We start from the raw sequence: 115,343 nt of genomic DNA, 5'->3' as shown, positions 1-115,343 counted from the left end.
CTAAGCGTTACTGCTTAGGGCGCTTGAAATATGCCACCAAATTGCTGGAATTCGGGCCGGGGATCACCGTCACCAGCTCCCATCCCTCGCTTCCAAAGTTGTCCAGAATCATCTTGGTGTTATGAATAAGCACCGGTGCGGTGAGGTATTCCCATGTCGTCATAAATTCAGGCTAGTCCCTCCGAGTAAACTAGACCGCATGGCGCAGCGTAATTCACCTTTCTTTGACACTGCCACGACGCTCGGAAAGATCCTTTCTTTCTTCGGCATCGCTGGTTTGTGTGGAGTCCTTGCGGCCGGTTTGTTGATTCCTGGCGCGATGGTCGCCGGAAACGCGGCAACCGCTGGCATTGAGGCTTTCGAAAACCTCCCGGCTGAACTCAGTGAGTCACCGCTGGCCGAACCGTCTAAGGTCCTCGACAAGGACGGCACCGTACTTGCCACGTTCTATGCGGAAAACCGCGTACCGGTGACGATCGACAAGATCTCCCAGAACATGAAGGACGCGATCGTCTCCATTGAAGATGAGCGCTTCTTTGAGCACACGGGTGTTGACCCTCGAGGTATCGCCCGCGCACTCATCAACAACCTGACGTCCTCCAGCACCCAAGGTGCTTCCACGCTGACGCAGCAGTTCGTGAACAACGTCCTCATCAATGACGCCGCCTCCAAGGGTGTGGACCAGTCCCAGATCACGTTCTCCGGTAACAAGGACATTCAGGACAAGCTGCGCGAAGCAAAGCTCGCCATCGCTGTTGAGAAGAAGTACTCGAAGGATGAAATCCTCGAGGGCTACTTGAACATTGTGCTGTTCAACGGCACCACCTACGGTGTGGAAGCTGCTGCGCAGCGCTTCTTCTCGATCCCAGCCTCCAAGCTGAACATCCAGCAGTCCGCCATGCTCGCTGGAATGGTGCAGCGCCCCGCAGCTTTCAACCCCATCAAGAATCCTGAACTTACGCTGAAGCGCCGCAATTTGGTGCTCGCGAAGATGCTGGATAACAAGAAAATTACGCAGGCTGAATATAAGGCTGCGGTGAAGTCCCCGTTGGGACTGAAGGTCAAGGAAATTCGTTCCGGCTGCTACGCGGCTAAGTACGCCAACAACTTCTGTGGCTACATCACGCACTTGATCGTGAACGATTCGCAGTTCGGCGACACGGTGGCCGACCGTACCCGCAAGCTCTACCGCGGCGGCCTTGTCATCAAGACCACACTGGATTCCCGTCTCCAGAAGGAAGCTGAGAAGGAAGCTCGCGCTGCTATTCCAGCGAATGACTCCTCCAACCTCGGCACCTCGCTGATCTCGCTTGATCCCAAGACCGGCAACGTGCTGGCCATGGCGCAGAACAAGATCTACTCGCCGCAAGACGGTACGCAGTACACCGAGTACAACTTCAACACGGACCGCGCTACCGGCGGCTCCGGCGGCTTCCAGGGTGGTTCCACCATGAAGCCAATGACCACCCTCGCGTGGCTCGAATCCGGCAACAACATGTGGGATGAGATTGACGCGAGCCGCGACTTCTACGAGAACGAGTTCCAGTGGAAAGCATCCTGCTTGGCTCGCGGCTACACGAACTCCATCGATGAAGAGGATGGCGGCTGGAACGTCAACAACGCTTCTGATGGCTTCAAGCGCAACATGACCGTGGAGTACGGCCTGTACTGGTCCATCAACACCGCTACCGTTGCTGAGGCCTCGGAGATTGATCTCTGCAAGATTCAGGACGTCGCTGCACGCCTCAAGCTCATGTCCCCCACCTACACGAGCCCTGCCACGGGTGAAGAGATCCAGCGTGCGGCTAACCCGCCGTTCGTGCTGGGTACGGAAAACGTGACGCCTATGGCGACGGCGGCTGCGTTCGCGAGCTTCGCCAACAAGGGCACCCGCTGTGAACCACGCGCCATTGAATCCGTGACGGATGCCGAAGGCAACTCCTACAAGGCTCCCGAGGTTTCTTGCGAACAGGTCTTGGATGAGAACGTGGTCCGCAACTTGAACGGCACGCTGTCCAAGATCGCCGGTCAGCGCGTTGCTCGAAACACCATGGATGACACCCCAATCGCCGGTAAGACCGGTACTTCTAACGGTGCCGCTGCCACGTGGTTCGCCGGCTACTCCACGGGTATCGCAACGGTTGCTTGGGTGGGTCGTAACGACTCCAACGCTCCGATCTTCGGCATGGAGATCAACGGCCAGGTTTACGATTACGCCGACTCCGCTACCTTCGCTAGCCCCATGTGGCTCGCGTACATGAAGGACGTCATCGGCTACTACCCTTCTGAAGACTTCGGCGAGCCTGATGAGGCTCCGGGTCCAACGATCACCCCGATCCCGAACACCACTCCGGATAGCTCCAGTGGTGACGAGGCCGGAACCACTCAGGTTGACGACGGCACCACGGATGAGTCCACGGATAACAACGCTGACAACGGCTAAACCGTGACGATTCCTCTCGCTTCACGTCCACTCGCTAAAGCCCTCGTTCGTTCAACGGGGGCTTTAGCCCTTGGTGGCGCCGCTGGCCTCGCGTATGGGACGTGGGAAAAGAATCAGTTTGAGCTCCGTCAGGAGACCGTCGCGGTGCTCCCTCCGGGGTACCGGGACATCACGCTCCTGCACATCTCGGACATCCACTACATTCCGAACCAGCGGAAGAAGACGCGGTGGTTGGCGGAGCTCGCGGATCTGTCCCCGGATCTGGTGATCAACACGGGAGATAATCTTTCCCACCCCGAGGCCGTGCCCGGACTCTTGGCCGCACTGAAGCCGCTCATGGCGTTCCCCGGCGTTTTTGTGCCGGGATCGAATTGCTACTTCGCGCCGACGTTGCGGAACCCTTTGCGCTATTTCGCGGGACCGTCGTCGCGCGATGGCGTGCCCGAGAAGAAGCTTGAGCTGCCGTGGCGCGAGATGCATCATGGCTTCGAGGATGCCGGGTGGCTGAACGCCACGAACGCGAACTTCACGGCTGAGATTGCCGGGCAGCAGATCGATTTTTCCGGCGTGGATGACCCGCATTTGGGTTACGAGAAATACGCGGGTTGGCCGGAGAATTTTGGGAAGTACGACGACGCAGGCTTGCGTCCGGCAGTGCGGCCTCGGATTGCGTTGGCTCACGCGCCGTACCAGCGGGTGCTGGATTACTTCACGCTCTCCGGGGCGGACATGATCTTTGCGGGACACACCCATGGCGGACAAGTGTGCATCCCGGGGTATGGTGCTTTAGTTAGTAATTGCGATCTGCCAACCAGTCAGGCTCGAGGCTTGAGCACGTGGACGGCGGGCGCAGCTGCGGCTCGACGCACCATTCCTTTGGAAGTCTCCGCGGGCATCGGAACATCGCGGTTCGCACCGATCCGCGTGGCCTGCCGACCCGAGGCGATCTTGATGAGGATGACAGCACGAGCCGCTTGACCACCATGTAGCGTGCGGAATGTGCTCGAGTGAAACCTAAAACAAACGACACCGAAACAACGACCCTGTTCCAGACTCTTGGCAGGCTGGGCCCGTTCGTCAAACCCTATTCAGGGCGCTTGTTTGGCGGGTTCCTCTCTGCTCTCGCGGCGGGCATCGTATCCCTCGCAATCCCCCAGGTCATGGGCGAGCTCGTCAACAACGTGTTGCACCCGGGCACCCCGGTCTCGGCGTTGTGGTGGGTCACCGCGGTGGTTGCCGTGCTCGGCGTACTCGAAGCCGTCTTCATCTACTTGAGGCGCGTTTTCGTCATCACTCCGGCGTCACTGCTGGAAGCCGAAATGCGCATTGGGCTCTTCAAGCACTTGCAGCAGCTTCCCGTGAGCTTCCATGACAAATGGGCGTCGGGGCAGTTGCTCTCTCGCTCCATGGGCGACCTCAGCCATACGCGGCGCTGGTTGGCTTTTGGCGCCATCATGTTTGTGGTCTCCGGCGTCACCATTGTGGTGGGCCTGGTGGTGATGTTCTCCTCGAGCTGGATTCTGGGACTCGTCTACCTAGTGGGCGCGATTCCCATCATGATCCGCAGCTTTTACTTCCGTAACCGCTTCCGCCGCGTCAGCCGACTGTCGCAAGATCAGGCCGGCGACCTTGCTACGAACGTTGAAGAATCCGTTCAGGGTATCCGCGTGCTCAAAGCGTTCGGCCGCGGTCAAGAAGCCTTGGATGATTTCGAAGCTCGGGCCATGGACCTGCGGGAAACCGAAATCACCAAAGCCAAGACCATCGCGTCCTTCCTCGCGGTTATTGTGTCCGTCCCCGAGCTGGTGTTGGGTATCGGCTTGATCCTTGGCACCTGGCTGGTGCTTCAGGGCGAACTCACCGTTGGTGGGCTCGTAGCCTTCTTCGCTACGGCCGCTGTCCTCGCCCGGCCGGTGGAAAACGTCGGCATGCTCTTGGGCATGACCTTCGCGACCAAGACCGCGCTGGATCGCTACTTCGACGTCTTCGACGCCACCAACACCATCGTCTCCCCCGCGGCCATCACGGCTTCAACGGGGACCTCAACAACCAGGACCGCAACCAGAACCGCAACCACCCCAGCCGACTCAGCCACGGCCGCCTCAGCTGACCCCCAGCTCGGTGAGGCTGACCGCGGGACGGAAGCTGCGGCGTCGTCCTTGGAACTTGAAAATGTCACGTTCGCCTTCGCCGACGCCCCGGACGCGCCCATCTTGCGGTCCGTGAATCTGAGCCTGCGGCCGGGCGAAACCATGGCGCTCGTGGGGCCAACGGGCTCCGGAAAATCCGCGTTGTGCGAGCTCATCCCGCGCTTGTACGACGTCACCGGTGGCAGTGTGCTCCTCGATGGCGTGGACGTTCGCGAGCTGCCGCTAGATACCGTGCGCTCTCGAGTGGCGATCGCGTTCGAGGACTCCATTCTGTTCTCCAGCACCGTGCGCGACAACGTGCTGTTGGGTGCGCCCGAGCGAACCGATAAGGCACTTGAGGAAGCCCTGAACGTGGCCGAAGCGCACTTCGCGAAGGAACTGCCCGAGGGTGTGGACACCATGATCGGCGAGCAAGGACTTTCGCTCTCCGGCGGTCAGCGCCAGCGTCTCTCGCTCGCGCGAGCCATCGCCGCGAAACCATCCGTCCTAGTGCTCGACGATCCGCTCTCCGCGCTCGATGTGCGCACGGAAGAACAAGTCACGGAAAACCTGCGCGCCGCGCTCGAGGACACCACCACGCTGATTGTGGCGCACCGCCCCTCCACCGTGGTCCTTGCAGACCGCGTGGCGCTCCTGCAGGACGGCACCATTCAAGACGTGGGCACCCACGAGCAACTGCTCGCTCGCAGCGCCGCCTACCGCGACGTCATTTCAAGCTTTGAAGAAGCTCCCACCGTGGAGGAGATCCTGTAATGAGTGAAGTACGTGGCGTTGCCAACGAAGATCTCATCCGGCTGGACGCGGACGAACGCAAGCGAGTACGCCGTCGTTCTTGGAAGCTTTTGGTGTCCCTCGCGGCGCCCAACAAGGCGCTGCTGATTCTGGCCGCCGTCCTCATTGTGCTCTCGACGATCGCACGGACGTCCTTCCCGTTGCTCATCGCGTGGGCGATTGACTGGGCCCTGCCCGCGGCGCAACGAAACGACTGGGTGCCGCTCGCTGTCGTCGGCGGCCTGTACCTGCTTGCTTCCTGCGCGGCCGGACCGCTCCTGGGCTGGTACGAAGTCACGTCAAAGCGCGTGAGCCAAGAAATGCTGCTGGATCTTCGCTTGCGCGTCTTCAGGCACACGCAACGCCTCAGCCTCGAATTCCATGAGAACTACACCTCCGGTCGCATCATCTCCCGGCAAACCTCTGACGTGGAGACCCTGCGCGAATTCCTGGACCAGGGCCTCACGGCGCTGGTATCTGGCGTGCTCTTTGTGGTGTTCACGGGTGCGTCGATCCTGTTCTTGGATGGATGGAGCTTCCTGGTGGTCATCGTGGCGAGCATCCCGATTGCCATCATTTTCCGCTGGTACCAAAAGCGCTCCGAAGTGCTCTACCGCGAATCCCGCGTGGTCTCCGGGCGGCTGATCTCCACCTTCATGGAGACCATGACCGGCATCCGCGCCGTCAAGGCGTTCCGCCGCGAAGCCGAGAATGACCGCGCCTACGAGGACGTCGCCATGGAGTACCGCGCGAACTCCATCAAGTCCATCAACCTCTTCGGCGTCCTCCAACCGTCACTCGTAGTGATCGGCAACCTCACGGTGGCCGCTGTGCTGCTGTTTGGCGGGTTGCGGGTCATCAACGGAACCTTGCTGGTGGGCACCCTGGTGGCGTTGCTGCTGGCCTCCAAGCGGGTGTTCTCCCCCGTGGATGAAATCGCGAACTTCTACAGCTCGCTCCAGTCCGCCACCGCGGCGCTCGAGAAAGTCTCTGGGCTGCTTGAAGAAGAGCCCACCATTGTGGAAGACCCCGAGCCTATTGCGCTCAAGAACGCCAAGGGGCGCATCGAGTTCAAGAATGTGGAATTCGGGTACGGCGCCGGCCCCACGGTGATGGAGCAGTTTGATTTGACCATCCCGGCCGGCCAAACCGTCGCAGTGGTAGGACAGACAGGCGCAGGCAAGTCCACGCTCGCCAAGATGGTGGCGCGCTTCTACGACGTGCGCTCCGGCGAGCTAACTATCGACTCCGTTCCCATCAAAAAGCTCACCGCGAAGGATCTTCGCCGGGCCGTTGTCATGGTCACCCAAGAAGCATTCCTCTTCAGCGGCACCGTGGCGGACAACATTGCATTGGGCAAGCCGACTGCTTCGCGAGATGAAATCATCCTGGCCGCCCGCGCCGTGGGCGCCCACGAGTTCATCGAGAAACTGCCCGACGGCTATGACACGGACGTGAACAAGCGCGGAGGCCGCGTCTCCGCAGGCCAACGCCAGCTCATCTCCTTCGCCCGCGCGTTCCTCGCGGACCCGGCCATTCTGATTCTGGATGAGGCCACGTCCTCGCTGGATCTGCCGAGCGAACGCTTGGTCCAGCACGGACTCCAGCAGCTCTTGGGCAACCGCACCGCGATCATCATTGCGCACCGGCTGTCCACCGTCGAGATCGCCGACCGCGTACTGGTGGTGCACGACGGCAAGATCGTGGAGGACGGCTCCCCCGCCGAGCTCATCGCCCAAGGCGGTCGCTATGCCGCGCTCGATCAGGCCTGGCAGGACAGCCTGGGTCGGTAGGAAACTGTTTGGCTCACGCGTGAGCCACTCTGGTGTTCGTTGGTGACTCGTTGGATGGTGCTGGCGTCGACGGATACAACGTTCGCTACGGTTTCGCCTTGACACCACTGCTCTCATCTCAGTTATTCGTAGCAATTGTTGAGTTGGCGCTTCTGGCTGGCTGGCTGTCAGGCAACAATCGCTACGATCCGACCGGAATCCGACGCCGCCACGCTCTTCGAGGCGCAACATTGGCTACGAGTCAGCCCACCCAAACACGTCGCTCCAAGTCACACGTAGCTGGTGTTGCGTCTACGTAGTCTCTGAACGTACGATCACGCAACACCAGCTACATGTAGCCAAATCCCGGCGCGCTCGCGAAAAGAAAAGTGGCTAGCCCCGAAGAGCTAGCCACTGTGAAAGTGAAGGCGCGAGGCGCCAACCATGCATCGCGCCAGACACCAAACATGCGTCTTGACAAGCGAGAGGCGCGGAGACGCGAGGCGCGAAACGCTACACGCTAAACGTGCGCCCCGTGAGACGCTCGTATGCTTCCACATAACGGGAGCGCGTCTTCTCGATGATCTCCTCGGGAAGCACCGGCGGCTTCTCGCCCGAGTTTTTGTCCCACCCGGAGGCGGGCGAGGTCAGCCAGTCGCGCACAAACTGCTTGTCAAAGGAGTCCTGCGACTTACCTGGCGCGTAGGTGGCGCCGTCCCAGAAGCGCGAAGAGTCCGGGGTCAGCACTTCGTCGCCCAAGGTGATGCGTCCGGTGGCGCGGTCGCGGCCGAACTCCACCTTGGTGTCCGCCAGAATGATGCCACGGTCGCGGGCAATGCGCTCGGCGGTGCTGTAGACCTTCAATGTGAGTTCGCGTAGCTCTTCGGCCACAATCTCGCCGACGCGGTCGATGGTCTGTTCAAACGTGATGTTCTCGTCGTGTTCGCCCACTTCGGCCTTGGCGGACGGCGTGAAGATCGCCGGCTCCAAGCGGGACCCGTCCACGAGTCCGGTCGGCAGCGGCAAACCGGTCACGGTTCCGGAGGTGCGGTATTCGGCCAAGCCGGAACCGGTGAGGTACCCGCGGGCGATGCACTCGATCGGGAACATCTCCAGGTTCGCGCACACCATGGCGCGGCCGGCAACAGCGTCCGGCACGTCGGTGGACAGCACGTGGTTAGGAACAGATGAGAGTTGCCCGAACCACCACAGGCTTAGTTGCGTGAGGATCTTGCCCTTATCTGGGATCTGCGAATCCAGCACAAAGTCGTAGGCGGAGATCTTGTCGCTGGCCACTACCAGCACGCGGTCCGCTTCCTGCACAGACGTTCCTGCAGGAACGTAGAGGTCACGAATTTTGCCCGAGTAGATGTGCTCCCAGCCGTCCAATGCCACAACATCGCTCATGGTTAGCGCGTTCCTCCTGCTACCGAAATCTCGCCGTTGATGGCCTTGAGTGCAATGTCCGTGCGGTAGTGTCCGCCGTCCAAAGTGATCTTGGAGATGCCTTCGTACGCGGCATCACGTGCGGCTTCGAGCGATTCGCCGAGGGCCACCACGCTGAGCACGCGTCCGCCGGCGCTGACGACGTCACCGTTGTCTGCGAGCGCGGTTCCTGCGTGCAGGACGGAGGCGCCGTTGGCTTCCGCGGCTTCGAGCCCGCCGAGGGTTCCGCCGGTCGTGGGGGTTTCGGGGTACCCCGGGGAGGACAGTACGACGCCGACTGCTGGGTTTGCGTTCCAGCGGAGCGTCTCTGCCTGGTCGAGTTCGCCACGGGCTGCCGCAAGGAGCAGTCCGCCGAGAGGCGTTTCGAGTCGAACCAGCACGGCTTGAGTTTCGGGGTCACCGAAGCGGGCGTTGAACTCGATGACGCGAATGCCACGCTTGGTGACGGCAAGGCCGCAGTAGAGCACGCCCACGAAGGGGGTGCCGCGTTCGGCCATGGTGCTGATGACCGGCATAGCCACACGGTTGATCACTTCGTCAACGAATCCGTGCGGCAACCATGGCAACGGGGTGTAAGCACCCATGCCGCCGGTGTTTGCGCCTTCGTCGCCGTCGAAGATGCGCTTGAAGTCTTGGGCTGGTTCTAGCGGCACTACGTGGTGGCCGTCGCTGAGGACAAAGAGGGAGACTTCTGGGCCGTCGAGGTATTCCTCGATCACCACGGTGCCTCCGGCGGCGAAGCATGCCTTCGCGTGCTCGAGGGCTGCTTCTCGATCTTCGGTGACTACTACGCCCTTACCTGCGGCGAGGCCGTCATCTTTGACGACGTAGGGTGCGCCGAACACGTCGAGGGCTTCGGCTGCCTCGGATTCGGTTTCGGCGACGCGCGCCATGGCGGTGGGAACTTCGGCTTGAGCCATGATCTGCTTCGCGAAAGCTTTGGACGCTTCCAGCTGTGCGGCGGCCTTCGCGGGACCAAACACGGGAATCTTTGCCGCCACGAGTGCGTCAGCGACGCCTGCGGCAAGAGGTGCCTCTGGGCCTACCACTACCAAGTCGGCGCCCAGCTCTTGGGCTAGCGCTACCGCGGCTACCGGGTCATTCGCGTTGATCGCGTGGACGGTTACCTCTTGGGCAATGCCGGCGTTTCCCGGTGCGCAGTGCACCTCGGAGACGGCCGGGTCACGTAGGAGTGCTTTGACGATTGCATGCTCACGACCACCGGGGCCCAACACAAGTACTTTCACGCCCATAACCCTACCTGTAGGCCCGTAGACTCCTGTATATGTCTTACCCCCTGACTTCGCAGCGCTCTGAAGAATTGGCCATCGTCGAACGCAATGGGTGGGCGGAATCCCGGCACCTCGGCGCGGCCGTGGTGGTCAACGCGGACGGAACCGTGGTGACGGAGTTGGGCGACGCTCGTGCCTCGATTTTCCCGCGCTCCACGCTCAAGCCCTTCCAAACTCTTGCCGTCATGCGTGCTGGTGTTCCGTTGCGCGGCGCACACGTGGCGCTCGCGTCGGCGTCCCACGTGGGTTCTCTGGAGCACCAGAGCGCGGTCTTGGATATGTTGCACCTTGCTGGCTTGGACGAGTCCGCCCTCCAGTGCCCCACTGCGTGGCCCAAGCATTCCGAGTCCCGCATCGAGATGGCTCGTACTACGGGTGAGCCAAACCGTTTGGCGTTCAATTGCTCGGGCAAGCACGCCGCATTCCTGATGGCGTGCGTCGAGAACGATTGGCCCATCGAGAATTACCTGGACCCCAAGCACCCGCTTCAGCAGGCCATCTTGCAGACCATCGAAGAGGTCACTGGCTCCTCCCTCGCTAACGTCGCGGTGGACGGTTGCGGCGCCCCGGTCCCAGCGATCGAGCTGTTGGGCTTGGCCCGCGCGACGTCTATGCTGGCCGCAGCTCCTGGCAATAAGGCCTCTGATGCCCGCGCCGCCACGATTGCCACCGCAATGCTCGATTACCCGTGGGCCGTTCAGGGCCACGGCGAAGAGAACACTGTGGTCATGGAAGAGCTTGAAGTGATCGCGAAGCTCGGCGCCGAGGGCGTGCTGATCCTGGGCGCCCCGAACGGTACCGCGTGCGCCGTCAAGATGCTCGACGGCAACGGCCGCGCCGCCACCCTTGTGGGACTGACGCTCTTGGCCAACGCTGGTGCCGTGTCCGCGGATGCCGTCCGCGACGTCCTGCCCAAGGTGGTTCCGGAAGTCCTCGGCGGCGGCAAGCCTGAGGGCCGCTTGACGCTGGCCCGTCCGGTGCTGGAATTGTTGGAGGCTTAGTTCGTTGGCAGTACGACGCCGCATCTCACCTGAGGATGGTCAGTTCGCCGTAAGCCAGTGGTTGCGCGCGCGAGAAAGCGGCCAAACGCTTCCGCGTCCGGCCGTCGCCATGGCCGTGCGTTACTTGCTGGAAGAGCTCGCCGAGCGCGCGCCCGGGAACTCCGTGGAGGTTCGCGTCCCACCCTTTGGCGTCACGCAATGCATCGAAGGCCCGCGCCATACCCGCGGAACCCCACCCAACGTCGTCGAAATGGACGCCGAAACCTGGCTGGAACTGGCTACGGGGCACCAAGACTGGAGCGGCGCCGTCGTACTAGGAAAAGTGAGCGCCTCCGGGCTGCGAGCGGATCTGGCCGCCCTCCTACCCCTCTAATGCCGTCAAACTCACGTTTTTTGGCAGTCACTAAGGAGAGCTCGCGAAGTGGTTGCGGGTACCCTTATTGCATGTCTTCTCCCGCAAAGATCGATGTCAATGTTCGCTTGTCCCCCAAGTTCTGGCCGTTCCTCGTGGGCGGCGCACTGTTGGGCGTACTTGCTGCACTCATCGTGACCTTGGGATTCAACAGCACCACAGATGAGTTCACCGACCAATCCATCTTTGGCTACTTCGCAATCATCTTGGGAATGATCGGGGCCGGCCTCGGATCCATCATCTACCTCATCCTGGACCGCGTCTTGGCACGAAAGTCCACGCGACTCACAGCCGTCGAAATCGACGAAAACTAGTTCCCCCTTTTCCACCCAGTTATTGCGCGGGATTCATACCTGCGAAGAATGAGAGAATAGTCCCCATGGCACGCGGTGATGGCTTACTTTCGCACGATCTACTTCCCGGTGAAAAGGGACCACAGGATGAATGTGGTGTCTTCGGTGTTTGGGCTCCCGGAGAGGAAGTAGCCAAGCTCGCTTACTACGGCCTCTACTCGCTCCAGCACCGAGGCCAAGAATCCGCTGGTATTGCCACGAGCGACGGCCAGCGCATCAGTGTTTACAAGGACATGGGCCTGGTGTCTCAGGTCTTTGATGAGAACACTCTCAACGCTCTGACGGGCCACATGGCCGTGGGCCACTGCCGTTACTCCACTACCGGCGCAAGCCACTGGGCCAACGCGCAGCCGACGTTGGGCGCCACGATCGACGGCACCGTCGCCCTCGCACACAACGGCAACCTCATCAACACCGCCGAGCTCATGGGCATGGTCACCGACGAACAGGGCTCCAGCCCACGCGGTGAAATCGCTCAGGGCAACACCACGGACACCGCTCTGGTGACCGCGCTGCTCAAGGGTGAAGCCTCCAAGACCTTTGAAGAGACCGCGCTCGAGCTGCTTCCTAAGCTTCGCGGCGCATTCTGCTTTGTGTTCATGAATGAGACCACCCTGTACGCGGCGCGCGACACCTATGGCGTGCGCCCTTTGGTCCTGGGACGTCTTGAAAGCGGATGGGTAGTTGCCTCTGAGCAAGCCGGTCTCGCAACCGTGGGCGCAAGCTTCATCCGTGAGATCGAGCCGGGCGAAATGATCGCCATCGACGAAAACGGCGTTCGCTCCACGCACTTCGGCGCTCCAACGCCTGCCGGTTGCGTCTTCGAGTACGTGTACCTGGCCCGCCCGGACGCCACCATCAACGCGCGCTCCGTCTACGAATCCCGTGTGGAGATGGGCCGCCAGCTGGCTCGCGAAAACTCCGCCGAAGGTGACATTGTCATCCCTGTTCCCGAGTCCGGAACCCCCGCCGCCATTGGCTACGCGGAAGAATCCGGCATCCCGTTTGCGCACGGCTTCGTCAAGAACGCCTACGTGGGACGCACGTTCATCCAGCCATCACAGACGCTGCGCCAGTTGGGTATTCGATTGAAGCTCAACGCTTTGGAGCCCGTAATTAAGGGCAAGCGCGTGATTGTGGTGGATGACTCGATTGTTCGCGGCAACACCCAGCGCGCCATTGTGCGCATGCTGCGGGAAGTTGGCGCAGCCGCGGTTCACGTCAAGATTTCCTCCCCACCTGTGAAGTGGCCTTGCTTCTACGGCATCGACTTCGCCTCGCGTGCGGAGCTCATCGCCAACGGCGCTACCATCGCCGAGATCACGCAGTCCATCGGCGCTGATTCCCTCGCGTATATCTCCGAGGACGGCATGATTGCCGCTACCCAGCAGCCGCGCGAACGCTTGTGCACCGCGTGCTTCACGGGTAAGTACCCCATCGAGTTGCCGAACAAGGACCGACTCGGCAAGGACTTGTTGGAGCGTTCCATCGCTTCCTCCGCAGCATCTTCCGCTGTTTCTTCCGCTCCGGCTGCTGGACCAGCGTCTGATGTAGCCGAAATCACCTCCATCATCTCCGCCGAAGAGTCGGCCAAGATGGACGCCTACGAAGGCGGTTGCGATCCCGGCCCAGACGCCGAGTTCGAAGCAGATCTCACCCCTCAAGACCGCGAGCCCATCAAGGCCGCAACCACCGCTCCGGAAGGATCCCAAGCATGACGTCAGAGGTACCACAGGGCATCACGTACGCCTCCGCCGGAGTTGACGTAGAAGCCGGCGATCGCGCCGTTGAACTCATGAAGGGCGCCATCAAGGCCACCCACAATTCCTCCGTCATTGGCGGAGTGGGCGGCTTCGCTGGCCTCTATGACGCTTCCGCGCTCTTGAAGTACCGTCGTCCGCTCTTGGTTACCTCCACTGATGGTGTGGGCACCAAGGTGGCGATTGCTCAGGCTTTGGACAAGCACGACACGATTGGCTTTGACCTCGTGGGAATGGTCGTCGATGACATCGTTGTGGTGGGTGCTGAGCCGCTCTTCATGACCGACTACATCGCTTGCGGCAAGGTTGTTCCCGAGCGCATCGCGGCTATCGTCAGCGGCATCGCAGCAGCTTGCCAAGAAGCCGGTACGGCTCTGGTGGGTGGCGAGACCGCTGAGCACCCTGGATTGTTGGGCGAGCACGAGTACGACGTCGCTGGCGCGGCTACCGGCCTCGTTGAAGCTGATCAGGTCCTTGGCCCGGACCGTGTCCGTCCAGGTGACGTAGTCATCGCCATGGCGTCTAGCGGTATCCACTCCAACGGTTACTCCCTGGTCCGTCGCGTCATCAACCACGCTGGTTGGGCGCTCGACCGTGAAGTCAGCGAACTCGGCCGTACCCTCGGCGAAGAGTTGCTTGAACCTACCAAGGTTTATGCAGGCGACTGCCTTGATCTGATCCGCCACCTCAACGGCGCGCAGCCTTCGCCGGATCCGGCATTGGCACCACTGCACGGTTTGAGCCACATCACCGGTGGCGGCCTTGCCGCTAACTTGGCACGTGTGCTTCCTGCCGGTTTGGTAGCCAACGTGGATCGCTCCACGTGGGCGTTGCCGCCTGTCTTCTCTTTGATCTCTCAGCTCGGCGCTGTGCCACTGCACGACCTCGAGCGCACGCTCAACTTGGGCGTGGGCATGGTTGCCATCGTTGACCCTGTAGCAGCTGACGCCACCATCGCGCGTTTGGCGGCCCGCGGCGTGACCGCGTGGGTCATGGGCTCCGTAGAGACCCTCGACGCCACGAAGGCTGCGTCCTTCGAGCACCTGCACCCACTTGACGTGGTCCAGGGCGCCAAGGGCGTAGACGGCGGCACCGTGGTCATGCAGAGCGCTTACGCTCTCGCATAAGGACTCTTCTAGAAACGCATTCGTCCCTGGACTTGCAGTTTCGTGGTTTTTTCACCCACGAAACTGCAAGTCCAGGGACGTTTCTTTTGTGCGCTGACGTTGATCGAAAATCCACCCACCCATGCGAGGCCACTTCGCTACAACTCGGCCTCTGTGAGAACACTTTGCGACGAGGAAACTCGAAAAAGTTGTAGAAATTTGGCCGCGCATGGGGGTGGAAACGCTTCGGGTGGAGCTAAGAGCATGGGGCGTCTGCGCCTTGTGGCCAGATGGATTCGAGAAGGCCAGCGGGACTAGCTCGTCGGGAGCTTGATGGAGAGGGCGTCCAGGACCTGTTGCATCGCGGGGGCTACCTGGGTTCGCCAGAGGTAGGTGGCTTTGACGTCGCCGCGGCCAGGGCCGCCGTTGATGATGCCGATCTTCCGCTCAGCCTTCTCAGCATCCAGCACAAATTTGTAGCCGCTCATCACGGCCAAGGATGAACCCACCACCAAGAGCGCGGTGCTTTGCTCTTCGAGTTCTTTGACTTGCTGCTTGCGGGCTTTGGGAACGGATTCGCCAAAGTAGACCACGTTGGGTTTGAGCTCCGTAGAGCCACACACCAAGCAAGAGATCATGTGGAACGCAGCAACGTGCTCATCAGAGAGAGCCACGTCGCCGTCAGGATTAACCGCCAACGGATCCAGATTGATGCGTTCGAGGTATCCCGGGTTGGCGCTTTCGAGTCGTTCATCGAAGGCTACGCGGTCCTCGACGGCGCCACAGTTCAGGCACTCCACCATGGAGAGATCGCCGTGCAGCGGAATGAGAGTTTTTGTTCCGGTATCGAGGTGCAGGCCGTCCACGTTCTGAGTTACGACGCCGCTCACGAAGCCGCGCTCTTCAAGGGCAGCGATGGCGTAGTGAACGAAGTTCGGTTGGGCTTTAGCCACATGCCGCCAGCCCACAAAGGATCGCGCCCAGTACCTGTGACGGGCAGCGGGATCATTCATGAACTCTTGGTACGTCATAGGACGGTGACGTTTGAGCGAACCGTTGGGTCCGCGATAGTCAGGAATTCCAGAGTCGGTGGAAACGCCGGCACCAGTTAGCACCAAAACGCGCTTTCGCTCGAGCATTTCAACAATTCCCTCCAAGGCCCACGATGGATCGTGTGCTGTGGTGGTCTCGTGAACTACTCGAGCGATTGAGCGTAATGCGGCTTGATGGCCGGAACCCAAGAATGGATCGTTGGGGTTACTAAAGGCGGACATCAGCCAATTCGACGGGTGTCATCCTCGTCGTCATAGTTGGCGTATTTGTCCTCATACGTCGAGTAGTCATCCTCGTCGTAATCGTCTTTTGCGACAGGAGTGACATTGCGGTTGCTCGTGGTGCGAGCTCCCCCAAGTTCACGCTCCAGTGCAGTCAGGTCAGTAGCCGGGGAGTAGTACTTAATGTCCCGGGCTTGACGCGTAGCTTTCGCCTTCTGACGGCCGCGCCCCATGGCGTGACCCCCTTTTTTTCTCGATCCGGAGGTGGTCCCCCGGCTGTGCGGGAGAGGCCCCGGAAGAACTGATCAATTCTTTCGTAGGTAAAGGTTAACACGTTTACCCCTTAATTGCCGCTTTTGACACCAGCAACGACCCTCGTCAGAGCCCATGCCACCAAGCCCACACACTGCCGCCTTGCCCCGTCACGTAAAGTGGAAGAGAAACCATTTCACTCGATTCCGGATGAAAAGTGAACAACGAATCTCCCGAACCACAGCAAACTCCTGCCAACGGTAAGCCAGAACTCAGCAACGAGATCTTCGATATCGCCAATCAACCCCATGAGGTAGAGCCCGAAACTTCGGACACTCCGCCAAGCAGCGGGTGGACTGGCAAGCGAATCGTTGCCCTTGTGGCAGCACTCGTGGTGGTCGCGCTCATTGCGATCGGCATCTTCAACGTCTGGAACAATTCAGCAAATACGACGGCGGAAGAGCCCACCGTCTCCCGCAGCGCCACCCCCGGAATTGATGGCATCATCGCCAAGAACGTTCCCGCCAATCAGCTCCGGCTGGGAGATTGTGTCCGCGGATTCACCGGACCCCTCGACAAAGCCACCGTGGTCACGTGCACCACGGACCACAACGCGCAGTTGATCGGCCTTCCGAAGCTTGAGAACCAGCCGGAAGAGTACCCCGGCAGTGAAAACGTCAGCGCCTCCGGACTCGATGCGTGCAAGGCCATCACCCTGAACGTCGCCTCACTAGGAACCGCCGACTGGCGCTACGAGTACAGCCGCCCTTCGAAAGACTCCTGGGCTGACGGCGACCGTGAGATCGTCTGCTTCTTGAAGTCCGAGGGATCAACCACCAAGACCTCTCTCTTGCCCCTCAACTCGTCCGCAGCTGCCAGCGTAACCGGGGCTGCGTCGTCGTCCTCTGCGAAGAAATCCGGAACGTCCAGCAGCAAAGCAAGTAGTAGTAAAGCAAGCAGCAGCGCGAAGGATTAAGCACCCCTAAGCGCAAGAAGAGCGTTTGCCCGGACAACATGCCGGACAAACGCTCTTCTTTTTTGCCTGCGCTGCTGAGCGCTACTGAGCAGCCTGCGTGGCCTGAACAGCCTGCGAGCCAGTGACGGTCAGCCCGTCGCCGTTCTCGTTGACGCCCACCAGAACCTTGTCGCCGTCGCGGATTTCGCCGGACAGCAAGGCCTTCGCCAAGCGGTCGCCGATCTCACGCTGCACCAAGCGGCGCAACGGCCGCGCGCCGTACGCGGGATCGTAGCCGGTGAACGCGAGCCAATCGGAGGCGCCACCTGTGACCTCGAGGGTCAAGCGGCGGCTCGCCAGGCGGTCACTCAAGAGCTTCACTTGCAGCGTCACGATGTGGCTCAAGTCCTCGAGGGAGAGCGGATCAAACATGATGACGTCGTCGAGTCGGTTCAAGAACTCCGGCTTGAAGGACGCGTTCACCACGGCCATGACCGCGTTCTTCTTAGCCTCACCATCCAGCGTCTGATCCACCAAGAACTGGCTGCCCAGGTTGGAGGTCAGCACCAGGATGACGTTGCGGAAGTCCACGGTGCGGCCTTGGCCATCGGTCAAGCGGCCGTCGTCGAGGACCTGTAAGAGGATGTCGAAGACCTCTGGGTGAGCCTTCTCCACTTCGTCTAGAAGCACTACAGAGTAGGGACGACGACGCACGGCTTCCGTCAGTTGGCCGCCCTCGTCATAGCCCACGTACCCCGGAGGGGCACCGACCAATCGCGAGACGCTGTGCTTTTCGCTGTACTCGGACATGTCGATGCGGACCATGGCACGGTCATCATCGAAGAGGAAGTCCGCGAGCGCTTTCGCGAGTTCCGTCTTACCCACGCCGGTGGGGCCGAGGAACAGGAAGGAACCGGTGGGACGGTTGGGGTCGCTGATGCCAGCGCGGGCGCGCCGGACGGCGTCGGAGACCGCCTCAACAGCGGCCTTCTGACCAATCAACCGCTCACCCAAGTGCTGTTCCATGGTCAGCAGCTTCTCGGACTCGCCCATGAGCATGCGGCCAGCCGGAATGCCGGTCCACGCCTGGATCACTTCGGCGATGTCGTCCGCGGTGACCTCTTCGGAGACCATGAGTTCGGTAGGAACATCGGAGGCCTCTTCGGCTTGAGCTGCAGCGAGTTGCTTCTCGAGCGTCGGGATTTCGCCGTAGAGCAAGCGCGAAGCCTTCTCCAGTTCTCCGTCGCGCTGGAACTTCTCCGCTTGGGAGCGTAGTTCGTCCAGCTGCACCTTGAGATCGCCCACCATGTTCAGGCCGGCCTTCTCAGATTCCCAACGGGCGTTGAGCGAATCCAGCTCTTCCTTCTTGTTGGCCATTTCTTCGCGAAGGGCCGCCAAGCGTTCCACGGAGGATGGGTCCGTTTCACCTTCGAGGGCGAGCTCTTCCATGGTCAGTCGGTCCACGGCACGGCGGAGCTGGTCGATTTCCTCCGGAGCGGAGTCAATCTCCATGCGCAGTCGAGACGCGGCCTCGTCCACGAGGTCAATGGCCTTATCCGGGAGCTGACGCCCCGAAATGTAACGGTCAGAAAGAGACGCTGCCGCCACCAGCGCGGAGTCCGCGATGGACACCTTGTGGTGTGCTTCGTAGCGTTCCTTGAGTCCACGCAGGATTGCGATGGTGTCATCCACGCTCGGCTCCCCCACGTACACCTGCTGGAAACGGCGCTCAAGCGCCGGATCCTTCTCGATGTTCTCTCGGTACTCGTCCAAAGTGGTGGCACCGATGAGTCGGAGCTCGCCGCGGGCCAGCATGGGCTTAAGCATGTTGCCCGCGTCCATGGCGCCTTCGGAAGCGCCTGCGCCCACCACGGTGTGGATCTCGTCGATGAACGTGACGATCTGCCCGTCGGAGGACTTGATCTCTTCAAGGACGGCCTTGAGGCGTTCCTCGAATTCGCCGCGGTACTTAGCACCGGCGATCATCGAACCCAGATCAAGGCTGATCAAGGTTTTGCCGCGCAGCGACTCGGGGACGTCGCCAGCGACCATGCGCTGGGCGAGTCCTTCCACCACCGCAGTCTTACCAACGCCGGGCTCACCGATGAGCACGGGGTTGTTCTTGGTGCGGCGCGAGAGCACTTGCACCACGCGGCGGATTTCCTGGTCGCGGCCAATGACCGGGTCCAGTTTGCCACCGCGGGCGATGGACGTCAGGTCGGTGCCGAACTTTTCGAGGGCTTGGAAGGTGTTTTCCGGGTCCGGGTTGTCTACTTTGCGGTCTCCGCGGATGCCGGGCAGCGCGGCGTTGAGCGCGTCGGCCGTGGCACCGGAGTTCCGGAGCGCTTCGCCGGCTTTGCCGTTGTCAGCGGCCAGTCCGATGATGAGGTGCTCGGTGGACACGTAGGTGTCCCCGTAGCGCTCGGCGGCTTGCTGCGCGGCCTGAACGACCTGCAGAAGTCCACGCGAGAATTGCGCTTGGGCCACGGACGTTCCCGAGGATGCGGGCAGCGACTTGATGGCGGCGCTGGCTTGCGAGGAAACCACGTCCGGTTCTACGCCGGCGGCCTTGAGGAGGGCGACGGCGACGGATTCGCGCTGGTCCATGAGTGCTTTGAGCAAGTGCGCGGGCTCCACTTGCGGATTTCCGGCGGTGGATGCATTCATCCCCGCCGCGGAAAGAGCTTCTTGGCTCTTGGTGGTGAATTTGGTGTCCACTAGTTTGGGTGTCCTTTCTGGTTGCGTTGCGTCAGTCAGTACGACGACGCCGCTCACCACACGTTCTAAACTTGAGTCTACTTCACTCAACTATGGAGCGGCTAGGTTTGTTCCCTGTGAGCGAAGGATTTTTTGGAAGGTTTTCGGGGAAAACAAAAGGTGGGGCCGATGCTCGCCCGAAAGCGTTCATATGCCCCACCTGATGTGGAAAAACCTAGAGTGCGATAGCTCTTGTCAGCTAGCCCTCTTTGACTGCGGAAAGTTCAAATTCCAGCGAGATGCGCTCGGAAACCAAGACGCCTCCCTGGTCCAGTGCCACGTTCCATTCGAGTCCGAAGTCGCGGCGATCAATGCGGCGCGAGCCTTCGAAGCCTGCGCGCAAGGATCCGTTCTGGTCCTTCTGAATGCCCGTGAGTTCGAGCGGTACGGTCACTGGCTTGGTGACGCCACGGATGGTCAGGTCACCGGAGACGATGAACGAGTTCTCATCCACCTGGTCAACGTTGGTGCTGACGAACGTGATGTAGGGGTGCGTCTGCGCATCGAAGAAGTCGTTGGTGCGCAGGTGGTTGTCGCGGTCGGCGTTACGCGTATCAATGCTCTCAACGCGAACTTTGAAGTCCACTTTGGTGTTGGAGATGTTCTGCGCGTCCAGTTCAATCCGCCCTTGGACGTCATTGAATGCGCCGCGAACCTTCGTCACCATGGCATGGCGAGCCTGAAAGCCCACACGGGAGTGGGAAGGGTCCAAGTTCCATACGCCACTGAGGCTTGAATCAAGATCCGTCATGTCTCTTGCCTTTCTGTTGGCGCGGGCGTCCCAACGGCAAGGTGCCAAGTAGTGCTCGCGACTTAATTACGGCTTTTCTCAGAATAGCCGTAATTGTTCGAGTGAAGATAACAATTTCTTGCTTTGTGTTTCGTTGGCTTACGACGACGCCGCAGCGGCTTCCTCAATAACGGCAATTTCCAGCTTCCTCATTTTCATGAACGCATCCATGATTCGTTGCTGGGACGCCAGATCGGAGGTAGTCATGAGTTCCTCCAACCGTTCGGGGACAATCTGCCACGAGAAGCCGTATTTGTCCTTGAGCCACCCGCACATGGACTCCGCGCCACCGTCGGCCGTCATGGCGTCCCAGTAGTAATCCACTTCCGCCTGATCCTTGCAGGACACCACAAAAGAGACCGCCTCGTTGGGCCTAAAGTGCGGGCCACCGTTGAGGGCCTGAAACGCTTGGCCGTTGATCGTGAAGTTGATCAGCAGCGGCTCGTTGCCGGCTTCCTTCGGAGCGTCCAGCGACGCCATGAGCGTGGAGGAAGAGGAATTCGGGAACAGCTCCGTGTAGAAGCGCACGGCTTCCGAGGCGTTGCCGTCAAACCAGAGGCAGGTTGCCAGTGCTTTCATGATGTCTTCCGTTCCGTACTGATTTTCAGGTACTTGGAGTGTGTTGCTCGGTCTGAGGCCAAACGGGTGTGGGGTTTAGCGGCTGTAGTGCTCGTAGCGCGGGTACAGCGAATCGCTCGGCACAATCACTTTGCCCAGCGGCACCAAGGACACGGGGATGAGCTTGAGGTTCGCGATGCCCAGCGGGATGCCAATAATGCTGACAAACATCGGGATGGCGGTCAGGATGTGGCCCAGTGCAATCCACCAGCCGGCCACGATGATCCACAGGACGTTGCCGATCGTGGAGAAAGGTGCCGGTGCGGGGCCACGATCAACGATGGTTTGCCCGAATGGCCACAGCGCGTACAGCCCAATGCGGAAGGAAGCAATGCCGAAGGGGATGGTCACAATCAGAATGCAGCAGATAATTCCGGCCACGAAATAGCCGAGTGCCAGCCACAATCCACCGAAGAGCAACCAGATGACGTTCAGGACAGTACTTAACAGGCCATTTCTCATATCTCCATCTAATCCCAAACAGCGCGCTCAAGATACCCCGCGAAACCCTGAAAGTTACCCTGAAATTCCCTCCGAGGAACGCGGCGTGGGAGACAACAGTTAGATAACAATTGATCCAAACCCCCTCGAAAGTGCCCTGAGTGGGAGCGCGCGCGGAGCAGACTAAGAAGTATGCGTCGCCCCGTCCAATGGTTCAGCCAAGCCCGAAAGCACTCCACCCGACCCGCCGCCTGGATGCTGGCAGGTGTCGCTTCAAGCGCCTTGATCCTGACCTCGTGCACGGCGCCAACCTCGACGGACAATACTGCTGACAGCAGCAGCAACAGCGACTCTGCCGCCATCACCACGCCGGTTCCCATTGCCACCGCGCCCGGCGCCCCGGAGACAACGCTGTCTTCCACCGCGAACGCCGAGCTGAACACAGAAAGCGCCTCCCTCAACGACGCGCGGGTGTTCTATCGGTGGTTCAGCATGGCCGGTCACGCCGAGCTCTCCGAAGCGCAGCTCAGGGTGATCGAAGAGTGGATTTCGGGGTACCAAGAAGCCCGCGGTGAGGGCGATGACTCCGGCGTCGCCACCGCTGAACTCAACGTCCAGCCCGTCCTCACGGCTTCCACCGAGGAAGCCATTGGCATTCGACTCGAAGCCTACGAATTCCTAGGGGCTTCCGGCGCCGCGAGCTATCACACGCTCTGGTACTTGCCGCAAGAACACCAGGCTCTAGAGACCAAAGACCTCTTCACGGATGACGCCGCGTGGGCCAAGCTTCTTGAACTCGCCAAGACCGCACTCTCCAAGCACCCCGATGTCTTTCCGGACGCTCTTGCCGACGTCGATGAGACCTACCTGGATTCGCTGAACTTCGACTCCGCCGGAAACGGCCTACTCGAGTTTGATGAATACACCGTGGCCGCGGGAGCCGTCGGTGCACCGGTCATCACTATCGCCGCCGCGGATCTTGAGCCGCTCTTGAATGAGGCGGGCAAAAAGGTGCGCACCGCGGGAATGAGCGCGGAAACCTCTACGCAAGCTGCGTCGTCGTCCTCTGTGGTCAGCAGTGAAGCCCCCGGAACCGTGACCGCTCCGCCGGACGCGGCCGCCCCGCCAAGCCAGTCCAGCGTGGATTGCGCGGTGACCAAGTGCATCGCGCTCACGTTTGACGACGGCCCGGGCCCGTACACGAAGCAACTGCTGGATACGCTGGGCGAATACAACGCGAAGGCCACGTTTTTCGTGGTGGGTTCCAACGTGGACCGGTACACCGAGACGCTGATGCGCGAGGCCGCCGAGGGGCATGAGATCGGCAATCACACATGGAGCCACCGATCCTTGCCCACGCTCAGCGAGGACGGGGTCAGCGATGAGCTGGAGAGCACCTCGGACGCCATTTCCAACGTGCTGGGCTACGCACCGCAGCTCGTGCGGCCGCCGTACGGCGCGACAAGTCCTACGGTCAACCAGCTCACACACAGCCCCGTGGTGTTGTGGGACGTGGACACGCTGGATTGGAAGTCGCGCAACGCGGCCGCCGTGGTGGATGAGGCGGTCACCGGCGCCCACGCGGGGGCGATTGTGCTGATGCATGACATTCACTCAAGCACCGTGAACGCCGTCCCCGAGATTCTCAAGCAACTGAGCGCGCAGGGCTACCAGTTCGTCACGGTCTCGCAGCTGCTTGCATCCAAAAATCCCGCCGCCGGCGTGGTGTACAGCACGGGGCCGGCACCAAAATAGCGCGCGGTTGCCGTCAGAAGTTCACTAAGCTTGACGCATGACTTTTGAGGGTGACGCAACTCCGTCGAGCAAGTTCGATTCCGATCTCTACCGTTCGGAGCCAGTGTCTTTCGTGCGCCGCGGCACGCGTCTGCAGGGCCGCCGCCTCAGCGCGTGGGAAAAATACGCGGACCAGTTCCTCATTGAGGTGCCGCGGCATATTGCGGACACTTCGGTCAGCAAGGATTTTGATTTCGACGACGCAGCTCACTTCGGGCGGACCGCTCCCCTCGTGATTGAGGTCGGGTCAGGGCTGGGCGAAGCGATGGTGGCTCGGGCTGCGGAAGAGCCGGAGCGGAACTTCTTGGCCGTCGAGGTGTACCGGCCAGGTCTTGCACAGCTCATGCTCAAGGCCGGGACGGCCGGGCTGACGAACGTGCGGTGCGTTCAGGCGAACGCACCCGAGGTGTTTGATGTGTTGGACGACGGCAGCGTGGACGAAGTCTGGGTGTTCTTCCCGGACCCGTGGCACAAGGCCCGCCACAACAAGCGCCGCCTGGTCAACGATGCCTTCGCGGCCCGCGTGGCCCGCGTGCTACGCCCCGGTGGGCTGTGGCGACTCGCCACGGACTGGGACGAATACGCCGATCAGATACTCGAGGTCCTGACGAACTCCCCCGATTTTGAGAACTTGCACGAGTCTTGGGCGCCTCGCTTCGAAGGCCGCATTGTCACGAGCTTCGAAACCAAGGCGCACAAGGCTGGGCGCACCATTCACGATCTAACGTTCCGGCGCGTGGAGGCTTAGCGTTCGATCGCTAGCGGGCCGTAGAACCAATCCGGACGACGCGGCGCGGGCCGGTAGGTGTTGGGCATCGTGACCACTTCGCCGGCCATTCCGGCGGCGAAAATGCGTGCGAGTTCCTCGGCGGGACGGCGGTCGATGCGCAGTTCTTGCACTTCCACCATGAGCTCGCGTACCCGTGAGCGCAGGGCGTCCACTTGGTTTTCTAGCTCCAAGATGCGGCGGATCCCTTCGAGGGAAACCCCGTCCTTGGACAGGCTCTGCACTTCGCGCAACGTCTCCACATCGTGGCGCGAGTAGCGCCGCTGCCGGCCGCCCTGCCTCGAGGGCGAGACCAAACCCATGCGGTCGTATTGCCGCAGGGTTTGGGGGTGCATGTCGGCTAGCTCGGCAGCAACGCTGATGACGTAGATCGGCGTGTGCTTATCCATCATGGCCGCCTCCTACAGTTTCGCTTTGTCAGAAAGTGACTCGCGAGGATTCGCATCCTTGGTTGCTTCTGCGAACGCTTCAATGGCTGCGCGAGCTTCATCGTTGAGGTTCTGTGGAACCGCAACATCGAGCACTACCAGCAAATCGCCGGTGACCTTGGACGTCTTCACGCCGCGGCCCTTCAAGCGAAGGACTCGGCCGGAGCTGGTGCCCGGAGCCACCTTCACCTTGACCACCTCACCGGTCAGCGTGGGTACCTCGATGGTTCCGCCGAGGGCTGCCTCGCTGAAAGTGATGGGCACGTGGATGCGCAGGTTGTTGTCTTCGCGCTTGAAGAACGGGTGAGGCGTGACGTTGACGGTGATGATGAGGTCACCATTGCCAGCAGCGCCGGACTCGCCCTTGCCTTGGCGGCGGACTTTCTGCCCGTCCTTGATTCCGGCGGGAATCTTCACATCGAAAGTTTCGCCGCTGTTCTCGCGGAAGGACACCGTGGTGCCGTTGATGGATCCTTCAAAGGAGATGGTGGTGGAGGCGGTGCGGTCGCGACCCTTGGTGGGGGCTTGCTGACCGAATCCGCCGCCGCCTCCGAAGAGATCCGCGAATTCTGGTGGGACGCCTCCGCCGGGGAAGCCGGTTCCGCCGGTGGAGTAGGAAGTACGACGACGCCCTCCCCCACCTCCGCCGAAGATGTCACCAAAGATGTCCTCAAATCCGCCGGTTCCTGCGGTTCCGCCGGCGCCCGGCGCTTGGAAGCGAGCGCCTGATCCCATGGCGCGGATGGCGTCATACTGTTGGCGCTCTTCCGGGTCTGAGAGCACGGCGTTGGCTTCGGTGATGTCCTTGAACTTCGCCTCTGCCTCCGCGTTACCTTCGTTGGTATCCGGGTGGTATTTGCGGGCGAGTTTTCGGTACGCCTTCTTGATGTCAGCTGCGCTGGCGTCCTTGGAGACGCCCAGCACCGCGTAGAAGTCCTTCTCTACCCAATCCTGGCTGGCCACAAGGCGCCTCCTTTCAAATCAATGTGTAAGTGTATGAGTTTTGTGTTTCAGGTATTTCTTGTGAAATAAGACTGCTCAAAAGAAGTGTGGTGGGGGCCGAGTATCTCAGCCCCCACCTCTTCATCATGCGTTATTCAGCCGGTCCCGTGGAGACGACCACCTGTGCGGCGCGAACCACGCGTTCCTTGAACTGGTAACCGCTCCGCAGCACCATGGCTACGTGATCGGCAGGAACCTCGTCATTGGGCTGCTGCATAAGAGCTTCATGAACGGTGGGGTCAAAAGCGACTCCCACTTCGTTGATGCGCTCAAATCCAGCGTTCGCAATGATCTGATCCAGCTTGTTGGCGATGGACGCAAACGGTCCCTCGGTCAAGTCGCCTGCTGCTCGGGCTGCGTCGAGGTCATCGAGCACGGGGAGCAACTGGGACAAGGTGGAGCGAGTGGCATCGTGGCGAGCTACGTCACGATCGCGCTCCACACGCTTGCGGTAGTTGACGTATTCGGCCTGCAACCGCAGAAGATCCGTCCGGAGCTCCGCTTCGCGGGTGTTGGCGTCTTCGTCAGAACCTGACTCGGCACCATCCGTGGAAGCGTTGTTGAGGATGTCTTCGGCCTGCTTGAGCGCATCATCGGTGTCATGCGCTTCGCCTGCCGGGGAGACCTCTTCGTGAGCGTTTCCGGACTGGGGGCTGTCCGCGGCGGATTCACCGCGGACAGCCCCGGTCTCGGGATCGATCTTGCGCTTATCCGTGAAGCGCACCGGCTCCTCGGCCTCGTGTTCGAACTCGTTGCCGTGGTGCGGCATCAGATCAACCCCTCTTACTTCTTCTCGTTGTCAGACTCTTCGTCGATGATTTCAGCATCCACTACGTCCTCTTCAGGTTCCGTCGAAGCAGAAGCGGACTCGCCGCCCTGAGCCGCGGAAGCCTGATCGGAAGCGTAGAGAGCCTCACCGATCTTGAGCTGCGAAGCCTGGAGCTTGTCGAAAGCTTCCTTCACTTCGTCGTCGTTGTCCTGCTTCTCAAGGGCTGCCTTCAAAGCGTCGACGTCGGCCTGAACCTCGGTCTTGACCTCTTCAGGAAGCTTCTCGTCGTTGTCCTTGAGGAGCTTGTCCACCGAGTATGCGGACTGCTCGGCAGCGTTGCGGGTTTCAGCGGCCTCGCGGCGCTTCTTGTCCTCGGCTGCGTGCTCTTCAGCTTCCTTGACCATGCGCTCGATGTCATCCTTCGAAAGCGAAGAACCACCGGTGATGGTCATGGACTGCTCGGTGCCGGTGCCCTTGTCCTTAGCGGAGACGTGCACAATGCCGTTGGCGTCGATGTCGAAAGTGACCTCGATCTGTGGCACACCGCGAGGAGCCGGAGCAATACCGGTCAGCTCGAAGGTACCCAGTGGCTTGTTGTCACGGGTGAACTCGCGCTCGCCCTGGAACACCTGGATGGACACGGATGGCTGGTTGTCATCAGCGGTCGTGAACGTCTCAGAACGCTTGGTAGGAATAGCGGTGTTGCGCTCGATCAACTTGGTCATCACGCCGCCCTTGGTTTCGATACCGAGGGACAGTGGGGTGACGTCGATCAAGAGAACGTCCTTGCGCTCACCCTTCAGGACGCCTGCCTGCAAAGCTGCACCAACGGCAACAACTTCGTCAGGGTTAACGCCCTTGTTAGGCTCCTTGCCGGCCAATTCCTTGACGAGCTCAACCACGGCTGGCATACGGGTGGAACCACCCACGAGGACCACGTGGTCAATGTCAGAAACCGTGATGCCGGCTTCCTTGATGACGTCGTTGAATGGCTTCTTGGTGCGGTCAAGCAAGTCAGCGGTCAGTTCCTGGAACTTTGCACGGGAAAGGTGCTCGTCCAAGTGAACCGGTCCCTCTGGGGTGACCGAGAGGTACTGGAGGGAAATGTTGGTGCTGGTTGCGGAGGAAAGTTCCTTCTTGGCCTGCTCAGCAGCTTCCTTCAAACGCTGAAGGGCGATCTTGTCCTTGGAGAGGTCTGCGCCCTTGGACTTAGCCTGAGCCAAGAGCCAGTCAACAACGCGCTGATCCCAGTCGTCGCCACCGAGGCGGTTGTCACCGGCGGTGGAGCGAACCTGAATGGTGGAGAAGCCGTCGTCGTCCTTGCCAACTTCCAAGAGGGAAACGTCGAACGTTCCGCCACCGAGGTCGAATACCAAGATGAGTTCGTCTTCCTTGCCCTTGTCCAGGCCGTAAGCCAAAGCGGCAGCGGTTGGCTCGTTCACAATACGGAGCACGTTGAGGCCAGCGATTTCGCCAGCTTCCTTCGTGGCCTGACGCTCAGCGTCATTGAAGTATGCAGGAACGGTGATCACAGCGTCCGTGACCTTTTCGCCCAAGTAAGATTCGGCGTCGTGCTTCAGCTTCATCAGCGTACGAGCGGAAATTTCCTGAGCCGTGTACTTCTTGTCATCGATAGCTACGGTCCAGTCAGTGCCCATGTGGCGCTTGACGGAAGCGATGGTGCGGTCGATGTTGTTGACGGCCTGGCGCTTGGCGATGTCGCCTACGAGGACTTCGCCGCCCTTGGAGAATGCAACAACGGAGGGGGTGGTGCGGTTGCCTTCAGCGTTTGCGATAACGGTAGGCTCGCCACCTTCGAGAACGGAAACAACGGAGTTCGTGGTTCCCAAGTCAATGCCAACTGCACGGGACATAGCATTCCTTCTTTCGAGATGTGTATACGGTCAATTTCACTCAGTTGAGCGATCTGGACTCAACTTTACTCAGTCCCAAAACAATGTCAAGTCAAAGTTGAGTGAAGTAGACTCAAGTTCACTTCCGGTGAACAACGGGGCGGAACCACCTATGATTTCTGGGTGCCCCTCTCCCTTTGGTTATCCCTGCTCGGCGCGAGCGTAGTCATCAGCTTCACCCCCGGCGCAGGCGCCATCAACACCATGACGAACGCCATCAACGAAGGCTTCCGGCGCTCCTTCTGGGGCATCCTGGGGCAGCAAGTTGCACTCCTCATCCACGTGCTGATCGTTGCCGCCGGCGTGGGTATCCTCGTGGCGAATTCCCTCGTCCTGTTCAACGTGGTGCGCTACGCGGGAGCTGCGTACTTGGTGTATCTGGGCATCCGTTCGATCCTCGCCAAACCCGTTTCAGAAGAAACTGCGCTCGATGTTCGCAAGAACGAACCCGCACTTTCGATGTTCCGGCGCGGCGTCTGGGTAAATCTGCTCAACCCGAAGGCGATCGTTTTCTTCCTCGCTTTCACACCTCAATTCATTCGCCCCAGCGAGCCACTACTCCCGCAATACCTCATCTATATAGGCACGATTGTGCTGGTCGATGTCCTGGTGATGTGGTTCTTCTTCGCGGCCGCAGCCAAAAGTTTCCGCCGTTTTACGCGCAGCGCCCGCGGTCAACGCATCATGAACACCACGTTCGGCGTGCTGTTCATCTTGGTGGCGGTTTTGCTGATCTTCATTCACTAAGCATTAGCCGCCGCACCCTTACTCTGTAGAGCCCCTTCACAAACCGCCCCAGAAAATTATCCAAATGGCTATTTCTGAAACTGTTGTTGAACGGTAGTTTCATCTCATCGAGGCCGAATCACTCCGCCCGATCAACGAAGGGTACAAAGATGAGAAAACTTCACTGGGGCGCAACCGTTACCGCCTCACTCTCTCTCGCAGTCACCGCTGCTTTCGTTCCCGCGGTAGCAAGCGCTGACACTACGACGGCGCAGCTCACCAAGGCGGGCAGCTCCGCTTCCGTCGAAACTCACCAGGTTTCCAGCGCCGAGGCGAAGAAGGCAGCCACCTATTGGACGGCCGCTCGCATGAAGTCCGCGATCCCTGGTGATGTGCTCACGCTCAAGGCAGGTTCCGCCGCCGTTCAGCGTAGCCTCAATGACATCGCACAGGCCCTCAACGCCAAGTCCGTCGATCAGCTCAACGCTTCCGGCTCACCTACCAAGCTCGCAGCTCCTGAGCGCAAGGCCGCTTCGAGTTCCGCGGTGAGTGAGAATCCTGTCAGCCACATCGGCAAGGTGTTCTTCACCCTCGGTGGCTCGAACTACGTGTGCTCCGGAAACTCTGTGACCTCCAGCAACGGCTCCACGGTTTCCACCGCCGGCCACTGCCTCAATGAAGGTCCCGGCGCTTTCGCCACGAACTTCGTCTTTGTCCCTGCTTATAAGAACGGTGCCGCACCGTACGGAAAGTTCACCGCCCGCACGCTCGTGGCTCCAACGCAGTGGAGCTCGCAGGGTTCCATGCAGTACGACACCGGCTTCGCCGTCATGAACACCTTGAGCGGAAAGACCCTCGCAGCAACGGTGGGAGCTTCCGGAGTCCAGTTCAACGCTGCTCGCGGTCAGACCTACAAAGCCTTCGGCTACCCAGCCGCACGCCCATTCAACGGCGAGACGCTGTACTCCTGCACCGGACCTTCGTCTAACGATCCTTACAACCCGGCCTTCAACAGCCAGGGCATCCCGTGCAACATGACCGGAGGTTCCTCCGGCGGCCCATGGTTCTTGGGCACCTCATCCAGCGGCTACCAGAACTCCGTGAACAGCTACGGCTACGGTTCTAAGTCAACTGTTATGTACGGCCCATACTGGGGCACCGTAATTCAGTCGGCGTATCAGGACGCTGCCGTTCGGTAACCCACAAAAACCCTCTTAGTAGAAAGAAAAGGTGTGGGGTTCGTCAGATCGATCTGACGAACCCCACACCTTTATCACTTGCGGATCTACCGAATCATTCGTTCAGCAACGCGGTAGAAAGAGCGACTTCACATGACATCAATGAGACTCAAAGGACCTGAGTTCAAAGGGTCACTTGTCAGACATTAATGTTTAAAATGACGCTACCGAGACCGAGCGGCAAGCAGACCTTAAGCCCCGTATTCACAAGCGCGCTCAACGTAGAGGCAACAAAAGTTGCAAGTTGAGTCAAGCTATCATCGGCAGCGCCACTTGGAATCGGGATACTCAAAATGCTTCCGGCACCACCACACCCTGTTGCCCCCGTCGCCGTAGCGGACGTCAACTGGATGGTGATTCCATTCCCTAACAGGCCACCAAGGCTTACGGCCGCGATGCTACTCAATGGAATTTTGAGCGTTAATACCAGCCATAGCGCAGAGTTGAAGGTGTAGTTGTTGTTAGCCGTAATAACGACTTGGAGTCGAGTTCCAGTGCCATTGTTGATGGAGGACGTTGTGACTGCAACATCAAGTTGGGTAACAGTGGGTTCGAGAACAGCAGTCGCCGTTAGCCCGGTTGTCACCCCACCAATATCGACGGTCAAAGTGATGGATTGCCCCGTCGTCAAAGTGGTACCAACAGGAAGAAGTACCTGAAGCCGCTGAGTGATTACTAGATACGGATCCTTGTTGTCCACCACATGCGTGTAGTCCACTTGCGTGTAAGCCTTGGCGTTCAGGCCACACGGATCGCCCGATCCACCCGGCGTCACGACTGGGCAACGGGCCGGCGAAGCCGCAGCAAATGGGGCGAGGGAAGCGGCTGCAATTACTGGGGCGCTCCAGGCAATTCCCTTGGCGACTGAGCGGCGCGTAGGCGCGCTAATGGTTTTTTCGGGCATGACTCAATCTCATTTTTGGGTGCGGCGAATGGATTGGTGTCGGGAAGAAATGGGGATTCATCCGTGCGCGCGGTCGAAACGGCCGACCCGTAGTGACGCGCACATTTTTGAGTTATCCCATGTCAACGATTTAAAACATAGATTGCGTCGCTTGTTACGCCACAATTTCATTCACGTTCACGAGAAGTTATTCGTTGCAATCGCCAGATTCTGGGCTACATTCATTGCATGACTCTGGTTGCGGTGGTGTGTACCGGCAATATTTGCCGCTCTCCTATGGCTGAATACATGATTCGCGCGGCTGCGGAAGAGGCCGGTCTCTTCAACGTGTTCGTCACCTCGGCCGGAACCGCTGGGTGGGAATTAGGCAATCCGATTGACTCCCGGGCCTCGGAAATCCTTCAAGCGCTCGGCCATGACGCGAGCGAGCACACAGCCCGCCAGTTTGAACTCCACGAATTCTCCAACGTGGACTTGGTGCTGGCCATGGAAGATGAACATTACGCACACCTTCGACACCTCGCACCCACGGCTCATGACCGCGCGAAGGTTCGCATGTTCCGCGCTTTTGACCCCAAAGTGGCGCATCGCGGCATCGAAGATCAGGGCATTTATGACCCCTGGTACGGCGAGGAAAGCGACTTCGAAGCCGTGCGAGATCTGATTGCAGCCTCTATACCGGGCATTATTGATTACCTACGGGAACTCGAAGAGGCCCCGTCAGGCAAACCATCGCCGCCCGGAGAGGACAAAGATCAGGACTAATGTCCCGAGGTTCAAGCACCATCATCGCCATTGACGGCCGCTCCGGCGCCGGCAAATCCACGCTCGCCCTCGAGCTCGCTACTTTGTTGCGGAAACACCGCCCGGTAGCCCTGTTCCACCTTGAAGACATTTACCCCGGGTGGGACGGCCTCGAAGAAGGCATCGACCTCTACACGAAACGAGTAGCCGAGCCGCTGTTTTGGGGCGAGACCGCCCACTGGTTCGCGTGGGATTGGTACCAGGACCGCGAAGGCGAGAAACGCTCTACTCCCCCGGCGCCGATTGTGATTATCGAAGGCGTGGGCGCCAACGCGCGCTCGGCCTCCCGCTTCATCGACGCTCATATTTGGGTTTCCTTGACGGATGAGGAACGCAAACGCCGCGCTCTTGAACGCGACGGCGAGACTTACGCTCCTCACTGGGACCGCTGGGCACAACAGGAACAACACTGGATGGACTCGGACAATGGACCCGTAGACGCGGATATCACCGTTAACGCGGCCCGCGGTAGCGCTACCGAAACCGAAGCAGTCCTGCGTGCACTCACCGAATTGCCCGCGATCCGCGAGGCGCTCCGCCCCGAAATCGAACAACAGCGCGCTTTGCCCGCGCATGCACGCACTTTCGAACTGCCGAAGAACCAAACGCAAGACTGCGCCGTCGTACTGTTTGAAAAGCTGTATGGGGAGTCAGCGGAGGCGTTCTTGTTGCATTCTTCCTCCGCCGGCAGCGAGGATCCGCTGGGGCGCAACCGGTATTCGATCCTCGCGGACGCCTCCGGCGCTCTCGGGGCCACGGCGCAGCACATGGACGGAGTCACGCGGATTCGGCATCAGGGCGCCGAAGCGGTAGTTCCTGGCCCGTTCTTTGGGTGGCTGGATGACGCGTGGGACCGTCGATTGACCACGTCCGCGCCGCCGCTTGCGCTCGAAGGACTCGACTTTGAGTTGGGGTGGCTCGGCTGGTTGGGCTACGAACTCAAGCGCGAGTTCGGCGGCGCCGACGTGAGCGGCTCCCCCACCGCGGATGCCGCGCTCATTCGTGCAGCGCGTGCAGTGATTGTGGATCACGAGACGCAGACGGCGCACGCGCTCGCGATTGAATCCGCGGACGCTGATGAATTTTTTGATTCGGTTGCCGCGGCGGTTGCGTCGCTAGAGGCGGGCTCGGTTGCAGTTGATACTAAAAAGATTGAGGACGACGACGCCGCGCTCACCTTGGCAGGGTCGTTCAGCATTCGCGATTCCCACGAAACGTACCTCGCGAAAATCAAGGAAGCGCAACGCGAGATTTTCGAGGGCAATACGTACGAGGTCTGCTTGACGTCCTCGGTTTCGGCTCGCGCGAGCACTGCGGATCCGTGGGCGATCTACTTGGCACTCAAGGACCGGTCGCCGGCGCCGTACGCGGCGTTTGGTCGCTTTGGCGCTACGAGTATTGCGAGTTCTTCCCCCGAACGATTCCTGTCTATCTCCCTTGATGGACTCATGCGAGCTGAGCCCATCAAGGGCACGCGGCGGCGGCTCGCGGATCCGGTGGAGGATGCGGCGCTCAAGCACGAGCTCGCGACAAGCCCCAAGGATCGCGCGGAGAACATCATGATTGTGGACTTGTTGCGCAACGACTTAGTGCGCTCGGCGTACCCGGCCACCTTGCGGGTGCCGCGGCTTTTGGCTGTGGAAAGCTACGCGACCGTGCACCAAATGGTCTCCACTATCGACGCGCAGTTGCGTCCGGAAATCTCCCGAGCAGAAGCCGTGCGAGCGGCGTTCCCTGCCGGTTCCATGACGGGGGCGCCGAAGATTTCCACCATGAACATCCTGGACCGGCTTGAGGACTGGCACCCGCGCGGCATCTACTCAGGTGCTATCGGGTACTTCTCCCGTAACGGCGGCATGAACCTCTCAGTGGTGATCCGCACGCTCTTGATGCAGCAAACCCAAGATGGCTCGTGGGATCTGTCCTTGGGAATCGGCGGCGCTATCACCGCGGACTCCGTGCCGGAAGAGGAATGGGACGAACTGCGCGCGAAGGCGTTCGGGGTGCTCGGCACACTGGGCGCCGAGTTCCCGGGCTAAAGGCACTTACTGCAGCGTTGCCGAAAGCCGTGCGACGTTGTCCTTCCACCGCTCGAACGGCGTCCGCGCATTCCACATGCCCAGCTTCACGCGCTTGGACTTGGATTCGTACTCGTCCATGACCTTGTCCAGACGCTCCACGATCTCCGGGCCCAGCAGCATCATGCTGATCTCGAAGTTCAAGGAGAAGGAACGCATGTCCATGTTGGAGGAGCCAAAAACGGCGACCTCGTTGTCTACGGTGAAGCACTTGGTGTGCAGCACGTGCGGGGCTTCGTAGAGGTAAATCTCCACGCCCGCGGTCAGCAAGGATCGGTAGTAGGACTGCTGCGCGTGGTGAGCTAGCGCCTGATCGCCGCGTTCGGACACGTAGAGCTTGACCTTGACGCCGCGCTGGGCCGCCGTGGTCACGGCGTACAGCAGGGAATCATCCGGAACAAAGTAGGGGCTGGTGATGCGGAGCTCGCGCGTCGCTGAATAGATCAACGTCGTGAAAAGGCGGAGGTTGTTCTCGGCGGAGAATCCAGGTCCAGATGGCACCAACTGCCCGGACACCGCACCGGGTTCGTTGAGCGGAGTGATAGAGCGGACGTCATCGAGCAGGTTCTCATCCGTCTCTTGGGACCAGTCGGTGGTGAACACCACGTCGAGGCTCGCCACCAGCGGACCACGCACGCGCGCCATGAGCTCCACCCATTCGCGACCCATCTGGCGGGACGCGGCACGCTTATACCCGGGCTCAATCAGGTTCTGAGAACCCGTGAAAGCCACGGTCCCATCCACCACCACGATCTTGCGGTGGTTGCGCAGATCCGGCCGACGCCACTGGCCGTGCACGGGCGCTAGCGGCAGCATGCGGCGGTAGCTGATCTTCGAATCATCCAGCCGCTTCAGCAGCTTCCGGTATCCCGAGACTCGCATGGTGCCCAGGTGGTCAAACAGGAACCGGACGTTCACGCCGCGATCCGCCGCGGCCACCAGAGCGTCCAAGAACGGGCCGACCACTTCGTCGTCATCGCCCACAATATAGAACTCAACGTGCACGTAGCTTCGGGCGGTGCGCACGGCTTCGGTCATCGCTTGAATGGATTCGCGGTAATCGGTCAGGAATTCCACGGAGTTTCCGCGTACCAGCGGCATTCCGCCGAGCCGGCGATTCATGGCCACGGCGGAGTGAACCCAGCCGGGAAGGTTTTGATCTTCGTCGTCCAAGTCCAGGTGCTTGGTTTCGGAGAGCACACGTTCGTTGATGACCGCTTGCCGCAGAGTACGACGCCGTGACATCCGGAAGTTGCCGAACAGCAAGAACAGCGCCAAACCCAGAATGGGGATGAAGAAGATGGCTAGCAGCCACGCCATCGCGGTGGTGGGGCGCCGATTGCCGGGCACTACACCGAGCATGACAATACGGATTCCCATATCAATAACGGTCCACATTACGGACAGCCAGCGTGGGATATCGCCCCACAGCCAGGAGAAATCAAGCACCGGTTCCCCTCCCCGGACAAATAATCATGCATGTCAGCTTATTCTGTTCCGCGGGCGCACCCTAGCGGTTATAGGCTGGACGCCATGACTGCTCTCGTTTTCATCGAATCTGCTCATCCTGCCGGCCGCATTGCGGATCCGAACACCCCGCAATTGTCCGTTCTGGATCAGGGCGTCACGCGCGGCGATGGCATCTTCGAGACGGCGCACTACCGCGATGGTGCGGTACGCAAATTGGACGCTCACTTGGCCCGCATGCGATCTTCCGCAGCATCCGTGGAGATCACGATTCCTACTGAGGAAGCCTTCCGCACTGCCGTTAATACCGCGGTGACAGAATTTTTGAAGGAGTACGACGACGCAGCTTCCGTCACGCTGGAAGCGGCCGTGAAGATTGTGGTCACGCGAGGCGCCGAGGGTGCCGAACACGGCACCGCTTGGGTGATGGTTTCGCCGGTGTCCAAGTCCATTCTTGAACAGCGCGAGAACGGCATCGACGTGATGCTGCTTGAGCGCGGCTACGACTCCACCGTGGCGGATCGTGCCCCGTGGCTTCTCATGGGAGCGAAGACGCTCAGCTACGCCGTGAATATGGCAGCCCTTCGCCACGCGCACCATCACGGTGCGGACGACGTGATCTTCGTTGCGAGCGACGGACTGGTCCTTGAAGGCCCCACGTCCTCGGTGCTGATCGCAAGCGAAGTCGACGGAGTCAAGAAGCTCACGACGCCCATCTTGGAGACCGGCATCCTTCCGGGCACCACGCAGGGCGCGATCTTTGCCGCCGCCGAGAAGGCCGGCTGGGAGCTCGGCTACGGCCCGCTCGAGCCGCACCACTTGCATGAAGCGGACGCCGTGTGGCTGGTGTCTTCGGTGCGTTTGTTGGCGCCAGTAAACAAGATCGACGGCACTGAGGTGTCCCGCAACGAGGCGTTGCACCGCGAGCTTCAAGGGCTTGTGGATCAGATTATGTAGTTCAGGTTCCGCGCCTCAGAGCACGTGGTACCCGATCTAGTTGTTCATCCAAACCACATTCCAGGTGCCAGCGCTTAACGCGGCCCACACTGCGAGCGCGCCGAGCGCTAGGCCTCCCAGGAGTACCCAGAGGTCAAGCAGGGAGAACGTGGACGGTCGCGCCCAGGTCCGGTGGTGACCGCCAAAGCCTTTTGCTTCCATGCTGAGGGCGAGTCTGGAAGCGCGTCGGATGGCTTGGACCATGAGTCCGAACGCTTGTCCGGTGTTGGCTTTGATGCGGTCCAACGGCGATCCGAAGGATCCGACTCCGCGCGCGCGGCGGGCCATGCCGAGGGTTTTCCATTCCTCCGCGAGCAAGCCGAGTAGCCTCATGGCTGCGAGCGCGCCTAGGACAAAGCGGTGCGGCAACTTGGCGCGCTGAGCGAGTGCATCGGCGAGGTCCGTGGGATCGGTGGACGCCATGACCAGCACTGCGGGTACCGCGATGCCAATAGCGCGCAGTCCCGTGGCCGCTCCTAAGGACAGCGATCCTTCCGAGATGCTGTAGGTCCCTAGATCGAGCAGAGTACGTCCTGAGTCTTCGGCGATGATCGCGGTTCCCCACACGGTGAGAAGGGACGCCACCACCAGGATCCATGCGCGCTGGAAGAACAGCACGGGCGAGACTCCCGAGAGCGGCAACAGTGCGAGCGTTCCCACCAGCACTACGGCAGCGCTCACAAAGTCCATCGTGACCACCAGCGGCAGCGTGGCCGCCAGAACTGCCACTAGTTTGGACAGCGGGTTGGCCCGCAAGAGAACGGCCCGGCGTTGGAGCTTGGCGTCTGCGGAGATGTCGAAATTCGTCACGCTCACAGGGAACCCCCACTCGGATGTTCCTCGTTGGGTTGTTCCCCAGTTGGTCGTTCACCGGCTGATTGTTCCCCGACGCGGAACGTGGTGGCACCCAACGCTCGCGTGAAGGCGTCGTCGTGGGTTACGGCAACCAAGCTCGTTCCTGCGGCAAGCTGCTCTCTCAACAGAGCCACCAGCTCGGCCCACGTGTTGGCGTCCTGTCCAAAGGTGGGTTCGTCCAGCAACAGCACGCGTGGCCCAGCCGCAAGCACGGTGGCCACGGACAAGCGACGCTTCTCCCCACCCGACAGCGTAAACGGATTGGCGTCAGCGAGGTGGCTCAAGTGCAATCGCGCAAGGAGCTGATTCACGCGCTCTTGCGCTTCCTCCTCGGTAAAGAGCGGCTGACCCGTTTCCGGGTGCACCGCGTGCCGGGGGCCGAACGCGAGTTCTTCGCGGACGCTCGGGGTGACGAACTGGTGCTCGGGTTCTTGAAACACCGTGCCCACGCGGGTTACGAGTTCCGGCGCACGCCACGAGAACGGGTCTGGACTCTTGAGGTGTCCGCGCAGTTCCGTGCTGGCTTCGAGCTCGCCCCCATGCTTTTCCAGTAGTCCGGCGAGGGTGAGCAACAGCGTGGATTTTCCGGCGCCGTTCTTGCCGATCACGCTGACGGCTTCACCTTCGCGAAGTTCAAGGTCTATCCCCGTCAGAACCGGCGACGGGGCGCTCTTTCGCGATCCTTCGCCCCCGGAGCGTCGTGCCCAAAAGGTCCGACGATGTGGCGCTTCCTTCGATACCGCAAGCCCACGAGCGCTCAACAAGACCCGCGAATCCTCAGCGGTGCCCACACGAGGCGAGCGGGCGTCGTCGTACTCAAAATCAGGAACCCACACGCCTGCCGCAGCCAGCTCGCAGCGTAAATCCGCATCCGACCAGAGCCGCTCGGGGTGAACGTCGTGGGAGATCCCGCCGTGGGGCTGCAGCACCAGCACGCGATCCATGTGGCGCGCCCACTCCGCGATCCGGTGCTCCACCACAATCGCGGTGGCGCCGGAGTCGGCGATGCTGGCCAGGACGGCGTCGCGGACCTCTAGCACCCCGTCCGGGTCCAGGTTGGCGGTGGGCTCATCAAGCAGGAGAAGACCGGGGCGCATCGCCAGAATTCCCGCGAGCGCCAAGCGCTGCTTCTGACCTCCGGACAAGCGCGCGGTGGAATGGTCCAAGGAAACGTCCAAGCCTACCGCTTCAAGCGCAGCGCTGACCCGGGGCCATATCTCCTCGCGCGGGACTGCGAGGTTCTCTGCGCCGAATGCGACGTCATCGCCCACGCGGGAGAGAATCACTTGCGTCTCGGGATCCTGTTGCATGAGCCCGGCGACCCCGCGCTGCCCGTAGGCCGGGATGCCGTTGATCTCGAGGGAACCGGTGGAGGCATTGTCCTCATCCGGGTGCAAGACACCGGCCATCGCGTGTAAGAGCGTTGACTTGCCCGCGCCCGAAGGCCCAATCAGCAGCACCTTCTGGCCGGGTTCAATCTCCACGTTCAAGCCGTGTACTGCCGGCAACTCACGGCCCGCGTGACGCCAGCTCCAGTCACGAGCGTGGACGCGCGCGGGAATCACGCGGGCTGAGAGTTGAGTAGTCATGCTTAGCGGGCGACCGGCTCGTTAGCGGCGTTACGCGAACGCAGGGCCGACAGCGCACCCGTTCGGGCCAGCGCGCGAGTCAGCACCCACGCCACCACGCCGGCAACTGCTCCGGAAACCACGGTGCCCAGCACGTAGATGAGCTTCCAGGTATCGGAGTATTCGGGGTACCAGTTGAAGATGTACGCGTCGTTGATACCGCCGAAGAGGCCGGTCGCGGCACCAGCGAGCAGAGCCACGACGACGTTGAACTTGCGGTACATGAAGAACGCGAAGATCAGCTCCGCACCCAAACCCTGAATCAGGCCGGAGGCAATGACGGTCATGCCGAAGCTAGAGCCCAAAAACGCGGAAATGATGGCCGCGACAAGCTCCACGAAAAGAGCGGCTCCGGGCTTCCGAATGATGAGTCCGCCCAGCACAGCCGGGAAAAGCCACATGCCGTTGATGAGAGATGAGGACGGCGGGAACGCTACCCACAAGGGTGCTAGTACTTGGTAGGACGAGTTCCAGGCCCAGAAAATCACACCGCACGCGACGGCGAGAACGGCAGCCACCACGATGTCGGTGGGGCGCCACGCAAGAGAGACTTTCGGCGTGGGCGTGGTTGTAGACGTGCTCAAGGTTTCCTCCTTAGAAAAGGAGGGGAGGGTGCATCGACGCACCCCGAGAAACTCGACTCCCTAGCGCCGGTACTAACCGGATCAGGTTCGAGGGTCTGCGATGTATCGCACTCTCAGCGCCCTGTAGTCCTGCCCCGTTGCCGGTGCCGGAAAACGTGCGCTCCCCTGTCGTTAATCAGTTGAACCAGTGTAGCTCCCTATATGCTGAGAGACGACATTACGACGACGATGCCTCGCGTCGTCACCCGTAACGAACCATCAGGAGAAAACTCGTGAACGTTGTTTTGAAGGTCGGCGCATCGTTGGCTTCGATCGCCGCTGGTTTCTTGGGCAAGAAGATCGTGGACATTGTCTGGAAGAAGTCCACGGGCAAGGAATCCCCCAACATGATGGACGCTGACGCGCAGCGCGAGCAGTCCCTCAAGCAGGTCCTTGCTTTCACCGTGTTCTCATCCATCGTCATGGGCGTCATCCAGGTGCTCACCAACCGCGGCACCCAGCGCGCGCTCCAGAAGTACAACCGCAACCTCGACGAGGTCTAAAGGGTCTCTAGAAGTTTTTAGGGCGGCGTCCGAATCCACTTACCGTGGTTCGGGCGCCGCCCCTTTTGTGTCTTTTTTGAGGGATTTACTTCTTGGCGGAATCGTTTCTGATGGCGCGATCCACAACGCCTTTGAGCTCATCCTTAATCAGGATGTCTTGGCGCAAGTGCTTGGTGCGGTACGCGGCGCGTCCCACCATGTGCGCGCTCACGGGTGAGGTCAGCAACTGCAAACCCCACGCCAACGCGAACACCGGTAACCACACCCACTGGTTCAGTTGCACCACCACGGCCAGCAACAAGCAGAACAAGCCCAAGACTTGAGGCTTGGTAGCGGCGTGCATGCGCGAAAGCAGGTCCGGGTACCGCCACAGGCCCACGCCAGCTGCCATGGACATGAGAGCGCCAATCAGCAACAGCACGGCGGTCACGATATCCCGTGCGGGAGCCCAATCTTCAGGAGTGATCACTTCATACCGTCCCGGTGGTAGACGTAACGGGACACCGTCACGGAGCCAATGAATCCGGCGATGCACGCAATCAGCACGAACGCCATGTGATTGGTGTGTTTGTTGATAGCCATGTCCAGGGCGAGCGCGCTAGCGATGATGATCAACAAGACGTCCGTGGCCAGAACGCGCTGCAAGATGGAGGGTCCTTTCGCCACGCGATAGATGGCGCCGATAGCGCCGATGGACATGAGGATGCCGCAGATCCACACCACGATGGTCATCATGAGTTGACCTCCTTGCCGGCTGCTGGCTTGTTTTCCTGGGTGTTCTTGTTTTCGAGAGTCTTTTTGGCCGAGGCCTTCATGGCTTCGTATTCCTCTTTAGTGCCCATGATCGAGAGCACTTGGCGCTCGGTGCGCCAGACCTTGCGTCGCATCTTCTCGAGGTCTTCCTCAGTGCGAACATCGAAGACGTGCAAGTACAAGGTGGAGGTGCGACGGTCAACGTCGATCACGAGGGAGCCGGGGATCAAGGTGGTCACGTGGCCCACGAACGTCACAATCAAATCTTGCCGCGTCTGCAAGGGCACGCCGATCACGGCGTTCCGGACAGTGGTGGGTCGGACGAGTGCAACCCACGCGAGCTGGAAGGACGCCACAAAAATGTCCTTGATGAAGTCAAAGACAAAGAGAATCGCGAACCACACATTGAAGCGGCCGGAGAGCTCTACGGGCGGCAATCGGAAGTAGTTCACGATGATGAGCGCCAGCACCAGACCGAAAGCGATGTTGCCCAGCGAGTAGTTCTGCCACAGCACCACCCACACGAACACCAGCCACACCAACAGTGGAAGTTCGTTGATGAGGGTGAGCTTGGAGCGGTCGCGCGCTTTCTTCATCTTCCGAAGAGTCACTTGGTGCCTCCCATCTCCACGGGAACCTGATCCGCGCCACCCATCACGGCCTCAATATACGGGGCACGCTCGAGCATCTGGGCGGCCGCTTGATCTGAGAATGCGAAGAGCGGCCCAGCAAAGATGGTGAGCGCTACTCCGATCGCAACTAGAGCCGCGGTCGGCGCAACCATGGGCGCCGGCAGAAGCTGCGCCGTCGTAATTTCGGGCTCATCCCCCACATCACTGTTGACGGCAGCGGCCGCCGGGCTCTCCGTGGCAGCCGCAAGGACGGCAGCTTCGCGAGCCTTCGAGCGGTTCTGCGCGGCCTCGCGACGGGAGGGAATGTGGGTGGTCAGCAGCGGATCGGGGTTCTCCGCTTCTTCGGCCTTACGCCAGAACGCACGGTTCCAGACGCGGGCAATCGCATGCAGGGTCAGCAGGCTCGTGATGATGGAACCCGCCACCAGAACCCACGCCACGGTCGAGCCGTTCTCCACGCCGCCCTGAATCAGGCCCAGTTTGCCGAGGAATCCGGAGAACGGTGGGATGCCCGCCAGGTTGATCGCCGGGATGAAGAACAGCACCGCCAACAGCGGGGACAGCTTCGCGAGCGATCCCAAGCGGTCCACGTTGGAGCTACCGGCCCGGCGCTCAATCAGAGCGGTCACCAAGAACAAGGAGGTCTGCACAATAATGTGGTGCGCCACGTAATAGACGGTGGCCGCGAGACCCTGATGGTTGCCGAGCGCCAGGCCAAAGAGCATGTATCCAATGTGGCTGGTCAGAGTAAAGGACAGCACACGTTTAATCTCCGACTGCGCGATGGCGCCCAAGATTCCCACGATCATGGTCAGCAGCGCCGCGATCATGAGCATGGTGTTCAGGCTGTCCCCGGGGAATAGGAGGGTCTCGGTGCGCACGATCGCGTACACGCCCACCTTGGTGAGCAAGCCCGCGAACACCGCGGTAACCGGAGCCGGGGCCGTCGGGTAGGAGTCCGGGAGCCAGAAGGACAGCGGGAAGACCGCCGCCTTCACACCGAAGGCCACCAACAGCATGATGTGGAGCATCATTTGGGTTTCGAGAGGTAGCTCGCCGAGCTTGATGGCCAGATCCGCCATGTTCACGGTGCCGGTGGCCGAATAGATCATGGCGATCGCCAGCAAGAACAGCATCGAGGAGATCACGGAGACCACCACATAGGTGATGCCGGCGCGGATACGCGGGCCCGTGCCGCCCATGGTGAGCAGCACGTAGGACGCCGTCAAGAGCATTTCGAAGCCCACGTACAGGTTGAACAAGTCCCCCGCCAAGAAGGCGTTGGAGACGCCCGCCATCAGAATCAAATACGTGGGGTGGAAGATGGACATGGGCCCATCCTGATCCGAGTCCGTATCCCCCTGACCGGTGGAGAACAGCAACACCGCGAGGCTCACCACGCTCGAGACCACCAGCATGAGGCCAGAGAACTCATCCACCACTAGCGCGATGCCAAAAGGCGGCGCCCAGTTGGCGATCAAGACCGCTTGCGCGCCGTTTTGGTAGGCGCCAATCAGGAGCCAGATCTCCAGCATGAGCGTGAGTGTCAAAGCTGAGATGGTCAGCGCCCGCTGTGCATGACGGCGCCGCCGGAACGCGAACGCGAGGGCAGCACCCAGCAACGGCAAGATGACGGCCAGGGGTGCAAAGGCAATAGCTTGAACAGTCATCGCTTGTCCCCTCCGTGAGTTTGGTTCGCTGATTCGTTCTCTGATTCGTTTGCTGACTCAGTGGACACGTCCGATTTCACGCGGGCGATGCCCGGTGTTTCCTCGGCTTCGGCCGGGTGGTTGATGATGGTCTCCGATAGCTTGGCGAATTCCGTGGTTTCGATCGGCACTTCGGCGTCTTCCTCATAGTCGAAGTGCGGCTGCTCGGCCACGCGAATATCTTCGGGGTCATCCGCCACGTCATCTTGGCGAGCGAGCACCCAGCCGCGGTAGATGAGCGCCAGTACAAAAGCCGTCACGGCGAACGTGATCACGATGGCAGTCAGCACCAGCGCCTGCGGTAAGGGATCCGAGTACTCGGTACTGTCCACGCCGCTTTCGTAAATCGGAGCGAGGCCAGGGGCGCCGCCCGTGGTCAACAACAGCAAGTTAGCGCCGTTGCCTGCGAGCACAATTCCCAAGAGCACGCGCGTCAGGCTTCGTTCCAAGAGCAAGTACACGCCGCACGCCATGAGAATGGCGGAGACGATCAGGAGGGTGATGTTGATACTCACTTGTTTCCTCCTACCGGGTGAAGGGCCGCTTTTGAGTGCGAGTGATTTTCATCCACGCTTTCCATGCGCTGATCGATCTCTGAACCGAGGCTCGTCAGCACGTCCATCACCAGGCCGAGCACCACGATGTACACACCGATGTCGAAGAAGGTCGAGGTCACGAATTTGTGATCCCCCAAGATGCCCAGCGAATACTCGATGGCCGCGCTCTCAAAGATCTGACCGCCGAAGAACAAAGGAGCGATTCCTGAGAATGCCGCGATGGCAATGCCCACACCCAGCAAGGTACCTGCGCTGACGCGGCTAGCTTCTGCGAGTTCGAAGCGACCACCGGCGAGGTAGCGCACCGTCAGCGCGAGGCCAGCCAACAAGCCGCCGGCGAAGCCGCCACCCGGGGCGTTGTGCCCGGCCAGAAGCAAGTAGATAGACACCAAAATCATGGTGTGGAAGATCAAGCGGGTGACCACTTCGAAGATGATGGAGCGGCGCTCCGGCGCGAGCGTGCGGCCGGCAAGGAGCCACTCATCCGTAGTGGAACTCATGAAGCGCCGAGCCACGGAGAGCGCGGCCACCTGCTCGGTGGTCTTGCCGGTTCGTCTCGTCCGTCCGATGGTTCCCGGGGCCACGTCGGTGGCACGACGGCGACGATCGCCGCGGCTCATCACGAAGATCAGGCTAGCCACACCCGTGGCAGCCGCCGCAAGCACCGTGATTTCGCCGAAGGTATCCCAGACTCGCAGGTCCACGAGCGCCACGTTCACGACGTTCTTACCGTTGCCGCCCTCGTAGGCCAAGTGTGGGAACTCCAGCGAGATCGGCGTGTGAATGCGCGCTGACATAGAAGCGATCGCGGCAATCACAATGATGATCGGGAAGAGAACGGCCACCAAAATGCGGATTGGCTTGGGGATCGCGGACTTGGATGGTCCCAGCTCGGGCGGAAGAACGCGCAATGCCAGCACGAACGCCACCAGCGTGATGGTCTCCACCAACAGCTGCGTCAGCGCAAGATCCGGGGCGCCTTGAACGGCGAAGAAGATCGCCATGCCGTACCCGGTGACGGACACCATGAGGACGGAGAGGAATCGTTTGTCCGCGAAGATGGTGGCGATGGCACCCACAGCAACGCACGCGCCGATGATGAGCTGCACCGGCGAATCGAACGCCGTCAGATTCCCCGGTTCTGGAATGCCGTACAACAGCATCACGGTGCCCGGCGCCAAGCACGCCACCAGCAAAATGATCACCAGGTAGAAGGACAACTGACCACGCTGCGTGCGGCCCGTGACCCATACGGCCACTTGGTCGAGTCCGCCGATAGTGAGGCGGTAAAAACGTTCTGCGTCTAGCAACGGGTAGAGGCGATCTTGAAGCGAGGCCACGCCGTCGCGCGTCACGAACAGCAGCGCACCCACCAGCAGCGTGAGCACGGACAGCCCCAGCGCCAGCGTGAAGCCGTGCCACAGTCCCAAGTGGACGGGTTCCTCGGCCGCGGGGAACAGCCCGGCATACGGCTTGATGATGGTCTCGAAGACGCCCGGGATGAACGCCATGACCACGGTGAAGACGGTCAGGATGGCCGGGGACAGCAAGAAGAGCCATGGGACGGGCTTAAACTTGGTGTCTGGAACGTCCTTCTTGGAGGCGAATCCGCCCCAGAAGAACCGCGCCGAGTACGCCACGGTGAGCATGGATCCGGCCACGATGCCGATCAGCATGAACAGTTCTAGCGGTCCTTCGCTCGCTTGCTGCACGAACGTCTCATAGACCGCTTCCTTGGCCACAAAACCGTAGAGCGGAGGCACGGCCGCCATAGATGCGGCGCTCAGAGCCGCCACCACGAACAGCTTCGGCGCGGACTTCCACAAGCCCGAGAGCTGGCGCAGATCGCGGGTTCCGGCCTGATGGTCGATGATGCCCACCACCAAGAAGAGCGCGGCTTTGAACAGTCCGTGCGCCAGCATGAGCGCGATGCCTGCCATTGCAGCATTCGCTGTGCCAGAGCCCACCACCAGAATCAGGAAACCCAGTTGGGAGACGGTTCCATACGCGAGGACCAGCTTGATATCGGTTTGCCGCAATGCGCGCCATCCGCCCACGAGCATGGTCCAGAGTCCCAGCCCCAGCACGGTGATTTCCCAATACGCGGTTTCAGAGAACGACGGCGCGAGTCGGGCCACGAGGTACACACCGGCTTTGACCATCGCGGCAGCGTGAAGGTATGCGGACACGGGGGTGGGGGCTGCCATGGCACCGGGCAGCCAGAAGTGGAACGGCACCAGCGCTGACTTGCTGACAGCTCCTACGAGGATCAGCAGGATGGCAATGTCGACAAGCACGCCGTTGGCAACGATTTCTTCGGCACGGCTGAGCAATGTGGAGATGCGGTAGGTCTCCGCCGTTTCGCCCAGAATGATCAGGCCCACGAGCATCACGAGCCCACCGAACGTGGTGACAATCAACGCTTGGTGGGCGGAGCGTCGAGCGAAGATGCGCTCGCGGGCGTACCCGATCAGCAGGTAGGACAGGATGGTGGTAATTTCCCAGAAGATGAACAGCACAATGAGGTCATCGGAGGTGACCAAGCCGAACATGGCGCCGGCGAAGGCTAGGAGCTGCGCCCCGAAGGAGCCGAGGTAGGGGTCGTCGTTTTTGAAGTACCGCGCGCAATAGAACAGGACCAGGGCACCCACGCCAAGAATGAGCAAGCACAGGATGGCTGCGAGCGCGTCCATGCGGAACGCGAGCTCAAGGTGAAGGACGGGGACCCATTCGTACACTTCGAACGGTGGCGCGTTGGGGGCTTCGTTGAGCGCTGATTGATCCGCGTGAATGAAGCGTGGGAAGTTGGCGATGAGCCAAACGAAGGCCAGCGCTGGGACGGCTGCGAGGACGTAGAAGGCGGCTCGGCGCATCACCCTAAATATCAGCGGAGCCAGCATGGCAACCGCAAACAGGGAAATGAGCACTAAGAGCACGTGTCCTCCGATGGTGAGTCTGGGCAGCGGCAGGTAGCAACAAGAAATCCCGAATGGGAAAAGAAGCGGGATAGAAAGAGCCTCTTTTACCTTAACACTTTTAGCCCAATCACTTGAACGTTCAGCCACATTTTGTTGATCCTCTGGACATTCTGACTAGTGTGATGGGTATGAGTTTCTCTGCGGCGAATGAGCCGGATTTCTCACGCACAGCGCTTCCAACGAAGCGCACCATTTCGAAGCAAGTGTGGGCCTGGGCCGCGTGGGATTGGGGCTCTGCAGCCTTCAACGCCGTCATGACCACCTTTGTGTTCACGGTGTATTTGACCAGTTCCCTCTTCGGTAACGAGGATCAGAATTCGGCGCTGCTGAGCGCGGGCATTTCGATTGCTGGCGTGCTGATTGCTCTTCTTGCCCCGGTGACCGGACTGAGGTCTGATTCCAGTGGTCGACGTCGCTTTTGGCTCGGCGTGAACACGTTCCTGATCGCAGGACTCACGGCGCTGTGCTTCTTTGTGTATCCACACCCCAATTTCTTGCTCTTAGGCGTGGTGCTCATTGCTGCCGGCAATATTTTCAACGAGTTTGCCGCGATCAACTACAACGCGATGCTCTCCCAAATCTCCACACCAAAAACCATTGGCCAGGTCTCCGGCTTCGGTTGGGGCATGGGCTACTTGGGCGGCATCGTGGCACTCGCGATTGTGCTGTTTGGATTCGTGCAACCAGTAGTGGACTGGTGGGGCTCCTCAAGCGAAGACGCGCTCAACCTCAGACTCGTAGCGCTCTTCAGCGCCCTCTGGATCTTCGTGTTTGGCCTTCCCGTGCTTTTTGCAGTCCCTGAGAACAAAGGCGTGCGGGCCCAAAAGGTGGGCTTCTTCGAGTCCTACCGATTGCTCTTTCGCCGCATCGCCGGACTCTGGAAGACGGATCGCCACACGGTGTACTTCCTCATTGCCTCGGCCATCTTCCGCGATGGCCTGGCCTCCGTCTTCACGTTCGGCGGCGTGATTGCCTCCGTGACGTTCGGGTTCACACTCTCCCAAGTGATCGTGTTTGCGATCGCCGGAAACGTCGTGGCCGCCCTCGGTGCCATGTTCGGCGGATGGTTGGATGACCGAATTGGACCCAAGAAGGTCATCCTCGGATCCCTGATAGGCCTGCTCCTTGCCGGGTTCGGAGTGTTCTTCTCCCCCGGTGCCGGTGGCTTCTGGATCTTCGGGTTGTTCTTGTGCCTGTTCGTTGGACCGGCACAATCTTCGTCCCGCGCGTTCGTTGCTCGCCTGGCCGAGTCAGGCCGTGAAGGCGAACTCTTTGGCCTCTACGCCACCACGGGGCGCGCGGTCAGCTTCTTGGCGCCCACGCTTTTCACCGCTGCCGTGGTTATCGCCTTGAACTACTTCCCGGATGGCGGCGCACAACGCTACGGCATCTTGGGCATCATGCTGGTACTTGCGATCGGCTTCTTGCTCTTGCTTCCCGTCAAGGCACCTGTGCACGCCCGTTCGGCGGAAAGCTCGCAGGCCTAGACTGCGAGCGCCCCGGCCGTTGGGACCAGGCAGCTGAGACCAACTATCCCTTAGGACTCAATGACAGTCCGGTGGAAGTTCAAGTGCGATCGTGATGCCGTTGGCCCGCGCTGACCTTGGTAACGGTTCTTGTTATCGCCGGCACCATACGGGTTCTCTGCCTCGGACGAGAGTCGGAAGAAGCACAATTGCCCAATCTTGGAGCCTGGCCACAGCTTGATCGGCAACGTGGCCACGTTGGACAACTCCAAGGTGATGTGGCCGGAGAAGCCAGGGTCAATGAACCCGGCGGTGGAGTGCGTCAGCAACCCCAAGCGCCCCAGAGAGGACTTTCCCTCAAGGCGAGCTGCGACGTCGTTCGGAAGCGTGACCTTCTCATACGTCGCCCCGAGCACGAACTCACCGGGGTGCAGAATAAACGGCTCTTCCGGATCCACTTCCACTAAGTGCGTGAGATCCGGCTGCTCTTCGGACGGATCAATGTAGGCGTACTTATGGTTATCGAAGAGTCGGAACCAGCGGTCAATGCGCACATCAACGCTTGATGGCTGAATCATCGAAGGATCGTAGGGATCTAGCTGGACGCGTCCGGAATCGAGTTCGGTACGAATGTCGCGGTCTGAGAGAAGCACCTAACCAAAATACCGCCAACACTTGACTTCATAGCAAGCCACCTTCGTGACGGCACCCCACATGACTCTCTAGACTTACCCCGATGGCTAGCAAACGGCGGGCACGATACCGCAAAGACGCCCCGCCCTCGTTGCCGCTGAAGCTGACGCAACGAGGTCTCGTAGTGATCGCTGTGCTCGTGCTCGTAGTGGGCGGAGCGCTGACCGCAGCCATCACGATGGCCCGCAACAACGCCGTCAACACCGCCGTTTCGCAAGCCGCGTCATCCTCAGCCGCGTCCCCCACCACTAAGGCTGCCACTGAAACCGCAGCTGCGTCGTCGTCCTCTCAAAAGGCTGACCTGGATCCTGCGACGATGCCCGAAAGCGAGGATCCGCTTTTGATGCTGGTGCGTAAGGATCGCCCGCTCAAGCCGCTGGATTTCACCCCGAAAAATCTCGTCTCCCTCGCGCCGGGCAAAACCCTCATCGCGGAGGCCGCCACACAGTTTGAGGAGCTGCTCGCGGGAGGCGCCGCGGCCGGACATTCGCTGCGCATCGAGAGCGGCTACCGGTCCTACACCGCGCAAGAGAACCTGTTCAACCGGTACGTCCAGAAATACGGGACGGCGTACGCGGAGAAAATTTCCGCCCGCCCTGGCACCAGCGAACACCAAACCGGGCTCGCCGCAGATATTGGTTTGAGCAACGGCGAGTGCAGTTTGCACCGGTGCTTCGGTGACACGACAGCCGGTCAATGGGTGGCACAAAACGCCACTGACTATGGGTTCATCATCCGGTACCCGGACAATCAAGCCGCCGCAACCGGCTACAACTACGAGCCTTGGCACTTGCGCTACATCGGCGTGAATCAAGCGAAAGCGTTCGCGAAGAGCGGCGCAAAAACCTTGGAAGAATTCTTGACCAAACCTTGACCGCCCTGGCCTTTCTCCGCGCGATGCACCAGCCTAGACTGGCTTCATGGGGGAAAACACCAGTAAACGTTCCGTCCTATCCCGATTCTCAGCTATCACCGCCTGCGCCGCCCTTGCACTAGGCCTCGCGGGACCCGCGAGCGCGGCAACCATCATTCGCGATCCCGAGAACGTCGAAGTTCTTGTGAACAAGGTGTATCCCCTCTCCCCACTCAACTACGTTCCTAGCGACCTTGTCACGGTCCCCGGCACCAGCCGTCAATTGCGTGCCGCCACCAGTTCCCAGCTCATGAAGCTCTTCTACGGCGCGCGCTCTGCCGGGCATTCGCTACGCGTCACCTCCGCCTACCGCTCCTACTCGTATCAGGTCTCGCTCTATAACTCCTACGTGCGCCAGTACGGCACGGCGTACGCGAATCGCATTTCGGCGAAACCCGGATACTCGGAGCATCAGACCGGCTTGGCCGTGGATGTTGGGCTCGCGAGCGGTTCGTGCGGCTTCCAAGCCTGCTTCGGCAGCACGGCCGCCGGTAAGTGGGTGGCCGCGAACGCGTACCGTTACGGCTTCGTGATCCGTTACCCGAAAGGTTACGAATCCACCACGGGGTACACCTACGAGCCATGGCACTTGCGGTACGTCGGCACCCAGCGGGCCCTCGAATTGCGCTCGCTCTCAGTTCCTACGTTGGAGCATTATTACGACGGCGTAAGTCGGGCCATCCCGAATGCTGCGGCTCTCGTGACGGTTGATTCGCTCAACGTAAATGCTGCCGCTGCGAAGTTCAACGGCACCTGGGCAGCACCTTCCACCAAGACCACGCTGCACACCACCAGCCAGACGACGCAATCCATCGACTGGAACGCGGACGGGGTTTTGGACGTCCTCTGGTTGAGCCCCGGCAGTCGCGTCTACGTGCGGCTGGGCAACAAAACCGGCGGCTTCACGTCGCCGATTATCGTGGCGCGCGGCTTCAGCGGTTCAGATGTGGTGGCCGCGAAGTTCGTGTCCTCGCGGAAGCTTCCAGAGCTTGCTGTTCGTGACGCGAACGGCGTGGTGCGCAAATACGCCCGCAGCGGCAATGGGGTTTTGACTACTTCGTACACCGTGATGCGTGAGATTTCTCCGACGGCCCGCATCGGTGCCGCAGATTGGAACCACGACGGCGCACAGGACCTTCTGGCGCTCACCGGCACCTCAACGGTGGCTTACTTGGGCAACGGGTACGGTTCAGTCAACGTGTCACCGTCGGCAACGCATTACCGGTTCGCCAAAGCAACCACCATTCGCCGCGTCGACGGCGCTTTCGGCCCGGGAACCCGTGGCTACTTCGCGGAGATCGCCGGAAACGTGTACTACTTCAAGCGAGGGACCAGCTCCGTGGCGTCCGGCTTCTGGGTGGGCGAGGGCCAGCTCGCGAAGTAGTTCCTAGGCTCTATATCTCCTCTGACGGGTGACGCTGAGCGCGGACAAGTAAGTTCTTCATGTTGCGCTCAGCGTCAACTCGTGATCGGCTGGAGATATGAGCGAAACGCCACAGCAACCCAACCCTGCCGCATTGCCACCGGAGTTCTTCGGCGGCAATCAGGCTTCCGCACCCGCTGCCGCCGGTTCCCCGGAAGGCAACGCCAATCAGCCTTTGACTCCGTTGGAGTCCTTGTTGGATCGTAGCCAGCATGACGAGTCCCTCGCCGGGCAGGTCATTGGCACGTTCTTGCAGTCTGAAGTCTTCTTCCTCTCCCGTGACGAAGTCACGCCGGAAACGGAAAACGTCACCCCGTTGATGCTGGAAAACGCATCCGGCAAGCACGTCATCGCCTTGTTCTCCCACCCCACCCGCATTCCACCGACGTACATTGAGCAGGCTCCGTACGCCGTCAAGGTCGTGGGCGCAGCCGTGGTGGATAACCTGCAGAACGCTGGCATGGTCCTGAACCCAGGCTTCGAGCTGGGCTTTGAGATCAGCGAAGAAGGCGTCGCCGGCATCCGCCAGGACTTCCAACCAGACGGAACTCAGAACCCCAACAACGCTTAACGTGAACCGGTCAGCATAAACTGGCCGCATGAACGTAGAAGAAACACGCCTGCCCGGGATCGGAACGCGCCGTGAAATCACGGTGGCAAACGGTCGCCGGGTAGGGGTTATTCAATTTCGAGACGGCGAAATGAACCTTCTGGTGTCCCAACAGGAAGATCCAGACTGTTCACTCGCAGAAATCCCGCTCACCACCGAAGAAGCGGCCGCGCTCGGTTCCATGCTGGGAGCGCCACAGCTCGTCCAGCACCTGTCCAACCAGCAGGGCGGGCTCGCCGGGCTGAGCACCGAGCAGATCGTGCTGCCGCGCGAGAGCCCCTACGCTTCGCAGGATCTCGGAGCAACCCGCTTGCGCACCCGCACCGGCGTCTCCATCGTGGCGCTAGTCCGCGGCACCAACGTTATTCCCTCCCCCGGACCGGAAACTGACCTCCTAGCCGGGGACGTCGTCGTCGTAGTGGGAACCCCACGCGGCATCAAATCCGCAGCCCAAATCTTGCACGAAGGCTGAACCGGTGGACCCAACCGCGCTCGTTCTAATTGAACTCGGAGCCATTTTTCTGGGGCTTGGCGTGTTGGGGCGCCTTGCCGCGCGCATGGGCATCTCACCCGTCCCGCTGTATTTGGTAGGCGGACTGTTCTTCGGGCACGGCGGTTTCATCCCCGTCACGGGCATCGAAGAGTTCGGGCACATCGCGAGCGAGCTCGGCGTGGTGCTGCTCTTGCTGATGCTGGGGCTCGAATACACCGCAAAGGAACTCGTCACTGGTCTGCGGCAAACCTGGGCCGCCGGAATCATGGACTTCGTCCTGAACTTCACGCCCGGCGCCGCACTGGCCCTCATCTTGGGCTGGGGCGTGGTGCCCGCGGTGGTCATGGGTGGTGTCACCTGGATTTCGTCCTCCGGCATCATCGCCAAAGTGCTCAGTGACTTGGGGCGTCTGGGTAACCGCGAAACCCCCACGGTCCTGTCCATCCTGGTGATCGAGGACCTTGCGATGGCGGTGTATCTGCCCATCCTCACCACCGTGTTGGCTGGCGCGAGCTTCTGGGGCGGGCTGCGCGCGGTGGGCATTGCGCTGCTGACGGTGTCCTTGGTGCTAGTGATTGCGCTGCGATACGGCGCTTTCATTTCCCGCATGCTGCACTCCGAGGATCGCGAAAACTTCCTCCTCAAACTCATCGGCGCGGCCCTCTTGGTGGCCGGCATCTCGGCGAGTCTGCAGGTCTCCGCGGCCGTCGGCGCATTCTTGCTGGGCATCGCGATTTCCGGGGCCACCGCGCACTCGGCCACGCGCGTCCTCGAGCCGCTGCGCGATTTGTTCGCGGCGATGTTCTTTGTGCTCTTTGGTATCAATACGGATCCGACGGCGATGCCTCCAGTCCTGATTCCAGCGATCCTACTGGCTGTGGTTACCACCCTGACGAAGGTGTTTACGGGCGGCTGGGCAGCGAAGCGGGCCGGTGTTGCCCGCCTGGGCCGGATACGTGCTGGCGCCGCCTTGGTGGCGCGCGGCGAGTTCTCGATCATCATCGCCGGACTGGGTGTTTCCTCAGGAGCGGTTCCGGCCGAGCTCGCGGCCCTAGCCACGGCTTACGTCATGATTTTGGCGATCTTAGGCCCGATCATCGCCAAGTACGCGGAGCCGCTGGGCAAGAAGTTTGGGTACGGGCACCCGCGCGCCCAAGCCTCTCAGACCCCCGGCTAGGCTATTCTGGACAAGCTCGCCGGCGCGAACGGGCGGCGAGCAATTGCGGGCGTAGCTCAATGGTAGAGCGCCAGCTTCCCAAGCTGGACACGCGGGTTCGATTCCCGTCGCCTGCTCGTTAATCTCCCTTGGCGTGCATTCGCCATTCATCACATGGTGCGTTGGGAAGAGGCGATACACATGCTCGGAGTGCTCTCCGGCTTTTCCGTGGTGTGGGCCGTCATCCTCGTGGGATATTTCGTTGGCAAAAAGGGCATCCTCGGCGAGGACGGCCGCAGCACGCTGAACCGGCTCACCTTCTTCATCGCCAGCCCCGCACTGTTGTTTCAAACCCTCGCAGCTTCTGACCCTCTCTCCGTGTTGGGGCCACTCCTGTGGGTTGCGCTCATCAGCGCACTCTTGATCATGTTCGGCTACATGCTGGTCACCAAGTGGTGGCTCAAGCGGAATCCTGCAGAGCGCATGGTGGGCGCAATGTCCGCCGCCACCGTGAACTCGGCAAACCTGGGTATGCCCATCGCCATCTATGTCCTGGGGGACATTGGGCACGCCGCTCCCGTGATCCTGTTCCAGCTGGCCATCCTGACCCCGCTCAACCTCGCCATGCTGGAAGCTGCCACCAGCAAGTACCCCACCACCGTGCGCTCCATCATCACGCAGTCGCTGCGCAACCCGATGATCGCGAGCTCGTTCTTGGGTTTGATCGTGGCGTTTACGGGTATCCAGATCCCCGCCCTCATTGCGGACCCGATTGCTTTGCTGGCCGGGGCGTCCATCCCCGCGATGCTGCTAGCTTTCGGTATTTCCCTCGTGGATTCGCGTCCGCTCGCCAAAACCGCCTTATACAACAAGGACGTGGTGGTGGCCAGCTTGTTCAAGCTCATCCTGCACCCGGTGTTGGCGTGGGCTATTGCGGCCTTCATCTTCCGCCTCGAGGGACCGCTTCTGCTCTCGGCCATTGTTATGGCCTCGCTTCCCACCGCGCAGAACGTTTACGTGAACGCATCCCGCTACGGTTCGGCCGTCCAGCTCTCGAAAGACACCGTTTTGATCACCACGTTGGGAGCAATTCCCGCCATGATCGTGGTCGCCGTACTTTTCCAGTGACGAAAAAGTAAGCTAGTGGCATGGCTACGAGCAATGCTTCAGATCACCTTGACCAGATTCGCACCGGCTACACCTTTACGGAGCCGTCCATTGTTTTGGGCGCCGCCAAGGTAGAGGGCGAGGTCCATGCGGACTGCCTCGTTCGATTGCCGCTGGGCATGATGAACCGCCACGGACTCGTAGCTGGTGCCACCGGCACCGGTAAGACCATCACGTTGCAGGTTCTCACAGAGCAGCTCTCCGAGGCCGGCGTCCCCGTCTTCGTCTCAGACGTCAAGGGCGACCTCACCGGCTTGTCCACTCCGGGCACCAGCAGCGAAAAGCTCTTGGCCCGCACGCAGAGCGTGGGCATGCAGTGGGAAGCGAAGAACTACCCGGTGGAGTACTTTGCGCTCGGCGGCGACGGTTCCGGCGTGCCGATCCGCGCCACCATCACAAGCTTTGGCCCCATCCTTCTCTCCCGCATCCTCGAACTCAACGAGACTCAGGAATCCAGCCTTCAGCTGATTTTCCACTACGCGGATCAGAAGGGCCTCGAGCTCATTGACCTGAAGGACTTGCGCTCGGTTATCTCCCACCTGACCAGCGATGAAGGCAAGGATGAGCTCAAGGATTTGGGCGGCCTGTCCAAGGCGACGGCCGGCGTGATCTTGCGCGAGCTCATCACGCTGGAATCTCAGGGCATGGAGAAGTTCTTCGGCGAGCCCGAGTTCAACACGTCAGAGCTTTTGCGCACCGCCCCGGATGGTCGCGGCGTGATCTCCAGCTTGGAACTCTCCACGCTATTGCAGAAGCCGTTGTTGTTCTCGACGTTCTTGATGTGGCTGCTTGCGGATCTTTTCCAGGAGCTTCCCGAGGTGGGCGACGTTGAGAAGCCCAAGCTGGTGTTCTTCCTCGATGAAGCGCACTTACTCTTCCGCGATGCGTCCAAGGCGTTCATGGAGTCCATCATGACCACTGTGCGTTTGATCCGTTCTAAGGGCGTGGGCATTTTCTTCGTGACGCAGACCCCGAAGGACGTTCCCGCAGACGTGTTGGGTCAGCTCGCGAACCGTGTCCAGCACGCGTTGCGCGCTTTCACCCCGGACGATGCTAAGGCCCTCAAGCAGACCATCTCCACGTTCCCCACGTCCCCGTATGACCTCGAAGAGGCCTTGACTCAGGCGGGCACGGGCGAGGCCATTGTGACAGTCATGAACGAGTCCGGCGCACCTACCCCGGTGGCTTGGACCAAGATGTGGACTCCACGTTCCAACATGGGCGCGTCCGAATCCGGCGTGGTCACGGCCGCTGTGCAGGCCTCGCCGCTGCTGAACGAGTACGGCACCGCTGTGGATCGCGAGTCCGCTTTCGAAAAGCTCAGTGGCGCTCCCGCGGCTGGCGTGCCGTCGACGGGCGGTTCGGCTCAGGGTTCTTCTGACGGTACGACGACGCAGGGTTCCGTCCCGCAGGGATCCCCGGCGGGTGCCGAGCAGGATATTCACGCCGAGGCACGCCGCATTGAAGAGGAAATCTTGGGACGTCCCGCGAACGTTCCAGCTAACGGTTCCTCAGCCCCTGAGTCCGCTCCACAGTCGGCTCCTCAAGAAGCGCCGGAGCCCGTCAAGGAAGCTCCGAAGTCTCGTCCGAAGCCGAAGGACAACGTGGTGATGGACGTGGCGCTGGATGTGGCGAACCAGCTGGGTCGCGAGTTCTTGCGCGGTATCTTTGGCACTCGCCGTCGTCGTCGCTAGGCCTGCATGACTGACGAAACCAACAAGTCATTTGAGAACACCGCGTCCTCGGATGCATCAACCGATACCTCCGAGGTAGCCGTTGCGTCAGGCTCGGAGACTAAACGCTCCGGGAGCTTGCTCAAGAGTCCGTGGTTGTGGGCTGGACTGTGCGCGCTGTCCATCGCCGGGTCCGGCATTGCCATCGCGACGGTGAGCGCAACGCACTTCAGCCCCGAACGGGAAGTCAAGCAGTACTTCGACCTGCTTGAGCAGGGCAAGAGCGATCGCGCCTTGGGTCTATTGCACGCCACAGTTCCTCAAGGCGACGCTGTGTTGCTGAGCGGAGACGGGCTGAAGGCGTCTCTGGACGGCTTTGAGGCGTCTTCTCTCGAGCTTGAGACGGACACCGTGGAGTCCGATCCCAATCAGCGAACCGTGACCGCCAGCTACACGTTCTCCGGCAGCGAGCACCAAACGGTGTTTACGTTGCGCAAGGCGCGCACGGACTGGCTCTTCTTTGATAAGTGGGAGTTCGTCCCCGTCACGCTTCCGGTGGCGACCGTTCAGGCGCAGTACTCCCCCACGGCCACGGTGAACGATTCGCCGTCGCCGCTGTCAACCAAGAAATCCGCGGCGAAGGGCTCAGAATCCAACGAGCCCGCGTGGAACGTGCAGACGTATCCCGTGCTCCCGCCGGCGCTCGTAAAAGCCAGCTACCAGACGGAGTTCATCAAGGGCTCCGAGCAGCAACAAGTGCTCACCGATTTCACGGCCAAGTCGCCGACCATCTCTTTGGGCGCAGAGGCCAGTGACAAGCTCACGGACTACGTGGACGCCCAGCTCAAGGACTACTTGGATAAGTGTGCTGACCAGCAGGTTCTCAAACCTGCCGGTTGCCCCATGGACTACGCCACGAGCGCTCGCGTGCGTTCGTCCACCATTAACTGGGACATCCTCGAGTATCCGGAGGCGAAAGTGACGCTGACGTCTCAGGGTTGGAGCATTGAACCCTTGCGCGGCCGGGCGAAGATTGCCCTTCAGGAGCAGGATCTGGACTCGGGCGAGCTCTATACCGCTCAAGAGCAAGACACATTCGAGTTCCGGGCGACGCTCAAGGTCAACGGCAACCGCGTCACCGTCACGCCAGATGCCTTCGACTACGACCCCAACAACCAGGCCTAGCTAAGAACTAGCTAAAAACACATGTAGCTAGTGTTGCGAAATCACTGTCTCAGTCGAGACGATCACGCAACACTAGCTACGAGTTGCAGGTGCCTTGTCCACCCTCAGGCGGGCGACGCAACACTAGCTACGAGTTTTGCGGCGCTAGGCGGCGCTGGGCTTAGTTAACTCCGCGCAGGTCCAGCGTGAGTTCGGTGCTGCCGTCCTCGGCCAAGAGCACTGGGATGCCCCAGTCCTGCTGGTACAAGTGGCACGCGGCGTGGTCGGGGATCTCTCCGCCAGGCTCGCCGTCGCACGCTGCAGCGCGAGCGGTGATGTGCAAAACGCCTTCGGTGACCTCAGGGTTCAGGACCAGCTTGCGGGTTAGGCCCACGGACGTGCCGGCGCCTTCCACCAAGAGGTTCTCCGGCGACGAGGAGATCTTCAACTGCGTTGGATCGCCCCAACGGTCATCGAGCTTCTGTCCCTTAGGAGCTGCGAAGCGCACCACGAGATCGTGCTGGCCAGCGGCAACCGGAGTGCGCGGACGGGTCACCTGAGCGGAGCCTTCATCCACGCGCAACGCTTCCTTCGGCAAAGGAATGCGCACGAGTTCGTGGCGGTTGGTCTCAACGATCAAGAGCACGGGTTCGCCCTCAACAGAGGAATCCAACAGGACGTCAGAAGGCTCAGCGAGGCCACGAGCCAACGTGGAAACTTCGCCGCTGGCGAGGTCGAAGCGTCGCACGGCACCGTTGTAGGTGTCGGCAACAGCAACGGATCCATCGGGAAGCACGGTCACGCCGAGCGGGTGCTGGAAGCGCGCGTCCGCGGCTGCTCCGTCCTGGAAGCCGAAGTCGTACAAGCCCTGACCTACGAGCGATTCCACGCGATCCACCGAACCGTCTTCGGCCAAGCGCAGCACGCGCAAAGCGGAGGTTTCGGCGTCAGCCAACCAGATGTCACCGGCGGCGTCAGCTGCCAAGCCGGACGTCTGAGCGAACCAAGCGCCCTCGGGAGCGCCATCCTCGAGACCTTCAAGGCCGGTGCCCGCGAACACCGAAACGGCGCCGGAGACGGGATCGAAGGAGAAGATCTGGTGCGTTCCAGCCATCGCCACGATCACGCGCTGCGCCTTCTCAGACCACACCACGTCCCATGGCGAGGACAAGGAAACATCAAGCGCGCCGTTTTCGAGGCCCTCAGCCAAGTTCACGCCGATCGCTGGAGCTTCCTTGCGAGCCTGCTCGGTGTCGAGCAATCGCTGCACTCCGTTGCCGGCCAGGGTGCGCACGTCCCCGGTGGTGAGGTTGATGCCGCGCAGGCGGTGATTGACGGTGTCAGCTACTACGACGTCGTAGCCCACCTCGGTTGCCACCGCTTCAGGAAGCAGGACCAAACCTTGAGGTTCGTTGAACTGAGCCCCGCGAGAAATATCCGAGCCTGCCTCCGAGACGGAAGCTGCGTCGTCGTGCTTCGAAGAATCCGCGTAACCCTTCACGCCGGTGCCGAAGACGCGACGCACGGTCTGCAGATCCTGCTCGAGTTCCACGATGCGGTGGTGACCGGAGTCGCCCACCAGGAAGCCGCCATCGCGCAATGCCACGACCTTGCCCGGGAAGCGAAGGTTGCCTTCGCGAGCGGGAGGAGCCACGTAGGGGCCGTCGCCGCGGTGCAAGGTGCCCTTGGCGTCGTGCTCGGCGATGAGTTCCTCCACGAGGACCTCGATACCGTTCGAGTGGCCCTCGCCGGACAAGTGCGCCACGATGGTGCCCTCCGGGTCAACCACCACGAGGGTTGGCCAGGCACGAGCGGTGTAGGACTGCCAGGTCTGGAGCTCGGGATCGTCCAACACTGGGTGGTGGATCTCGTAGCGCTCCACGGCAGCTGCGAGAGCTACAGGATCGGCTTCGTGTTCAAACTTTGGAGAGTGCACGCCTACGGTGACAAGGACATCTTTGTATTTTTCCTCGAGCGGGCGAAGTTCATCCAGTACGTGCAAGCAGTTGATGCAGCAGAACGTCCAGAAGTCCAAGATGACGATCTTGCCGCGCAGGTCTTCGAGGCTGAGCTGTTTGCCACCGGTGTTGAGCCAGTTGCGGCCTTCTAGCGCTGAGGCGCGCACTCGGGAGGTGCTGCGCAGGGATTCTGTCGTCGTCATGATGCTCCTAGCTGTCGGCTGACGTCTGCTGTCCGTCCATTATGTGCGAGAACCATCCAGAAGCGGAGTTCTCGTGACGATTCACTACTCACTAACAAGAAAGCGCCGGTAATTCTTCCGGGAACTTCTACTCGAGCCCAGCGAGCGTGGCCTTGAGGATGGCTTGGGCCATCTCGGTGAACTGGGCGTCCGTGAGCTTCGAAGTGGCCACGAAGGACACCATGGCCGCGTAACCGTCCTTCTCCGCGACCAGCACCAACGACTGCTGGCGCAAGTCCTGGCTACTAGTGCCGCGGGTCCACAGGATCTTGGAGTCAATGACACCGTCCACCGACTTGTCCGCAGTGGTCTTCGGCGCAACGCTCTTGAACGGGTAGGTGTCCGCGGCCGAGTCCGTGCCGATCGACAGCGCAATGGACTTGCACTCCCCCAGCAGCGACTTCACTGCAGCTTTGTAATCCGTGTAGGACTGCTGATCCTGGATCTTGGCGACTTCCACGGATCCCGTCACGGCAACGCCGTCCTGGGTGAAGTCCGTGCGGGCCGCCTCGCTGCTGCTTTGAGCCGGGGACCAGTTCAGGTTCTCCACGGCCGTGGTGCACGAGTTAGGAATCACCGCGACGCCCTCCAGCGCATCTGCAGCCGGTTCGCGCAACTGATCCAGCTCCGCGGCCGTCGCGCCGCGAGCCGTATTGAAGCCGAAGCTCGCAGCCTGCGAAATGCCTGTAGACACCGCGATGCCCGCCCGAGAGTTCAACACCGCTTGATTGCTAGCGCTAGCCGCCGCCTGCGAAGCCGAGGCGGAAGCGTGAGCCGAGGCTGCGGCGTCGTTCTCAGAAGTAGTCCCAGAATCACCGCACGCCGCCAATCCTGCAGTCAGCGCGATCACTGCGGCGATCTGTACCGTGGCGTTGCGAGCCGTGGTTTTGCGTGCCGTGGCGTTGCTGGCCGTCTTGAAGCGGCGGCGCTGGAATGGGTGGTGCATGCGGTTAGCGTCCTCGACGTTGATCAATGGGGTTGTCCTGCTCGGCGAGCTGCTCAAACATCTTGTTGTAAGCGTCCAAGTCAGCGTCATGGTTTGCGTCCGCGCGGCGGTCCTCACGCTTCGCGGTCTTCGTATCCGACCGCAACCAAGCGAGCGCGGCCCCGAGCGCCAGAATCAGCGTGGGGACCTCGCCAATGCCCCACATGGCACCAGCTCCCAGCTCCTGATCCTGCATCGGAGGATCGCCCCACGTGCGGCCCATAGACCCGAACCAGTCCGCCTCGATGAGCGTGTTGTTGTTCATGAGGGAAACCGCGAAGAACGCGTGGAACACCATGGTGCCCAGCAACAGGACGAGTCGGAACGGGTGCGGCAAGCGCAAAGGCAGCGGATCGATGCCGATCATGTTCAACGCAAAAATGTAGCCCGTGAGCAGGAAGTGCACGGTCATGAGCTCGTGGCCCACGTGCTCGCGCAGCGCGAAGCCGAACAGCTCCGTGTTGTAGAAAATGATGATGGACCCGGCGAAGTTCACGGCCGCGAAAATCGGGTGCGTGATGACCTTCGAGTACGTCGAGTGAATGAACGCGAGCATCCATTCGCGCGGGCCACGGGTGCCATCCTGACGCGGAGACATCGCGCGCAAAGCCAGGGTCATCGGCGCTCCGATCACCAAGAACAGCGGCACCACCATGGTCAGCGCCATATGGCCCACCATGTGCATCGAGAACAGCACCATGCCATAGACGGCCGGCGGTCCGCTCGTGACGTACGTGAGCGCAATCAGGCCCACATACCAAGAGATGGCGCGCCACAGGTTCCAGCGGTCCCCGCGCTGGGCGAGGGTGCGCATCCAGCGTGCGTAGGCCACACCAAGGAAAATTACGACGGCGACCCACAGCCAGTCCCAGCGCCACACGGTGAACCACTCATCAAATCCAAGATCAGGTGGCAGATCGTATCCGGTCAGAATGCGAGCCGGTGTGGCAGCGTCGGGGAGCTCTTCGGGGATGGGCGTGGCCGTGCGGCCAAGAACAGCCGCGACGCCAATGACCGCAGCCATGAGCATGACCTCAGCGAAGACCAGACGCCATGCGGCTTTCAGCGCGCTGGACTGGCCGGTGTTGAGCTTGTCGATGACGCGAATCCGGTGCATCAGGCCCAAAACGCCCAAGGCAATCGTGAGAACGGCCTTCGTGATGACCAATGCGCCGTAAGGCGTCAACAGGTCAGCTGGCTTCTCCATGCGGATCGCGGCGCTGATGATGCCGGACGCCGAGACCACCAAGATGCACACGAACGCCAGGTCAGAGAAGCGCTTGAGCACTACGCCGGCGGCGAGCGGTCGTGGCTGCGCGCCCTTCTCCATGGCCGTCTTTCGTGAGCCGATAGACGTGAACCGTCCGGGCGCACCCGTTTCAAGCGTCTTCGCAATGAACGCGAGCGTACCGATTCCGCCAGCCCACAAGTACACGCCGAGCAAGTGAAGACCCAGCGCGTTGACCGCGCCCCAGTGGTCGTCTCCACCTTGAGTGTGGCCCGTGAGCGCGAGAGGCAGAATGCCGGCCGTGCCCAGAACTGCCGTGATGGCGAGCATGGCGGGTGAACGGACCGCAAACGCGAGCGAAGTCACCACAGCCGCGATCAACACCATCCAGGCCCAGGCTTGGCCCAGTGAAATGTTCAGAACGTAATCCGTGAGTGCCGCCGTAAACGCGCTGTCTCCAGAGAGCGGGAGGCCCGAAACGCTCGAGAACATGAGGACCAAGGTTGCCGCAGCAGCCACCGTCCACACGATGCCCGCGTACGCGGCGACCGTCAGCGTGGCTTCGAACGCTGGGTGGACTGATCCACCGTCCGTGGACTTCGCAGGGATCTCTTCCGTACGGTTCTCCGTGCGGTCATCAGTGCCAGCTTCGCTGTTGCTGGCCTGCGTGCCGGACAACTTTCCCGTGGCTTTGCCGGTCTTCGAGAGAACCTGCGCGCTCGCTCTCGCGCGGATGGGCTTCGTGGAGCGCGGCACTATCGCCGCCGCAAACGCGAGCGCCCCAATGGTCAACGCCATTGCCGCGTGGTTCAGCCCCGTGGCGATCGGCAAGCCCCAGCGCGTCACCGCACCTGGATCGCCGAGCGTCGAAGGCACCGAGCCTCCGCTGGCCACGAGCGCAATGATGGTTGCGATAATTCCTGCGACGACAGCGGCGATCGCCACCATCCACGTTTTGCGAGGCACTAGTTCCGCTTTCGATTCTTAGCAATGACGACGACGGCCGCTCCAATCGCAGCAATCCCCACAATGATTCCAATCAGCCACGGGCTCAAGCCTGAATTCTGTGCGGCTTCCTGAACTGGGTTCGGGGTGCTCATCGAATCCGTGGCAACAGTCGGCGCTGCCGCCGACGTGCTGGCGGACGTTGCCGCTTCAGAGGTCTCTGCTGCTGATGCGGAGGATGCTGAGCTGGAGGACGTCGATCCGGTTGAAGCAGATGCCGTAGCCGAAGAGCCCTTCACCGTGAACGTCAGCGCCTGACCATTAGCGGAAGTCCCCTCAATCGGGTGCCCATCGCTAGATACGACGCGCCACTCAAGCGTGTACTCACCATCGCTCAACGTATCCCGCACCCCAACCGTCAGGTTCTGGCCGGAAACTGTAGCTGCGGCGTCGTACTTATTGCCATCTGAATCCGTCAGCACCACCGTGGTGCCAATGTTCTTCAGCTCCGCGCTGTACATGAGAACCAGGGCCGTGGGAGACGCCTTCACGGTGGCGCCGGTCGCGGGATCGCTGCCGACCATCTGATCGTGGGCGAATGCTCCGGGCGCCATCACCATGCCCGCAACCGCAATGCTCACGAGAGCAGCGAACCGCCGAAGAACTCCCGAGAACCGCTCACCAGACTTGGCCTGACGCATGAAAACTCCTCAACACCACAAAAGATTGCACTACGCGCGAACCGCGCGATCGTCCGTCAATTCTACGCGAGGTCGAAAATGCGGGGCGAACCGGCGGAACCTTGGGGCCGCCCGTCATCGACGCGGCCCGCGCCTGATTGGCAGGGCTTGCGCGTCATCGGCACGAGGACTCCGCGCATGATCGACATCAAGAAAGGGGCGCCGCGGTGAACGCGACGCCCCTCACTCATCCCGAAACTCGGGATAACTGACTTACTTACCGGAAACGGCAGCCTTCAGCTTGGAACCAGCGGTCAGCTTGACCGAGTGGCCAGCTGGGATCTGGATGGTTTCGCCGGTCTGTGGGTTACGGCCGGTGCGAGCTGCACGCTCGGTGCGCTCAACAGCGAGCCAACCTGGGATCGAAACCTTTTCGCCCTGCGAGATCTGCTCAACGAAAACGTCGAATACAGCGTCAAGCACAGCCTTGACTGCGGTCTGGCTGTTTTCCGTCTTCTTAGCGACGGCTGCCTCAAGTTCGCTACGATTCATAGCCACTATGTGTCCTCCTGGACTGTATCCTTCCCGCCCTGCTGGCCGGGATGCCCCGCGATTGCGGGGACTTCTGAGTGAGAAACTACCAGCAGAATGACTCAGACACGCCCGGTTTTCGCGTGATTCCGCGATTTTCTCGGGTTTTCAGCAGGTTCGAGGCGTTTTTCTCGTCACTTTTGGGCCTAAATGAGTGCGATTCTCATTTAGCTGGTAGTTGCGGAGGCGTTGTTTAGGGTCGCGCTTCGTCGGTGGTTCGTCGGTGCTTCGAGGACGTTTATGGACTGTTGAACCGGCGGCGGCGTCACTTGATGCCGACTGACCGCGAGTTCGGCGCCTGACTCGTAGCTATAGTTGCGTGGCCCAGAATTACGAGACAGTGATGATGCAACTGTGGCTACGATTTGAAGATTTTCGGGCGGCCGCCGACCCTCTGAAGCGCCTGGAAACGCAACTATCCCTACGAGTCATCGGGCTGTTTGAGGCGCCTTGGAAGCACTCGTAGCTGGTGTTGCGTACACGTAGTCTCTGAACGTACGATCACGCAACACCAGCTACATGCGGTCTGTAGCGACACTCAAGTCACCGCCTCCCGCACACCCATGAGCGACTAAAGCCCCACCAGACAAACTCACCCGGGAACAATGGCAACAACGGGCACAAAAGACTCCAGATACAACGAAAGGCCCCTCCCGAAGGAGGAGCCTTTCGAAGTGGTTAGCCTAAGGGCTTACCAAGAAGACTTCGTGATGCCCGGAAGCTCACCGCGGTGAGCCATATCGCGGAAGCGAACACGGGAGATGCCGAACTTCTGGAAGGTTCCGCGTGGGCGGCCGTCGATGACGTCGCGGTTGCGGAGGCGAACTGGAGAAGCGTTGCGTGGAAGCTTCTGGAGGCCCAAACGAGCCTCTTCGCGCTGCTCATCGGTCGAGTTTGGATCGATAAGAGCCTTCTTGAGGGCGAGACGCTTTTCGGCGTAGCGCTCAACGATGACCTTGCGCTGCTCGTTACGAGCAATCTTGGACTTCTTAGCCATTGTTCTTAGCGCTCCTCTCGGAATTCGACGTGCTTACGGATCACGGGATCGAACTTCTTCAAGACCATACGGTCAGGGTCGTTACGACGGTTCTTGCGCGTGACGTAGGTGTAGCCCGTGCCCGCAGTGGACTTGAGCTTGATGATGGGACGTACGTCCTTATCCTTTGCCATTAGAGCTTCACACCCTTCGCGAGAAGATCTGCAACAACAGCGTCGATGCCACGAGCATCGATGGTCTTGATGCCCTTGGCGGACAAGGTCAACGTCACGTTACGGCGCAAAGATGGCACGAAGTAACGCTTCTTCTGAATATTTGGGTCGAACCGACGCTTGTTACGGCGGTGCGAGTGGGAGATGCTGTGCCCGAAGTTTGGGACGGCACCGGTCACCTGGCATACAGCTGCCATGATCACTCCTCCAAGTTGTAGTAAATATTGGCGGGTATTCCCGCCAATCCAGTTGTGACACCGTTTACTGCGACTTCGTTGAAGGAAACCAGGCTGGGTGAGAACCAACCGAAGCGCCTCTTGCGCGAAAACACGGTGAACTCGTCGGCAGTTCGGGCATTTTTCCCTACCCAGGGAGCTGACGATTTCGGATGCACGGGCCGCCGCATCGTTTGCTGTACCGACGCAAGGGATTAACCCTCGCAGGACACGGCAAGGCGACGCGACTTAATGCCTTACTATCTTAGAGCATTAAGCCCTGAGACCTCAAACTGAGCTATCCCGGAAAATCCAGTGATCCGGCGCGAGCGCTTGTGTGATCTTGCGCCCAATGCGTGCGAGCTCTTTAACTTCGTCCGCGGTGAGCGGGTCTAGGAGCGCTTCTCGCACGGCTTCCACGTGGCCCGGAGCGAGTTCAGCAAGCTTCGCGAAGCCGTCCTGCGTCAGGTGCGCCATGGTGACGCGAGCGTCGAGTTCGGATTGGCTGCGATCCAGCCAGCCGCGCTTCTCAAGCTTTTTGACAACGTGGGAGAGCCGCGAGAGCGACGCGTTGGTGCGGATGGCCAGCTCGCTCATGGGCAGTGAGAACTCTTCGGCTTCGGACAGCATCGCCATGACGTTGTAGTCAAAGAGCGTGATGCGCGCTTCGGAGTGCAGTTCTGAATCGAGGCGGCTGGGCAAGTGCATGGTCAGCGCAAGAACAGCTAGCCACGCTTCACGTTCTTGCGGGGTGAGCCACCGGGGTTCAGTCATGTCGCAATATTCTCATAAGTTCGGTAAATCCTTGGAAATTTTAGTACGACGACGCAGTGTGATTTCCGTAATCGTCGTGGGGTGGCGCTGTGGTGGCGTTAAGCGACGAGCGCCCGAAGCTCTGAAACGTACTCAGAGAATCGGGCACAACGTCACTTATGGACTGAGCAGAATTGCCTCGCGGAGAGCGCTTATTTTGAGGTGAGCGCTTCTTTGCGGCGAGTGTGTACTACTTGGCGGAGAGTGCTTTCTCGCGGCGGTAGCGCAGTACTTCGCCGATCACCACTACCAACAGGGCCAGGATGAACATGGCCGAGCCGATCACGTTGGCTTGAGCCGGGATGCCTCGGGCTGCTGCCACGTAGATGAACTTCGGGAACGTGTCGAAGTTGCCGGAGTTGAAGTTGGTGATGATGAAGTCGTCGAAGCTCATAGCAAAGCTCAGCAGGGCTGCGGAGACGATGCCTGGCAGGAGCAACGGGAACGTCACTTTCCAGAAGGTCTGGAAAGGCGAGGCGTAGAGGTCGCCGGCAGCTTCCTCGAGTCGAGAGTCTAGCCCGGAGACTCGAGCGCGGACCGTCACCACCACAAACGCCATGCAGAACACGATGTGCGCGATAACGACGGTGACGAAGCCTAGGTCCCAGCCAAGGTTCAAGAACTGCGCCAGCAAGGATGCGCCCAACACCACTTCAGGAGTGGCGAGCGGCAAGATGATGAGCAGGTCCGCGGTATTGCGGAACTTGAACTTGTAGCGGACCAGTCCCAACGCGATGCACGTGCCCAAGATGGTGGCCACGATGGTGGCGATCACGCCGACTTGGAGCGAGTTACCGAGGGCTTCACAGATCTGTGGCGCCCCGCAGGGGTTTTGCCAGTTCTCTAGTGTGAAGCCTCGCCACGTCAGGTTGGTGCGGCCGGCGTCGTTGAAGGAGAAGGCGAAGATGTAGACGATCGGCACCAACAAGTACACGAACGCGAGCCCACCGAGAACCGGGATGATCCACCGGCCAATTTTCTGTCTCATCGTTCCTCCTGGAGGAAGTCGTTGGGTGCTGGCCTGAGCCATCGCGAAGAAGGATGCGTGCTCGCCACAGTTGTAAAGATCCCAGCCACGTTAGAAGAGGTCCTTCGTTCCGAAGCGGCGGATGTAGATCATCACGAGGATCAAGATGGCGATCATCAAGATGGCCGAGAGCGCCGAAGCAGCCGGGTAGTCCACCACGCGGAAGAAGCGGGAGTCGATGACCTGACCAATCATGGTGGTGTCCCTGTTGTTACCCAGGATCGCCGCGTTGACGTAGTCACCGGAGGCCGGGATGAACGTCAGCAGCGTGCCGGCGAAAACACCAGGCATAGATAGCGGCAAGGTCACTTTGCGGAACGTGGTGAACGGAGACGCATACAAATCGCCGGAGGCTTCCAGCATTCGAGTGTCCAATCGTTCAAGGCTCGCATAGATAGGCAGGGTCATGAACGGCAGGAAGTTATAGGTCAAACCGGCAATCACGGCCACCACCGAGGCGGTCAGGCGGCCATCTTCCGGAAGGATCGCTACGGCTCGAAGAACCGAAACCACGGGCCCTTCATCCGCGAGGATCTGCTTCCACGCTTGCGTACGCAGGATGAACGAAGAGAAGAACGGTGCAATCAAGAGCACCAAGAGAATGCCGGCGAGAAGGCGATGCTGCCGAAGTCGAACCGCCACCAGATATGCCATCGGGTAACCGATCAACAACGCCAGCACGGTAGCTACCGCCGCGAACGCGAACGAACGGATGAGCGGCTCCCAATATAAGGAGAACACTTCGGCGTAGTTGCTGAACTGGAGAGCGGGAACGAATTCGCCGATCTCCGCCCCTGGAGGCTTCGCGTACAAAGACATCGCCAAGAGCACCAATACGGGCGCTGCGAAGAACAGCAACAAGAAGATGAAGCCCGGCAGCACGAGTGCCAGACCGATTCGTCCACGCTTCTTCTCCGCGGCGATCTCCCCGGGGCTGCGGAACTCTACCGGCCCGGACTTGCGGCCGCTTGGCTTCACATCGAGTTGTGTGCCGTTTGATCCTGCTGGAGTGCCGTTAGATCCTGCTGAGGTGTCAAGGCTGCTCATTAGTGGGCCTCGATACCTGCGGTGGGGTCATCGTCGCCATCGAGCCCAAACGTGAACGCCGGATCCCACGTCATTTCAACGGTGTCGCCGGGAACGCCGGTGTCTTGACCCAAGTTCTGAGTGAACGTTCCAAACGTTCCAACGCCCGGGATGTCCACCAAGTACTCGGTGGAGACACCAGTAAAGGACGCATCAATGATGGTGCCGGTAAGCGAGTTGAAGCCTGCCGGAATGTCGAACTCGCCAACGTGCCCAATCCGCATTTTCTCCGGACGTACGCCGATGACGATATCGCCACCCTGCGTCGTCGTACGGGAAGCGGGAACCCACAACCGTGAGCCAGCAACGTCCACGCCCAACAAATCACCGCTCTGCTCTTGAACGCGGCCCTTCATGAGGTTGGATTTGCCCAAGAAGTTCGCGACGAACGCGGTCTTGGGAAGCTCGTAGAGCTCGCGAGGCGCGCCCATCTGCTCCACTTTGCCCTTGTTCATAACGGCAACAATATCTGCCATGGTCATGGCTTCTTCTTGGTCGTGGGTAACGTGAACGAACGTCAAACCCACCTCCGTTTGAATGGCCTTGAGCTCCACTTGCATCTGGCGGCGAAGCTTCATATCCAACGCGCCCAGCGGCTCGTCAAGCAAGAGGACGGCCGGACGGTTCACCAGGGCGCGCGCCAACGCGACGCGCTGCTGCTGACCGCCCGAAAGCTGCACCGGCTTGCGGGACGCTAGGTGCCCCAGCTCCACAAGCTCAAGGCCCTGCTTTGCGAGCTCCACTGCGTTCTTGACCTTGCGCTGCTTCAACCCGAACGCCACATTCTCCAGAATGTTCATGTGCGGGAACAACGCGTAGGACTGGAACACCGTGTTGACGTGGCGTTTATGGGACGGCAGCTCCGTGACATCCTCGCCACCGATAGAAATCGTTCCCTCGGTGGGATGCTCGAGGCCGGCGACCATGCGCAAGGTCGTGGTCTTACCGCAACCGGACGGACCCAGCAATGCAAAGAATGAACCAGCAGGAATGGTCAGGGTGAGATCATCCACCGCGGTGAATTCGGTGAACCGCTTGGACACGTTCTGCAAGTGCAGATCCGCGCCGCCGTCCTTGCCCGGATCCTTCACGATGGACACTGCTCCCGTAGCGGGATATGAAACGCTCATCTATCAGACACCAATCGCGGTCTGGAACTTGTTGCCGTAGTTCGTTTCCTCATCCGAAGACAAGCTGCGGAACACACTGACAGCCTTGAGATCTTCATCCGTGGGGAAAATGAGCTTGTTGTCCACCAACGAAGGGTCCACCTTTTCCATGGCTTCCTTCGCTCCCTCAACTGGGGACACATAGTTCACGTACGCAGCCACGGTTGCTGCAACCTCGGGGTCGTAGTAGTAGTTCATGAGCGCCTCGGCGTTCGCCTTATGCTGGGAGCCAATCGGCACCAGCATGTTGTCGCTCCACAGCGTGCCTCCGGATTCAGGGATGGCGAACTCCCACTTGTCGCCGTTCTCGAAGTTCAACTGCGTGATGTCACCAGACCAGCAGATCACCGCAAGTGCGTCGCCGGACACGAGGTCCTCCTTGTAGGAGTTGCCCTTGACCTGGCGGATCTGGCCGGAGTCGATCTGCTGCGTGAGCGTCTCGAGGGCCTTATCAAACTCGTCATCACCCCAGTCGCCGGTGATGTCCACGCCCTGAGCCATCATGAGCAAGCCCATGGTGTCTCGCATTTCGTCGAGCACCTCGACGCGGCCCTTGAGCTCTGGCTTCCACAAGTCATCCACGGACTTGAGTCCGCCCGGAATCTTTTCCTTGTTCCACGCGATGCCGCCGAAACCTGACTGCCACGTGAGCGAGTGGGCGCGGCCCTTGTCAAAGTCCACATCCTTGAGTGCGGCGCGCAGGTTCTTGATGTTCGGGATGTTCGCGTGATCGAGCGCTTGCGTGTAGCCCTGGCGGATGAGTCGTCCGGCCATCCAGTCGGTGGGCGTGATGATGTCCTGCCCAATGTCCTGACCGGCGGCCAACTGCGCCTGGATCTTGCCGTAGTAGGAGTCGTTGCCGTCAATATCTTCGGCGTACGTGGCCTTGATTCCTGAAGTCTTCTCAAAATCAAGCAGGGAAGGGTAAGTCTTGGAGGCGTCGTCGTAATCCAAGTACAGCGTCCAGTTAGCCCAGGCAACCGTCTTTTCCTCAGCGGATTTATCCACTGCAGCGGTAGGGCCGGCCGCGGCGGAGGAACCGCTGGCAGAACCGGACGTACCGGACGTGCCGCAAGCGCTCAGCAGACCGGCCATGCCCAGACCGCCCGCGCCGAGTAAGAGGGAGCGGCGGTTGAGTTGGGCCTTAACGAGGGCACGAACTCGTGGATCAGGGTGCTGATCAATGGGTCGTCGCGTGGTCATGTGGGACTCCTTGTGTGTGGACCGAATCCTGAACTCGAGCGTTCTCTCGCGAGTGAATTGCTTGAACGGTGCAAGCCAAACGCGTAACGCGGGAATGAAAAGATCATGCCAGTGCCAGCGGGTGGTGACAATAGTTTGCGTGTTAATTTTTTGTTACGGCAACGAAATTAGTTGCGAAATTATCTGAGGACTGACGTTTTCCTCTTTCCAACTTCCTGATTACCGGCTACGCTCGGTACACATTCCAGTTTCCCGCTCTCTCACTTTCGGCGATTTCGCCCAGATTGCAGAGAGCACTAGACACCTTTTTCAGGAGGTTGATACTTCGTGGCAACCGAGGCCGGAGACCGGACTGGATCCGGATCCCGCGCGGAGCATGGTGATCCATCAGCGCCGGAGCGATTCCCGCTCGATGAGATCAGCAAGAACATCATTGGCCATCTTCAAGAAGATGGGCGACGCTCCTATGCATCCATTGGCAAGGCTGTGGGCCTTTCCGAGGCGGCCGTGCGCCAACGAGTGCAGAAACTTCTTGATTCCAAAGTGATTCAAATCGTCGCCGTGACGGATCCCCTGCAGTTGGGGTTCCCGCGCAACGCCATGATTGGCGTGCGGTGCGCCGGCGACATGATCAAGACAGCTGACGAGATCGCGAAGCTCGCAGCCGTCGATTATTGCGTGGTGACTGCCGGCAAGTTCGATGTTCTCGCGGAAGTTGTCTGTGAGAACGACGAAGACCTGCTGGACATCATCCACACCATTCGCGCTATCAAAAGTGTTCGAGAGACTGAAACGTTCATGTATCTCTCGCTCCGCAAGCAAATCTATAACTGGGGTACTCCATGACAACCACACCAAGCACCACTCCCAAGGGCACGGACCGCCAACAAGCTGCCCGCGATCACTTGTGGATGCATATGGCCCGCCACAGCGGCATCGTCAAGGGCGGCACCGTCCCCGTGATCACGCGCGGCGAAGGCCACATGATTTATGACGACAAAGGCAAGGGCTACATCGACGGCCTCTCCGGGTTGTTCGTGGTCCAGGTGGGTCACGGCCGCGAAGAGCTTGCCGCCGTTGCGCAAGAGCAGGCCAAGAAGTTGTCCTTCTTCCCGTTGTGGTCCTACGCGCATGAGCCCGCCATTGATTTGGCCGAGCGCCTCGCTGACTACGCTCCGGGTGATTTGAACCGCGTGTTCTTCACGACCGGCGGCGGCGAAGCGGTGGAATCCGCGTTCAAACTCGCGAAGCAGTATTGGAAACTTCAGGGCCAGCCGGGCAAGACTAAGGTCATCTCCCGTGCGCTCGCTTACCACGGCACGCCTCAAGGCGCCCTGGCCATCACTAGCTTGCCGAGCATGAAGACCCCGTTTGAGCCGTTGGTTCCGGGCACGTTCCGCGTCCCGAACACCAACTTCTACCGCGCTCCTGAGCAGTTCGAGGATAACGAGAAGGACTTCGGTATCTGGGCTGCCGAGCGTATCCGCGAAGCCATCGAGTTTGAAGGCGCCGAGTCCGTTGCGGCCGTGTTCCTTGAGCCAGTTCAGAACTCCGGCGGCTGCTTCCCGCCACCACCGGGATACTTCCAGCGCGTGCGCGAGATCTGCGACGAGTATGACGTCCTTTTGGTCTCTGACGAGGTCATTTGCGCGTTTGGTCGCATCGGTTCCATGTTCGCGTGTGTTGATTTTGGCTACACGCCGGACATCATCACGTGCGCCAAGGGCCTGACCTCGGGCTACTCCCCTATCGGCGCGATGATCGCGTCCGAGAAGCTCTTTGAGCCGTTCACCAAGGGCGACACCACGTTCTACCACGGCTACACCTTCGGCGGACACCCTGTTTCTGCCGCGGTTGCCATGGCCAACCTGGACATCATGGAGCGCGAGGGCCTGAACCAGAACGTCAAGGACAACGCGGACGCTTTCAAGGCCACGCTGTCCAAGTTGTTGGATCTGCCGATTGTGGGCGACGTGCGCGGCGCCGGCTATTTCTACGGAATCGAGCTGGTCAAGGACAAGACCACGAAGGAGACATTCAACGATGATGAGTCTGAGCGTCTGCTGCGCGGGTTCCTTTCCACGGCGCTTTATGACGCCGGGTTGTACTGCCGCGCGGATGACCGTGGCGACCCAGTCATTCAGTTGGCGCCACCGCTCACGATCGGTCAGAAAGAGTTTGATGACATCGAGAGCATTCTGCGTAGCGTATTGACCGAAGCAAGTACTAAGATCTAGTAACTAATATTTTTTTAGTACCCACGACTTCCGGCGCGTGTTCGGGCGAGACCCTGCGCGAGTCGGACGTTCGCAGCGTGACCACAACCATTCTGCGGGCAAACGGCGACGGCTATCCGGGTGACCTCCGAGGTCCCTGATAGCCGTCGTTGCTTTGTCTGGGCGCATTTTGGCCGGGTTCTCCCGGGCGCCCCGGTTCACATGTAGCTGCTGTTGCGTGATCGTCGGCGCAGAGACAGCGTTTACGCAACGCCAGCTACATGTAACTGCGGCCGCGCAATAATCGCTACGAACCGTCCAGTCCCATATGCAACATTCAGTACGACGACGCAGCTCACCTCCGCAACAATCGTTACGGATGGTTCCAGTCCAGGAGCGTTACGGCGCCATCGCGTGCCTACGCGAACAAGCGCGCACAACTTTGGCTACGACTAGAGGCGGGCTGTGACAACTCGCGGCTCGCAGACCACGCGCATTACTCGGCGGCTCTAGCCAACCGGGGTGGACTCAGCGTCCTGTTCGCTCGCGCGCTTTGCGATCTGCTTTTCGGTGGCGGCCGCAATGAACGCCGTGACGAGAGCCTCGAACTGTCCGGGCTGCGTCCCAGCTTCTTCGGGGTGCCACTGCACTCCAACAGCCCAAGGTGTGGTGCCATCGGGGTGGCTCTTGGCCTCGATGCCTTCTACAACACCGTCCGGCGCCCACGCGCTGACCTGCAACGTATTGGCCAAGCGCTGAATGGCTTGGTGGTGGGACGAGCGCACGGTGATGTCGCCGACTCCCAGAATCGTGGACAGCAAGGTCTCTTCCACCACTTGCACGGAGTGATCGGCCATGGCTGCATCAGCGGTGGCAGTTCCGTGAATGGTGCCTTCGCCGAGATCCTCAATGAGGCTTCCGCCCAAAGCCACGTTCATGATCTGCAGTCCTCGGCAAATGCCCAAGACTGGCGTGTAGCTCTCTACAGCTCGCCGAACCAGCGATGATTCAAAGCGGTCCGCCGCGGAGTCCACGAAAGAAATGGAAGGGTGGCCTTCTGAGTGGTACAAAAACGGGTCTACGTCGCCGCCACCCATGACCACTACGCCGTCGAGTCGGTGCATGTCCGGCACGCCGTCAACGCTTGCGTCGAGCATGATCACATCGGCGCCGGCAGCCAAGAGGTAGCTCTCGGCACGTTCCGCGAGGCCAATGATCTCGGCCCGGTATCCCTCTGAGTACGACTCCGCCGACCGTGCATAGGACAGGCCAATGACGGGGTGAGCCTCGAGAGGCGATCGGTTCTCATCCATGCCGGATAGATTACTCTCTCAATCCCCGTTCCACATGGGCTCTTACCGTGATGTTCGTCCCCCGCGAACCTCGCGTGCTAGCAAAGCAATATGTAATGAGGCCCGGGATTCCGCGTCATCGAGGGACACTCCAAGCCGTTTTTCGAGCCGTTCCAAGCGCGCATATACGGCTGGCCTGGAGAGGAATTGTTCGCGCGCCACCACGGATCGGTTCCCGCCCGCGCGCACGAAACTTCCTAAGAGGTCCAAAGCGGATTCGTCCACGGGATGAAGCAGCGGACCTAGCTCGGCTTCAATGAAGTTCTCTAGCCGATCATCTGTACTGAACTGGGATAGCAGTCCGTGCAGGCGAAGGTCCTGAGTCCGGTAGAACGGCCGATCTGGGTCGGCGAGCGCGGCGGCAGTTTGCGCCACGCGGGTTGCTGCACCGATGCTCGCGGCGGCGTCCACCGCTTCGATCACGCTTGGCACCACTCCCACGGCCACACCCGCTGGGTCGAGTTCTTTGAGCAGCGCGTTCAGGGCGGCGTCTTCGGCTTCCCGCCAATCCGCTGATGGCGACGCTTGCTGCAGTCCCACGACCATGCCCACGTTTCCACCCGCCGTGCTCGCGGCCAGCAACGGGATGCGCGCGGCCGCGGCGCTACGGTACAGGTGCTCAATGAGCTCTATTTCTTGGTTTTGCCGCCCAGCACCGTGCGGATACTTATTTTTGAGTACGACGACGCCTGGTACGTACCGCTGTGCACTTCCGAGCCCGAGGGCTTGAGCGCGCACATTGAGTTCGCGGCGTCGCACGGCGCTTGGTCCCGCACCGAGCGCAGGGCGATGTTCTGAACCGTGCGCTGAACTGTTTGTTGAACTGTTTGTTGAAGCGTTCGCTGCGTCTTCGAAAAAGGTCGAGCGGGCTCGCTGGACGATCGCGCGCTCGTCACGTCCGGCCAGCCTGTTGATGGTCAGCGCTTGGGCGGCGCGTTCCAGGACTAGTCGCGCATCGGTTCGCCAAGCGTCGTCGGTGTCCATGTCGGGATGGGGCGCGTCATTGAATGGAATGACCAGGTGGCCCCACGCGTGGCCACCCACTCCGACCTCGACGTGCACCCAACCGCGTTCGGCCGCAACGTCCTCAAGAGACTCGTGCTGAGTCCACGGTTCCAGCGCCGCGTCCGATTCGGCAGACCACGAGAGCACGCGGTGCTGCCGGTCTTCCAGAACTACAGGAGCCCCAACGAGACGCGCGGCGGCGGCCACAATCTCTTCTTGGCTCGCCCCGTTGACGCTGAGGCTCACGAACTCTTCGTGCAGGTGCCGAGCACGTTCCACTTGGGCCAGCTGTTCGACCACAATCATGCGGTGCACGCTCTGGGTGATTTCCACGAAGCGCAACGCGCGGCGCAGCCGCACCACGGGGAAGCTGACCCCGACGGCCGTGGCAGCTTCGCGCAAGAAGTGAGCTGCGTCGTCGTACTGAATAGTGAGCTGCTCCGGCACAGGATCTTCAACGAAGAGCGCAACTGCGCCTTCGGAAGCGAGCACTTCGAGGAAGTGGCGGGCCGCAACCGCGGAGGGCGCAGCGATGGCCGCCGTGGCCAGCACCAGCTCCCCGCCTGTGAGCAGACCGGTGAGGTTTTGGGTGCCGGCGACGTGAACCCATCGGACGGGCTGGGCGAGTGAATCGGCGCCCAAAAGGATCTCGGGATCGCCCCGGGTGACCTCCGGAAGACTCAGAATCGAAGCAATACTTTGCACTTTGTAAATTCTAGCGCTTATTCATTGACAGAGTGCATATGTTCAGGCAGTTCGCGTGACGGAACAATCGAGGAAAGACAGCTTTCTGAGAGGAACACCATGAACACGTTGACGCACTGGATTAACGGCGAACTGACCGCCCCTGTGAATGAAGCCCGATTGGGCGATATTCATAACCCGGCTACTGGCGAGGTCATTGGCAAAGTCGAGTTGGCCAGCAAGTCCGTGGTGGAGAAGGCCATCGACGCCGCGGCTGCCGCGTTCCCGGCCTGGCGCGATACCTCGTTGGCCCGCCGCACCCAAGTGTTGTTCTCTTTCCGCGAGCTCTTGAACGCTCGCAAGGGCGAACTTGCCGAGATCCTGACTCGCGAGCACGGCAAGGTGCTCTCCGATGCATTGGGTGAAGTGTCCCGTGGTCAGGAAGTAGTGGAGCTGGCCTGCGGCATCCCGCACCTTCTCAAGGGCGCGTACACGGAGAATGCCTCGACGAAGATTGACGTGCACTCAATCCGTCAACCTTTGGGCCCTGTTGCCATCATTTCTCCGTTCAACTTCCCGGCCATGGTGCCCATGTGGTTCTTCCCGCTGGCGATCGCCACCGGGAACACCGTAGTCATCAAACCCTCCGAGAAGGACCCATCTGCGCTGAACTGGATGGCGAAGCTGTGGGAAGAGGCTGGCCTTCCGGCAGGTGTCTTCAATGTGGTGCACGGTGACAAGGAAGCCGTGGACACCCTCTTGGAGAGCCCTAAGATTCAGTCGGTCTCGTTTGTGGGATCCACCCCGATTGCGAAGTACGTCTACGAGCGCGGCACCGCGCACGGCAAGCGTGTGCAGGCTTTGGGTGGCGCGAAGAACCACATGTTGGTGCTTCCAGATGCCGATCTTGACCTCGCCGCCGATGCGGCCGTCAACGCCGGTTATGGTGCAGCCGGCGAGCGCTGCATGGCGATCTCCGCCATTGTTGCTGTGGAATCTATCGCCGATGAACTGGTGGCGAAGATTGCCGAGCGCACCAAGACGCTCAAGGTGGGCGACGGTACGCGCGGCTGCGACATGGGACCGCTCATTACTGCGCAGCACCGGGACAAGGTTTCCGGCTACATCGACGCAGGCGAGGCTGCTGGCGCCACAGTGGTTCTGGACGGCCGTACTTCCACTCCCGATGCGGACGGAGAAGGATTCTTCTTGAACCCCACGCTGTTTGACCACGTCACTCCGGACATGAGCATCTACACGGATGAGATTTTTGGCCCTGTGCTTTCCGTGGTCCGCGTCCCGAGCTATGACGAGGGCCTAGAGCTCATCAATTCCAACCAGTACGGCAACGGCACCGCGATCTTCACAAACGACGGCGGCGCGGCTCGCCGTTTCGAAAACGAAGTCCAGGTGGGCATGGTGGGCATCAACGTGCCTATTCCGGTGCCGATGGCGTACTACTCCTTTGGTGGCTGGAAGAACTCGCTCTTCGGCGACTCCCACGCGCACGGCATGGAGGGTGTCAACTTCTTCACGCGTGGCAAGGTGGTCACCACCAAGTGGCTGGATCCAAGCCACGGCGGAATCAACCTCGGCTTCCCGCAGAACGATTAATGAGGACTGAACAGATGACAACTAATCTCACCCCAGACACTTTGACGGACACCAAGGTGTCCGCAGAGCTCATCGAGGCCGGCAAGCGCGCCTACGAGTTGGACCGCGAGCACGTGTTCCACTCCTGGCAGGCCCAGGGCCCGTTTAAGCCGATGACGATTCTCAAGGCCGAGGGGTCCTACGTGTGGGACGGCGACGGCAACCGGCTCATCGACATGTCCGGCCAGCTGGTCAACACCAACATTGGACACCAGCACCCGGCCGTTGTGGCTGCGATCCAGGAGCAGGCTGGCCAGCTCTGCACCATCGCACCGCAACACGTAAACATTGCACGTTCCGAGGCCGCGCGGTTGATTGCAGAGCGCACGCCGGGAGACCTGAACCACGTGTTCTTTACGAACGGTGGAGCGGACGCCGTAGAGCACGCCATCCGCATGGCGCGCCTTCACACCGGTCGCTACAAGGTGCTTTCGGCATACCGCAGCTACCACGGCGGCACGCAGTTGGCCGTCAATGTCACGGGCGATCCGCGCCGCATTGCCAACGATTATGGCGATGCCGGAGTGGTTCACTTCATGCCGGCGTACACGTACCGTTCCTACTTTGGTACGACGACGGAAGCCGACGAAGCTGAGCGCGCGTTGCGCCATCTCGAGGACATGATTGTGCTGGAGGGCGCGCAGAATATCGCAGCGCTCATCCTCGAATCGATCCCTGGCACGGCAGGTATTTACATGCCACCGGCTGGCTACCTCGAGGGCGTCCGGGAGCTCACCAAGAAGTACGGCATCATGTACATCGCGGATGAGGTCATGGCAGGTTTCGGCCGTTCCGGAAAGTGGTTCTCCGTGAACCATTGGAACGTCATTCCGGATCTCTTGACCTTCGCGAAGGGCGTGAACTCAGGCTACGTTCCTCTCGGCGGCGTGGCCATCTCGGATGCCATCTTCGAGACCTTCCGCGACCGTGTCTACCCAGGCGGACTCACCTACTCGGGTCACCCGCTAGCGTGCGCTGCGGCGGTGGCTGCTATCAACACCATGGCGGACGAGGGCATGATCGAGAACGCCGAGCGTTTGGGCCGGGACATTATTGGTCCTCGTTTGGCTCAAATGATGGAACGCCATCCATCCATTGGCGACGTGCGCGGCGCGGGTGTGTTCTGGGCTATAGAGCTTGTGAAGAACCGTGAGACCAAGGAACCCATGGCCGCTTACGGTGGCTCCAGCCCGGAAATGAACGAACTCATTGGTGCTCTCAAAGCCAAGGGCATCTTGCCGTTCGCGAACTTCAACCGCATTCACGTGGTGCCAGCACTGAACATTCCGGACGAAGTTCTGGAACAAGCGCTCGACGCCATCGACGAAGCTCTCGAAGTCACGGACAAGTACGCGAACTAGTTCGTCTCATGCAAGCTGGAGGTTGATTGAAGGCGCGGACCGAATTATCGCGGGCCGCGCCTTCACGAGTTAATAAGTATTGAGCAGGGTCCTCGACGGATGCTGCATGCGGCCGTTACATTGAATCTCGAGACTTCGGGGGATGAGGGGAAAATGAGTCTGAGTTCGTGGCACGTGATCGAAATTGTCACCGTAATCGCAGCAATCGCTGTTGCTGTTTTGCTGGTATTTGTCATCAAGTCGTTCATCGCCGGCTATATGAAGCGCCCCAAAGCGGCGGATGAAGAGATTGACCGGACTGAGCAAGATCAGTGAAAACAATCGCAAGCATGGCATGAGTGTCTACCAAACCCAGTACGGTTCAATCCTCGCGCTTATGCTCCGCATCACAAGAGCTAGTCTTTAGTGATGAAGTTTCAGCCAGATTCACAGGGGTCAAATGTCAGGGAAACCTCATTTGACCGCGCCGAACGCACTGTCCCTGACGCGCTTGCACAGCGAAACCTCCAAGACACCCGGCGCGCTGTGTATTGGTTGGACAATCCGGACAAACCTGCAGCACAAGCCCCACTTCATGAGGACATCACCGCGGACCTCGCAATTGTGGGCGGCGGATACACGGGACTCTGGACCGCGCTCATCGCGAAAGAGCGAGATCCAGAACGGGACGTCGTCCTCCTGGAAGGGTCAGAGTGCGGTTGGGCAGCATCAGGTCGAAATGGCGGTTTTTGCGAAGCCTCGCTCACACACGGAGAATCGAACGGCGAAAAGCACTTGCCCGCCGAGAACGAGAAGCTCACGCGCCTCGGCGACGAAAACCTCGAAGAGCTCATCGCCACCATCGAGCGCTACAACATCGACTGCGATCTAACCCGTTCAGGAATGATCGAGATCGCCACTGAGGAACACCAAGTGGCCTGGCTAGCTGAATCCGCGGAAGCAGACGGTGACAGCGAACTGTTGAAAGCACCTGACGTACGGCAGCGCATCAACACTCCCCTGGCACACGCGGGCCTTGCGCACCGCACCGGCACTGTTCTGGTTCACCCGGCCAAACTCGCGTGGGGACTCAAGCGCGTCTGCTTGGAGCTCGGCGTGCGAATCTATGAGCACACACCGGTCCGCTCCCTCCGCAAGATCAGCACAATTCAAGGCCCTAGCGAGAAGCCGAGCGGCGTCGTCGTCCTGGAAACTGACAATGGTACGGTGCATGCAAACCTAGTTGCATTGGCTACTAATATATTTCCCAACCTCATTCGCCGTAATCGCCTCTACACGGTCCCCGTGTATGACTACGCGCTTATGACGGAGCCGCTCACAGCCGCGCAACGGTCAGCCGTGGGCTGGGCTGGCATGGAGGGCCTTGCCGATCTCAATAACCGCTTCCACTATGTGCGCCCCACTGTGGACGCGGGCGGCAAGTTCCGCATCCTGATAGGCGGGTACGACGCCGTCTATCACTTCGGGCGGGCCATGCGGAGCGAATACTTGAATTCAGAAGAGACGTACGTGAAATTGGCGAAGCACTTCGCGGCACTCTTCCCCGATCTCGATGACGTGCGCTTTTCGCACGCATGGGGCGGCGCGATCGATACGTGCAGCCGCTTCTTCTCCTTCTTTGACCTCTCTCACGACGGAAAAGTAGTACACGCCGCCGGGTTCACCGGACTCGGCGTGGGCGCCACGCGCTTTGCCGCGAAAGTCATGCTGGATCTGCTCTCCGGAGAGCGCACTGAGCTGACAGAGCTAGAGATGGTGAAGAAGAAGCCCATCCCCTTCCCGCCAGAACCAATCGCTTGGACCGGCGTGAAAATCACTACCGCAGCTATGGTGAGAGCAGATCGGCGCGAGGGCAAACGCGGGCCGTGGCTTCGCGTGATGGATGCGGTGGGCATGGGGTTTGATTCCTAAGCGTCGTCCGAAATTCACCTGAGCTTTACGCTCCGGCCACCCTGAAGGCGTGGACTAAAGCGGTGAACAATCTCTCTGGAATCAACCGCCGCACCGTCGTTAAATCCGCTCTGATCACTTCGGCAGCAGCCGCCACCGGCGCACTTGCCGCCTCTGCACCGGCTTCTGCCTTCGCGTCCCCTGCGCTGGTCACTCGCCGCTTGGCACTCCCCTCTGGCGTTGCCACCGGCGATGTCACCTCCGAATCCGCCGTCTTGTGGGCCCGTTCTTCCGGAACCGGCCGCTTGCACGCAACCCTCCGCGCTCTCGACGCTGACGGATCCGCACTTCGCGGCCGCTTCGCCCGATCCATCCGCTTGACCTCCGGTTGGGTCACGGACGCCACGGACGGAACCGCCAAGATTATGGCCAAGGATCTCCCATCCAACACCCGCTTCGAGGTGACGTTCTCCTTCGAAGATGAGAACGGCAACATGGGCGAAGTGAAGAAGGGCTCCTTCACCACCGCCCCAGGCGCTGGTGTTGGAAACGGCCGATCTAAAGGTCGCGCCAAGGGTATCCCGGTAGAGACCGCCTCCCAGTCCTTTGTGTGGACGGCAGATACTGCTGGCCAGGGCTACGGCATCAACCCCGAAATCGGGGGCATGCGCGGCTACGGGGCCATGCACGCTGTGAAGCCTGATTTCTTCTTGCACTCCGGTGACACCGTCTACGCTGACGGCCCGATCTCCGCCACCATGAAGGAACCGAACGGCGACATCTGGCACAACCTCGTGACGGAGGAAGTCTCCAAGGTGGCGGAAACCCTCAATGAGTTCCGCGGCCGCCACCGCTACAACATGATGGATGAGAACCTGCGCGCCATGTATGCCGAAGTTCCGGTCATCGCACAGTGGGATGACCATGAGACCACCAACAATTGGTGGGCCGGCGAAGTCCTTGAGGATCCTCGCTACACCGTTCGCGATGTCAACACGCTGGCTGCTCGTGGCCGCCGCGCATGGCAGGAATACATGCCAATTGCGGATACCAAGGCGTTGACCCGCGGCACGGGCTTCGAGCCTGACCGTATCTACCGCAAAATTGAGCGCGGCGCGCACTTGGATATCTTCGCGTTGGACATGCGTACGTTCAAGGGTGAGAACACCGATGGTTTGGAAACGCACGAGACGGATATCCTCGGCGAGACTCAGCTGCAGTGGCTCATCAAGGGTCTGCGTCAGTCCAAGGCAACGTGGAAGGTGATCGGCAACGATCTTCCGCTCGGCTTGATTGTTCCTGATGGCAAGGGCCAAGAGTCCATCTCCAATGCCGAGAACGGCAAGCCGCTAGGCCGCGAACTCCAGTTGGCTCGCTTGCTCAAGGCCATTAAGGACTACGACATCAAGAACGTGGTGTTCTTGACGGGTGACGTGCACTACTGCGCGGCTCACCACTACTCCCCTGAGCGCGCAGCATTCAAGGACTTCAAGCCGTTCTGGGAGTTCGTCGCTGGCCCCATCAACGCTGGAGCATTCGGCCCCAACAAGCTCGATGGCACCTTCGGCCCGAAGGCTGTCTTCGAAAAGGCTGGCCCAGTCATGGGTTCACCGCGTAACGGCGAATGGCAGTTCTTCGGCCAGGTTGACGTAGCCGGAGACGGCTCCACGTTCACCGTGAAGCTCGTCAACGCCAACGGCGACGTGCAGTACACGAACGTGTTGCCACGCGAGCGCTAAGCATGAGAGCGTGCGCGGTGTAGGGCCGCGCACGCTTCCCCCTCAAACTCCCTGTTCACTGTGACATGCACTGTGGCACGCACTGCGGCACTCAGTGCCCGCGTCCGGATACCGCGTCCGCGACTCGGGCAAGGAGTGCCGTTTGCGCATGTCCGCTCTTCTTTTCTGCCGCGTCTGCACGGTAATACATGGCATACATGGCTTGCACCGCCACCCATCGCAACGGCTCCACTTCCCACTTGCGGACCTTTCGGTTAACCCAGGGAAGCGTAGTGATCTCCGTCTGTTCGCCCAGCACGAGGTCTCGGAGCGTCCGACCGGCCAGATTGGTCGCCGTAACGCCCGTGCCTACATAGCCGCCAGCCCAGCCCAGCCCAGTTTCCGGGTCATACGAGACCGTTGATTTCCAGTCGCGCGGAACACCCAGAACGCCGGACCACGCGTGATCAATCCGGGTGCCAGCCACCGCCGGGAACATGTCCACCAAAATTCCGTTGAGCAGCTCAATGGTGCTGTCTTGAGTGGTGCCGTCCGTGTCCGTTTTGGAACCGAACCGGTACGGAACGCCGCGTCCGCCAATGGCAATCCGCCCATCCTCGGTGCGCTGAAGGTACACGTACGCGTGTGCCATGTCCTCGAGGGTTTCCTTGCCGTTCCACCCAATCTGGTCCCACATCTGCGCCGTCAGCGGCTCCGTGACGATCATTGAGGAGTTCATGGGCAGCCACTCCCGGTGCAGCCCTTTCAGGTTGGCAGTGAAACCTTCGGTGGCTCGCAAGATGCGCGGCGCACGCACCGTCCCACGATCCGTGACGGCCTCGCCGGGCTTGATTTCAAGCACGGTGGTGTTTTCATGAAGGTTGACGCCAAGCTCGCGTACTTTTCGCGCCAAACCCACCACGAGTTTCGCCGGGTGGATCCGCGCGCAATGCGGAATGTGCATGCCGCCCACGGCGCCTGCCACGTTGACGCGCGCCGTCGTCTGCAAAGCATCCAAAAGCACCGCGTCCTCTGGCCAGCGCTGAGCCTCGGCAAAATAGCTCTCGAGCCGCGCAAGCTGCGCCGGATTGCGCGCCACGAGGAGTTCGCCGCCCTTGACGATGTCCGCGTCGACGCCTTCGCGCTGCGTCACCGCGATGACCTCGTCAATGGACTCATTCAGGATTTCTTGAAAGCGCGCCACCTTCTCATGACCATACTGCTTCTCATAGTCCAAGCGCCCGCCGGTAATCGTGTTAGCCAGCCAGCCACCGTTGCGCCCTGAAGCACCAAATCCGGCGAAGCGGGACTCGAGGATCCGGATCGTCAAATCCGGCCGCGCTTTCTTGAGGTAGTAGGCGGTCCACAAGCCCGTGTATCCGGCTCCCACAATCACTACATCCGCGGTCTCATCACCCGCGAGCTCGTTGGCGGCGACGGGCAGACCCGTCTGCGTGAACCAAAATGAAACATTGCCATTGACCGGCACGGTGACTCCTTGGGGAAAGGAAAGAGCCTAAACCTGAGCGGTTCAGACCACGCTTGCTGAAAACAATATTCTCACTGTTCACCCGGTCGTAACCGATACGTGCCAAGCTGGGGACTATGACGCAGATCGAAAACTCCACGCTTGGCATTGTGGGCGCCGGAAGTGTGGGCGCCTCATTGGCCTACGCCGCCTTGATCAGAGGCTCCGCTCGCCACGTGCGGCTCCTTGATATCAACGCCCCCAAAGTGACATCTGAGGTGCTTGATCTCGCGCACGGAACGCAGTTCACTGGCTCGAGTGACATCACTGGCGGCACGGACATTGACGTCCTCACCGGCGCAAACGTGGTGGTCATTACCGCCGGCGCCAAGCAAAAGCCCGGTCAAACGCGCTTGGACCTAGCGGCCACCAACGCCGCGATGCTCCGGTCCTTGATGCCCCAGCTGATTGAACGCGCACCGGATGCCATCTATGTGCTCGTGACAAACCCGTGTGATGTCCTCACCATGGTGGCCCAAGAAGCCACGGGGCTACCGGCGCAACGTGTCCTCTCTTCCGGCACGGTTTTGGACACTTCGCGCTTGCGCTGGCTGCTTGCGAAGAAGGCGGGCGTTTCCACGTCGAGCGTTCACGCGCTGATTGTGGGCGAACACGGAGACAGCGAGTTTCCGCTCTGGGGATCCGCCACCATCGGCCAGTCGCCCATCCTGGACTGGGTCAACCCTGACGGGAGCCGCTTCTCCCCTGCGGAACTGGACCACATTGCCACTGACGTCCGCGACGCCGCTTACCAAGTCATTCGTGGCAAGGGAGCTACCAACTATGCGATTGGACTGTCCGGCGCGCGGATCGTCGAAGCCATCCTGAGCGATGAAGGATCCATCCTGCCCGTCTCTACAGTTCTCACTGACTATCACGGCGTCAGTGGCGCGGCGCTCTCTGTCCCGTGCCGTGTGGGTTCAGCGGGCGCCATTCCGGTTGCGGGAACGCCGTGGGGTGATGAAGAACGACGACGCTTGCTCGCTTCCGCGGTTGCGGTCACGGACGCGTATGGGAAAGTTGCGGTTGGCTAGCGTGCGCTCGCTTCAGCACTTGCAATACGACGACGCCGCGAGCGAATAAGCGCCAACGCCACCACACCACAGAGGACGTAGCATCCCGCCACGGCAAGCCACCCCACCGTGAAATTGGATGTGGATTGCAACAGGAGTCCCATGAGGAACGGGCCCGTAGCAAAGCCCGTGTACATGCCCATGGAGACAATGCCAGTTGCAGCGCCCACGCGTTCGGTCGGGACGTACTTCATGACGCCGGACATCACCACCACATTGGCGCCGAGGACGGTAACACCATGCAAGGCAACGCCCAGCCACAACAGCGCGGGAAGACGGAATTCGCTCGCCGCCCAGAAACTCGCGCCACCTGCAATGGCCCCAAGTGCAATGAACAACAGCAACACTCCGGCGGTTCCGCCGGTAGCCATGCGCCGGCCCCACCACACTCGGGAAGCCACACCGATAAGTCCGGACAATCGTGCAGCCAGTCCACCCATCACCAGCGAGAAGTTCAGCTCACGCACGGCAAACAATGGCAAGTAAATATTCGTCGCTTGCATGCCCAATCCGGACAACATGGAAAATGCCGCAAACAACCACACAAAGGAAGGCAAGCGTCCGGAAGTGCTGGTGGCGAGAGGCGAGGCAGCGTCGTCGTGCTTCACGGAAATCTCAGGAACCGCGAACGGCAACTGCCGCAACCCAAACCACAACATCCACGCCACCACCACAGCCCCCAGGACCATGGCGCCTTGCCAGCCCGCATAAATTGCCGCCAGCGGGAAAACAACACCCGCGAAGAGCTGGCTAGCTTGAACACCGGATTGCTTGACGCCTATCCAGCCGGGCCGCTTCGCCGCGGGGACGTATTGGGAAATGATCTTGTTCGTCGTCGGGTTGGAAATCGCCTGAGTTGGACCGGCAATGACCGCCGCCGCTAGCAAGAACCAGTACGAATGAGACAGCGCCGCACAGACCATGGCAAGCATCGTGCCGCCGAAAATCAGCCAGAACTGACGGCGCAACGTCATGTGGTCGGCGACTTTGCCCAACCATGCGCTCGAGAGCGCGGCCGTTGAGAACACGATGCTCGCGAGCAAACCGAACTGAGACTCGCTGATCTGCAGATCATCAATGATGAGCGAGGACGTGGTGCTGAGCCCGTAATTAAGAAGCGGGCCTGCCCCCATGAGGCACAAAAGGGTCAGGAGCAACCCCCGCGAGGCTGCTCCTGACCTGGAAGTATTCATGTATTCGAGAACGCCTAGCGAACCGCTAGCACTCCACCACGTTGACGGCGAGGCCACCCATGGCGGTCTCCTTGTACTTATCGCTCATGTCCTTGCCGGTTTCACGCATGGTGATGATGACTTCGTCGAGGGACACGCGGTGTTCGCCATCTCCCATGAGCGCCATCTTCGCGGCGTTGATGGCCTTGGATGCGGCGATCGCGTTGCGCTCGATGCACGGCACCTGAACCAGGCCGCCGATGGGATCGCACGTGAGGCCAAGGTTGTGTTCCATGGCGATTTCCGCGGCGTTCTCGACCTGGGCTGGGGTGCCGCCGAGGACTTCGGCGAGTCCGCCGGCAGCCATGGAAGAAGCGGATCCCACTTCGCCTTGGCAACCCACTTCAGCGCCAGAAATGGACGCTTGCTCCTTATAGAGCACGCCGATGGCGGCTGACGCCAGCAAGTACTTGACCACAACGTCTTGCTTGTCTTCCTTGGTGGCCCAGCTAATGCCCGGCGAGTAATGGGTGGCATAGAAGCCCACGGCCGGAATGATTCCCGCGGCACCGTTGGTGGGCGCGGTGACTACGCGGCCGCCGGTGGCGTTCTCCTCATTCACGGCGAGCGCTACGAGGTTCACCCACTCTTGCCAATACTTGGGGTCCCGGTCCTTGTCTTCCTTGCGCAATTTTTCGTGCCATTCGGGAGCACGACGACGCACCTTGAGTCCTCCGGGCAAGAGCCCTTCGCGCTTCAGTGCGGAATCCTTACAGTCCTCCATGACCTGCCAAATGTGCAGCAAGCCTGCGCGGATCTCTTCCTTGGTGCGGAACGTTTCCTCGTTGGCCATCATGATTTCAGAGATGGACAAACCGGTGTCCCGGCAGTGGCCAAGCAGTTCCACGGCGGTGCGGAACGGGTACGGGACCTGCTTGAGGTCCTCTTCGATTTCATTGGCAGGGGCGTCTTCTTCGCCCTCTTTGACAATGAAACCTCCGCCAATGGAGAAGTATGTTTCTTCCAAGAGCACATCGCCGTTTTCAGCGAGGGCCTGGAATTTCATGCCGTTGGTGTGGCGTGCCAGCACCGTGAGCGGGTGCTGGATCATATCTGGGACTCCGTACTGGATGTCCTTGCGGTGCCCCAGTTCAGCGCAGACACGCAACGGTTTGCCCGCTTCGATATCTGCAATGCGCTCATCCACCTGTTCAGGAAGGATGAGGTGCGGCTGGAAGCCTTCAAGACCCAACAGCACGGCCGTGAAGGTTCCATGACCGCGGCCGGTGGCTGCGAGCGAACCATACAGATCCACTCGCAGTCCAGCCAGCCGATCAATATGGCGCGCTCCAGCCTCTTCCGCAACTAACGCGGTAGCGAACTGGTAGGCGGCCCGCATTGGGCCCACGGTATGTGAGCTCGATGGACCGATACCCACCGTGAAGAGGTCGAAAACGCTAATTGCCATGGTGGTTACTCAACATCTCCGCCGTTTGCAGAAGCGTATTCTGCAGCGGACATCAGTGGGCCTTCTTCGGTGACGTCAACCGTGAACAACCAGCCAGCGCCGTACGGGTCCTCGTTGAGGATGCCTGGGTTGTCGATTGCTTCCTGGTTGATCTCCACGACCGTGCCGGTCACTGGGGAGTACAAGTCAGAAACGGACTTGGTGGACTCGACTTCACCGCAAGTCTCGCCAGCGGTGAGCTGTGCTCCAACCTCTGGAAGGTCAACGTACACAACGTCGCCCAAAGCGTCTGCAGCAACCTGCGAGATGCCGACCTTGGCTGGAGTGGAGTTGTCCAACCACTCGTGCTCAGCGGAGTAGCGGAGGGAAGAAAGAACCTTGCTCATATTTGCTCCTGAAGGAATTGTTGGTTGGGTACTTAATCTTTGCGGCTGTAGAACGGAAGCTCAATAACCTCGAACTTCTCTGCTTTGCCACGAAGGTCCACGTCAAGGACGGTTCCCAGCTCGGCTGCAGCAACGTCAACATAGGCCATGGCCACAGGGTATCCCAGAGTAGGGCTGGGCTGTCCAGAGGTGACGGCGCCAACTTCTTGGCCATCCAGCGAAATTGCGTAGCCGCCACGAGCAGCGCGACGGCCCTGGCCCTTGAGGCCCACGAGCGTGCGACCTGAGGTGGTTCCCACGCCAGCTTCCTTGGCAGCTTCGAGTGCTTCACGGCCCGGGAAGTTTTCTGCCTTCTTGAAGGAGATGACCGGTCCCAAACCAGCTTCGAACGGTGAGCCTGTTGCGGACAGCTCGTTGCCATACAGCGGCATGCCGGCTTCGAGGCGCAGCGAGTCTCGAGCAGCCAAACCACAAGGGATCAAGCCCTGTTCCTCGCCAGCTTCCAAGACGGCGTTCCACAGCTCAGCGGCCTTGTCATTAGCGACGTAAAGCTCAAAGCCGTCCTCGCCCGTGTAGCCCGTGCGAGCCAACAGGATGTCGATGCCAGCAATCGTGACTGGAGCAACCGCGTAGTAGCCCATGCCGGACACGGTCTCGGCCTGTCCTTCGCCCGCGAGCGGAACCAAGATGGCTTCCGCGTTCGGGCCCTGAACGGCTACGAGAGAGGTGTCAGCGGACTCGTCCTTGACGATCACGTTGAAGCCCTCAACGCTCTCGCCGAGGATGCCAGCAACGGTCTTGGCGTTACCTGCGTTCGGCACTACCAAGTACTCTTCTTCGCCCAAGCGGTAGGTGATGAGGTCGTCAACAATGCCGCCCTCATCGTTGGTCATCAAGGAGTACTTGGCCTTACCCACCTTGATCACGGCGAGGTTACCTGCGAGCACGGAGTTCAAGAACTTTCCGGCGTCCGGGCCCGTGACGCGAACTTCGCCCATGTGGGAGAGGTCAAAGACTCCAGCGGCTTCGCGGACGGCCTTGTGCTCAGCAAGTTCAGAACCGTACTTGAGCGGCATATCCCAGCCACCGAAGTCCGTGAACGAGGCACCGAGCGCTGCATGCACGTCATGCAGAACAGTCTGTTGTGCAGTCATGTTTGTCTCTTTCTAAAACGTGGGGAACCTAAAACGTGGGGAACCGGATTAGTTGGTCTCGTCGAAAGCTTCTGGCGGTGGGCACTCGCACACGAGGTTGCGGTCGCCGAACGCGCCGTCGATACGTCCCACAGGTGGGAAGTACTTGTCCGTGAAGTCCACGTTGCCCGGGAACGCACCCTGTTCGCGGGTGTACTTGCGATCCCATTCGCCGTGCATGAGGGATCGGGTGGTGTGTGGAGCGTTGCGCAGTGGGGATTCCTCCACCGTGAAGTCTCCGGCCAGCACCTGATCCATTTCCGCCTTGATGGCGATCATGGCGTCGATGAAGCGATCGATCTCGCCCAAGTCCTCAGACTCGGTGGGCTCCACCATGAGCGTGCCAGCAACCGGGAACGCGAGGGTTGGAGCGTGGAAGCCGTAGTCGATCAGACGCTTGCAGACGTCTTCAGCGGTCACGCCGGTCTTGGCCGTGAGTTCGCGAAGATCCAAGATGCACTCGTGAGCAACCAGTCCCTTATTGCCCGTATAGAGCGTTGGGAACTGCTCGGAGAGTCGCTTGGAGATGTAGTTAGCGTTCAACAGCGCCATCTTGGTGGCCTCACGCAACCCTTCGGCACCCATGAGCGCAACGTAGGCCCAGGAGATCGGCAGCACGCCGGCGGAGCCGTACGTGGTGGCCGTCACCGGGGTGCCTTCGCGACCGTTCTTCGGGCCTGCAGCAGCGCCTGGAAGGAACGGCACCAAGTGCTCAGCAACAGCAACTGGGCCAACGCCTGGTCCGCCGCCGCCGTGAGGGATGCAGAACGTCTTGTGGAGGTTCAAGTGGGACACGTCGCCACCGAACTTGCCTGGCTGCGCCAAGCCCACGAGAGCGTTCATGTTGGCGCCGTCGATGTAGACCTGCCCGCCGGCCTCGTGAACCTTGCGGCACACTTCGGTCACGTCGGCGTCGTAGACACCGTGCGTGGACGGGTAGGTGATCATGATCGCGGCGATCTTGCCTTCGTTCGCCGCGATCTTCGCGTCGAGGTCAGCAGAATCGATGGTTCCGTCAGAAGCGGTCTTGACCACGACGACGCGCAGTCCGGCCAGCACTGCCGACGCGGCGTTGGTGCCGTGTGCGGAGGCAGGGATCAGCACGATGTCGCGCTCGGAGTCACCCTTGGAGAGGTGGAACTGGCGGATGGCCAAGAGGCCCGCGTACTCACCCTGGGAGCCAGCGTTTGGCTGGATGGACACGCCTGCGTAGCCCGTGATCGCGGTCAAGCGGGACTCGAGGTCCGTGATGAGCGCGCGCCAGCCAGCCGTCTGAGACTCTGGAGCGAACGGGTGGATGTCCGCGAAGCCTGGCCAGGAAATGGATTCCATTTCGGTGGCTGCGTTGAGCTTCATGGTGCAGGAGCCCAGCGGGATCATGGTACGGTCCAACGCCAAGTCGCGGTCAGAAAGCTTGCGCAAGTAGCGCAGCATCTGGGTCTCAGACTTGATGGTGTTGAAGATCGGGTGCGTGAGGTAGTCAGACTCACGGTTCTGGCCACCCAGTGCATCGCCTTCGCGAGCGGCAGCGGCAGCAGCCTTGACCTTCTCGATAGCGTTCTGCACGCCGAAGGCTCCGGCGACGGCAGCAATGTGCTCGAGCGAGGTCAGTTCGTCCGTGGAGACGGAAACCGTGTCCTGGTCAATCAAACGAATGTTGACGCCCTGGTGCTCGGCCGCCGTCGTAATGGCCTGTGCGCGGCCTGGAACCTTGGCACGAACCGTGTCAAAGAAAGTATCCGAAGCCAACGCAATGCCCTGCTCAGCGAGCAATGCCGCCAGAGCGCGAGCGCGCTGGTGCGTGCGCTGAGCAGTCGCCTTCAAGCCCGCTGGACCGTGGTACACCACGTACATCGAGGCCGTGATGGCCAAGAGCGCCTGAGCGGTACAAATGTTGGAGGTCGCCTTCTCGCGGCGAATGTGCTGCTCACGAGTCTGAAGCGCCAAGCGGTACGCAGGGCGGCCGGCGTCGTCCTTGGAAACGCCCACGAGGCGGCCCGGGATCTGACGCTCAAGTCCGTCACGCACAGCGAAGAACGCAGCGTGTGGACCACCGAAGAACAGCGGAACTCCCAAACGCTGGGTGTTGCCCACTGCAATGTCAGCGCCCTGCTCGCCTGGGGACTTGATCAAGGTGAGGGACAAGATGTCGGCAGCCACCGTGACCAAGGCGCCACGCTCGTGAGCGGCATCGATGATGGCCTTGTAATCCATGATGCGGCCGGAGTCGCCCGGCTGCTGCAAGACCACACCGGAGATGTCGCCCTCAGGAAGACCCTGGGACAAGTCAGCAACTTCAACCTCAAAGCCCAAAGCTTCGGCACGGCCCTTCACCACGGCGAGGTTCTGCGGGAAGACGTCCTGGTCAATGACCGTCTTACCAGCTTCCTTCTTCTTGTTGGCGCGGCGCATGAGCAGCACGGCTTCGGCCACAGCGGAGGCCTCATCCAACATGGAAGCGTTAGCGATCGGGAGGCCCGTGAGGTCCTGAACTGCCGTCTGGAAGTTCAAGAGCGCTTCGAGGCGGCCCTGGGAGATTTCTGGCTGGTACGGCGTGTACGCGGTGTACCACGCTGGGTTTTCAAGCACCTTGCGCAAAATGATGCGCGGCGTGAGGGTTCCGGAGAAGCCCTGACCGATCATTTGAGTCTTGATGACATTCTGGTTCGCGTAGTTGCGAAGGTCCTCAAGAACTTGCATTTCGGTCCGCGCTTCGGGGAGCTGGAGGTCCCCCTCCATGCGAATGCCTTGGGGAACGGCGGTGTCCACCAGTTCGTCCAGAGTCGAGTATCCAACAACTTCAAGCATGCGCTTGACGTCGTCTTCACGAGGTCCGATGTGACGAGCGGAAAAGTCCTGGTCAATCGTGAACTCAGAGATGTGTGGGGTGAGAGTCATACGAAATCTCCCTAGGTTGGGCGGGCGATGACGGTCAAAAAATGACCGTTCCTCCCCATCCTGTACCCAATACCTGAGAGATTCCACCCTTCACCCGCGCATGACATGTCCACGCGGATTCCGGGGCTTGCACCGTCGGTGAGCGCTCTATGGCGCTTCTTTCCAGGAGTGCCTCTTCGCGGCGGTACGGATGCCTGAGAGATTCCCGGGGAGGGACTTGCTCCTTCGGCGTCCGCCCGTGGATTCGAGCGGAACTCTCCCGCCGCGCTTCACTGGCAAACTGCTCCTGAGAGTCTAGTGAAACGTTTCACAGTAAGGCAACAGTGATGCTGTGCTTGCGTCATTTTTCAGGACGACGACGCCGCACAAGTTGATTTCTTGGCTTTAGACCGCGCTGATTTAGACCACTCCGCTAGATCCGAGCAGCGCGCCGATCAGGAAGGTCACGGCGAGCGCGAGGGCACCGCCGACCACCACTCTCACGGTGGCTGGAAGGACGCGTGCTCCGCCGAGCCGAGCGCCAACAGCACCTGTGATGGCCAGAGCGATCAACACGGCGATGAACGTGACGGGGACCTTGAGCTCTGCCGGCAAGAGCACTGCCGTCAGGAACGGTAGCGCGGCGCCGACCAAGAAAGCGACTGCAGACGCGGCCGCGGCGTTCCACGGCGAGACAACTTCGTTCTCATCGAGGTGCAGTTCGGCTTCCAAGTGAGCTGCGAGCGCGTCATGCTCCGTGAGCTCGCGGGCAACCTTCTGCGCAGTCTCTGGCTTGAGGCCCTTGGCTTCATAAATCTCGGCGAGCTCTTGGAGCTCTTGTTCTGGCATGTTGGCGAGCTCCCACTTTTCTTTCGCGATGAGAGCTTTCTGGGCGTCCGCCGAGCTGGACACGGAAACGTACTCGCCGAGCGCCATAGAGATCGCGCCACCCACGAGGGCCGCTGTGCCGGCAAGGACAATGGGGGCCGACTCGGTGGTAGCACCGGCAACACCGACGACGACGGCCGCGACGGACACGATGCCGTCGTTGGCGCCGAGTACGCCAGCGCGCAACCAGTTCAACTTATGGGCTTGGGAGCCAGCCGCGTGTGGTTCGGAATCGTGGAACGTGTCAGAGTCTTCAAAAGCCATACCCTCATCTTTGTTCGAATCGCCGGGCATTTCCAGCAAGGTGAGGCGTACCTACTTTGACGGTTCTAGCCGCACGTACTGAGGGTACTTCGGGCTGAGGCCATCGCCCGAAGACCTACCTGTCAGCCGGCGCTGCACCCAGGGTCCCACGAACTCTTTGGTCCACTTTGCGTTGTCGGCGAGCTCTTGGAGTCGAGTCTTCGCCGGCCGCTCGTTGAGGTGCGGCGTCTCGATGCTGGACTCGTGGGCCAAGACTTCTAGAATTTTCTTAGCCATGAGCGTGTGCCCCGGCGCTCCCATGTGCAAGCGATCCTCAGCCCAGTAACGCCAGTCCTGGAATTCGCGCCAACGCCAGTAATCGGCGATCACGGCACCCGTTTCATCAGCAACCTCACGCACGAACTCGTTGTAGATCGCCGTGCGCCCACGCGTCTTGCCGAAGACGGAAGAAGCCGAGGAATCAAAACCGGTGAAGAGCACCACCGAACTTCCCGACGCGCGGAGTTTGCGGACCATCGCGGCGTACTCGGCCATGAGCGCATCGATATCCACTTGGGGGCGCAAGATGTCATTGCCGCCGGCGTACACCGTGACGAGCGTGGGCTTCAAGGCCAGCGCCGGTTCTAGCTGTTCGTCCACCACTTGACGGATCTTCTTGCCGCGGATGGCCAGGTTCGCGTAGCCCCACGAAGGATCGCTCGCGCACAGCTGTTCGGCTACCCGGTCCGCCCATCCGCGCACGCCGTTGGGGCGAGAGCTATCTGGGTCTCCCATGCCTTCCGTAAACGAGTCTCCGATGGCCACAAAACGGTTTGAGAATTCCACCCTTGTAGCCTACGACGCCTCGCCGCTCCCGGAATTATCCAAAGGAACAAGAATCCATAACTGGGTCACTTATCTTTCACAGTCTCGTCATAGCAAGCAGGCGGAATCTTGAAACATGACCCTCACCCCCACCATCGCGAACCGCACCGTGGAGTACCAACGCAAGCGGCGTCGTCGTACTTCGAATGAAACCCTCTTCGCCCTCACTTTCGGCGTCAGCGTGGCGCTTCCCGTCGCTCTCTACCTTGCAAGCGGAGCCCCCATGGCGTGGGCAAACGCCGCGGACGTCGTCACCGGTCTGGGCATCCTCGCCGGGCTCGTCGCCACCCAAGTAGTTGTCATGATGCTTTTGCTGGCCGCCCGCATCCCGTGGGTTGATTCGATGATCGGCGTGGACCGAGCCATCTCACTGCACAACCAGCTCGGCAAGCCGGCGCTCTACGGGCTACTGGCGCACGGGCTGCTCATCACGGTGGGCTATTCGATGACCGAAGGGATTGACCCCATCGCCGAGGCGATGTCCCTCTTTGGCATCAGCGACATGGTGTGGGCGTACATCTCGATGGGCTTGTTCCTCGCGGTGGTGGGCACGTCGATCGTGGCGGTGAAGCGCAAACTCCCCCGCGAATGGTGGATGGGCGTGCATTTCTTGTCCTACGCGGCCGTCGCCAGTTCCATTCCGCACCAGTTCAGCATGGGCTCCGCGCTGGGAACCGGCACGCTGTCCCGCTGGTACTGGATCAGCCTGTACTTGATCACCGCGAGCGCGCTCTTGGTATTCCGGTTCGCGCTACCGCTGATCCGCAGCCTGCAGTCATCCTTGAAGGTCAGCGACGTGAGCGTCTCCTCGTGGCGCACCCTGCCCTCCGGCGACAAAGTCCCGGATTCGTGGAGCATCACCATGACCGGCAATGGCGTGAACAAGCTTGAAGCCCAGGCCGGACAGTTCTTCCGCTGGCGCTTCATGAACTCGAAGCTGTGGTGGCAACAGCACCCGTTCTCACTCTCCGCGGCCCCAAACTCCAGGTCCTTGCGCATCACCGTCCGCAATCTGGGTAGCGGATCCGCCGCCATGGGATCCCTGAACCCCGGCACCCGCGTGTTCTTCGCCGGCCCCTACGGACTCTTCACGGAAGCCGCCCGCACGCAGCCGCAACTGGTGCTCGCCGGAGCCGGAGCCGGCATTGGCCCCATCCGCTCCCTGATTGAGAACGCGGACTTCGCCCCCGGCGAATGCACCGTGCTCATCCGATCCTCCGACGAAGACTCCCTCATCCTCCGCGAAGAAATCCGCGAATGGTGCTGGCACCGCGGGGCCGTGCTCTACGAACTCGTAGGCCACCGCGACCGCAACCCCGATCACGCCCTCACCCCCGAGCTCGCCGAACGCAACGCCCGCTCGAGCTGGCTGCCTGCCGAACACGCACGTGCCGGCTACACGCTCGAAAGCTACGCCCCCGATTTGTCCCGCTCCGATGTCTACGTCTGCGGCCCCAGCGCCTGGACGGACGCCGTCATCGCGGACGCCAAGGCCGCCGGCCTGCCCTCCGAATCCCTCCACACCGAAAGGTTCTCCTGGTGAAAACTCGTAATCTCATCTTCTCCGGACTCGCCACCCTGTCCGTCGTGGCAGGCGGCCTCTTCTCCGGAATCACCGCTTCCGGAACAGCCCTCAGCGCGACGTCCATTCACTCGACGTCCAACACGTCTTCGTCCTCGGGTACCTCTAAGAGCCTCGATTCCTCCAGCACCACCGGCACCGGGACGTCCTCCTCAGGAACGACCTCGTCCGGGACCACGTCGTCCGAAACCAGCTCCTCCGAGGACTCGACGACGGGCACTTCGTCGGGAACGGCGTCGTCGTCCTCCACGGAATCCTCAGCCGAATCCGGCACCTACACCGGCAGCGCCTACAACACCCGCTGGGGCGCCGTGCAGGTGGAAGTGACCATCGCCAACGGCGAGATCACCGACGTCACCACGCTCTCCTACCCCAGCAACGACGGCCGCTCCGTCATGATCTCCCAGCGCGCCATCCCGACCCTGCGCACGCAGGTCCTCGCCGCACAATCGGCCGATATCCAAGGCGTCAGCGGCGCCACCTACACCTCCGCGGGCTACGCGTCATCGCTGCAGTCCGCCCTCGACCAAGCGAACTTCTAAGGATTACAGATGATCACTACTGAGTACGACGACGCCTGCTTGCGTTTGTGCACCCGCACTTTCGAGGCCATGGGTACAGTAATTTCGATTTCGGCTCCGCTTGATGCGGACGAGGTTGCGGTTGCTACCGAAGCGGCCGAGCGGGTCTTTGTGGACGCCGAGGAGCGGTTCTCGCCGTTCTTGAACTCCTCCGAACTCTCCAAGGTCAATCGCGGCGAGGTGCTCTTGCCCGATGCCAGCTCTGCCATGCGCGAGGTCTACGCGTTGGCGCTCGAATTCGAGTACCGGACCCAGCACCGGTTCACCCCTTACGGCCCCTCGGGCGACCTGGACCTGAACGGCGTCGTCAAAGCGTGGGCCATCCGCGAAGCCGGACATGTCATGGACACCGTCGGAATACCTCACTGGTCCATCAACGCCGGCGGCGACTTGCTGGTCTCAGGATCGCCGACACCGTCGCAGCCGTCCCTAGTGGATCCGCAGTACGGTACGCCGTTCTTCGGGACGCCTTGGCAGCTCGGGATCGTGGATCCGCAGAACCCTAGAGAGTTGCTCTCATCCATCGAAGCCACCGGCACGCCTGGTTTTCACACCGCTCTTGCGACGTCCGGGAGCGCCGAGCGCGGAGATCATATTTGGGGTGATTCGTCCGCGGGTGATTCTTCTGCACGTGGCTCGTCCGCGAGCGAACTCTCGCACCTGTTGCAGGTGTCCGTGACGGGACCGGACATCGTGACCGCCGATGCACTCGCAACGGCTTTGGCGGCTGGCGGACGAGTAGCATTCTCGCTGCTCAACGAGTTCCACGGCTACGAGTCCTTGGGCGTGCTCGAGGACGGCTCGTTGGTTCGGAGTTCGGGTTGGCCGGTCGCCGCATAGTTGAGCACCAGTTGGCGCGCGAGCTTGAAGATGCGATCCGAGCGCGTTCCTTCACCGCTGAGCTCCGCATGGAGCGGAACATAGCCCACAGCAAGACCGTAGAGCGGATCCGAATAACCTCTAGCTCCGTTGAAGCCCGCGTGTCCGAACGCTCGCCATGAGCCAAAGTTGTCCTCTGGCCTGGGCTTCGTGAAAAGGGTCGCGAAAGCGCCGGACTCCCCCGAGGAAATGTCGGTTCCGGCAACGGTGAGCGTGGTGATCTCTTGGAGAGTTTCGGCGTTGAGAGTTTTCCCTAGCGTGGCGTAGAAGCCTGCGAGTCCGCGAGCATTCGCCACACCGCCCACGGATGCTGGCGCCTTTTCCCTGATGATCCGTAAGTTTGGGACGGTAAAGAAGTCGAAGGACTGTTGCCCGTTGTCATCGAGGAAGCCCGTGGCCGAGTTCAGTCCCACGCCTTGGAACCCGAAAGGGTCGACGAACGATTCCGGCCAACCATCGAGTGGCGGTCGGACAGGGGCGAAGCGTTCTTCCTGGCTTTCCGGGAGGCCCAAGTAGAAGTCGAGGCCGTGCACGCTACGGATCTCTTGTTCATACAGGTGCTGCAAGCTCACGCCAGCAATCCGACGCACCAGCTCTTCTGCGAAGACCCCCACCGTGAGCGCGTGATACGCGAAAAGCGTGTTGCCTTTCCACATACGCGGCAATGCGGTGAGGCGCTGTGCGAGGTTTTCCGAATCCAAGTACTCGCCCATAGGGACGCCGCCGTCGATGCCCATCAACCCGGCGCGGTGGCTGAGCAACTCTTGAACGGTGAGTCGCTCTTTTCCTTCGGCGGCAAACTCTGGCCAATACTTGGCCACGGGTGCTTCGAGGTCGAGGTCCCCGCTTTGGAAAAGCATTCCGATTACCGCCGCAGCAGCACCCTTGGAACACGAGTAAACGCCCGTGAGCTGATCTGTGGTTAGGTCGCCCACGCTCACATCAACGATCACATTGCCGTGCAGCATGACGCACAGCTGTCCCGAATAGCCTGGAGTCGCCTCGGCAAAGCCCTGAAGAAGATCTTCAAGGGGTTCGAATGCTGAAGCGACTGTCATACGGCTAGTTCCTTCCGGTTTCCTGTCGGAAGCTCAGCTTCCAACTCTTTCCGCGGCGTAGCCATACCGAGCCGAGTACCAGCTCGCTGTAATTACTGTCGCGTCGCGCGTCCAGAACGTACGTCAACCGGATCAGATCCGGCGTGAGCTCCGTAGCTCCAAGACGTTCCATGGTTGTTCCGTGGACGTGTGTCATGGGCACGCTATTTTCCTCAACAAGGTAACCATCTGCGCGCACACCTGTAAACATTTCATCCAGTAAGTGAACTATATCTGGGTCTTCATGACGTTCTGCGGCCTCCGCATAGGCCTTCAAAAGCTCCGCTTCGAGCTTCCAGACCGCCTCCACGTCATCCGATCCAGAAGTTGCCGCAGCCGTTTCCTCAGGGTCATCTTCAGAAAGCAGGCTCAGCAGATCCAGCTGCCCGTCGAGCCGCTCGTCCAGACCCTCGCTCTGTTGCGCGGAGACCTTCTCGTTTCGCCGCTCACCATATTGCTCGCCCAGCTTCTCGTCCGGCCGAATCTCCAGCCGTTCGTTACTTTGCCTATCCAGTGGCTCGTCCTGAATGTTTACCCCGGTGTTCTTGCCGGTGGAGTCCTGAGGCGAGGCTGCGTCGTCGTACGGGAAACCGGGGCCCTCATCCGGTGTTTCGCCGCGCTGATAAGCCGTCGCGGCCGCCCGCGCGCGATCATCCGCTGCCTCATTCAAACCGTGACCCGCGTGGCCACGCACCCACTCGAAACGGTAGTTGCGGCCCACGAGCTCGGCATCGATCTGCTTCAGCAAATCCGAGTTCATCACCGGCTTCTTGTCAGCCTTGACCCAGCCGCGCTTCTTCCAGCCGGGCATCCATTTGGTGACGCAGTTGATGACGTACTGGGAATCGCAGAGGATCTCGAGGGGCTCATCAGCGACGTGCTTCGTGGCGCGGAAAAGCTCCAAAACCGCCGTCAACTCGCCAATGTTGTTAGTGCCATGCTTGGAGCCGCCGGCCTGCCACGTGTTCTCATCCACGTACCAAGCCCAACCCGTGGGTCCGGGGTTTCCGAGTGATGATCCGTCTGCCGCTGCAACAATAGCCATGATTTCCATCATTCCATGTGAGGCCGACACTTAGCCCGAGGCGGTGGCGTGCGCTTCTTCGCTGTGCTGGTCTCTTCGCGGATCGAGTTGCCACGTTAACGCTGTGCTGGGCGTCGGGACGGCGTTAACGTGGCAAGTCGATTTGTAGGATGGCGTCCCCCCGTGAAAACCACCCATTCGTAGCCCATAGTCACAAAAGTTCTTGCCTCTTCGGCGCCGCGGGGCGTCCTCGTTAGGGTGAAGCAAGCCCACTTTCTCTGACCACTTCGCTCTCCAAGGAAGAAGAACATACCAAAGCCACTGCTGTTTTCAGCATTCGTTATGAACACCGCCAGCCACATCCTGCAGGGAACATCGCGTCGCCCCGAAGCTGAACAAACCAACTTCAACGACCTCGATCACTGGATTGACCTGGCGAAGACCCTCGAAAAGGGCAAGTTCTACATCCTCTTCTTCGCTGACGTCGTGGGACTCTACGGAAATCACCGCGGTTCCTACCAGAAGTTCGTCGAAGCCGGACTGCAGATCCCGAGCAACGACCCTTCCGTGATCGCCTCCGCGATTGCTTACGCGACGAATGACATTGGCATCGCCATCACCAGCTCCGTATTGCAAGAGCACCCCTTCAACTTTGCCCGCCGCATTTCCACGCTGGACCACGCCACCAAGGGACGCATCGCGCGGAACATCGTCACCAACTCCTTGCAAAACGCCGCACGCAACTTCGGCCAAGACCTCACTCCCCACGACGAACGCTACGTCTGGGCCGACGAGTACATGGACGTTGTCTACAAGCTTTGGGAAGGCTCATGGGACGAGGGCGCGCTCTTGCAGGACAAGGAAAAGGGCATCCACGCCGACTACTCCAAAGTCCACAAGATCAACCACGTAGGCAAGCGCTACGAAGTTGAAGGACCACACCTCGTTGCGCCATCGCCGCAGCGCACCCCGTTGCTTTTCCAGGCTGGCTCATCGCCGGCCGGCCGTGACTTCGCGGCACGCAACGCCGAGCTGCAGTTCATCATCACGCCGAGCCCGGAAAAAGCCGCCGGCTTGATTCAGGACACGCGCCGCCGCGTATTTGAGGCCGGCCGCAACGCCGAGGACCTCAAGTTCATGCAGGGCCTGAGCTTCGTCATTGGCTCCACTGAGGCCGAAGCTCGCGCGAAGGAAGTTGAGCTTGAGGAGAGCATGGACCTTGACGCCATGGTGGCTCACCTCGGCGGCGCCATTGGTGTGGACTTCGGACACCACTCTTTGGACACCCCGCTGGGCGACATCGAAGCCTCTGATGGCACGCGCAGCATCATCGAGTGGACTCGCCAGTCTGTTGAAGGCCGCGAAGCCACGGTTGAGGATCTTGGCCGCCTTCAGGGCCGTAACTCTCGCGTAGTTGGCACCCCGGAGCAGATCGCTGACAAGCTTCAGGCATGGGCTGATGCCGGAGTGGACGGCATCAACGTCATCAACGCCACGCGTCCTGGCAGCTACGTGGACTTCATTGAGCACGTGATCCCTGTTCTTCAGGAACGCGGACTTGCCAAGTCTGAGTACGGAGAAGGTACCTCGCGCAAGCGCATCTTCGGCACGGATTACCTGCCTGAGCGCCACGTCGCGGCCTCCTACCGAGGCGCGTTTAGCAACCAGCTTGAAGAAGGCTAGTAATCGCGGACGTTTGAGGACTGAGAGGCTCTGGTGGAGTTCGAGTTGCCAAGTTAACGCTGTTCCGGATGCCCGGACGGTGTCAACTTGGCAACTCGCGTTTCGGGCGGAGTTGTTTCGAGCGCGCTGAGCCTCGGGAGCGAAGCGGGCGCGTAGTTTTTGCGGCGCAAGTTCCAGTCCGGTCCAGTCCGGAAAACGAAAAGCCACTTTAACGCCGTGATGAACATCAGGACGGCGTTAAAGTGGCAACTCGATCAGCTTGCGGGGCTGGCTGGTGATACAAGCGCAACGCTTGTAGGTGATCGCGGGCGAGTTTTCCGCTCGCAGACGCTGGCGGGCGGAGGCAACTCGCCAGCACCTGCGAGCTCCAAGCAAGCTTTAGCTGTACAGCGGGTTGTGGCCAGCCACCACACGCTCGGATTCACGCGGAGGTTCCGGCGCAGTACCCTCACCGAACGGCGATCCGCCAAACTTCTCGCGGTCGTGCGGCTCGAGCCAGTTGCTGAGGTCCGGTCCCACAGGAACGATCTGCGTGGGGTTCACGTCCTCGTGCACTACGTAGTAGTGGCGTTTGATCTGCTCAAAGTCCACGGTGTCGCCGAAACCTGGGGTCTGGAAGAGCTCACGCGCGTAGCCCCAGAGGTTTGGCATCTCGTCAAGCTTGTTGCGGTTGCACTTGAAGTGACCGTGGTAGACAGGGTCAAAGCGAACGAGCGTGGTGAAGAGTCGCACGTCGGCTTCGGTGATGGTGTCGCCCATCAGGAAGCGCTGCTTTCCCAATCGTTCTTCGAGCCAGTCCATGGCGACCCACAGACGGTTGTAAGCGTCGTTGTACGCTTCTTGCGTGCCGGCAAAGCCCGCGCGGTACACGCCGTTGTTGACCTCGGTAAAGATGCGCTTGATGACCGGCCACATCTCGTCGAGCTTGTCAGCGGGCAACAGATCCGGGGCGCCCTCGCGGTGGAATTGCTTCCATTCCGTGGAGAAGTCCAGCGTGATTTGGGGGTAGTTATTGGTTACGACGCCGCCGCTTGCGATATCTACAATGGCCGGGACCGTGATACCCCGGGGGTAATCCGGGAAGCGCTTGAAGTAGTTCTGCTGGAGGCGCTCGGTTCCGAGGACGGGGTCGACGCCGTCGGGGTCGAGATCGAAGGTCCACGAACGGGAATCGTGGGTGGGGCCGGGAAGTCCTACCGAGATGACATCTTCGAGGCCCAAGAGTCGGCGGACAATCAGCGTGCGGTTCGCCCATGGACATGCGCGGGCTGCGACCAGTCGATAACGGTTCGGTTCGACTGGCCAAGCTTGAGCACCTGGCGTGAGGCCGACGCCTACCTGTCCGACCTTGGACGATTCAGCTGCGGGTAGTGCGCGGATGGCATCTGGATCGGCAACGATGCGATCTTCGATGTAGTTGGTGTCGCGGGTGAACTCGCCGCCGGTGATGTAACTGCCTTTAGTGGAAAACTCTGTGGAAGTCATGTATTCAGCCTACTCAGGTGGGCACCTATTTATTACTGCCAAAGAAGGTCCGGTGCCACCGTTCGGGACACTTCTGGCGAGAAGCGATCTGACTCCAAAAGCCTCTGGCTCGTTGGAGTGCGGGATCGATCAAGAAGCAAGGGATCGCTAAAGGGGAGATCGTTAAAGGAGTGGCCCCGGGGAAAGGAACCACTCCCTAGTTCTTGTCACGATCCAGCGCCAATGTGCTTCAGGACGCCGGCTCAAGCGACAAGTTTTTATACCGTTAAAGCCTAGGCGTTGACGGAATCATCATCGGCAACAGCGGACTCTGCACGAACGGAGTTCATAGCAACGGTCCAGACGGCAAGCTGATCAAGCATTGGTGCCAACGATGCAGCACCGGCTTCGGAAGGCTCGAAGGAAGAGAAATCCTTGAAGTCGGTGAAGAGGCTGAAGAGGCCGGTCTTCTGAACGTGAGCAACCTGAAGCTCGGAAAGGATTGCACGCAAGTGCTCGATGGCACGAGCGCCCAAAGCGGAACCGTAGCCAACAATGCCAGCAGCCTTGTTGTTCAACTCAGCGTTGACGAAGGACAAAGCGTTCGCCAAGGCTGGGGAAACAGAGTGGTTGTACTCAGGGGTGACGAAGATGTAACCATCAAACTCAGCAAGCGTTGCAGCCCATGCCTTCGTGTGATCGTTCTGGTAGTTCTGGTAAGCAGCTGGGTAAGCCTCATCAAGAACTGGCAGGTTGAAGGAAGCGATGTCTACGAGCTCGTACTGAGCGTCTCCACGCTGCTGAGCCTGCTCGAGAACCCACTGTGCAACACCCAAGTTGTTGCGGCCTGGACGGGTAGAACCGGTAACGATGGCGATCTTGTTCACGTTGGTCTCCTTAGCGAAAATCTGTTGTCGATTGAACTTACAAGCTATTCAACTGAATGCATTCTCAACATATTCCGCCTGTGACCAACGCCACAATTCCCGGTCCGAAGTACCTGCAATCTCGCCCCCGAGGATGCCGCTGCAGTCAAGGGGTGCCGGTGCGTTCAAGTCACAACCGGAGCAGCGAGGTCACGAGGCAACCGGCGTCACTGGGCAACCAGAGCACTGGGCAACCGGAGCACTGGCCATCGGGACAACCGAAGTCGCGGGGCAACTGGAGTCTCGGACCACCGAACCACCGGAGCAACCGGAGTTACAGACTCACAGACTCACAGACTCACAGACTCACAGACTCACAGACTCAGGATCACCCGCGCACCTAGACCCTTGCAAGTACGTCCCTAGACCCTTGCAAGTACGTCCTGAGGCTTTCCGCGCTGGACGATTTGCCCTTCGTCGAGCCGCACCACGAGGTCGGCATTCTGGATGGTGGAGAGTCGGTGCGCGATGGTCAGCGTGGTTCGGCCGACAGCCAAGTGATCGATGGCCGCCTGAACTTCAGCCTCCGTGGAGTTATCCAAAGCAGACGTTGCTTCATCCAGAACCAGGATCGGTGGGTTTCGCAAGAGCGTGCGAGCAATCGCAATTCGCTGCTGCTCTCCGCCTGAGAAGCGGTGTCCACGTGCACCGACCACGGTGTCGAGTCCGTCCGGAAGCGCTTCGACAGTTTCGGCCACGCGAGCGGCAGAGAGCGCCTCCCACAGTTCAAGCTCGGAAGCACCTGGCTTTGCGAGCAAGAGGTTCTCCCTAATAGAGGTGTGCAGTAGGTAGGTCTCTTGGGAGACAACGCCGACGAGCTGAGACAGGTTTTGCGAGGACAGGTCACGAACATCAACGTCATCGATGAGCACTCGTCCCTCAGTGACGTCATTCAGTCGAGGCACCAAGGATCCCAACGTGGACTTACCTGAACCGGTAGCTCCCACCACGGCAGTGGTGGTGCCCTGAGCGAGGATCAAGTCGATGCCGCGCAAGGTGGGCTCGGACCCGGCGTACGCGAAGGTGACGTTCTCGAAACGAACCTCGCCACGAGCGTTCGCCGGATCAAGCGCAACGGGTTTGACTGGTTCCGGAACCTCTGGGGTGAGGTCAAGGTATTCGAAGATGCGGGAGAAGAACGCCATGGCGCTCACCCACTGAACACCAACATTTAGGAGTCCCATGATGGGCCGGAAGATGGCGGCCTGCAGGCCGGTAAAGGCCACCAACGTACCAATAGTCATGCCGTCGCGGGTCACGGGTAGTCCTGCCACCAAGTAGATGGCCGCGGGAATGGCCGCGAACACGATGCTCATGGTGGCCATGCGCCAGCGGCCGGCGAGCTGCGAGCGCACTTCCAGGCCTACGAGTCGTTCGGAACGCTGTTCAAACTTCTCAGCATCGCGAGGAGCCGTGCCCAAAGTTTTAGAGAGACGAGCACCCGAGACGGAAAGGCTTTCCTCAACCTGCGCGTGCAGGGCGGAAACCTCAATTTGCCGCTCCTCGGTGATATCCCGGCGAAGCAGGGCCACCTTGCGAGACAGAAGAATGGCAGGCGGCAACACGATCAGCGACAACAACGAGAGCGCGGGCGATAGCGCCACCATGGCGATCGCAGTTCCCACCGCAGTGGTGACATTGGAGGCGATACCGGTAGCCGTGGTGGTGACCACCGATTGCATGCCCGCGATGTCATTGATGAGGCGGCTTTGCACGTCGCCACCACGAGCACGCGTGAAGAATCCCAAGGATTGCTTCTGCATGTGTTTGAAGAGTTTGGTGCGCAGCGAGTGCATCACGCGCTGGCCCATCACGGTGGCGCGCCAGGTCTGTAGCACGCCAAGAATGCTTGTCACTGCCGCAATTGCCACCATGGAAACGGTCAAGCCCACAAGGAGCGGCACGTTTTGCTGGGGCAACGCGTCATCGATGACGCCACGGACCAAGAAGGGCTGTGCGAGCGAGATGGCTGAGGACAGCGTGATCAGCACCATGACGACGACGATGCTCGCCTTATGTGGCGCGAACAAGGACACGACGCGCGAGAAAGGTACGGGGTACCGAGTGATTTGATTGCGGTCAGCCGGCTTAATGCGCCCCGGTCCCGAGCCGCCGCGTGGAGATTCAAGATTTTGTTCCATAGGGGACCTCCCCCTCATAGTGCTTCGCATGAGTTAGACGAGCCAGATTCAATCAGGATTGGTTCGGTGAAAAACCAGCTCCTTTTCCTGAGCGGCACACAACTCCATGCGTTTACAACATAATGAGGTTACCGCACATTGTGGCAACGGCGCAAACGGGTACAATTAAAGAGTGCAAGACCTCATCCACACCTCACGCCATGACGAGCCCGTACTCGGGGAACTCATGCATGCCACTTTCCGAAACTTGCGTCGCGGATGGACTGAGAGCCTGGCACCTTTTGATCTCACGCCCCATCAGTGGCGCACACTTTCCATGGTGTCCCGCCACGAAGAGGGCTGCCCCCGACTTCGAGATGTTGCCGATTCCCTGCGCATCACTCCCCGATCCGCCACGGACGTCGTCGATCAGCTCGAAGCCAAGAACCTGATTACACGCCAGCCGGACCCCACGGACCGCCGCGCGATTCTCCTGAACATCACCGCCGAAGGCAAAAAGCTCATCGACGAAGTCAGCGCTATCCGTAGAGAACAATCGGACGAGTTCTTCTCAGACCTCAACGCGGAAGAAAAAGAGCAACTCTCCAGCATCCTGCGCAAGTTGACGCACAACAGCTGACGGGCAACCGGCAACACCGGAGGGTGCCGGAAACTGTCAAGACCTGACGAACTCGAATTCACGCACAACAGCTAAGAACCACCCAATTCAGCGACCAAAGTCACACCTCACCGAACATCCGCTCAAAATCCTCACCGAATATCACCCGAACCTGCGGCAATCAAGGTGAGCTGCGTCGTCGTACTTAATGCCTTTACCGGAGCGCAACCGGACGTTCATCCGGCAGCCCCGGGATTTTGAACCCCATTTCCGAAGTATTCACGGAGGATTCCTACGCTCGAAGCAAGACGGCAATCGACACCCCTGATTGCCACTTTCGAGGAGGAGAATCATGTCGAAGAATCTTGTAGGCCGACGCGGCGTCCTCGCCGGCACCGGCATTGCAGCCGCCGCTGGCGTATTGGCGATGGCGCCGGGCGCGAACGCAACCGTAACCACGGCAAAGGGCACCGCGCCAAAGAACATGCCGCTCGCCTTCAACGCAGACGGCAAGTTCAAGATCGTGCAGTTCAATGACACGCAAGACGGACGCCTCACGGACCGCCGCACCATCGAACTCATGGAAAAGGTGCTCGACACCGAGAAGCCAGGCTTCGCCCTCATCAACGGCGACGTCATCAACGGCTCGCCGCGCACCGCGAAAGAGGTCAAGGAGGCGTACAACAACGTTGTCATGCCTATGGAATCGCGCGGTATCAAGTGGGCCGTGACCTTCGGAAACCACGACGAAGACTCGCTCTCCAACCAGACCGGCATGCGTGAAGAAGAGATCGTCGCGTTCTTGCAGCAGTACAAGCACAACCTCAACCCCTCCCCAGTCAAGGGCGTTTACGGCCACTGCAACGCGCAGCTGTTGATCCGCAGCGCATCCAAAAACACCGCCGCCTTCGGCATCTGGCTCCTCGACTCAAACCGCTACGCCCCAGACACCCTCGGCGGCCAGAACTTCGACGGCCTCATGGGCTACGACTGGATCCGCCCCAACCAGATCCAGTGGTACACGGAAGCATCCGAAGCCACTGAGCGGAAGTTCGGCAAGAAGATTCAGTCGTTGATGTTCTTCCACATCCCTACGTTCGAGCACCACCACATGTGGTTCGGCCAGCAGTTCTCCTCTGACGAGGCAGGCGTGGCAACTGCCAAGGTCAAGCACTCGATTGAGGGCGAAAAGCACGAAGAGGTCTACACGGGCGCGTTCAACTCCGGCATCTACGCGGCCGCTCAAGAGCGCGGCGACGTGCGCGGCATGTACTGCGGCCACGACCACATCAACACCTACAAGGGTGACTACTTCGGCATCGAACTCGGCTACGGCCCTGGCACCGGATACGGCACTTACGGTTTGGGCGGCGTGGAGAACCACCGCTTGCGCGGCGCTCGCGTCTTCGAGCTCGACGAGTCCGTGGCCACCGTTTACGCAGGCACTCGCACGGTCTTCGCGAAGGACTTGGGCGTGGACACCACCAACGGCGACCAGCGTCTGACGACCCAGGTCGCGTTCCCGAGCTACGTCAAGTAATTCAGTAACCTCTGTAGCAACAGCCCGCGCGTTACCTCCGGCAAGAGCTCCCCGAGCGCTCCACTAGGCGCCTCACCACGAGCCCCACCAAAAGGTAGCCGCGGGCTTTTGCACACCCTCCCCCGAATGTGACGTACATCGCTATAGTGAATGGATGAGCGAAGCACCCTTCCGCACGGCGGCCCCCACAATGGCCACCGTCAAGCTCTTGCGAGCACCCAATCCCGGTCCCATGACGCTCACGGGAACCAACACGTACGCATTCAGTGGGAATCAAGGCGCTAGCTGGACCATTGTTGATCCGGGCCCGGCCATTCCTGAGCATCTAGACCAGATCACGGACTTGGGACGCATAGATCAAGTACTGATTACACATCGCCACGCGGATCACACCGAGTCCATCGACAACCTCCACACCCGCACCGGCGTACCCGTGAGGGCTTTCCTGAAGGAATATTGCCGCGAGGCCGCTACCTTGCAAGATGGCGAGGTCATCGCGACCAGCGATACCGAGATCAAGGTCATCCACACGCCCGGTCACACCTCGGATTCGGTGTGTTTCATCCTGGATTTCGCGGATCGCACGCGCGCCAAGGTCTTCACCGGCGACACTATTTTGGGCGAAGGCACCACCATCCTCGATTTTCCGGATGGCTCCCTCTCCAGCTACCTCGGCTCACTGGATCGCCTCGCAGCCCTGCCGCATGCCACGCTCCTTCCTGGCCACGGCCCGGCGGGCGCGCAACTCGGTAGTGTGGTGCGGTTTTATCAGGATCATCGCGCGGATCGACTCGCGCAGATCACGGGCGCGCTCGAACGACTGGGCGTGGATGCCACAGACCCGCAAGCCCTCGATGTAGTTACCAATTCGGTCTACCGAAGCACCCCGGAGCACCTGAAGCGTGCCGCGCGGTCCTCGGTGGAGGCGCAATTGCACTACCTCACGGAGCAATCTAGATAACATCGGTGTATGGCCGAAAACCCCCGCTCCGCTCGCTTCGAAACGCCCGCCTACACCGCCCTCATCACGGGCGCCACAGCTGGATTGGGCGCGGAGTTTGCGCAGCAGCTCGCCGCGAGCGGGCATTCCCTGGTGCTGGTCGCCCGTAATGCGGAGCGCCTCGAGGTGGCGGCGAACGAGCTGCGGACGCGGTACGCGGTTGACGTGGAGACGTTGCCTGCGGATCTTTTAACGGACGACGGCGCGGCTCGGGTTGTCGAGCGCCTTGAAGATCCGTCTCGGCCGGTTTCGATGCTGATTAATAATGCTGGTTACGGTTTGAGCGGCAATTTTGCGGACAATTCGTGGGCGGACGAGCTGGCTCACTTGCGGATCCACACCGAAATCCCTTTGCGATTGGCGCACGCTGCGATCAACGCGATGGCCGAAGCTGGTGGAGGACGCATCATCAATGTGGCGTCCGTGGCCGCGTTCACTCCTCGCGGTACATACTCGGCTGCGAAAGCCCTCATGGTGAATTTCTCGCGCTGGGCCAATGTTTTTTACAAAGATCGCGGCGTGCATGTCTTGGCGTTGTGCCCCGGTTTTGTGAAGACCGAGTTCCACGAGCGCATGAAAATGGACACCACGAACATCCCCGAGTGGTCCTGGCTCAACACGGAACAAGTGGTGCGCGAAGGTCTTACTGCCTCGAACGCGGGGGCCGCCGTGAGCATTCCGTCCTCGAAATACCGCGCGGCTGCAGCTCTCGCACGCATTGCTCCTGATTCTTTAGTGGAGAAGTTCGCCCGTCGCGGGCGGTAGAGCAGGAACCCGGTAGAGCAGGAACGCTGTTCACAGCACCCGCATACTCCACGATCAAATAGCGCACAAAAACATTGCTTAAATTACGCGCGTCGCGTCACAATGATTTGCCGTGAGGTAAGGCTTACCTATACCGTGAATCTTGTTGCTCAAATAGCTCACAAATTCATTTCCTAATTAGTGGAAGCGTGACGGGGCAACCGACCCTACCGTTACGATCGGAGCCTTCCATGACTTCCACTCGCACTCGCTCAGGCCTTGCCGCGAAGCGTTTCTCCTTCTCCGCAGTCACCGCAACCGTTGCACTTCTTGCGCTGACTGCTTGCGGCGCCTCCGCTCCAGCTTCCTCCTCCAACGCTTCCGGCGACAGCTCGGTCTCATCCAGCACGTCCGCCACCTCGGGCACCATCACCGTTGAGCACGCCCAGGGCAGCACCGAAGTTCCCGTGAACCCTGAGAACGTCTACGTCTTTGACCTCGGAGTTCTGGACACCATGGAAGCCCTCGACGTGAAGGCCGCCGGCGTTCCTGAAGCCGTTTTCCCGGCGTCGCTCAAGGAATACGAGAGCGTTGACAAGATCGGCAACATGAAGGAACCAGACTTCGAGGCCATCTCCGAAGGCGCCCCGGACCTGATCATCATCAGCGGCCGCACCGCCGGTTCCTACGAGGAGCTCAGCAAGATCGCTCCCACCATTGACCTCACGGTGGACCAGAATGACGCTCTGAACTCGTTCGAGAAGAACGCCGAAATCGTCGGCGACATCTTCAACAAGGGTGACGAAGTTAAGTCCAAGCTGGCTGACATCGACGCGAAGATCGAAGAAGTTTCCGCCAAGGCCCCAGAGGCCGGCAAGTCGTTGATCGTTATGAGCTCCGCCGGCGAACTCACCGCCTACGGTGCAGCTAGTCGCTTCGGCATTGTTCACGACATCCTGAAGTTCCCTGTCGCCGCTGACGTCAAGGTTGATGGCGCTCACGGTGAGGCTATTTCCTTCGAATACATCAAGGAAAAGAACCCGGAGATCCTCTTCGTCATTGACCGTGACGCCGCTGTTGGCACCGCTACCGGCGCCGCAAACGCAGTCCTGGACAACGAGCTCGTGAAGTCCACGGACGCCGCGAAGAATGACAAGATCATTCAGCTCGACGCCACCAACTGGTACATCGTGGGCTACGGCTTGAACAACACCCTGAGCATGATCGACGAAGTCGCCAAGGCCCTCTAAGTCCATGGCATCTCCAGCCGTCACTTCCACAGACACCCTTCACCGGAGCTCGTTCAGCGCGAAGGCTCGCTCCACGAGCAGCAACGCTGTCAGCACGTATGCAGCTGAAAGCCGTCGAACCCGCCGCGCCCTCCTGCTCGGCGTGGCCGTGGTGACGCTGCTCGCGGTTGTGAGCATGTTTGTGGGAGTGACGGATGTGAGCCTCCCGGCTCTTCTTTCCGGCGATCCCGCCGCGTGGGAGATCTTCTGGATCTCCCGTCTCCCCCGCACCGCCGCCGTCATTCTTGCTGGAATGGCTGTGGCGGTTGCCGGTTTGATCATGCAGCTGATGGCCCGCAACAAGTTTGTGGAGCCGTCCATGGTGGGCACGGTCGAGTCCGCCACCATGGGCATCCTCGTCGCGACCATCGCATTCCCATCGGCCGCACTTTTCGCGAAGATGGGAATCGCGTCCCTTTTCGCCGTCGCCGGCACGTGGCTTTTCTTGACGATCATCAACCGCCTCCCCAGCCGCAACACGTTGCTAGTTCCGCTGGTGGGCATCATGCTGGGCGGCGTGATCGGATCCATCACCACGTTCTTCGCTTACCGTTATGACCTGCTCCAGACGCTGAACACCTGGATGATCGGTGATTTTTCCGGCGTCATTCGCGGCCGCTACGAACTCCTGTGGATCGTCGCGGCGGTCACGGCCATCGGCTACATCGCCGCCGACCGCTTCACTGTGGCCGGCATGGGCGCGGATTTCACCACCAATCTCGGCATGAACTACAAGGCGATCATGCGCTTGGGCATGACCATCGTGGCGCTGATCTCCGCAATCGTGGTCACCACGGTGGGTGCGCTTCCGTTCTTGGGCTTGGTGGTTCCGCAGCTCGTTTCACTCTTCTTCGGTGATAACCTGCGCCGCTCGGCCCCGCTGACTGCCGTGACTGGCGCGGGCCTGGTCCTGGTCTGCGACATCCTCAGTCGCACCATTCGTTTCCCCTACGAGGTCCCCGTCGGCATGATCATGTCCGTTCTCGGCGCGGCCCTTTTCCTGATCCTCTTGTTGCGTTCCCAGCGCAAGGAAGCGTCCCGCCCGCGTGCCTAAAACCGCCCCCGCTCACCCACAGTCCGCTGCCGCGATTTCTTCCAGTACGACGACGCAGCGCATCCCCCGCTTTAAGCTCACTCCCGCGGCACTGACGGTAGTTTTATCGCTCGTGGCGATTGGCGCCGTCGTACTGTTTATGACCTTTGATCTCAAGGGAAATCTCGGGTACATCGTTCCGCGCCGCGCCATCAAGGTGTCCGCGATGGTGCTTGCGGCCGTGGCCGTTGGGGTGTCGACGCTGCTGTTTCAGACCGTTACGAACAACAAGATTTTGACGCCGTCCATCATGGGCTTTGACGCGCTGTATGTCCTGTTGCAGACGGTGCTGGTGTTTACGCTCGGCGGCACGGCGTGGGTGACGGTGCCGGAGTCGTTCAAGTTTGTGATCGAAATGGTGCTCATGGTGGTCTTCGCGGGCCTGCTCTACCGGTGGCTTTTCACTGGCGGAAACCGATCCTTGCACTTGATGCTCTTGATTGGCATTGTTTTTGCCACGCTGTTCCGCGGCGTCTCCGCGCTCTTGCAACGGCTCATGGAACCTAGCGAGTACATCATCTTGCAAGACCTGTTCTTCGCGAGCTTCAACCAAGTGGACCCCGGCGTGCTGGGGCTCGCCGGGGTCGTGGTGGCGGTGGCTTCATTCTTCGCGTGGCGCATGAAAAGCACGCTGGACGTAGTCTCTTTGGGCCGTGATACCTGCATTAGCCTCGGCGTGAACCACCGCTCCGTGGTGACTCGCGTGCTGGTGATTTGCACCGTGCTGGTGGCCGCGTCCACCGCGCTCGTGGGACCAGTGACGTTCTTCGGGCTCCTGGTGGTGTCCCTCGGCTACATCATTTGCCGCTCCTACAAGCACGTGTGGCTCTTGCCGATTGTGTGCTTGCTGGGCATCATCGCGCTCGTGGGCGGCCAGTTCCTCCTCGAGAACATCTTTGGTTTCTCGACCGCGCTGAGCATCGTGATTGAGTTCGTCGGCGGCATCTTGTTCATCGCGCTGCTCTTGAAGGGTTCGCTCAAGTGAAAGGTTTCCTCCAGTGATCGTGATCGATGCCGTCTCGAAGTCATTCGGCGCCCACCAAGTGGTCAAGGATGTCACCACCACGCTTCCCGAAGGCGGCGTGACCGCGTTGATCGGGCCAAACGGCGCGGGAAAATCCACGCTCTTGGCGCTTATGTCCCGGCTTGAAAACATGGACTCCGGATCCATCTCCGTGGGTGGGTTGGACATCGCCACTACGCCCTCCTCGGAGACCGCGAAAACCCTCGCCATCCTGCGCCAAGAGAACCACTTGACCATGCGTTTGAGCGTTCGCGACCTCGTGGCTTTTGGCCGTTTCCCGCACTCTGGCGGACGCCCCACCGTGGTTGATCTTGAGGCGGTCGAGGCAGCCATGGAGCAACTGGATATCTTGTCCTTCGCGGACAAGTACGTGGATGAGCTCTCCGGCGGTCAGCGCCAGCGCGCATTCATTGCCATGGTGCTAGCGCAGGACACGCAGTACCTGTTGCTCGATGAGCCACTGAACAATCTGGACATGAAGCACTCGGTAGAGATGATGCGGCTCATCCGCTCCCTCGCCAACGACCACGGAAAGACCGTGGTGGTAGTGCTACATGACATCAACTTCGCTTCCGCCTACGCAGACACCATCGTGGCCATGAAGGACGGTGCTCTAGTGCACCAGGGCACGCCGTTGGAGATCATGCAGCCGGACGTGCTCAAAGACATCTATGACATCGATATCCGCGTCGAAGAAATCGACGGCTACCGATTGGGCCTCTACTTCCGGTAGCGACCCGGACCGGGCAGCCCCCTACTTTCCTCGGCTTTGCCCTGCTTAGCTGGGCTTCTCCCTACTTAGCAGGCGCGGACGGCGGGTACGCGGCCGGTCGTGGCAGCGCCTCCGGGAAATTCTGCTGAAGCTCCTTGGTCACGCGCTCACGAATAAAGTTCTTGAGCTCCCACAAGTCCCCCGAGTTTCGAGCAGACACCACAATGGTCAGCTTGAGCATGCCGCCAATGGCATCCGTGACCTGCACGGAGTTGGTGCGGCCGTCCCACAAGTCAGTGGATTCTAAGAGCTGCGTCACGCGGCGTCGGATCTCGTCCACGGGCGCCGTCCAGTTCAGGTCCAACACAATGTTGCCGTTGAGCTCCGCGGTGCCGCGGGACCAGTTCTCGAAGGGCGTGGTGGTGAAGTAGGTGGAAGGCAAAATGATCCGACGACCATCGGCTGTCCGCACCACCACATAGGTGAGCGTGATGTCCTCGATGACACCCTGCTGCGCTTCAACTACCACCGTGTCATCGACCCGGACTGCCTCGGTGAACGCGATTTGAAGACCGGCAAACACATTGCTCAGCGTCCCCTGCACCGCCAGACCAGCGATCACCGACACCAAACCGGCGGAGGCCAAAAGACCAGCACCCACCGCACGCACCTGCGGAATCAACAACAGAATCGCGGCCACGGCAATCAACAACACCACCGCCGTAATGACGCGGCGAATGAGCGTGACCTGAGTCTTCATCCGCGAGAAGCGGCTCACCTCATTCAGATGATCCTTCTCGTACTTGGCTAACAGGGTTGCCTCCACCAAGGACAGCACCACCACCAAGAGCCACGCGAGGGACACCACAAGGGCTGCCCAGAGTAAGAAGCTCACAGTGAAAGGTAGCTCGGAAGGCGAGACAAGCGTCGTCGTACTAATTGCGGCACCGGCCAACGTCACCGTCAAGAAAAACGGAAGCCGCGCCTTACCAATCGCGTTCCGCATCCCCTCGTCATCGCGGTACACCCGGTTGAAGACCTGACGCAGCACAAGCGTCAGAACCGTGGCGAGCACCAGAGCAATCAGTGTGGCGAGCCACGGCCGGAAGTCCGCGGGCACGTCTTGCAACGTTGGCGTATCGATCTGCGTGAATGGCATAGCACCAAGGTTTCCACATCTGACTGGGCGCACGCTCCCAAATACTCAAAAAATCCAGTAAAACGCATGTCACGCACTGACTTACAGTGAACTCCAACTCATCCCTTATGCCACGATGAAGCCATGACAGCACGAAGCTTTCAACAGGTCGACGTTTTCAGCCCGGAGGCTCTCCGCGGAAATCCGTTGGCCGTGCTCTTGGACTCACAGGGCCTCAGCACCGAGGCCATGCAGTTGTACGCGCAATGGACCAACCTGTCAGAGACCTCTTTTCTGGAGCCGGCAACCAATCCGGCTGCAGACGTGAAGGTCCGAATTTTCACGGTCAGCACCGAACTCTCCTTCGCTGGCCACCCCATCCTCGGAGCC

Annotated in this window: 102 protein-coding genes, 1 tRNA gene and 2 riboswitches (1 of these 105 cut by a window edge); of the genes, 49 read left to right on the top strand and 54 right to left on the bottom strand. The window is 60.5% G+C overall.

Going from position 1 to position 115,343, the window contains the following annotated elements:
* Window positions 1-7: 7 nt before the first annotated feature.
* Window positions 8-163, bottom strand: coding sequence for a DUF4177 domain-containing protein (locus HD598_RS09905; RefSeq protein WP_183665573.1), 156 nt, complete (start codon window positions 161-163; stop codon window positions 8-10).
* 36 nt (window positions 164-199) lie between these two features.
* Here HD598_RS09905 and HD598_RS09900 point away from each other — a divergent pair, with 36 nt between their 5' ends.
* From HD598_RS09900 to HD598_RS09885, 4 genes are read left to right on the top strand one after another with little or no spacing between them, the layout of a single operon-like run.
* Window positions 200-2,443: a transglycosylase domain-containing protein gene (locus HD598_RS09900; RefSeq protein ID WP_183665570.1), complete on the top strand. Its 2,244-nt coding sequence runs from the start codon at window positions 200-202 to the stop codon at window positions 2,441-2,443.
* A gap of 3 nt (window positions 2,444-2,446) precedes the next feature.
* Window positions 2,447-3,421, top strand: coding sequence for a metallophosphoesterase (locus HD598_RS09895; protein WP_183665568.1), 975 nt, complete (start codon window positions 2,447-2,449; stop codon window positions 3,419-3,421).
* A gap of 29 nt (window positions 3,422-3,450) precedes the next feature.
* On the top strand, window positions 3,451-5,346 hold the full coding sequence (locus HD598_RS09890) for an ABC transporter ATP-binding protein (protein ID WP_183665566.1): 1,896 nt from the start codon (window positions 3,451-3,453) through the stop codon (window positions 5,344-5,346).
* Window positions 5,346-7,157, top strand: coding sequence for an ABC transporter ATP-binding protein (locus HD598_RS09885; protein ID WP_183665564.1), 1,812 nt, complete (start codon window positions 5,346-5,348; stop codon window positions 7,155-7,157). Before HD598_RS09890 ends, HD598_RS09885 begins: the two co-directional genes overlap by 1 nt.
* 492 nt (window positions 7,158-7,649) lie before the next feature.
* On the opposite strand, the gene HD598_RS09880 is transcribed toward HD598_RS09885, so the two are convergent.
* On the bottom strand, window positions 7,650-8,543 hold the full coding sequence (locus tag HD598_RS09880) for a phosphoribosylaminoimidazolesuccinocarboxamide synthase (RefSeq protein WP_183665562.1): 894 nt from the start codon (window positions 8,541-8,543) through the stop codon (window positions 7,650-7,652).
* 2 nt (window positions 8,544-8,545) lie between these two features.
* The gene (gene purD / locus HD598_RS09875) at window positions 8,546-9,835 is read right to left on the bottom strand and encodes a phosphoribosylamine--glycine ligase (protein WP_183665560.1); all 1,290 of its coding nucleotides are present in this window, start codon (window positions 9,833-9,835) and stop codon (window positions 8,546-8,548) included.
* A 32-nt stretch (window positions 9,836-9,867) separates the two neighbouring features.
* Between purD and HD598_RS09870 the strand changes: the two genes are divergently transcribed.
* From HD598_RS09870 to purM, 5 genes are all read left to right on the top strand, one after another.
* Window positions 9,868-10,875 carry an asparaginase gene (locus tag HD598_RS09870; RefSeq protein WP_183665558.1) on the top strand — a complete coding sequence of 336 codons (1,008 nt, stop codon included), beginning with the start codon at window positions 9,868-9,870 and terminating at the stop codon, window positions 10,873-10,875.
* A 4-nt stretch (window positions 10,876-10,879) separates the two neighbouring features.
* A complete protein-coding gene (locus tag HD598_RS09865; protein WP_071894840.1) occupies window positions 10,880-11,248 on the top strand; it encodes a sterol carrier family protein in 369 nt (122 codons plus the stop codon).
* 71 nt (window positions 11,249-11,319) lie between these two features.
* Window positions 11,320-11,601: a hypothetical protein gene (locus HD598_RS09860; RefSeq protein WP_071894839.1), complete on the top strand. Its 282-nt coding sequence runs from the start codon at window positions 11,320-11,322 to the stop codon at window positions 11,599-11,601.
* Window positions 11,602-11,666: 65 nt separating this feature from the next.
* Window positions 11,667-13,358: an amidophosphoribosyltransferase gene (gene purF / locus HD598_RS09855; protein ID WP_183665556.1), complete on the top strand. Its 1,692-nt coding sequence runs from the start codon at window positions 11,667-11,669 to the stop codon at window positions 13,356-13,358.
* The gene (gene purM, locus HD598_RS09850; protein ID WP_183665554.1) at window positions 13,355-14,527 is read left to right on the top strand and encodes a phosphoribosylformylglycinamidine cyclo-ligase; all 1,173 of its coding nucleotides are present in this window, start codon (window positions 13,355-13,357) and stop codon (window positions 14,525-14,527) included. The genes purF and purM overlap by 4 nt, the downstream gene beginning before the upstream one ends.
* Before the next feature lie 293 nt (window positions 14,528-14,820).
* Here purM and HD598_RS09845 read toward each other — a convergent pair whose 3' ends face one another.
* Window positions 14,821-15,780, bottom strand: a complete 960-nt coding sequence (locus HD598_RS09845; RefSeq protein WP_183665552.1) for a Sir2 family NAD-dependent protein deacetylase — start codon at window positions 15,778-15,780, stop codon at window positions 14,821-14,823.
* Entirely contained in the window at window positions 15,780-16,013 is a 234-nt protein-coding gene (locus HD598_RS09840) for a DUF3073 domain-containing protein (protein WP_071894835.1), read from the bottom strand. Before HD598_RS09840 ends, HD598_RS09845 begins: the two co-directional genes overlap by 1 nt.
* A gap of 236 nt (window positions 16,014-16,249) precedes the next feature.
* Between HD598_RS09840 and HD598_RS13785 the strand changes: the two genes are divergently transcribed.
* Entirely contained in the window at window positions 16,250-17,008 is a 759-nt protein-coding gene (locus HD598_RS13785; protein ID WP_183665550.1) for a septum formation family protein, read from the top strand.
* An 81-nt stretch (window positions 17,009-17,089) separates the two neighbouring features.
* On the opposite strand, the gene clpB is transcribed toward HD598_RS13785, so the two are convergent.
* The 4 genes from clpB to HD598_RS09815 all read right to left on the bottom strand — a co-directional run bounded on the left by clpB (window position 17,090) and on the right by HD598_RS09815 (window position 21,614).
* Window positions 17,090-19,705 (bottom strand): ATP-dependent chaperone ClpB, encoded by a 2,616-nt coding sequence (gene clpB, locus HD598_RS09830; RefSeq protein ID WP_183665548.1) that lies wholly within the window; start codon window positions 19,703-19,705, stop codon window positions 17,090-17,092.
* 238 nt (window positions 19,706-19,943) lie between these two features.
* Window positions 19,944-20,495, bottom strand: a complete 552-nt coding sequence (locus HD598_RS09825; protein WP_071894832.1) for a YceI family protein — start codon at window positions 20,493-20,495, stop codon at window positions 19,944-19,946.
* Between the two features lie 138 nt (window positions 20,496-20,633).
* Window positions 20,634-21,113, bottom strand: coding sequence for a VOC family protein (locus HD598_RS09820; RefSeq protein ID WP_183665546.1), 480 nt, complete (start codon window positions 21,111-21,113; stop codon window positions 20,634-20,636).
* A gap of 75 nt (window positions 21,114-21,188) precedes the next feature.
* Window positions 21,189-21,614: a YccF domain-containing protein gene (locus HD598_RS09815; RefSeq protein ID WP_071894830.1), complete on the bottom strand. Its 426-nt coding sequence runs from the start codon at window positions 21,612-21,614 to the stop codon at window positions 21,189-21,191.
* A 171-nt stretch (window positions 21,615-21,785) separates the two neighbouring features.
* On the opposite strand from HD598_RS09815, the gene HD598_RS09810 reads away from it, so the two are divergent.
* Together HD598_RS09810 and trmB are read left to right on the top strand one after the other, a co-directional pair.
* Window positions 21,786-23,348 carry a polysaccharide deacetylase family protein gene (locus HD598_RS09810; RefSeq protein ID WP_183665544.1) on the top strand — a complete coding sequence of 521 codons (1,563 nt, stop codon included), beginning with the start codon at window positions 21,786-21,788 and terminating at the stop codon, window positions 23,346-23,348.
* Between the two features lie 37 nt (window positions 23,349-23,385).
* Entirely contained in the window at window positions 23,386-24,135 is a 750-nt protein-coding gene (gene trmB / locus HD598_RS09805) for a tRNA (guanosine(46)-N7)-methyltransferase TrmB (RefSeq protein ID WP_183665542.1), read from the top strand.
* On the opposite strand, the gene HD598_RS09800 is transcribed toward trmB, so the two are convergent.
* From HD598_RS09800 to dnaK, 4 genes are all read right to left on the bottom strand, one after another.
* Complete coding sequence (locus tag HD598_RS09800; RefSeq protein ID WP_409366183.1) at window positions 24,132-24,566, bottom strand: heat shock protein transcriptional repressor HspR; 435 nt, start codon at window positions 24,564-24,566, stop codon at window positions 24,132-24,134. The two genes, trmB and HD598_RS09800, sit on opposite strands and share 4 nt — an antisense overlap.
* Before the next feature lie 9 nt (window positions 24,567-24,575).
* The gene (locus tag HD598_RS09795; protein ID WP_183665540.1) at window positions 24,576-25,565 is read right to left on the bottom strand and encodes a DnaJ C-terminal domain-containing protein; all 990 of its coding nucleotides are present in this window, start codon (window positions 25,563-25,565) and stop codon (window positions 24,576-24,578) included.
* A gap of 130 nt (window positions 25,566-25,695) precedes the next feature.
* On the bottom strand, window positions 25,696-26,373 hold the full coding sequence (locus HD598_RS09790) for a nucleotide exchange factor GrpE (protein WP_183665538.1): 678 nt from the start codon (window positions 26,371-26,373) through the stop codon (window positions 25,696-25,698).
* A gap of 14 nt (window positions 26,374-26,387) precedes the next feature.
* Window positions 26,388-28,247: a molecular chaperone DnaK gene (gene dnaK / locus HD598_RS09785; RefSeq protein ID WP_071894825.1), complete on the bottom strand. Its 1,860-nt coding sequence runs from the start codon at window positions 28,245-28,247 to the stop codon at window positions 26,388-26,390.
* A 162-nt stretch (window positions 28,248-28,409) separates the two neighbouring features.
* Here dnaK and HD598_RS09780 point away from each other — a divergent pair, with 162 nt between their 5' ends.
* Window positions 28,410-29,033 carry a LysE family transporter gene (locus HD598_RS09780; RefSeq protein WP_183665536.1) on the top strand — a complete coding sequence of 208 codons (624 nt, stop codon included), beginning with the start codon at window positions 28,410-28,412 and terminating at the stop codon, window positions 29,031-29,033.
* A gap of 149 nt (window positions 29,034-29,182) precedes the next feature.
* Window positions 29,183-30,211 (top strand): trypsin-like serine peptidase, encoded by a 1,029-nt coding sequence (locus HD598_RS09775; RefSeq protein ID WP_183665534.1) that lies wholly within the window; start codon window positions 29,183-29,185, stop codon window positions 30,209-30,211.
* A 178-nt stretch (window positions 30,212-30,389) separates the two neighbouring features.
* Here the strand turns inward: HD598_RS09775 and HD598_RS09770 are convergent, their stop codons facing one another.
* On the bottom strand, window positions 30,390-31,154 hold the full coding sequence (locus tag HD598_RS09770; protein WP_183665532.1) for a hypothetical protein: 765 nt from the start codon (window positions 31,152-31,154) through the stop codon (window positions 30,390-30,392).
* A gap of 228 nt (window positions 31,155-31,382) precedes the next feature.
* Here HD598_RS09770 and HD598_RS09765 point away from each other — a divergent pair, with 228 nt between their 5' ends.
* Both HD598_RS09765 and pabB read left to right on the top strand, forming a co-directional pair.
* Complete coding sequence (locus HD598_RS09765) at window positions 31,383-31,919, top strand: low molecular weight protein-tyrosine-phosphatase (RefSeq protein WP_183665530.1); 537 nt, start codon at window positions 31,383-31,385, stop codon at window positions 31,917-31,919.
* Window positions 31,919-33,997, top strand: a complete 2,079-nt coding sequence (gene pabB / locus HD598_RS09760) for an aminodeoxychorismate synthase component I (RefSeq protein WP_183665528.1) — start codon at window positions 31,919-31,921, stop codon at window positions 33,995-33,997. Before HD598_RS09765 ends, pabB begins: the two co-directional genes overlap by 1 nt.
* Before the next feature lie 6 nt (window positions 33,998-34,003).
* Here the strand turns inward: pabB and cls are convergent, their stop codons facing one another.
* Complete coding sequence (cls, locus tag HD598_RS09755; protein WP_071895373.1) at window positions 34,004-35,434, bottom strand: cardiolipin synthase; 1,431 nt, start codon at window positions 35,432-35,434, stop codon at window positions 34,004-34,006.
* 135 nt (window positions 35,435-35,569) lie between these two features.
* On the opposite strand from cls, the gene HD598_RS09750 reads away from it, so the two are divergent.
* Window positions 35,570-36,460 carry an aminodeoxychorismate lyase gene (locus tag HD598_RS09750; protein WP_183665526.1) on the top strand — a complete coding sequence of 297 codons (891 nt, stop codon included), beginning with the start codon at window positions 35,570-35,572 and terminating at the stop codon, window positions 36,458-36,460.
* 36 nt (window positions 36,461-36,496) lie between these two features.
* On the opposite strand, the gene HD598_RS09745 is transcribed toward HD598_RS09750, so the two are convergent.
* Genes HD598_RS09745 through HD598_RS09735 form a run of 3 tightly spaced genes read right to left on the bottom strand, consistent with a single transcriptional unit; the run spans window position 36,497 to window position 39,566 of the window.
* The gene (locus HD598_RS09745; RefSeq protein WP_409366182.1) at window positions 36,497-37,315 is read right to left on the bottom strand and encodes an energy-coupling factor transporter transmembrane component T family protein; all 819 of its coding nucleotides are present in this window, start codon (window positions 37,313-37,315) and stop codon (window positions 36,497-36,499) included.
* Entirely contained in the window at window positions 37,312-38,943 is a 1,632-nt protein-coding gene (locus HD598_RS09740; RefSeq protein WP_183665524.1) for an ABC transporter ATP-binding protein, read from the bottom strand. The genes HD598_RS09745 and HD598_RS09740 overlap by 4 nt, the downstream gene beginning before the upstream one ends.
* Window positions 38,944-38,945: 2 nt before the next feature.
* On the bottom strand, window positions 38,946-39,566 hold the full coding sequence (locus tag HD598_RS09735) for an ECF transporter S component (protein WP_071894816.1): 621 nt from the start codon (window positions 39,564-39,566) through the stop codon (window positions 38,946-38,948).
* 40 nt (window positions 39,567-39,606) lie between these two features.
* Window positions 39,607-39,743, bottom strand: a riboswitch (TPP riboswitch).
* Between the two features lie 95 nt (window positions 39,744-39,838).
* Between HD598_RS09735 and HD598_RS09730 the strand changes: the two genes are divergently transcribed.
* Entirely contained in the window at window positions 39,839-40,108 is a 270-nt protein-coding gene (locus HD598_RS09730; RefSeq protein WP_183665522.1) for a DUF4235 domain-containing protein, read from the top strand.
* Between the two features lie 85 nt (window positions 40,109-40,193).
* On the opposite strand, the gene mnhG is transcribed toward HD598_RS09730, so the two are convergent.
* From mnhG to HD598_RS09700, 6 genes are read right to left on the bottom strand one after another with little or no spacing between them, the layout of a single operon-like run.
* Complete coding sequence (gene mnhG / locus HD598_RS09725; RefSeq protein WP_311539014.1) at window positions 40,194-40,577, bottom strand: monovalent cation/H(+) antiporter subunit G; 384 nt, start codon at window positions 40,575-40,577, stop codon at window positions 40,194-40,196.
* The gene (locus HD598_RS09720) at window positions 40,574-40,843 is read right to left on the bottom strand and encodes a monovalent cation/H+ antiporter complex subunit F (protein ID WP_183665520.1); all 270 of its coding nucleotides are present in this window, start codon (window positions 40,841-40,843) and stop codon (window positions 40,574-40,576) included. The genes mnhG and HD598_RS09720 overlap by 4 nt, the downstream gene beginning before the upstream one ends.
* Window positions 40,840-41,472 carry a Na+/H+ antiporter subunit E gene (locus tag HD598_RS09715; RefSeq protein WP_311539013.1) on the bottom strand — a complete coding sequence of 211 codons (633 nt, stop codon included), beginning with the start codon at window positions 41,470-41,472 and terminating at the stop codon, window positions 40,840-40,842. Before HD598_RS09715 ends, HD598_RS09720 begins: the two co-directional genes overlap by 4 nt.
* Window positions 41,469-43,163 (bottom strand): Na+/H+ antiporter subunit D, encoded by a 1,695-nt coding sequence (locus tag HD598_RS09710; protein ID WP_071894811.1) that lies wholly within the window; start codon window positions 43,161-43,163, stop codon window positions 41,469-41,471. Before HD598_RS09710 ends, HD598_RS09715 begins: the two co-directional genes overlap by 4 nt.
* Window positions 43,160-43,717 carry a Na(+)/H(+) antiporter subunit C gene (locus HD598_RS09705; RefSeq protein WP_071894810.1) on the bottom strand — a complete coding sequence of 186 codons (558 nt, stop codon included), beginning with the start codon at window positions 43,715-43,717 and terminating at the stop codon, window positions 43,160-43,162. The genes HD598_RS09710 and HD598_RS09705 overlap by 4 nt, the downstream gene beginning before the upstream one ends.
* The gene (locus HD598_RS09700) at window positions 43,714-46,695 is read right to left on the bottom strand and encodes a Na+/H+ antiporter subunit A (protein WP_183665518.1); all 2,982 of its coding nucleotides are present in this window, start codon (window positions 46,693-46,695) and stop codon (window positions 43,714-43,716) included. Before HD598_RS09700 ends, HD598_RS09705 begins: the two co-directional genes overlap by 4 nt.
* A gap of 170 nt (window positions 46,696-46,865) precedes the next feature.
* On the opposite strand from HD598_RS09700, the gene HD598_RS09695 reads away from it, so the two are divergent.
* Entirely contained in the window at window positions 46,866-48,224 is a 1,359-nt protein-coding gene (locus HD598_RS09695) for an MFS transporter (RefSeq protein WP_183665516.1), read from the top strand.
* 50 nt (window positions 48,225-48,274) lie between these two features.
* On the opposite strand, the gene dcd is transcribed toward HD598_RS09695, so the two are convergent.
* Window positions 48,275-48,856, bottom strand: coding sequence for a dCTP deaminase (gene dcd / locus HD598_RS09690; protein ID WP_183665514.1), 582 nt, complete (start codon window positions 48,854-48,856; stop codon window positions 48,275-48,277).
* An 83-nt stretch (window positions 48,857-48,939) separates the two neighbouring features.
* On the opposite strand from dcd, the gene HD598_RS09685 reads away from it, so the two are divergent.
* The 9 genes from HD598_RS09685 (at window position 48,940) to HD598_RS09645 (ending at window position 57,516) form a co-directional block, all read left to right on the top strand.
* On the top strand, window positions 48,940-49,770 hold the full coding sequence (locus tag HD598_RS09685) for a M15 family metallopeptidase (RefSeq protein ID WP_183665513.1): 831 nt from the start codon (window positions 48,940-48,942) through the stop codon (window positions 49,768-49,770).
* Between the two features lie 46 nt (window positions 49,771-49,816).
* Entirely contained in the window at window positions 49,817-51,193 is a 1,377-nt protein-coding gene (locus HD598_RS09680) for a D-alanyl-D-alanine carboxypeptidase family protein (RefSeq protein ID WP_183665511.1), read from the top strand.
* A 97-nt stretch (window positions 51,194-51,290) separates the two neighbouring features.
* A complete protein-coding gene (locus tag HD598_RS09675; RefSeq protein WP_084637230.1) occupies window positions 51,291-51,803 on the top strand; it encodes an SseB family protein in 513 nt (170 codons plus the stop codon).
* Between the two features lie 28 nt (window positions 51,804-51,831).
* Window positions 51,832-52,314 carry a cation:proton antiporter regulatory subunit gene (locus HD598_RS09670; RefSeq protein ID WP_183665509.1) on the top strand — a complete coding sequence of 161 codons (483 nt, stop codon included), beginning with the start codon at window positions 51,832-51,834 and terminating at the stop codon, window positions 52,312-52,314.
* Between the two features lie 4 nt (window positions 52,315-52,318).
* The gene (locus HD598_RS09665) at window positions 52,319-53,512 is read left to right on the top strand and encodes a cation:proton antiporter (protein ID WP_071894804.1); all 1,194 of its coding nucleotides are present in this window, start codon (window positions 52,319-52,321) and stop codon (window positions 53,510-53,512) included.
* A 45-nt stretch (window positions 53,513-53,557) separates the two neighbouring features.
* A tRNA-Gly gene (locus HD598_RS09660) sits at window positions 53,558-53,628 on the top strand.
* 64 nt (window positions 53,629-53,692) lie between these two features.
* Window positions 53,693-54,619, top strand: coding sequence for an AEC family transporter (locus HD598_RS09655; RefSeq protein ID WP_071894803.1), 927 nt, complete (start codon window positions 53,693-53,695; stop codon window positions 54,617-54,619).
* A 20-nt stretch (window positions 54,620-54,639) separates the two neighbouring features.
* On the top strand, window positions 54,640-56,352 hold the full coding sequence (locus HD598_RS09650) for a helicase HerA-like domain-containing protein (protein ID WP_183665507.1): 1,713 nt from the start codon (window positions 54,640-54,642) through the stop codon (window positions 56,350-56,352).
* A gap of 6 nt (window positions 56,353-56,358) precedes the next feature.
* Window positions 56,359-57,516 (top strand): zinc ribbon domain-containing protein, encoded by a 1,158-nt coding sequence (locus HD598_RS09645; protein ID WP_183665505.1) that lies wholly within the window; start codon window positions 56,359-56,361, stop codon window positions 57,514-57,516.
* Window positions 57,517-57,676: 160 nt separating this feature from the next.
* Here HD598_RS09645 and HD598_RS09640 read toward each other — a convergent pair whose 3' ends face one another.
* The 13 genes from HD598_RS09640 to HD598_RS09580 form a co-directional block, all read right to left on the bottom strand.
* Window positions 57,677-59,656, bottom strand: coding sequence for an NHL domain-containing thioredoxin family protein (locus tag HD598_RS09640; protein ID WP_183665503.1), 1,980 nt, complete (start codon window positions 59,654-59,656; stop codon window positions 57,677-57,679).
* 127 nt (window positions 59,657-59,783) lie between these two features.
* On the bottom strand, window positions 59,784-60,641 hold the full coding sequence (locus tag HD598_RS09635) for a hypothetical protein (protein ID WP_183665501.1): 858 nt from the start codon (window positions 60,639-60,641) through the stop codon (window positions 59,784-59,786).
* 4 nt (window positions 60,642-60,645) lie between these two features.
* Window positions 60,646-62,874: a cytochrome c oxidase assembly protein gene (locus HD598_RS13780; protein WP_183665499.1), complete on the bottom strand. Its 2,229-nt coding sequence runs from the start codon at window positions 62,872-62,874 to the stop codon at window positions 60,646-60,648.
* Window positions 62,874-63,554, bottom strand: coding sequence for a copper resistance CopC family protein (locus tag HD598_RS09625; RefSeq protein WP_183665498.1), 681 nt, complete (start codon window positions 63,552-63,554; stop codon window positions 62,874-62,876). The genes HD598_RS13780 and HD598_RS09625 overlap by 1 nt, the downstream gene beginning before the upstream one ends.
* 252 nt (window positions 63,555-63,806) lie before the next feature.
* Window positions 63,807-64,091, bottom strand: coding sequence for an HU family DNA-binding protein (locus HD598_RS09620; protein WP_071894796.1), 285 nt, complete (start codon window positions 64,089-64,091; stop codon window positions 63,807-63,809).
* A gap of 724 nt (window positions 64,092-64,815) precedes the next feature.
* On the bottom strand, window positions 64,816-65,121 hold the full coding sequence (gene rpsN / locus HD598_RS09615; protein ID WP_071894795.1) for a 30S ribosomal protein S14: 306 nt from the start codon (window positions 65,119-65,121) through the stop codon (window positions 64,816-64,818).
* 5 nt (window positions 65,122-65,126) lie between these two features.
* The gene (gene rpmG / locus HD598_RS09610) at window positions 65,127-65,294 is read right to left on the bottom strand and encodes a 50S ribosomal protein L33 (RefSeq protein WP_071894794.1); all 168 of its coding nucleotides are present in this window, start codon (window positions 65,292-65,294) and stop codon (window positions 65,127-65,129) included.
* Entirely contained in the window at window positions 65,294-65,530 is a 237-nt protein-coding gene (rpmB, locus tag HD598_RS09605) for a 50S ribosomal protein L28 (RefSeq protein ID WP_071895369.1), read from the bottom strand. Before rpmB ends, rpmG begins: the two co-directional genes overlap by 1 nt.
* A gap of 306 nt (window positions 65,531-65,836) precedes the next feature.
* Window positions 65,837-66,322, bottom strand: a complete 486-nt coding sequence (locus HD598_RS09600; protein WP_071894793.1) for a MarR family winged helix-turn-helix transcriptional regulator — start codon at window positions 66,320-66,322, stop codon at window positions 65,837-65,839.
* Window positions 66,323-66,551: 229 nt separating this feature from the next.
* Window positions 66,552-67,349 (bottom strand): ABC transporter permease, encoded by a 798-nt coding sequence (locus HD598_RS09595; RefSeq protein WP_071894792.1) that lies wholly within the window; start codon window positions 67,347-67,349, stop codon window positions 66,552-66,554.
* Window positions 67,350-67,439: 90 nt separating this feature from the next.
* Complete coding sequence (locus HD598_RS09590) at window positions 67,440-68,435, bottom strand: ABC transporter permease (protein ID WP_183665494.1); 996 nt, start codon at window positions 68,433-68,435, stop codon at window positions 67,440-67,442.
* Window positions 68,435-69,604, bottom strand: coding sequence for an ABC transporter ATP-binding protein (locus tag HD598_RS09585; protein ID WP_183665492.1), 1,170 nt, complete (start codon window positions 69,602-69,604; stop codon window positions 68,435-68,437). The genes HD598_RS09590 and HD598_RS09585 overlap by 1 nt, the downstream gene beginning before the upstream one ends.
* Before the next feature lie 3 nt (window positions 69,605-69,607).
* Window positions 69,608-70,846, bottom strand: a complete 1,239-nt coding sequence (locus HD598_RS09580) for an ABC transporter substrate-binding protein (protein ID WP_183665490.1) — start codon at window positions 70,844-70,846, stop codon at window positions 69,608-69,610.
* A 417-nt stretch (window positions 70,847-71,263) separates the two neighbouring features.
* Between HD598_RS09580 and HD598_RS09575 the strand changes: the two genes are divergently transcribed.
* Together HD598_RS09575 and HD598_RS09570 are read left to right on the top strand one after the other, a co-directional pair.
* Entirely contained in the window at window positions 71,264-71,692 is a 429-nt protein-coding gene (locus HD598_RS09575; protein WP_311539053.1) for an Lrp/AsnC family transcriptional regulator, read from the top strand.
* Window positions 71,689-73,083, top strand: a complete 1,395-nt coding sequence (locus tag HD598_RS09570) for an aspartate aminotransferase family protein (RefSeq protein ID WP_183665486.1) — start codon at window positions 71,689-71,691, stop codon at window positions 73,081-73,083. Before HD598_RS09575 ends, HD598_RS09570 begins: the two co-directional genes overlap by 4 nt.
* A gap of 488 nt (window positions 73,084-73,571) precedes the next feature.
* On the opposite strand, the gene HD598_RS09565 is transcribed toward HD598_RS09570, so the two are convergent.
* On the bottom strand, window positions 73,572-74,375 hold the full coding sequence (locus tag HD598_RS09565) for a gamma-glutamyl-gamma-aminobutyrate hydrolase family protein (RefSeq protein ID WP_071894788.1): 804 nt from the start codon (window positions 74,373-74,375) through the stop codon (window positions 73,572-73,574).
* A gap of 42 nt (window positions 74,376-74,417) precedes the next feature.
* Window positions 74,418-76,124 carry a helix-turn-helix domain-containing protein gene (locus HD598_RS09560; protein ID WP_071894787.1) on the bottom strand — a complete coding sequence of 569 codons (1,707 nt, stop codon included), beginning with the start codon at window positions 76,122-76,124 and terminating at the stop codon, window positions 74,418-74,420.
* 99 nt (window positions 76,125-76,223) lie between these two features.
* Here HD598_RS09560 and HD598_RS09555 point away from each other — a divergent pair, with 99 nt between their 5' ends.
* From HD598_RS09555 to HD598_RS09535, 5 genes are all read left to right on the top strand, one after another.
* A complete protein-coding gene (locus HD598_RS09555) occupies window positions 76,224-77,717 on the top strand; it encodes a CoA-acylating methylmalonate-semialdehyde dehydrogenase (protein WP_071894786.1) in 1,494 nt (497 codons plus the stop codon).
* Window positions 77,718-77,731: 14 nt separating this feature from the next.
* Window positions 77,732-79,117, top strand: a complete 1,386-nt coding sequence (locus HD598_RS09550; protein ID WP_183665484.1) for an aspartate aminotransferase family protein — start codon at window positions 77,732-77,734, stop codon at window positions 79,115-79,117.
* Between the two features lie 153 nt (window positions 79,118-79,270).
* Window positions 79,271-79,432, top strand: a complete 162-nt coding sequence (locus tag HD598_RS09545; RefSeq protein WP_183665482.1) for a hypothetical protein — start codon at window positions 79,271-79,273, stop codon at window positions 79,430-79,432.
* 93 nt (window positions 79,433-79,525) lie between these two features.
* Window positions 79,526-81,028, top strand: coding sequence for an NAD(P)/FAD-dependent oxidoreductase (locus HD598_RS09540; RefSeq protein ID WP_183665480.1), 1,503 nt, complete (start codon window positions 79,526-79,528; stop codon window positions 81,026-81,028).
* A 62-nt stretch (window positions 81,029-81,090) separates the two neighbouring features.
* Complete coding sequence (locus HD598_RS09535; RefSeq protein ID WP_071894784.1) at window positions 81,091-82,746, top strand: alkaline phosphatase D family protein; 1,656 nt, start codon at window positions 81,091-81,093, stop codon at window positions 82,744-82,746.
* Between the two features lie 91 nt (window positions 82,747-82,837).
* Here the strand turns inward: HD598_RS09535 and HD598_RS09530 are convergent, their stop codons facing one another.
* A complete protein-coding gene (locus tag HD598_RS09530; RefSeq protein ID WP_183665478.1) occupies window positions 82,838-84,214 on the bottom strand; it encodes an NAD(P)/FAD-dependent oxidoreductase in 1,377 nt (458 codons plus the stop codon).
* Between the two features lie 116 nt (window positions 84,215-84,330).
* On the opposite strand from HD598_RS09530, the gene HD598_RS09525 reads away from it, so the two are divergent.
* Window positions 84,331-85,287, top strand: a complete 957-nt coding sequence (locus tag HD598_RS09525) for an L-lactate dehydrogenase (protein ID WP_183665476.1) — start codon at window positions 84,331-84,333, stop codon at window positions 85,285-85,287.
* Here the strand turns inward: HD598_RS09525 and HD598_RS09520 are convergent.
* The 7 genes from HD598_RS09520 to HD598_RS09490 all read right to left on the bottom strand — a co-directional run bounded on the left by HD598_RS09520 (window position 85,284) and on the right by HD598_RS09490 (window position 94,399).
* Entirely contained in the window at window positions 85,284-86,459 is a 1,176-nt protein-coding gene (locus HD598_RS09520; RefSeq protein ID WP_260170531.1) for an MFS transporter, read from the bottom strand. The two genes, HD598_RS09525 and HD598_RS09520, sit on opposite strands and share 4 nt — an antisense overlap.
* 85 nt (window positions 86,460-86,544) lie before the next feature.
* The gene (locus tag HD598_RS09515) at window positions 86,545-87,966 is read right to left on the bottom strand and encodes an L-serine ammonia-lyase (protein WP_183665472.1); all 1,422 of its coding nucleotides are present in this window, start codon (window positions 87,964-87,966) and stop codon (window positions 86,545-86,547) included.
* A gap of 5 nt (window positions 87,967-87,971) precedes the next feature.
* Window positions 87,972-88,352, bottom strand: a complete 381-nt coding sequence (gcvH, locus tag HD598_RS09510) for a glycine cleavage system protein GcvH (protein WP_183665470.1) — start codon at window positions 88,350-88,352, stop codon at window positions 87,972-87,974.
* A gap of 32 nt (window positions 88,353-88,384) precedes the next feature.
* On the bottom strand, window positions 88,385-89,506 hold the full coding sequence (gene gcvT / locus HD598_RS09505; RefSeq protein ID WP_183665469.1) for a glycine cleavage system aminomethyltransferase GcvT: 1,122 nt from the start codon (window positions 89,504-89,506) through the stop codon (window positions 88,385-88,387).
* A 48-nt stretch (window positions 89,507-89,554) separates the two neighbouring features.
* Entirely contained in the window at window positions 89,555-92,443 is a 2,889-nt protein-coding gene (gcvP, locus tag HD598_RS09500; RefSeq protein ID WP_183665467.1) for an aminomethyl-transferring glycine dehydrogenase, read from the bottom strand.
* 172 nt (window positions 92,444-92,615) lie between these two features.
* A riboswitch (glycine riboswitch) is annotated at window positions 92,616-92,715 on the bottom strand.
* 127 nt (window positions 92,716-92,842) lie between these two features.
* Entirely contained in the window at window positions 92,843-93,574 is a 732-nt protein-coding gene (locus HD598_RS09495; protein WP_071895365.1) for a VIT1/CCC1 transporter family protein, read from the bottom strand.
* A 51-nt stretch (window positions 93,575-93,625) separates the two neighbouring features.
* Entirely contained in the window at window positions 93,626-94,399 is a 774-nt protein-coding gene (locus HD598_RS09490) for an SGNH/GDSL hydrolase family protein (RefSeq protein ID WP_183665465.1), read from the bottom strand.
* A 115-nt stretch (window positions 94,400-94,514) separates the two neighbouring features.
* Here HD598_RS09490 and HD598_RS09485 point away from each other — a divergent pair, with 115 nt between their 5' ends.
* Genes HD598_RS09485 through HD598_RS09475 form a run of 3 tightly spaced genes read left to right on the top strand, consistent with a single transcriptional unit; the run spans window position 94,515 to window position 97,441 of the window.
* Window positions 94,515-95,981, top strand: a complete 1,467-nt coding sequence (locus HD598_RS09485) for a ferredoxin reductase family protein (RefSeq protein ID WP_183665463.1) — start codon at window positions 94,515-94,517, stop codon at window positions 95,979-95,981.
* Window positions 95,978-96,562: an FMN-binding protein gene (locus HD598_RS09480; protein WP_183666906.1), complete on the top strand. Its 585-nt coding sequence runs from the start codon at window positions 95,978-95,980 to the stop codon at window positions 96,560-96,562. Before HD598_RS09485 ends, HD598_RS09480 begins: the two co-directional genes overlap by 4 nt.
* A gap of 9 nt (window positions 96,563-96,571) precedes the next feature.
* Window positions 96,572-97,441 carry an FAD:protein FMN transferase gene (locus tag HD598_RS09475; protein ID WP_183665461.1) on the top strand — a complete coding sequence of 290 codons (870 nt, stop codon included), beginning with the start codon at window positions 96,572-96,574 and terminating at the stop codon, window positions 97,439-97,441.
* Here HD598_RS09475 and HD598_RS09470 read toward each other — a convergent pair.
* Window positions 97,372-98,538 (bottom strand): serine hydrolase domain-containing protein, encoded by a 1,167-nt coding sequence (locus HD598_RS09470; RefSeq protein WP_183665459.1) that lies wholly within the window; start codon window positions 98,536-98,538, stop codon window positions 97,372-97,374. The two genes, HD598_RS09475 and HD598_RS09470, sit on opposite strands and share 70 nt — an antisense overlap.
* Before the next feature lie 4 nt (window positions 98,539-98,542).
* Window positions 98,543-99,622 (bottom strand): RNase H family protein, encoded by a 1,080-nt coding sequence (locus HD598_RS09465; RefSeq protein ID WP_071895363.1) that lies wholly within the window; start codon window positions 99,620-99,622, stop codon window positions 98,543-98,545.
* A gap of 321 nt (window positions 99,623-99,943) precedes the next feature.
* On the opposite strand from HD598_RS09465, the gene HD598_RS09460 reads away from it, so the two are divergent.
* Window positions 99,944-101,284 carry an LLM class flavin-dependent oxidoreductase gene (locus HD598_RS09460; protein WP_183665457.1) on the top strand — a complete coding sequence of 447 codons (1,341 nt, stop codon included), beginning with the start codon at window positions 99,944-99,946 and terminating at the stop codon, window positions 101,282-101,284.
* Between the two features lie 378 nt (window positions 101,285-101,662).
* Here the strand turns inward: HD598_RS09460 and HD598_RS09455 are convergent, their stop codons facing one another.
* The 3 genes from HD598_RS09455 to HD598_RS09445 all read right to left on the bottom strand — a co-directional run bounded on the left by HD598_RS09455 (window position 101,663) and on the right by HD598_RS09445 (window position 105,815).
* Window positions 101,663-102,769, bottom strand: coding sequence for a glutathione S-transferase family protein (locus tag HD598_RS09455; RefSeq protein ID WP_071894771.1), 1,107 nt, complete (start codon window positions 102,767-102,769; stop codon window positions 101,663-101,665).
* 272 nt (window positions 102,770-103,041) lie between these two features.
* Window positions 103,042-103,635 carry an NADPH-dependent FMN reductase gene (locus HD598_RS09450; protein ID WP_183665455.1) on the bottom strand — a complete coding sequence of 198 codons (594 nt, stop codon included), beginning with the start codon at window positions 103,633-103,635 and terminating at the stop codon, window positions 103,042-103,044.
* A gap of 401 nt (window positions 103,636-104,036) precedes the next feature.
* Entirely contained in the window at window positions 104,037-105,815 is a 1,779-nt protein-coding gene (locus HD598_RS09445) for an ABC transporter ATP-binding protein (RefSeq protein WP_183665452.1), read from the bottom strand.
* A 172-nt stretch (window positions 105,816-105,987) separates the two neighbouring features.
* On the opposite strand from HD598_RS09445, the gene HD598_RS09440 reads away from it, so the two are divergent.
* From HD598_RS09440 to HD598_RS09405, 8 genes are all read left to right on the top strand, one after another.
* Entirely contained in the window at window positions 105,988-106,434 is a 447-nt protein-coding gene (locus HD598_RS09440; protein ID WP_311539012.1) for a MarR family winged helix-turn-helix transcriptional regulator, read from the top strand.
* 331 nt (window positions 106,435-106,765) lie between these two features.
* The gene (locus HD598_RS09435) at window positions 106,766-107,953 is read left to right on the top strand and encodes a metallophosphoesterase family protein (protein ID WP_183665450.1); all 1,188 of its coding nucleotides are present in this window, start codon (window positions 106,766-106,768) and stop codon (window positions 107,951-107,953) included.
* A 154-nt stretch (window positions 107,954-108,107) separates the two neighbouring features.
* Window positions 108,108-108,914 carry an MBL fold metallo-hydrolase gene (locus HD598_RS09430; RefSeq protein ID WP_183665448.1) on the top strand — a complete coding sequence of 269 codons (807 nt, stop codon included), beginning with the start codon at window positions 108,108-108,110 and terminating at the stop codon, window positions 108,912-108,914.
* A gap of 9 nt (window positions 108,915-108,923) precedes the next feature.
* On the top strand, window positions 108,924-109,718 hold the full coding sequence (locus tag HD598_RS09425) for an SDR family NAD(P)-dependent oxidoreductase (protein WP_071894766.1): 795 nt from the start codon (window positions 108,924-108,926) through the stop codon (window positions 109,716-109,718).
* A 230-nt stretch (window positions 109,719-109,948) separates the two neighbouring features.
* Window positions 109,949-110,947, top strand: coding sequence for a siderophore ABC transporter substrate-binding protein (locus HD598_RS09420; RefSeq protein ID WP_183665446.1), 999 nt, complete (start codon window positions 109,949-109,951; stop codon window positions 110,945-110,947).
* Window positions 110,948-110,951: 4 nt separating this feature from the next.
* Complete coding sequence (locus HD598_RS09415) at window positions 110,952-112,040, top strand: ABC transporter permease (RefSeq protein ID WP_183665444.1); 1,089 nt, start codon at window positions 110,952-110,954, stop codon at window positions 112,038-112,040.
* The gene (locus tag HD598_RS09410) at window positions 112,033-113,064 is read left to right on the top strand and encodes an iron chelate uptake ABC transporter family permease subunit (protein WP_232318008.1); all 1,032 of its coding nucleotides are present in this window, start codon (window positions 112,033-112,035) and stop codon (window positions 113,062-113,064) included. Before HD598_RS09415 ends, HD598_RS09410 begins: the two co-directional genes overlap by 8 nt.
* Window positions 113,065-113,077: 13 nt before the next feature.
* Window positions 113,078-113,836, top strand: a complete 759-nt coding sequence (locus HD598_RS09405) for an iron ABC transporter ATP-binding protein (RefSeq protein ID WP_071894764.1) — start codon at window positions 113,078-113,080, stop codon at window positions 113,834-113,836.
* A gap of 61 nt (window positions 113,837-113,897) precedes the next feature.
* On the opposite strand, the gene HD598_RS09400 is transcribed toward HD598_RS09405, so the two are convergent.
* A complete protein-coding gene (locus tag HD598_RS09400; protein ID WP_183665442.1) occupies window positions 113,898-114,974 on the bottom strand; it encodes a mechanosensitive ion channel family protein in 1,077 nt (358 codons plus the stop codon).
* 123 nt (window positions 114,975-115,097) lie between these two features.
* On the opposite strand from HD598_RS09400, the gene HD598_RS09395 reads away from it, so the two are divergent.
* Window positions 115,098-115,343 carry the 5' portion of a PhzF family phenazine biosynthesis protein gene (locus HD598_RS09395; protein WP_071894763.1) on the top strand. It continues 732 nt past the right edge of the window, so the window shows 246 of its 978 coding nt (coding positions 1-246); it begins with the start codon at window positions 115,098-115,100; its stop codon lies beyond the right edge, outside the window.

This window comes from Neomicrococcus aestuarii (assembly GCF_014201135.1).
In the GTDB taxonomy this organism is placed as follows: Bacteria; Actinomycetota; Actinomycetes; order Actinomycetales; family Micrococcaceae; genus Neomicrococcus; species Neomicrococcus aestuarii.
The sequence above is the reverse complement of the archived record's forward strand: the minus strand, read 5'-3'. Positions and strand labels throughout refer to the sequence as shown.

What these genes read in the sequence shown, in the direction of transcription:
- HD598_RS09905 (WP_183665573.1), bottom strand. Translation starts at nt 163, where the DNA reads ATGACGACATGGGAATACCTCACCGCACCGGTGCTTATTCATAACACC.
- HD598_RS09900 (WP_183665570.1), top strand. Translation starts at nt 200, where the DNA reads ATGGCGCAGCGTAATTCACCTTTCTTTGACACTGCCACGACGCTCGGA.
- HD598_RS09885 (WP_183665564.1), top strand. Translation starts at nt 5,346, where the DNA reads ATGAGTGAAGTACGTGGCGTTGCCAACGAAGATCTCATCCGGCTGGAC.
- HD598_RS09880 (WP_183665562.1), bottom strand. Translation starts at nt 8,543, where the DNA reads ATGAGCGATGTTGTGGCATTGGACGGCTGGGAGCACATCTACTCGGGC.
- purD (WP_183665560.1), bottom strand. Translation starts at nt 9,835, where the DNA reads ATGGGCGTGAAAGTACTTGTGTTGGGCCCCGGTGGTCGTGAGCATGCA.
- HD598_RS09870 (WP_183665558.1), top strand. Translation starts at nt 9,868, where the DNA reads ATGTCTTACCCCCTGACTTCGCAGCGCTCTGAAGAATTGGCCATCGTC.
- HD598_RS09860 (WP_071894839.1), top strand. Translation starts at nt 11,320, where the DNA reads ATGTCTTCTCCCGCAAAGATCGATGTCAATGTTCGCTTGTCCCCCAAG.
- purF (WP_183665556.1), top strand. Translation starts at nt 11,667, where the DNA reads ATGGCACGCGGTGATGGCTTACTTTCGCACGATCTACTTCCCGGTGAA.
- purM (WP_183665554.1), top strand. Translation starts at nt 13,355, where the DNA reads ATGACGTCAGAGGTACCACAGGGCATCACGTACGCCTCCGCCGGAGTT.
- HD598_RS09845 (WP_183665552.1), bottom strand. Translation starts at nt 15,780, where the DNA reads ATGTCCGCCTTTAGTAACCCCAACGATCCATTCTTGGGTTCCGGCCAT.
- HD598_RS09840 (WP_071894835.1), bottom strand. Translation starts at nt 16,013, where the DNA reads ATGGGGCGCGGCCGTCAGAAGGCGAAAGCTACGCGTCAAGCCCGGGAC.
- HD598_RS09825 (WP_071894832.1), bottom strand. Translation starts at nt 20,495, where the DNA reads ATGACGGATCTTGATTCAAGCCTCAGTGGCGTATGGAACTTGGACCCT.
- HD598_RS09820 (WP_183665546.1), bottom strand. Translation starts at nt 21,113, where the DNA reads ATGAAAGCACTGGCAACCTGCCTCTGGTTTGACGGCAACGCCTCGGAA.
- HD598_RS09815 (WP_071894830.1), bottom strand. Translation starts at nt 21,614, where the DNA reads ATGAGAAATGGCCTGTTAAGTACTGTCCTGAACGTCATCTGGTTGCTC.
- HD598_RS09810 (WP_183665544.1), top strand. Translation starts at nt 21,786, where the DNA reads ATGCGTCGCCCCGTCCAATGGTTCAGCCAAGCCCGAAAGCACTCCACC.
- trmB (WP_183665542.1), top strand. Translation starts at nt 23,386, where the DNA reads ATGACTTTTGAGGGTGACGCAACTCCGTCGAGCAAGTTCGATTCCGAT.
- HD598_RS09800 (WP_409366183.1), bottom strand. Translation starts at nt 24,566, where the DNA reads ATGATGGATAAGCACACGCCGATCTACGTCATCAGCGTTGCTGCCGAG.
- HD598_RS09790 (WP_183665538.1), bottom strand. Translation starts at nt 26,373, where the DNA reads ATGCCGCACCACGGCAACGAGTTCGAACACGAGGCCGAGGAGCCGGTG.
- dnaK (WP_071894825.1), bottom strand. Translation starts at nt 28,247, where the DNA reads ATGTCCCGTGCAGTTGGCATTGACTTGGGAACCACGAACTCCGTTGTT.
- HD598_RS09775 (WP_183665534.1), top strand. Translation starts at nt 29,183, where the DNA reads ATGAGAAAACTTCACTGGGGCGCAACCGTTACCGCCTCACTCTCTCTC.
- HD598_RS09770 (WP_183665532.1), bottom strand. Translation starts at nt 31,154, where the DNA reads ATGCCCGAAAAAACCATTAGCGCGCCTACGCGCCGCTCAGTCGCCAAG.
- HD598_RS09765 (WP_183665530.1), top strand. Translation starts at nt 31,383, where the DNA reads ATGACTCTGGTTGCGGTGGTGTGTACCGGCAATATTTGCCGCTCTCCT.
- pabB (WP_183665528.1), top strand. Translation starts at nt 31,919, where the DNA reads ATGTCCCGAGGTTCAAGCACCATCATCGCCATTGACGGCCGCTCCGGC.
- cls (WP_071895373.1), bottom strand. Translation starts at nt 35,434, where the DNA reads ATGTGGACCGTTATTGATATGGGAATCCGTATTGTCATGCTCGGTGTA.
- HD598_RS09750 (WP_183665526.1), top strand. Translation starts at nt 35,570, where the DNA reads ATGACTGCTCTCGTTTTCATCGAATCTGCTCATCCTGCCGGCCGCATT.
- HD598_RS09740 (WP_183665524.1), bottom strand. Translation starts at nt 38,943, where the DNA reads ATGACTACTCAACTCTCAGCCCGCGTGATTCCCGCGCGCGTCCACGCT.
- HD598_RS09720 (WP_183665520.1), bottom strand. Translation starts at nt 40,843, where the DNA reads ATGATGACCATCGTGGTGTGGATCTGCGGCATCCTCATGTCCATCGGC.
- HD598_RS09710 (WP_071894811.1), bottom strand. Translation starts at nt 43,163, where the DNA reads ATGACTGTTCAAGCTATTGCCTTTGCACCCCTGGCCGTCATCTTGCCG.
- HD598_RS09695 (WP_183665516.1), top strand. Translation starts at nt 46,866, where the DNA reads ATGAGTTTCTCTGCGGCGAATGAGCCGGATTTCTCACGCACAGCGCTT.
- HD598_RS09685 (WP_183665513.1), top strand. Translation starts at nt 48,940, where the DNA reads ATGGCTAGCAAACGGCGGGCACGATACCGCAAAGACGCCCCGCCCTCG.
- HD598_RS09680 (WP_183665511.1), top strand. Translation starts at nt 49,817, where the DNA reads ATGGGGGAAAACACCAGTAAACGTTCCGTCCTATCCCGATTCTCAGCT.
- HD598_RS09675 (WP_084637230.1), top strand. Translation starts at nt 51,291, where the DNA reads ATGAGCGAAACGCCACAGCAACCCAACCCTGCCGCATTGCCACCGGAG.
- HD598_RS09670 (WP_183665509.1), top strand. Translation starts at nt 51,832, where the DNA reads ATGAACGTAGAAGAAACACGCCTGCCCGGGATCGGAACGCGCCGTGAA.
- HD598_RS09655 (WP_071894803.1), top strand. Translation starts at nt 53,693, where the DNA reads ATGCTCGGAGTGCTCTCCGGCTTTTCCGTGGTGTGGGCCGTCATCCTC.
- HD598_RS09650 (WP_183665507.1), top strand. Translation starts at nt 54,640, where the DNA reads ATGGCTACGAGCAATGCTTCAGATCACCTTGACCAGATTCGCACCGGC.
- HD598_RS09645 (WP_183665505.1), top strand. Translation starts at nt 56,359, where the DNA reads ATGACTGACGAAACCAACAAGTCATTTGAGAACACCGCGTCCTCGGAT.
- HD598_RS09640 (WP_183665503.1), bottom strand. Translation starts at nt 59,656, where the DNA reads ATGACGACGACAGAATCCCTGCGCAGCACCTCCCGAGTGCGCGCCTCA.
- HD598_RS09635 (WP_183665501.1), bottom strand. Translation starts at nt 60,641, where the DNA reads ATGCACCACCCATTCCAGCGCCGCCGCTTCAAGACGGCCAGCAACGCC.
- HD598_RS09625 (WP_183665498.1), bottom strand. Translation starts at nt 63,554, where the DNA reads ATGCGTCAGGCCAAGTCTGGTGAGCGGTTCTCGGGAGTTCTTCGGCGG.
- rpsN (WP_071894795.1), bottom strand. Translation starts at nt 65,121, where the DNA reads ATGGCTAAGAAGTCCAAGATTGCTCGTAACGAGCAGCGCAAGGTCATC.
- rpmG (WP_071894794.1), bottom strand. Translation starts at nt 65,294, where the DNA reads ATGGCAAAGGATAAGGACGTACGTCCCATCATCAAGCTCAAGTCCACT.
- rpmB (WP_071895369.1), bottom strand. Translation starts at nt 65,530, where the DNA reads ATGGCAGCTGTATGCCAGGTGACCGGTGCCGTCCCAAACTTCGGGCAC.
- HD598_RS09600 (WP_071894793.1), bottom strand. Translation starts at nt 66,322, where the DNA reads ATGACTGAACCCCGGTGGCTCACCCCGCAAGAACGTGAAGCGTGGCTA.
- HD598_RS09595 (WP_071894792.1), bottom strand. Translation starts at nt 67,349, where the DNA reads ATGAGACAGAAAATTGGCCGGTGGATCATCCCGGTTCTCGGTGGGCTC.
- HD598_RS09590 (WP_183665494.1), bottom strand. Translation starts at nt 68,435, where the DNA reads ATGAGCAGCCTTGACACCTCAGCAGGATCTAACGGCACTCCAGCAGGA.
- HD598_RS09585 (WP_183665492.1), bottom strand. Translation starts at nt 69,604, where the DNA reads ATGAGCGTTTCATATCCCGCTACGGGAGCAGTGTCCATCGTGAAGGAT.
- HD598_RS09580 (WP_183665490.1), bottom strand. Translation starts at nt 70,846, where the DNA reads ATGACCACGCGACGACCCATTGATCAGCACCCTGATCCACGAGTTCGT.
- HD598_RS09570 (WP_183665486.1), top strand. Translation starts at nt 71,689, where the DNA reads ATGACAACCACACCAAGCACCACTCCCAAGGGCACGGACCGCCAACAA.
- HD598_RS09565 (WP_071894788.1), bottom strand. Translation starts at nt 74,375, where the DNA reads ATGGATGAGAACCGATCGCCTCTCGAGGCTCACCCCGTCATTGGCCTG.
- HD598_RS09555 (WP_071894786.1), top strand. Translation starts at nt 76,224, where the DNA reads ATGAACACGTTGACGCACTGGATTAACGGCGAACTGACCGCCCCTGTG.
- HD598_RS09550 (WP_183665484.1), top strand. Translation starts at nt 77,732, where the DNA reads ATGACAACTAATCTCACCCCAGACACTTTGACGGACACCAAGGTGTCC.
- HD598_RS09545 (WP_183665482.1), top strand. Translation starts at nt 79,271, where the DNA reads ATGAGTCTGAGTTCGTGGCACGTGATCGAAATTGTCACCGTAATCGCA.
- HD598_RS09540 (WP_183665480.1), top strand. Translation starts at nt 79,526, where the DNA reads ATGAAGTTTCAGCCAGATTCACAGGGGTCAAATGTCAGGGAAACCTCA.
- HD598_RS09525 (WP_183665476.1), top strand. Translation starts at nt 84,331, where the DNA reads ATGACGCAGATCGAAAACTCCACGCTTGGCATTGTGGGCGCCGGAAGT.
- HD598_RS09520 (WP_260170531.1), bottom strand. Translation starts at nt 86,459, where the DNA reads ATGGGGGCAGGCCCGCTTCTTAATTACGGGCTCAGCACCACGTCCTCG.
- HD598_RS09515 (WP_183665472.1), bottom strand. Translation starts at nt 87,966, where the DNA reads ATGGCAATTAGCGTTTTCGACCTCTTCACGGTGGGTATCGGTCCATCG.
- gcvH (WP_183665470.1), bottom strand. Translation starts at nt 88,352, where the DNA reads ATGAGCAAGGTTCTTTCTTCCCTCCGCTACTCCGCTGAGCACGAGTGG.
- gcvT (WP_183665469.1), bottom strand. Translation starts at nt 89,506, where the DNA reads ATGACTGCACAACAGACTGTTCTGCATGACGTGCATGCAGCGCTCGGT.
- gcvP (WP_183665467.1), bottom strand. Translation starts at nt 92,443, where the DNA reads ATGACTCTCACCCCACACATCTCTGAGTTCACGATTGACCAGGACTTT.
- HD598_RS09495 (WP_071895365.1), bottom strand. Translation starts at nt 93,574, where the DNA reads ATGGCTTTTGAAGACTCTGACACGTTCCACGATTCCGAACCACACGCG.
- HD598_RS09485 (WP_183665463.1), top strand. Translation starts at nt 94,515, where the DNA reads ATGACCCTCACCCCCACCATCGCGAACCGCACCGTGGAGTACCAACGC.
- HD598_RS09475 (WP_183665461.1), top strand. Translation starts at nt 96,572, where the DNA reads ATGATCACTACTGAGTACGACGACGCCTGCTTGCGTTTGTGCACCCGC.
- HD598_RS09470 (WP_183665459.1), bottom strand. Translation starts at nt 98,538, where the DNA reads ATGACAGTCGCTTCAGCATTCGAACCCCTTGAAGATCTTCTTCAGGGC.
- HD598_RS09465 (WP_071895363.1), bottom strand. Translation starts at nt 99,622, where the DNA reads ATGGCTATTGTTGCAGCGGCAGACGGATCATCACTCGGAAACCCCGGA.
- HD598_RS09460 (WP_183665457.1), top strand. Translation starts at nt 99,944, where the DNA reads ATGAACACCGCCAGCCACATCCTGCAGGGAACATCGCGTCGCCCCGAA.
- HD598_RS09455 (WP_071894771.1), bottom strand. Translation starts at nt 102,769, where the DNA reads ATGACTTCCACAGAGTTTTCCACTAAAGGCAGTTACATCACCGGCGGC.
- HD598_RS09445 (WP_183665452.1), bottom strand. Translation starts at nt 105,815, where the DNA reads ATGGAACAAAATCTTGAATCTCCACGCGGCGGCTCGGGACCGGGGCGC.
- HD598_RS09435 (WP_183665450.1), top strand. Translation starts at nt 106,766, where the DNA reads ATGTCGAAGAATCTTGTAGGCCGACGCGGCGTCCTCGCCGGCACCGGC.
- HD598_RS09430 (WP_183665448.1), top strand. Translation starts at nt 108,108, where the DNA reads ATGAGCGAAGCACCCTTCCGCACGGCGGCCCCCACAATGGCCACCGTC.
- HD598_RS09425 (WP_071894766.1), top strand. Translation starts at nt 108,924, where the DNA reads ATGGCCGAAAACCCCCGCTCCGCTCGCTTCGAAACGCCCGCCTACACC.
- HD598_RS09420 (WP_183665446.1), top strand. Translation starts at nt 109,949, where the DNA reads ATGACTTCCACTCGCACTCGCTCAGGCCTTGCCGCGAAGCGTTTCTCC.
- HD598_RS09415 (WP_183665444.1), top strand. Translation starts at nt 110,952, where the DNA reads ATGGCATCTCCAGCCGTCACTTCCACAGACACCCTTCACCGGAGCTCG.
- HD598_RS09400 (WP_183665442.1), bottom strand. Translation starts at nt 114,974, where the DNA reads ATGCCATTCACGCAGATCGATACGCCAACGTTGCAAGACGTGCCCGCG.